Below are 90,208 nucleotides of genomic sequence, written 5' to 3'. Positions count from 1 at the left end.
ACCTTTACGTGCGCGGGCTCGTTTTTCGTGCGAGTTTCATCGGGTTACGTGCGAGGGCTGCCTCTTTACGTGCGACTACTTCACCTTTACGTGCGCGGGCTCGTTTTTCGTGCGAGTTTCATCGGGTTACGTGCGAGGGCTGCCTCTTTACGTGCGACTACTTCACCTTTACGTGCGGGCTTACTTTTCGTGCGACTTTGGTTCTTTTACGTGCGGGGTTCGTCGGGGTTCGTACGGGTTCCACCTCTTTAGATGCGACTTCTCGCCTTTATTTGTGCTCCCTTATTTCGTGCAACTTTCCCCTCAATACTTGCGCACGTTTTCACTTATTCCATAAAACTCCCACGTCTTATACGAGCTAAAATTCTAAACATCAATAAACTCTGGAATTCTATATTTACGATTTCGATAAGTTCCTTCGAACTCCAAATTCAATTCTTTTAGTAGTCTAATAACCGCATAACGAGAATCAATACCTAAGTAATCTCTTATGTCACTATTTGAAATCCACTCACTATGTAATGCCCGATAATCTAACAATGCTTCATAATATGGGACTTTACTTTTATTACCACAAATTGGACATATAAAATTACCATATACAAATTTCATTACATTTTTATATGCACATTTTTCACACAAAACACCTTTTCTTAATTTACTAACATTCACACTAGGGCTCCAACTTTTTCTGTGATACATGTTTAACAAATCATTCTTAATGATTTCTAATTCATTTGATTTGACATTTACTTTCGAGTGTTTTTTATATAGTTGATTGATTTTTGACTGCAAGCCACTTAAATGAAAAATTGGAACATTTGCTGGTATAGTACCGATTATCGTCGAGTCCCTAACGATAACAACTGCATATTCTACTGGGATATTTATTTTCCATTCATGTATTTTTCTCGCTAGGAAATGGACATGTCGTTCTATTTGATCTACTGGGTTCTTAAAACTTTCTATTTTCCCATCTAAACTTGTACGAATTAATTGATTTTTAGTTTGATCAATATCTATTCGACCTGTTATATTTTTTATTTCTAATAGCCATAAAAAATTCGGTGTGAGTAATAATGTATCAATTTGATGTGTGTTCCCTGCTGGGTTGACTGTTTCGAAGTTATGAAATAAATAATATGTATTAGACAATGAAAGTTCTACCCATTCTCTATCGACCTGTAATTCACCCTCATATCCTGTCCTTAATTGAATATATACTTTATTGAAATATTCATACTCTACTTCGCTTTGTGGAAGTCTACGTAACAGCGACTCCAGTCCAATTAGTTTACTGGATTTTTTCCTTTCTAAAACAATCATTAAACCCCCTCCTTGCCCCCCAATCTTAATACCCATTATCATTTTATTGCAAATTCATAAAAATTGGTTTTGCAACCATTTACTACACCAACAATTCTATTTTCATCTTCATTCCAACTATTAAATTCCTAATAAAACTAACAGAGGCACGATCAACTCGTAATCACCCTCGTTTTCAAAATAAAACTTTCACATTTTCTATAGAAAGACTATTAAACCACCCCTTCCAGCTCCTACAGTTTTGTCGTTGCAAAATGTTTTTGTGGGAACGACTTTGTGACCAACTTCGTGTTTGCCGGAGAGGTTATCCTTCTTAATTTAAACTGTCCTATACGCCAAATAAAAAGAGACCACGATTTCAAATGTGGTCTCTAGTCTTGATGTTGTTAGCCTAGCAACGCTCGGTCGGAGTTCATTTTTTCTCCTCGAATGTTTTCGAATTCGGCCATTAGGTCTGGGATGGTTAAGTTTGGTTTCTTCTCTTCATCAATTGATAGAATGATTTGGCCTTTATCCATCATGATGAGGCGATTTCCTAAGTCAATTGCTTGTTGCATATTGTGAGTTACCATTAACGTTGTTAGTTGGTTTTCTTCAACTAGTTGTTTCGTTAAGTTTGTAATTAACTCTGCACGAGATGGGTCTAGCGCTGCCGTATGTTCATCTAGTAATAGAATGGCAGGTCTTGTGAACGTAGCCATTAGTAAAGATAAAGCTTGTCGTTCACCTCCAGATAACATTCCAACTTTTGCGTTTAAGCGATTTTCTAAATTCAAATGCAGTTTTTCTAATGAAGTTCTAAAGAAGTCTTTTCTCGAACGACTTACTCCCCCTCGTAACCCACGCTTTGTATTTCTAGAATAAGCAATCGCTAAATTTTCTTCAATTGTCATGGTAGGTGCTGTACCGGCCATTGGATCTTGGAATACACGTCCGATATATTTTGAACGCTTATACTCTGGTAATCTTGTAACTTCTTGATCGGCAATCGTTACGCTTCCGAAGTCAGGAGTTAATGCACCTGAAATCATATTCATCATAGTTGATTTACCAGCACCATTACTACCAATAATGGTTACGAAGTCACCAGGCGCTAAATGAAGATTAATATTATCTAAAGCGATTTTTTCATCTGGTGTACCTTCGTTAAAAATTTTGTTGATTCCCTCTAACTTAAGCAAGGCGATTCCCCCCTTGCGCTAATTCATGTTGTCGTTCAATTCGTCTTTTTGCTTTACGTTTCTTTTCACGTTGTTTTTCTAAAACTTGAGGTATTACAAGAGCTAAGATTACGATGACCGCCGTAATTAATTTCATATCCCCTGTATCTAACCATTCAATACGTAATGCAACAGCGTAAATAATACGATAAATGATCGCCCCAGCTACAACCGCTAATGTTGTACGGAAAATCGTCTTTGTTCCGAAAATTGCTTCACCGATAATAACGGATGCCAGACCGATTACGATCATCCCAATCCCCATATTAACATCGGCAAATTTTGAATATTGAGCGATTAAAGCTCCAGAAAATGCAACTAAGGCATTTGATAGTCCGAGTCCTAACACAATTAAAGTATCTGTGTTCGCAGAGAAGCTTCGAATCATTCGTTTATTGTCACCAGTTGCACGAATCGCTAACCCAACTTCCGTTTTTAAGAACCAATCTGCAATAAATTTAATTGCTAGCGTTATGATTAACACTATTATAATAGTCCCCCAAGTTGAAGGTGCTGTTTTTAATCCTAACGTATTTTTTAAAAAATCCGTTAATGCTGTATCGATCCCAAGATTGCCCCAAAAACTTTGGAACTGTGTAAAAACTGTATCAGAATTTAAAAGTGGAATGTTTGGGCGTACAATTGCATTTTCTGCAGTTAACCCCATAATTCTTAAATTAATTGAATATAAAGCAATCATCATTAAAATCCCTGAAAGAAGTGGATTTATTTTTCCCTTGGTGTGTAAAAGTCCAGTCATACATCCTGCAATAAATCCAGCAACAATTGCCGTTATAGTAGCTAGTATCGGGTGGTAGCCTAACACAATCATCATTGCTGCTGTAGCTGCACCTGTTACAAAGCTGCCATCAACCGTTAAATCCGGAAAATCTAACACTCGGAATGTTAGGTACACTCCGAGTGCCATAATTGCATAGATGATTCCTTGCTCAACTGAACCGAACAATGCTGTAAACAACATGTTGAATCATCTCCTAATTTATTAATCTAGTTTGCTTACTGAATATGTGTACAATAGCTTTTGTCACATAACCTGTGGATTTGTTTTATTCTGCTACTTCTGCGTTCCAAGAGTCTTTTATTTCAAGACCTAAAGTATCTGCAGTCGCTTTGTTAATTAATAATTTTAAATTCGCTGGATATGCAGCTGGAATTTCAGAAGGTGTAGCTTCCCCTTTTAAAATTTTGACAGCCATTTGACCTGCTTCGTAACCGATATCATAGTACTCAAAACCATAAGCACCTAATCCACCACGTTTAACAGAATCTAATTCTCCTACCATTACTGGAAGTTGATTTGAATTTGCAACATCAATTACAGACTCAAGAGCTGATACAACTGTATTATCTGTAATGATGTAGAATGAATCTACTTGTCCTACTAATGATTCTGTAGCAGTTTTTACTTCAGCTGAAGTTGAAACAGCAGCTTCTACTAGCTCAATGCCAGCTTCTTCTAATAATGCTTTCACTTGTTTAACTTGTGCTACTGAGTTTTGCTCACCAGTGTTATAAACTGTCCCTACTTTTTTAGCGCCTAACTCATCTTTTAAGAACGCTACTGTATTGGCAATTGTATCTGGGTGTAAATCAACTGTACCTGTAACATTTCCACCTGGTGCGTCCATTGATTCAATTAATTCAGCACCAACAGCATCCGTTACAGATGTGAATAGGATTGGAATATCTGCTGTTGCACTTTTAGCAGCTTGTGCAGAAGGAGTTGAGTTGGCAAAAATTAGATCTACTCCTTCACTTACTAAGCCTTGTGCAATTGTTGTATTCATACTTTGATCGTTTTGAGCATTCTTTTCTACAAACTCTACATCTAATCCAGACTCTTCAAGAGCTGCTTTAAAACCATCAGTTGCTGCATCTAAAGATGGGTGTTCAACAATTTGTGTAATCCCAACTTTAAATGATTTAGATTCCTCAGTTGTTGCTTCGCCACCTGTTGAATTTGATTCTGTTTCAGTTGACGTTTCAGAACCGCCGCCACTACATGCAGCTAGTAAAAGTACTAAACCGAATAGTAGAAATGATAATTTTTTCATATTATTCTTCATTCTTTTCCCCCCATATAATCCTATGAATCTACAACTCCGGTCGAATAGTTTTGAATTGTGTAACTATTCTTACAAAAGTGCGAGTTTACCGCTATAATACATGTCTAAAGTCTCGTAGTCAATAACAATAAGAATGTTCTGAATACTAGATTTATGTTTTATTACATTTACAATATTAATTTGTCACTTTAAATCGCTAAACAGCTAGGAACTGTAGTGAACAAAAGTTATTTTAATAAAATGAAAATACTGTGAATTTTTTTGAATTATTTCTTATTCCCAATAATTTCATCATATTATTATTTTTCTCCACCAGTTCAACTAGTCTTTTTGACATACCTATATAGCTATGTTAATATAATCTCTTGTGTGCTTTCACCGTGGTTCGAAACCATCCCACGAAAAAAAACTAAGGAGCATATAATATGAAGGTAAAATTTTTAGCAACAACAGGGATTATTGCAGCCCTTTATATCGCCGTTACAATGCTTGTAGCACCATTTGGTTTTACAGAGATTCAATTCCGTGTATCCGAAATGTTTAACCATTTAGTTGCATTTAACCCACGCTACATGCTAGGCGTTATATTAGGTGTTTTTATTGCGAATCTCTTTTCCCCACTTGGGCTATACGATTTAGTGTTTGGGGTCGGGCATTCCATTATCACTCTTACAATCTTTATTTTGATTTGTAAGTTTGTGAAAAACACAATAATACGCATGATCATCAATTCATTCCTATTTACTTGTACGATGTTTATCATTGCGTTTGAACTAAACCTTGCACTTGAATTACCATTCTTATGGACATGGTTTACATGTGCTGTTGGAGAGTTCGTTGTGTTAGCTGTAGGTGTACCAATTTTCCACCTATTAAACAAACGTTTAAATTTCAAAGATTTAATTTAACGTATAAGCCGAGAACAAATTTTGTTCTCGGTTTTTCATTTAAATGGAACATACATATCTATAACACCAACTTCATAGATTAGTTAGCAAAGGTGAATTATATTCTGAAAACATTGACAATGAAAAAGTTTAAGTTTACAATCATAGTTAATTAATTGTTCGGATACGGTAGCAGGTTACGGTAGCGTAACCACCGTTTGAGCAAGATGAGCCTAGTTTAGATGAGAATAGCTGAGAAAAATTGATGAATAAGAATAGTAGTGAAAAGTGAATGGCAAAGAGAGCTAGTGGATGGTGGAAACTAGTGCATTCATTTTCGTGAATGGGTCTTATGAGAGCAGCTGGCGTTTGTTAGCTGACGTCTTTCCTACGTTATAAGGAAGTGTTTTAACTGATCTCTATTTGGTTAAACACACCAAGTGGAAGTAACTAGTCTTACTTCAATAGAGGTGGCAACGCGGTAGCAAATCGTCCTCTACAAAAGGTAATCCCTTTTGTAGAGGACTTTTTTTATCTAAAAATTGACCACTTCTCCACTTTTCTCACTTGTCTAGTTGCGCACGTTAGCCGCTCGAGGTCGCTTCAACTTCCTCCTACGCATGCAAGCATGATTCTCGGAAGTTTCCAGCGCTTGTCGCGGCTCGGCAAACGCGCTCCACTTTTCTCACTTGTCTAAACCTCTACTAACTTTTAGGAGGATAAAAGAGATGAATATTCAATTCTTTACAAATCAAGTGAAACAAAATGAAAATTTGGCCTTTGAAGAAATGGTTAATGCATGTGAACTAGTATTTAACGAAGAAACGCCAAAAGAAGATATTAAAGATTTTTTACTAGCTTTAAGTTCTAAAGGTGAAACGGCTGATGAAATCGCAGCACTTGCAACTGTTATGAAGTCACATGCCTTAACTGTACCTGTTCCCGAAGGAAAATATATTGATAACTGCGGTACAGGTGGAGATGGATTAAAAACCTTTAACATTAGTACAACATCTGCTATTGTCCTTGCGGCAAATGGTGTATCTGTTACGAAACATGGTAACCGAAAAATTTCAAGTAGTTCAGGTAGTTCAGATGTGTTACAGGCTCTAGGTATTCATACTGAATTTACTACCCAGGATTCAATCAATTTACTTAAGCAAGAAGGAATCACTTTCCTTTATGCGCCGAACGTACATCCTAAACTAAAACGGATAGGTGAGATTCGTAGAGAGATCGGAAAAACAACAATTTTTAATATGGTAGGTCCATTAACAAACCCTGTAAACTTGACGACACAAATTGTCGGCATTAATCGTCCTGAACTTGTTACTGATTACGCAGACGTATTACGTATTTTAGGTCGTGAACGTGCAGTTGTCGTTTCGGGAACACAAGGCATGGATGAAGCTTCTCTTGATAATGGCAATAAAATAGCCCTACTTGAAAATGGCGAAATTACACCTTTCACATTAAATCTTGACGATCTTGGTTTATCCCCTGCCCCTGTGTCTGCACTTCGTGGAGGATCACCAGAGGAAAATGCAGTTATTTTAAGAGAATTATTAAAAGGAAAAGAAAGTGCATACTTTGATGCGGTGTTATTAAATTCAGCGCTAGGTTTCTTCGCATATGGTATTGCCGAAACAATTAAAGACGGTGTTGACATCGCACGAGAAAGTATTCTATCAGGCCGCGCACTAACAAAGCTTGATGCAGTGATTGAATTTAGCCAAGAACTTTTAAAGGAGCGTACAGCACTATGACTATCTTACAAAAAATCTTAGATCACAAAGCAACACTTCTACCTTCAATGAATGAGAATGAGCCTAAATTTAATATTCAGCAAAAAAAACGTGTTTCTTTATATGATGCATTGCGGAAAACAAATACGCTTCAAATTATTTCAGAGATGAAACGCGCTTCACCTTCAAAAGGACTCATCGCTGAAGGTGCAGATCCAATAGAACAAGCAAAAAAATATGAAAATGCAGGTGCCATTTGTATTTCAGTACTGACAGAAGAAAAGTTCTTTAAAGGTTCTTTTGAAGACTTGGCAAACGTTGCAAATACAGTTGACATCCCGGTTCTTTGTAAGGATTTTGTAATGGATCCAGTTCAAATTGATTATGCAAAAGCAGCAGGTGCATCCGTTGTACTTCTCATTGTCGCAGCACTGGATGATAAAAATCTAAAATCGCTATACGACTACGCAACGAATTTAAAGTTAGACGTTCTAGTTGAAGTACATAATGCCGAAGAACTTGAACGCGCTTTAGCCATTCAACCGAAAATTATCGGTGTTAATAACCGTGATTTAAAAACATTTAATGTAGACTTAGCTCAAACGGAACAACTAGCTGAACGCATTAACTCTATTCCAGACATTGCTTTTATTAGTGAAAGTGGTATTTGGAATTCGAAAGATGCAACTCGTGTAGCTAGTGTCGGTGCACGTGGTGTATTAGTAGGAGAATCCCTAATGCGAAGCGGAACAGTTGAAGAAACATTAAGATCCTTCCAAGTTCCTCTTACTGAAAGTGTCGTGAAGTAATTAATGGTAAATGTAAAGATTTGTGGTTTAAAAGAAGAAATACATGTGCAATCGGCCGTAGAATCTGGTGCTACTTGGATTGGTTTTATGTTCGCCCCTAGTAAAAGGAGAATTTCTGTTGAACGTGCTGCAGATTTAGCAATACTAGTTCCCCCTCACGTTAAAAGAGTTGGAGTTTTTGTTAATCCAACAGAACAGGAAGTACGTGAAGCGGTAGAAAAAGTTGGACTTGATTACGTTCAATATCACGGTACAGAAGATGCTGAGTTTATTAAAAAATTGGGCTACCCGTCCATTAAGGCGTTTTCTATTCGTGGCTATGAGGATGTTGAAAAAGCAAGTAAATACGATGTCGATTATTATTTATTTGATGCACCTGGAACTGACTATTCAGGTGGGAGCGGAAACGTCTTTGACTGGTCATTGTTAGAGCAGCTTTCGATTTCAAAAGACCGTATCATCCTTGCAGGTGGGTTAAATAGCGAAAATGTGGGTCGTGCAATCGAGCAAGTCTGCCCCTTTGGTGTTGATGTTTCAAGCGGTGTAGAAAGTAATGGACAGAAAGACAGTAAGTTAATTAAAGAATTTATCTTAGCAGCAAAAAAAGAACATTCTTCATTAAAAGCGTAACAACAATTAAAAAGGAGTGAAAATTACATGACAACAACTGTAAAAGGTCGATTTGGCCGATTTGGTGGTCAATTTGTTCCAGAAACATTAATGACAGCTTTAAAGGAACTAGATGAAGCTTATGATCAATATAAAGACGACGAGGATTTCCAAACCGAACTTCGTTATTATTTAAAAAATTATGTAGGTCGCGAAACACCACTTTACTTTGCGGAACGTTTAACAGAACACTGTGGCGGTGCAAAAGTCTATTTAAAACGAGAAGATTTAAATCATACTGGTGCACATAAAATCAATAACGCTCTTGGTCAGGCATTACTTGCAAAACGTATGGGTAAGAAAAAGATTGTAGCTGAAACCGGTGCAGGACAACATGGTGTGGCTACGGCAACAGCATGTGCATTACTAGACTTAGAATGTATCGTCTATATGGGTGCTGAAGACATCAAACGACAAGCGTTAAACGTTTTCCGCATGGAGTTACTTGGTACTAAAGTAGTTTCAGTTGATTCTGGCTCTTCCACTTTAAAAGATGCTGTTAACGAAGCGCTTCGCCACTGGGTAACAAATATTGAAGACACTCATTACATTTTAGGTTCAGCAATGGGCCCTCACCCATTCCCTACAATCGTTCGTGACTTCCAGCGTGTGATTGGTGATGAAACAAGAGAACAGATTTTAGCATTAGAAAATCGTCTTCCAAATACGGTTGTCGCTTGCGTTGGTGGCGGAAGTAATTCAATTGGAATGTTTTACCCGTTTGTTGAGGATTCAGACGTCAGTTTAATCGGTGTGGAAGCTGCCGGAAAAGGAATCGAAACAGGTAAACACGCTGCGGCAATTCAAGGCGGGCAAACTGGTGTCCTACACGGTGCTTTTATGTATTTATTACAAGATGAAGACGGTTTTGTTCAAGAAGCACATTCTATTTCTGCAGGCCTTGACTACCCTGGTGTTGGACCAGAACACTGCTATCTTCATGAAATCGGCCGCGCAACATACGGTACTGTAACAGATGAAGAAGCATTAGAAGGTGTTAAGTTGCTTTGCCGCACTGAAGGCATTCTCCCTGCGTTAGAAAGTGCACATGCAGTTTATTATGCTTCTAAGCTAGCAGAAACAATGTCAAAAGATGAGATTCTTGTGGTTTGTTTATCAGGTCGTGGAGATAAAGACGTGCATACATTTCACGAGGCATTTGGAGGTGATTTAGGATGAGTCAATTAAAAGAAGCAGTACTTGCTACTACAGCTCAAGGCGATAAAGCATTTGTTCCCTACATTATGGCGGGCGATGGTGGTTTAGAAAACTTACAACCAACGATTCTTAAGTTACAAGAGCTAGGTGTAACTGCAATTGAGGTTGGGATTCCATTTACAGATCCTGTTGCAGATGGTCCTACGATTCAAGCTGCTGGTGAACGCGCATTAGCAGAAGGTACGACTTTACGAAAGGTTATCGAAACACTTTCAAGCTTTGCCGAACAAATTACTGTTCCGCTTGTAGCAATGACTTATCTTAACCCAATTCTTGCATATGGAACTGAAAAATTTGCTATTGATGCTAAAAAAGCTGGAATCCGTGGCGTCATTATTCCAGATATGCCTCTTGAAGAACGTGATATTGTCCATCCTGCCCTAAAAAATGGAGGGATTGACCTTGTCCAACTTGTTTCATTAACAAGTACACCAGAACGTATTGAACGATTAACAAAGGCAAGTGAAGGCTTTATTTATGCAGTAACGGTAAATGGGATTACAGGGGCTCGCTCTTCATTCCAAAAAGATCTTGCCGAACATTTTAAAACGATTCAAACTTATACAGATACCCCTGTCTTAGCTGGCTTTGGTATTTCAACACCTGAACAAGTGAAGAATTTTGGTTCATATTGTAGCGGTGTCATTGTTGGTAGTAAAATCGTAGATAGCTTAGCGAATAACGATTGGGCAACTATTGAAACACTTGTAAAAGCCTCAAAGACAGCACTTGTTAAGTAAATAAAAAAGCGAAAAAAGGCTAGGGGATATTTTTCTATTCCCTTGCCTTTTATTACGGATTGAATCTGTTATCATTCACTGTTAATAATTACATCAATTGTTGATTGAAGTGAAGGCGGCATGTTTAGCAGTCAGCTTTGCCTTTCGCTACAGAGCAAAGCTGACTGCATAAATAGCGAGAAAGTCGAGACCCCACAGGCTTGCCTAAGCAAGCCGAGGAGGCTCAGGCTTAGCCCTCGATAAGCGTCTTGCTGTAACGGAAATCAACAAAGTACTTTAACAGAACGTATTTTATGAAATTGCTCTTTTATTCAATTTTCGTTTTAATTGATCTAACATATCAATCGTCATCTTTTCTAAATCGAACTGAGTCTTAAAGCCCCACTCTTCTACTGCTGCGGATGAATCAATCGCGTTTGGCCAACTATCAGCAATAGTTTGACGTACAGGATCTACATCATAATCCATTTTGAATGATGGAATTTGTTTTTGAATTTCTTTTGCGATTTGAGATGGTTCGAAACTCATTGCCGAAATATTAAATGCATTACGATGTTTCAACTTTGAACCATCTGCTTCCATTAAATCAACGATGGCTTGTAATGCATCAGGCATATACATCATATCCATGTATGTCCCTTCAGCAATATAAGAGGTGTAGCGTCCTTCCTCTATCGCTTTGTAATAGATCTCTACCGCATAATCAGTCGTCCCACCACCGGGAGGCGTTACATATGAAATTAATCCTGGAAACCTAACTCCCCTTGTATCGACTCCAAATCGAGTGAAATAATAATCACAAAGTAGCTCCCCTGCTACTTTATTAACCCCATACATAGTCGTTGGTCTTTGTAACGTATCCTGCGGTGTATTGTCCTTTGGTGTTGTAGGACCAAATGCACCAATTGAACTTGGAGTGAAAAATTGTAAGTCTAACTCACGTGCAACTTCTAACGCGTTCATGAGTCCCCCCATATTTAAATTCCAAGCAAACTGTGGATTTTTTTCTGCTGTTGCAGAAAGTAATGCTGCCATATGAATAATTGTATCTGCACCAAAATTCTTGGCTAATTCATACATTCGTTTACCGTCCATTACATCTAACACTTCAAAAGGTCCCACTGTATTTGGCACTTTTCTTATATCAGTTGCTAATACATTTTCCTGACCATATAACTCACTTAACATCACTGTCAGTTCAGAACCAATCTGACCTAATGCCCCCGTCACGATTATTTTTTTCATTTCTGCACCCTCCTCTGTTGAAAAACAATTGTACTCCTCAAAAATACACAAAAACTGCCACAAACGTTGATATACGGCTGTTAAATTGAAATTAATTATACTGTGTTCATTTATAAAACACAATATTATTTTCAAATTTGTTTAACATCAAAGCTCCTTGAGGTTTCAATCTATCATATGCAACGTATTCTAGACATGTAAAAAAAGTGGATGACTCGACTGAAATGAGCCATCCACTTTCCCTCCTATTTTTGATTAATCCTTAAAACTTCGCAATAATTAAATCTAATATTTAATTATTTAATGTTTTATTATTTTTGTATTAGCTCGACTAAAGAGGATAAAATACCAATTAATATAACAATCTTTTGAGATTATGTTTCTTACTGAACAAGAAAAAATAAGTTTCATTTTATCAATGAAATCCATTTTATTAAATCAAGAATCCGTTCAATACAGCCCTTCTACATTTTATGTATTAGAAAAGCTAGAGCAATCATCACACAATGATATCGCTAACGAAACTGTAAAAACCCTACTCTTTCAATAATCGATATCACCTTTTTAACCTAAGTTCAAATTTTTAATGATGTCATGAGGCTGTCTTATATGTGGAAATCCATCATTTTGTCCATCATTTCAAAATGGTGGATTTTCGCATTTGAAAAATGATTTCCATTCCAGGCGGATGGCCATCTTTTACTATTAGACACTCCCCTATCTTCAATAAAAAAACACAAGGTAGAGGGATTACCTTGTGTTTAAACAATACATGAGTTAAAAGTGTTATTTTACTTTTTGAGCATGTCTTGAAGCTGCTGCCCCAGCTAATTTTCCAAATACTGAACCAGACATTAAACCTGAACCACCAGGGTAATTTTCATAGAAAATACCACCAATCATTTCTCCAGCAGCATATAAACCTTCAATTATTTCGTTTGATTTATTTAATACAGCACCTTCTGGAGTTGTCGCTAAGCCCCAGAATGAGAATGTTATTCCGCATGTAACAGGGTAAGCGTAGAAAGGTCCTTCGCTAATTGTTTGTGCCCAGTTGGATTTTGATGGTGTAATCCCTTTTGTACCTTTTCCATCTTTTTCAGAAGGATTAAACTCACCTTCTTGTACTGCTGCATTGTACTCTGCAATTGTTTGTAAAAATTGTTCTTTATTAATATCTAATTGGTCTGCAAGCGCCTCTAATGTTGTTGCTTCAAATACAGTCGCTTCTTCTAAGTCATACTCCGCACGTAAAATTGGACGAACTTTTGCATCATAAATTTGATACGCAATATTTTTCGGCTGTTTTAATACTTCCTTACCGTATTTTGCATATGTGTAGTTACGGAAATCTGCGCCTTCATCTACGAAACGATTCCCTTCCACATTAACCATCACACTATAAGGGTATGAATGTTTTTTATAGATATCACCAGGTTTTTGGAAATCTCCAACGCGTGGTGCATTTGCATCTGTACCAATCGCATGACATCCATTTACTTGGCCGAATGTTTGAGCTCCAATTGCTACGGCCATTTCGATTCCATCACCTGTGTTAAATTCCGTGCCGCGAACTAATGCTTCATTCCACTCTTCTCCTAAAGCCTCAGCACGTTTCTTTTGGTTAGCTTCAATACTTCCACATGCTAAAACAACGCTTTCACATTTTACCGTTTTCAGTCCATCTTTTGTTTGAACTTCAATTGCCGCAACCGCCTCATTTTCCGTTACAATGTTTGTTGCCGCACTTTCATACCATACATCAATACCTAGTTCTTCACAGCGATTAAATAAACTACGCATTAAGCCAATCCCTTTATCTACTGTTTTAATTGGCAGGCCGCCCCAGAAATGAACTTTCCCTTCTTTTTCGAATGATTGGTTTGCATAATTGAGCTCGAATTCAACACCATGCGATTTCATCCACTCAATAGTTGGGAACGATTGAGTGACTAATTGACGTATTAGTTCTGGTTTACTTTGATTTTTTGAAACGCGCATAATGTCATCATTAAAGTCTTGCGCTGAGTACACTGGCATTTCAATTTTATTAATTGTTTCTTGATCTAAATCTATCACTTTAGTAATAGCATCTAAATCTTGGTATGCTACACGTATTGCACCATCTGTAAAGAATGAATTTCCTCCCCGTTTTTCTACTGGTCCTTTTTCTAATACTAGAACTGAGCTCCCCTGTTCTTTTGCAGAAATAGCTGCACATAACGCTGCATTCCCCGCACCTACAATAACTACATCATATTTTGACATAAATCATTTCCCCTTCCTGTTGTTACGATAACTATAAAAAACTCTGTGGAATAAATAAAATATTCATTTTTTATTTATTGCCATAAAAACTTTTTATACCTTGAGCAATTTCCACTTTAACAATGGTAAAATTACAATATAAATAAACAGCATGCGAAATAACTGAAAAATCGTTACTTGTGTGGCATCGGCTTGTAAGGCTGTGGCGATTAGTCCCATTTGATCCATTCCACCTGGAGCCGTACTCAAATAACTTGTAGCAAAATCCATATCAAAGACTAATACCATTCCTTTAGCAATAAAGAAAGTTAATATTAATAATAAAATGGCGCTACATATACCACCAATTAATACACGAATTGGTAACCGTAAGGACTTTGGATGTAGAAGTAAACCTATATATGCACCAATAAAAAGCTGTGCTATATGCAATAAATTATTACTGATAGGTTCTATGTCTATTTTAATTAGACTCAATAAAAGTCCTAAAATGACAGGCGTTAAAAAATGAGGTACAGGCAATTTAAATTTCTTTCCAACCGGTATAACAATGGCACCAATTAAAATTAAGATGATGTTATGAACTAAATTTGTGGTGCCGGAGTCTATTGCCCCTGGTACTTTATCAGTTAGTGAAACAATAATCGGAATTAAACCGACTACAAAAAGTACACGAATGACGTGAAAAAATGTTACAACTGCAACATCAATTTCTTCCTGCTCTTCCGCAAAAACAACTAGCTGAGATAAACCACCAGGAATGCTAGCTGTTAATGCTGTGGCGAATGGAATCTGTGCCCACTTTTGTAGGCCATATGCTAACGCAAGGCAAAATACACTTAAAATGACGTTAAATAATAACATAAATAACAGTGTATCTTTCATTGCAACTAAAAAATCTAAAGTAAAAAGCTGTCCAATGGCCGTACCGACTATAAGCAATCCAATATTTCGCATAATGACAGGCCATTTCATAGGAACTTTCCATAACAGTTGCGTAATCAGGACACCAAATAATGAACCTAACATCCAAGGCATGGGAAAGGAAAGTAGTTGAAAAATTGCTACACCTACCATTGCAACAATTATTACTGTCGCAATAGGGTAAATTGTGCGCATTGAATCCCCTCCCTATCGTTAAACACTAATTGCTCCTGTAATGACTGCAGCTAGAATTAACACAATCGACGTTAAGAAGCACCCAATAAATGCATATTTTTGATATTCACCTAATTCCTTTGAAATCATCCCGACTAATAAAAAAGTCGAAGCAACTAATGGGCTTAAGAGATGAACGGGTTGACCAAGTACAGACGCCCGCGCTATTTCAATTGGATCTATTCCAAATGATGTGGCTGTTTCTGCCAAAACAGGCAGTACACCAAAATAATAAGCATCATTTGACATGACAAATGTAAAAGGCATACTTGTAATAGCTACAATTAATGGTAATTGGGAACCTAAAGAATCGGGAATTAATGAAATAAGGGCATTTGACATCGCCGTTACCATCCCCGTTCCTGATAAGATTCCTGTGAAAACCCCTGCAGCAAAAACAAGTGCCGTAACGATTAATGCATTCCCAGCATGCTTCATGATAATTTCTTTTTGAACTTTATTTTTTGGGAAGTTAATCATTAACGCAATGGCAAAACCTAGTATAAAAATAACAGAAGGCGGCCAAATTCCTTTTACCAGGACTACCATTACAGCGGCTGTTAATACTAAGTTTGTCCACCAACGAAGTAGAGTTGGTTTAACTACATCTTTCTCACCAGTATGAATTACATGATCTATTGAAATCTTCTGAAGCCCTACTCGATTACGTTCCTTCTTACCTAAAAAGTAAGCTACTAACAGCACCCATATAGCCCCAATAATCATTAGAGGAATTAGTGGTACAAAAAATTTAGATGGATCTACACCAGTTGCTACAATCGCTCTTGTTGCAGGTCCTCCCCAAGGTGTCATGCCACTCATCACGCTTAAAGATAACATTGCTATGGTTGCTAATATTAATGGATTCATACCAATCTTTAAATATAATGGTAGTAATGCAGACACTGTAATCATGTACGTTGTTGTACCATCTCCATCTAATGCAACAGCTAGTGCTAATGCTGCTGTTCCCATTGCAATTTTCACTGGATCTCCATTTACAACCGTTAACAGGCGCCTTATAAATGGATCAAATAGACCCGCATCGATCATTACGCCAAAATACAAAATGGCGAATAATAATAATGCAGCCGTTGATGATACTTGCTTCATTCCATCTAACATCATGTCACCAAGATTCGAAACAAATCCCCCAAACAAAGCAAAAATGATAGGTACTGTTATTAATGCAACAATTGGTGATAGACGATTACTCATGATGAGATAGGTAAATACAATAATCATTGTAAACCCTAAAGTAGCTAACATTGACCTCCTCCTTTTTTTGAACAAGTATTGAAAGCGTTTTATATTGCTCTTTTTTCAGAATATATGATAAATTCTAATAAATAAAATAGATAGTTTTCCTCACTACCTATAAAAATCTTTTATTTCAAATAGAAAGGTTGATTCTATGAACTTAAATGATTGCCAATTGTTAATAGATTTGTATAAGACGAAAAATATTACTCATACAGCGAATAATCTATACATATCACAACCTGCGCTTACCTATCGTATTAAACAGCTAGAAAAAAAATATAAAATAGAATTAATTGTCAGAGGATCAAAAGGGATTGATTTTACGGAGGAAGGCCGAATTTTATATGAACATGCAGTGCAAATATTACATAACGAAAGATTACTAGTGGATCAATTAGCGAACCTAACTGAAGATACACAAGGAACCATTTCAATAGGTGCTTCTGGTTTGTTCTCGTTGTATCACCTTCCAAAAATCTTGAATGATTTTAAAGAACTTTACCCAAAAATTTATATACAACTAAAAACGGGATGGAGTAGTGAAATTAAAGAAGCACTAAACGCGGAGGATATACACTTAGCAATTATTCGTGGAAATTATTCTTTGAATGCAAAAAAATATACACTTTGTAAGGAAGAATTATTTGTCGTATCAAAAACTCCGTTTAAAAAAGAGGATATTCCTAAATTACCCTTTATCACTTATAAAACCGATCTTTCATTAAGTCATATGATTGATAAATGGTGGCGCGCTAATTTCCAACAACCTATTCGTCCAAGCATTGAAACAGATATGGCTGCTACATGTAAAGAGATGGTGAAATATAATCTTGGTATTGCAGTGCTACCCGGTATCAGCATAGAAGGAGAAGACTTATATAAAATTTCCTTGAATGAATTTGGAGAATCTATCTATTATCGTGAGACAAGTTTATACTATAATCCTTATGTTGAAAATTTACGACATGTTAATTTATTTTTAGATTTTTTAAAGAAACATTATAATGTTTAAACATCTTTTTCCATTGCAAAGCCAAGACTTAGGTCATTTCACTTAAGCTTGGCTAGTTTTTATAAATCCATTAATTTAGGTTGTCTTAATCTCCAACATTTAGATTGTAAAAGCCACACCATAAATTGTGTGTAAATTAAACTTTCGTCCATCTTCAAAATAGAGTGTTGAATTGTAACCATTTATCTTCGCAATAACTCCTGTTGCTTTAAAAAGATGTTTTTCTTCCCAAACACTGAGTTCCACTTCTAGTTTATTTTCATAAGCAATTTGTAATTGGTCACTAAGCTCTTGTAATGCCCATTCATCAAGCTCAGGTTTTTGTACATAATTATCCTGTGCGTGCCATTCGCGTAGCATTTTGACATGTTCAGGAAGCATCATGGCATTCCATTTAATATTTCCACGGTCTCGAATCATTTACCATCACCTCTTGTCTTTCAGAACGGTCATTTCCTCGTCTTTTCCCACAAGGTCGTAATCGTTATTTCTTATGACCGCCTACTAATTGAGCCCGCGCAACTGCAGTACCAGCATCTGTATAGGAGACGGCACGCAATATAGCTGTTGACCCATGTTTAGTGCGCAAGGAATCCATTGTGGCACCAAGTTTTCGTCGTCTCCATTTTTTATGATCAAATAAACTTAGCTGCATGGAGCGTTCTGACTCTAAGTTTGAGATACTAAGCGACAATTGTCTAACAGGTCTTTCTGCATAATGCTCATCTAACAATTGCTTACATACTTTATAAATGGTCATCGTATCATTTGTTGGCTCATCGATTGTACGAGAGCGAAGAAAACCTCCGCCAAATGCGTCTCGACTATAGCTCAAACCAAATGAAATCGTTCGACCAACTTGAAAGGCTTCTCTGGCTCTTCTTGCCACATCTTCACACATTTCAAGAAGAACAGCGAGAACTTCACTACGACTTCGATAATCACGCATTAATACTTGCCCTTTTCCAAAGCTAATCTGTCCTTGGGCAAGTGGTGCACCAAGAGGCGATAAATCAATCCCCCATGCATGGTGATATAGCTGATTGCCCATAATACCGAAACGCTCTTCTAATGTTTTTAAGTCGGCATGAGCAAGGTCTCCTACTTTAAAAATCCCCATATTGTTCAATGTACGTTCTGTGCGACGGCCAATTCCCCACATTTCCGATAGTGGTGCAATGGGCCATAATTTTTTGGGGACATCATCATACGTCCATCTAGCAAATCCATCTTTTTTCGCCTCTAAATCAAGAGCCAGCTTTGCCATGAGCATATTCGGTCCCATCCCGACTGCACTTGGAATTTGAAATTGACGATAAATACTTTCTTGAATGAATTTTGCTGTTACTTCAGGTGGTCCCCAAAGTTTTTCGGTGCCTGATAAATCAACAAAGCTTTCATCAATGCTATAGACATGAATCGCTTCTTTTGGGACAAACTGATTAATTAAATTCGTAATCTCCATCGACATTTTAACGAAAAACTCCATTTTCGGTTCAAACAGCCTAATATCGGGGTGTTTTGGAATTTCAAATAGTCGCGAGCCTGTTTTAATACCAAATTGTTTTTTCATCGGCGGCGATGCAGCAAGCACAATACTCCCCTTGTTTTGAAAGTTTCCAACCACTGCGATTGGCACTTGTAGCGGGTCTAGATTTTCAAGCATTGCCATACAGCTTGCATAGAAGCAACGCATATCAATACAAATAATCGGCCGATTCGGTGCATTTTCATAAATCGCAAAATCATTTGCGTTGCCCAAGTTAGATTCAAATTCGTTAAGTGCATTTCCGTACATCACTCACACCTCCAAAATCATAGTATTATTATATTCGAACACACGTTCCTGTATTCATTTTAAAATGAGACAAGTGAGACGGCAATAGAAGTTTTTGGATATTGAAGTGGAAAGATGTTAAAAACTCATGTTAGTTTGTGAAAAGGCAGATAAATAATGGAGTTATTACGGCTCACTCCACAAAAAACATAAACAAAAAGACCTCCCGAAGCTGCCTGACAGCCCCAAGAGGTCGTGTTTAGTGTATGTGAAATGATTCATTTGTTGCATGAGATAGCGTAAATTTTTTGTAAATAGTCTAAAAATTCAATTTACAATTAAATCCCCAATGACGGACACGTTATTCCTTTACAACGCTAGCGTAAAGATTTGGACGACGATCATCATACACAGGAATGCGACCACGCACTTCATCCACTATCGAGAAGTCTACATCAATAATCGCAAGTTCTTCGTCTTCTGCGCCTGTCCAAAGCACTTCGCCCCAAGGTTCAATGATCATTGATTGGCCATTGAAGTTTTCAACTTTGCGTGAAATTCGGTTAACTGCAATAACAAAACATTGATTTTCAATCGCGCGAGCTTGTAATAAAGTTTTCCAATGATCAATCCGTGGTGTTGGCCATTGTGCGGGAACAAATAAAACTTTGGCACCGTCTAAAGCGTGTGCACGAAGCCATTCTGGGAAACGAATGTCGTAGCAAATCACTCCACCTGCTTCAATATCACCTAATGCAAAACGATTCATCCCATCGCCTGCTTCGAGATATTGGTCTTCATTCATTAAACGGAATAAATGCGCTTTACTATATTCTCCGACAAGCTCACCTTCACGATTATATGTGTACATCGTGTTAAAGAATTTATCGCCTTGTTTTGTAGCAACCGATCCACCGACGATATGTATGTTTAATTCACGTGCTAAATTCTTTAGAAATGCTTTCGTACGTTCTCCGTTTTCATCTGCTAATTCACCTAATTTTTCAAGTGCGTAACCCGTATTCCACATTTCCGGAAGTACAATAAGTTCTGCCCCACGACTTGCAGCTTCGCGGATAAAACTCTCAGCACGTTCATAGTTTTCCTCTACTTTTCCGAAACCTACATTTAATTGAATACATCCAATTTTCATTCCGACCACTCCCCTAGACATTTAATCGTAAAAGTAATATTATTTGTTACATATATCTAATTGTAATTATATTCTGAAATCATTGCAAAAGTATAGAATTATAGCTAGGTAAACTAGCTTGATAGAATGAGGAAAAACTTAAATTGGAAAAAGAGGAATCAACATGAACTTTTCAAATAAGCTACAGAAACTCCCTACACAATTTTTTGCAGCACTTGTTAACAAAGTCAATGCTGCCATTGCCGAGGGACGCGATGTTATTAACTTAGGACAAGGAAATCCAGATCGTCCAACCCCAGCCCATATTATTAGAGCACTTCAGCAATCTTCAGAGGATCCACAAACACATAAGTATTCCCCATTCCAGGGCATACAAGAGTTCAAAGAAGCAGCTGCCGACTTTTACAAACGTGAATACAACGTGGATATTGACCCAAATACAGAGGTAGCGATTATCGGTGGTTCGAAAATCGGCTTAGTGGAGCTTCCCATGGCAATTTTAAATCCTGGAGACCATATGCTACTTCCTGACCCAGGCTATCCCGATTATTTGTCCGGTGTTGTTTTAGGCGATGTAAACTTCGATACGATGCCACTTCTTGAGGAAAATAACTTCTTGCCGGTTTACGAGAATTTATCAGATGAAGTGAAAGAACGCATAAAGTTAATGTATTTGAACTATCCGAACAATCCAACTGGCGGTACAGCAAACTTAGAATTTTTCAACGACACAGTACAGTTTGCTAAAGAAAATGAAGTTGCCGTTGTACATGACTTTGCTTATGGTGCCTTTGGATTTGACGGTGACAAGCCAGTGAGCTTCCTGCAAGCTGAAGGAGCGAAGGAAGTCGGGATTGAGCTTTACACATTATCCAAAACATACAATATGGCAGGTTGGCGTGTAGGCTTTGCTGTAGGAAATAAAGACATGATCGCAGCCATTAACTTAATTCAGGATCATCTCTTCTGCAGTATCTTCCCTGCTGTTCAACATGCAGCAATTGAGGCACTGAATGGGGATCAAACATGTGTAGATGAACAAGGTGCTATCTATGAAGGCAGACGAAACGTCCTTGTAGAAGAAGCAAAACGCATTGGTTGGAACATCTTAGCTCCAAAAGGTTCATTCTTTGCATGGCTAAACGTTCCTGAGGGCTACACAAGCCAAGAGTTCGCCGATTTATTATTAGATCAGGCAGATGTAGCTGTAGCTGCTGGTAACGGCTTTGGTGAATACGGTGAAGGCTATATTCGCGTAGGTTTATTAGTAAGTGAAGAGCGACTAAGAGAAGCTGTACAACGCATTGAGAAGCTTGGGATATTTAAATCTGCTTCGACTGTGAATAAATAATAAGGTTTAATATGGGGACCTAGATGTGAAATCTAGTGTCCCCTTTTTTAATTAGAGGTGAATACTTAAATCTGAAAGTGACGACATAGTAGAAACTCAAAAAATGTCTTATAGGAAAATAAATGTCCTATACAATCCAAATTATGACCGGTAACTACTCCACTTCAGCAAATAAAAAAACGAATTCACTAAAACGTAATACGCTCTGAGTGAATTCGTTTTGATTATTCATCCAATGTTAAGTATACCGCTTAACGGTTTACCATCCATTCTGGTTTACCGAAACCTTCGAATTCTGCATCGATTACTTCTTCAAACTTTGCAGATTCAACGATTTCTTTAAGGTCTTTTGCAAGTTGGCTATCTTTATTTTCTGCTTTTACCGCAACAGTATTACGGTATTGATCAGGCATGTTTTCTAAGAACATTGCATCCATTAAATCTAAACCAGCTGCTAAAGCAAAGTTTCCAGGAACTGCTGCGATATCAACACTTTCAATTTGACGTGGTAATGATGCAGCTTCAACAGGTTGGAACACTAAGTTTTTATCATTTTTCACAACATCTTTTTCAGATGCAGTTAATTGATCGATTTCAGGGTCTAATTCAATTAAACCTTGTTCTTGTAAAGATGAAAGTGCACGTGCCGCATTTGATGGGTCATTCGGAAGTGCAACTGTTGCACCGTCAGCAATTTCTTCAACAGAAGTAAACTTCTCAGAGAAGAAGCCCATTGGAGCAGTAGGCACGATAATTAATGGTTCTAAGTCCATGTTATTTTGTTGTTCAAATGTTTCTAAGTAAATTGTATGTTGGAAAAGATTCGCATCAATGTCACCATTGTCTAATGCGATGTTTGGTTGAATGTAGTCACCAAATTCAATTAATTCAACTGTATAACCTTTTTCCTCTAACTGAGGAATGATTGCTTTTGTTAACATATCACTGTAAGGACCAGCTGTAGCCCCTAATTTGATTTCTTTTTTTGCTTCTGGAGCGCTTCCTTCATCATTTGAAGTCGACGTCTCTTTTTCACTACCGCCACATGCAGCTAATACTACAGCTAATGCAAGTGTAAGAAGTGCTAATAAATACTTCTTCATGTTTGTCTCTCCTTTTAACGTTTGTCGATTGATTTTGCGAACTGTTCGCCAGCCAATTGAATTAATTGAACAAGAATTATTAAAATAGCGACAGTTGAAACCATAATTGTATTGTCATAACGGTAATAGCCAAAGCGGATCGCTAAATCCCCAATTCCACCGCCACCTACTACACCTGCCATGGCAGAGTATGCGACTAAACTAATAACCGTTAGTGTGACCCCTCGAATAATACTAGTTCTTGCTTCTGGGATAAGAACATCTTTAATCAGCATCCAAGGTGTAGCACCAACTGCAATCGTTGCTTCTATTACACCTTTATCAATTTCACGTAACGACGACTCAACTAGACGAGCAAAGTACGGAATTGCAGCTACAGATAATGAAACACTCGCTGCAACAGGACCAATTGTTGAACCTACAATTAATTTCGTTAGTGGGAACAACGCAACTAATAAAATAATGAAAGGAATGGAGCGAACTAAATTTACAACAAACCCGAAAATATTTTTAATTAGTCGATTTTCCCAAAATAATCCTTTATCTGTTACGAATAGCAAAATACCTAATGGTAAACCAATAACAAGTGAGATTGACAGTGCAATCCCGATCATCGTTAACGTTTCTTTAAATGCCTTCCAAATATCTGGTAGCATGCTGACGAAATAAGCGAAATCAAACACTTTCTACCACCTCCACGATTGCGCCACGCTGTTCCATGTAGCCGATTGCTTCTTTCACTGCTGCTTGTCCACCTTTTAATTCCATAATGAAAATACCAAGTGGTCGCTCTTGAATATACTCAATCGTACCGTGTAAGAAGTTCCCTTTAACGTCAAAACGTTGCATCGTGTCAGAGATGACGCCTTCTCCTGCCACTTCGCCTTTAAATAGAATTTTGATAATTTGCCCTTTTACATCCTTTAAAATTTCAGAAGGGATGTCAAAAGAAACCACACTATTGATAAATTCTTGTGTTAAAGGTTCTTTCGGTTGTGCGAATATGTCATAAACATGGCCTTCTTCAATGACACGGCCATCTTGCATAATGGCCATTCGATTACAAATTTCTTTCACAACATCCATTTCGTGTGTGATCAAAACAATCGTAATCCCAAGTTGTTTGTTAATCTTTTTCAACAACCGCAAAATAGAAAGTGTCGTTTTGGGGTCAAGTGCGGATGTCGCTTCATCACAAAGTAAGATTGATGGATTGTTTGCGAGTGCTCTTGCAATCCCAACACGTTGTTTTTGACCACCACTAAGTTGCCCAGGATACACGTCTTTTTTATCCGTTAAGCCAACCATTTCAAGCAGTTCATTGACACGTGATTCGATTTTATCTTTTGGCGTCTTTGCAGCGCGCAACGCAAATGCAACATTTTCCCCTACTGTTTTTTGACTAATAAGATAAAAATGTTGGAAGATCATCCCGATTTTTAATCGAGCAGTTCGTAGTCTACTACTAGAAAGTTTAGTTAAGTCAACTCCATCAATGAGTACTTTCCCACTTGTTGGCCTTTCAAGTAAGTTAACGCAACGAAGTAAAGAACTTTTCCCTGCTCCGGAATATCCAACAATTCCAAAAATGTCACCTTTATGTATAGTTAGAGATACGTTATCAACACCGACTACCTGTTTATTTTTAGATTGATAGATTTTTGAAATATTTTGAAACTCAAGCATACATCTTCTCCTTACCGGTCGATATTTTCGACGATAATCCAACTAATATGATATGATTAATCAGAATATATCTAAATTACTAAATTGTCAACCTCATTAGAATATAATGTAGAGTAATTATTCTAAATATATTAAATTATTATTAAACTAATAACAAGGAGAGATTTTAGTAATTAGGACTTAGTACACAAACAATCATAGAATCAGAGTATTTCAATTGGTATATTTTATATTAGTCGATTAATCTAGTCATTTTTATATGAAAGATAGAAGGAGCTGTGGTCATGTTAAATATAGTTGTAATTGGTACAGGTAGTATTGCGCTATCTAGACATATTCCTTGTGTAGTTGAAAGCGAGAATGCTCATCTTTATGGTGTATATAATCGAACAATCGAGAAAGCAAAAACAATAGCCGAACAATATCATTGCAAGCTTTACGAATCCTTACAAGAGATTTACGAGGATGAACATGTCGATGCGGTAATTATCTGTACCCCACCAGATTCACATTGTGAAATTACAGTTGCGGCGCTAGAACATCAGAAGCATGTACTTGTGGAAAAGCCAATGTCAGAAACGGCAGAGGAAGCGGCGCTCATGGTGGAAACAGCGAAAAAAACTGGCTATAAATTAATGATTTCTCATAACCAACGACTATATCGCCCACATCAAAAGGCAAAGGAATTAATTGAACGCGGTGAAATTGGCGATATTTTAACTTATCGAACACTTTTAGGTAACCCAACACGACCAGAGCCAGGAATTGAGGAGGAATGGAAAAATGCGATTGGTGAAGTAGGTTCCCACCGCATTGATTTAATGCGCTATATTCTTGGTGAAGAAATAACAGAGGTGTTCGGTCATTTGTTCAATGTGTTTAATCCTGGTGAAACGATGGACGATAACGGAATCGTGATATTAAAACATACGAACAACATTACTGGAACACTGATTACTAGTAGAACAAGCCTTGGTGAAAGTGATCGCATGACAATTTTCTATGGAACAAAAGGAACGATCACGTTATACGGTGAATCAAGTGCGGTTGCTGTTGAACTTGGCACGAAAGAGAAAACGGTCGTAAACTACCCTGACTTACTTCCACAAAGTGTAGTAGAAGTTACGGATATTGTAGAGCGTTTTATTACTGCTGTGATTAATGATAGCGAGCTTCTTGTTCCAGCTGAAGACGGTTATGAAGTCATGCTTGTCCTCGATGCAGTAAGAGAGTCTAGCCAAACAGGTAGATGGGTAAAAGTTGGAGAAAGATAAGATTTAGTTTGAGGAAGTGGATTTTAAGTTGATAGTTGATGATAAGAGAGCGATAAGTTCACATTTAGGGGTGATATTGTCACAAGTTGGGCCGATTTTGTCACAAAATGAGGCGATATCTTCACAAGTTGGGCCGATATTAACAAAATGAAGTGTCGAGATTCGAACAATCTCATTAATGAAACCAGCTGAAAGGATCTCAATTCCTTTCAGCTGATTTTTTAATATCGTACTAATATAATTTTGCTCATAATAGGCTCTGAGTGCTCATAAGTCCTCTCCACTTGCTATAAAACCACGGTCCATCAAAACCTAGATTTCATTCAATAAAGAGGCAGTGCGGACTTCCCACTCGTTTTCCACAATTGCATCATCCACAAGCTGGCGAAGCTCCTTAATTGCGCTTGCGTAGCGTCCTGCATATTCAATGGCATTGTTCATGGATTTACGATATTGGCTGACGATCTCCATTATGTTTTTCTCTTCCACAGCAGTTAATTTACAATGTTTAGCGATATCAAAGATTTCATCCCCTTTTCGGGATTCATCTGGGAAGTATACGTGGGGCTCAGTACTGTCAAAAATACAGAATTTAATTTCTGGTAAGATGACCATATCGATTGATTTTGAATCAAGTCCACACCATACCATTTGTACGTCGAACCCACGAGCTAACGCATCTTTTGCAATTTTTTTCATCAATGAAGATTTACCTGTACCAGGGTAGCCCTTAATGAAAACCCGACGCTCTAAATTTTTCGTAATATCTTGTAGGGTATCTCGAGCCCCATTTGGTGTTAAAGTACCTAGAAGGCGATGAGTTAGTGTTCCTTCTTTGTTTAATTCCATTGCACCAAACAAGTCATTTAAGAACGTCCCAATTTGTGCATTTAGACCTTTCCAGTCCATATGTCTTTGAGTTTCTACTTCCCAATCATCATGAATTCGTAGCGCAGAAGAAAGGGATCCAAAGCATTGATTATGCCATTTCTCAGATTCTTTCACGAGTTGTGAGATTTTTTCACCATTTGCAGTAATATATTCTTTATTGAAGCATTCATAAAGGGAGATGATTTGGTCTCGTGTGCCGAGTAGAGTGGGCTCAATTGAAGGATTTGTTGCACCTAGATATAAAGTGTTTTTAGACCTAACGAAGATTGCTTCTACTGTGTTTTCAAAAAGAGGATCATAATAAAATTCCACATCAAAACCTTTTTCTAAATGCTTATCACCAATTTCTTGTAATAACGAGGATAGTTTAAACCCTTGTGGACCTTTAAAAAAATACACAGTTGATGATTCATTTAATAAGTCTTGATAAACATTTTTCATTCCTTGACCAGTCATTGCATGCCCAAAGTACTTTGTTATTGTTGCACTCAAGTCGTCATCCTTCCGTATGTTAATAAACAGCAATACGCGAGTAGCATTGTGTGCTTTTCATAATAGTAGAATTACATTAAGGCGGAACCTAAAGCACATTTCGTTTTATCATATGCACATTCGCCTAATTGGTTAAAACAGCATAAAAGCGGAAGAACATCTACTTACCCAGCGTCTGCGATTACTTTACATACAGTGTTACCACTGGCATAACTCACATTTCTAAAACAAAAAAATCCGAACGCATCAATTTCGCGTTCGAATTTTTTAATTTCCTCTACTCTATAACCCCTAATTCACGGCCTACTTTTTCATAAATCGCAAGAGCTTCGTCTAACATTTCTTTTGTATGTGCGGCGATTGGCATATTACGAACACGGCCAGTTCCTTTTGGTACTGTTGGGAAGACGATTGATTTTGCATAAACCCCTTCTTCCACAAGTCGTTTCGAGAAGGTTTGCGTTAATTTTTCATCTCCAATAATACATGGAGTAATCGGTGTTTCTGAATTACCGATATTAAATCCAAGCTTTTTAAGACCAGCTTTTAAATAGTTTCCGTTTTCCCATAATTGATCGTGTAGTTCTGTTGAATCCATAATCATTTGTAATGCTGTGATGATGGCTGCAACATCGGCTGGCGTTTTAGCAGTTGAGAATAAGAAAGGACGAGAACGAACTTTTAACCAGTCGATTAAGTTTTTCTTCCCTGCCACGTATCCACCAACTACCCCAATGGCTTTAGAAAGTGTCCCGATTTGGAAGTCGACCTCTTTTTCAAGTCCAAAATGCTTAACCGTCCCTTTTCCTTTCCCCGTAACACCTGAACCATGAGCATCATCCACATACGTAATCAAGTCAAATTCTTTGGCAATTTGTACGATTTCAGGAAGTTTTGCAATATCCCCATCCATTGAGAATACCCCATCAGTGATGACCATGACTTTATTGTATAAACCGGATTCCTTCGCTTCTTTCGCTTTTGCACGAAGGTCATCCATATCCGAATGATTATACGCAATAATTTTTGCTTTAGATAAACGGCATCCATCAATAATAGAGGCATGATTTAACTGATCAGAAAGGATCGCATCATTTTTATCCATTACTGCTGAAATTGCGGCCATGTTACAGTTGAAGCCAGATTGATACGAAATCGCTGCTTCTGTTCCTTTGAACTCCGCTAGCTTTTCTTCTAATTTTACGTGGAGGTCAAGTGTACCATTAATTGTACGAACTGCCCCGGATCCAACACCATACTTGTCGATTGCTTCTTTTGCTACTCGTTTTAACTCTTCATTTGTAGCGAGTCCTAAATAGTTATTTGAAGATAAGTTAATAAGTTCTTTGCCATTCACTTGGATAATCGGTCCGTTTGCGCCCTCAACAGCATCGATTTCATTGTAAAGTCCTTGATCATGAAGCGCTTGTAAGTTTTCGTTAAGAAATGTATCTAATATTTTAGACATGTCCCCCATCTCCCTTTCACTTAAGTTAGTTAGATTTTAGCATACTCTCCACTTTTTCGATATTTAGGATAAAACAATTTGTGTTGGGAATTTTTTAAATAAAAAAAGCTAAAGAGTGTTATGCCTCTTTAGCTAGTGGTTTTGTATGTTTTGAAGATATTTTATCGTATTCCGGTCCAGCAATTTTCTTTTCCAATAATCTTTGGAAATATGGTAGTGCAGCTTGAATTATATATCCTGAACATAGGGCAATGATAATTGTTCCTATACCTACTGGACCACCTAGCAACCATCCTATTATTGCTGCTACAGACTCCATCGTTAAGCGGGCCATTCGAATCGAACCCCCAAGCTTTTCAACAATGAGGATCATAATAGTGTCACGAGGTCCAGCACCTAAATTAGGTGAAATATATAAAGCACAACCGACACCTAAAATAATTACACCGAATATAAAGTAAGCTATTTCATACATCAGTACATCGGTAGTTGGTAGCAGCCAATTAAATAGGTCAATGAACAAACCACAAAGCAACATATTAATCCATGTTGTAATCTTTGGCCATTCTTTTAAAATTAAAGATGTCGATAGGATAATACACAATCCTAGAATAATTCCCCAAGAACCAACTGATAAACCCAGTCTTTGAAATAATCCAATATGCAGTACATCCCAAGGTGCAGTTCCTACAACCTTCCCTTTAATCGTCATCGCTACCCCAAATGACATGACTGCAATTCCTACGACGAAAAACAGCCAACGCCATTTTAATTCTTTTCTCATTACAAAGCCTTCTTTCAAAATGTTAAAAGGAATGGATCCCCTTACTAATTCATTAATAGACATTTCGTCCGTGATTTGACTAAGTGTTAGTCTTCATCTATGAAACTAAACTGTTAGTTGTGCGAATTTACCGTTCGTTACGCGGTTTAAATCATTCGGATTAAGTTTAATTTGCATACCGATTTTCCCTGCACTTACGACGATGTAATCAAGTGCAGAGGCTGATTCATCAATAAATGTTGGAAATAACTTTTTCATGCCGACTGGCGAACAACCGCCTCGTATATATCCAGTCGTACTTAGTAAATCCTTTACATGGAGCATTTCAATTTTCTTTTCTCCTGCTACTTTCGCACCTGCTTTTAAATTCATCTCTGCTCCAACTGGGATGACAAAAACAAAATACTTACCCGTTCCCGCAGTCGTCACAAGCGTTTTAAAAACATTAGAAGCCGGGAGTCCGACTTTATTCGCAACTGACACTCCATCTATTTGTTGATCAGTTGTATCATATTCCATTAAGCTGTATGCAATTTTTTGTTGATCTAATAAACGAACAGCATTTGTTTTAGGTATTTTATGTTTTGCCACTATCATCACAACCCCAGTAAATTCCATTTCATGTCGATTTCATTTCTTATAATAGCAGATTTTTATCAAATCGCTAGGACTTTTTATAAAAAGAGGATTAATTGTGCCTTAGCATTAGTTGTCATTGTCACCCCGTTAAGTTAAAAACTAAAGTTATATACTATAGTTATATCGTGACCCATTCATTTCGAGCACGTAGTTTGCTAGTTCCATTTGAAAAGAATACTTTGAAATGGCTTCATTATAAATATGAAGATCAGTTTGTGCAAAAATTGAGGAATGGTTAGCTTCTAAATTAAATCGTCTCGATTCTTGTCCATCCATTTCAAACCGATTAAATTCGAATAGACCATCATCACCTAGAAATTCATCACTTGCAGTTTGTAATTTAGTTTCTTGAATTTGGGTGAGGGTAGCCAAAGTTGGGTGATTTAAGTCTTTTTTCGATTCAATTACTTGCTTAATTCCTCCATCTGTTCCTTCAGTAATAAAGGTTAGTAAGGCATTCAAGATTTCGCTTTTATTGGCTAGAGAATACTGCTTTGTTTTGTTGTAAGCCTCTTCTGTTTCTTTACGTATTCGTTTACGCTCACCAAAATCAAGCCGATTCATGGAACGAGTTATTTGCATATGGAACCCCCATTCATTCAACACATTTACAATATATAGTAATTATAATATTGCGATTTTTCAATCTATTAGATTTTTGTACATAAAAAAAGCCATGCAAAGTGATTTTGCATGACTATCTTTTATTGAAATGATTCATTTGAATTTACTTCTAATATACTTTCAGCAATGTTAACCGCATGATCTCCAATACGCTCTAAGTTGGAAATAATATCAACATAAAAAATGCCTGCTGATCCTGAGCATTCGCCGTTATTGACTCGATAAATATGTCGCTTTCTTAGTACACGTTCTAATTCATCGATTCGATATTCGTTATTGATGATTTCTCTCGCGAAGTCTTTACTTTGTCTATCTAATGCAAGAACAGCTAAACTAACCGTATCTAAAACTAACTCATACATTTCGTTTAATTCTTGAGTTGCTACTTCACTAAATTTTACCCTGTTTACTTCTCTTGACTGTATTAGCTCTACTAAATTTTCAAAATGGTCACCAATACGCTCAATATCGCGAATGTTTTGCAAGAGTGAATAATGTACTTTTGAATCTATCTCAGAAAGAGAACCTTGCGATAATTCAACTAAATACTCTGTTATTTCACGATCTAGATTGTTAATTACTTCTTCAAGTTGAATTGTTATGTCAACATGTTTTCTTTCACCTGTTAATAAGAAGTCCAACGATTCTTGAAGACCACTTACTGCAAACTCACCCATACGTACTACCTCTTGTTTTGCTTGTCCAAGAGCAATTGATGCAGATTGATCAATTAATGTTTTATCTAAATGTTTTGAAGCATATCCAATCGTTGCATCTTCTCCAGGCACAATTTTTGTGACTACGTATGCGATTAACCCAATAAACGGCAATTGAATGATAGTATTGATTACGTTAAATGTTCCATGGGCAAAAGCTAGTTGCATTTTTGGTTCAAGATTTAATACACTTGCGATCCATACCACATAATTTGTGAATAGTGGTAGTAAAATCATAAAGATTATTGTTCCGACTACATTAAATAACACGTGTGATGCTGCAGCACGTCGAGCTACCACAGATGCCCCTATACTTGCTAATAAAGCAGTGATTGTTGTACCAATATTTTCTCCAAATAATATAGGTACTGCCCCATGTAATGAAATTAAGCTCTCAGCATATAAGCCCTGTAAGATTCCTACTGTTGCAGAAGATGATTGAACAATTACTGTCATTACGGTTCCTATCATTACACCTAATATAGGGTGTTCACTAAGTCTTACAGTTAAGTCAATAAAGGATTCCGAGTTATGTAAAGGTTTCATGCCATTACCCATCATTTCTAAACCTAAGAACAAACCTGCAAGCCCAAATAAAATTTGTCCAATAGTTTGAATTGAGCTTTTCTTAAAGAAAAATAACAGTACCGCACCTAAAGCCAAAATGGGATAAGAGTAAATACCAACATCAAATCCAATGATAAAGGCTGTAACCGTCGTACCAATATTTGCTCCCATTATGACACCAATTGCCTGACGCAGTGTCATGAAACCTGCACTCACTAACCCGATTGTAATAACAGTTGTCCCAGAACTAGATTGTATTAATACTGTGACAACAATCCCTACTAATACACCCATCAAAGGGTTTGTAGTAAATTTATCAAGAATATCTCGAAGACGATCTCCAGCAGCTTTTTGCAAGCCGTCTCCCATATACTTAATGGCAAATAAAAATAGACCTAATCCCCCTAGAAACTGAAATATCATCGATTGCCAATCCATTTTTACACCTTCACTCTCGCAAGTTGTCGACACTATTATTTATAATTCGCCAAAGAATGTAAATGAAATTTACATAACGGAAATAAAATTTATATTAAATTTACAAAAATTACATTAACTTTACTTTACCACAATATAAAAATCTTATAATAATTTTGTGCCAGAAATCTGACCCTTAATTTTTCCAATTTTCATAAATCGCAGTTAGTATTTGTCATGAACTTTGATTGACTCTTTATGAGTTTTTGAGAAGTATTCGGTTGAATCTATCTTTCTATTACCACGAAAAAAAGGCGCTCATTTAAACCTGAGGCGCCTTTTCATCATTTTCAATTCAATTGCGATTTAAAAGTGCTCACACTCACATTTACGTTCTTTTTATGATTAGGTGACGTACCACCCTGATTAAACTTATTCAGTTACTATTATCCGAATCTACCAGTGATATAATCCTCTGTTCTTTGATCGTTTGGTACTGAAAAGATTTTATCTGTTTCATCATATTCAACAATTTCCCCATTTAAGAAGAAAGCTGTTTTGTCTGAAATACGTGCAGCTTGTTGCATATTATGAGTAACGATAACAATCGTATAATCTTTTTTCATGTCTGAAATTAATTCTTCAACTTTTAAGGTTGATATTGGGTCTAATGCTGAAGTCGGCTCATCCATTAGAATAATTTCAGGCTTCATAGCAATGGCACGTGCGATACAAACACGTTGTTGTTGACCACCAGATAAGCCAAGTGCTGAAGTTTTTAAGCGGTCTTTTACTTCATCCCATATGGCTGCTCCACGCAAACTCTCTTCGACGATTTTATCTAGTTCTTTTTTGTTTTTAATTCCCTGCCCTCGAGGACCATACGCTACATTATCATAAATACTCATTGGGAATAGGTTTGGTTTTTGGAATACCATCCCTACTTTAGTTCTTAATTTAATAACATCATTAGTTTGATAGATATTTTCGTTTTCAATAATAATTTCACCGTTAATATTTACACCATCAATTAAATCATTCATACGGTTTAGTGTTCGTAAAAAGGTAGATTTACCGCAGCCTGATGGACCAATTAAAGCCGTAACCTCTTTTTCTTGGATATCCATTGATACAGAATATAGTGCCTGATTATCACCATAAAACAAGTCTAAATCTTTCACCTTTATTTTTGGTGTTTCTGTTAATTGCTCCATCATCTGTAGTCGCTCCATCTTCATTGTTTTAAGTTGTTCATTCGCTGTATTATTACGTTCCATCATTGTTGTAGTCATAATCATACTCCTCTTCTAGTAGTCTGCTTTATTTAACTTTTTCGAAATATATGTTGCCGTCAAATTCAATATCAGAATGATCACAATTAAGACAATTCCAATTGCAGCAGCAAGTTCAATATCACCAGATTCCTGTGTAACTAAATAAGAATGAACTGTTAATGTTCTTGCAGAAGAGAAAATACTTTCTGGTAACGCCGCTACTGTTCCAGCTGTTAAAAAGATTGCAGCTGATTCTCCTACGATACGTCCAATGGAGAGAATGATACCGGATAAAATACCAGGCATAGCACTTGGTAGAATTACTTTATATAAAGTTTGAAGCTTAGTATTTCCAAGAGCTAAAGAGCCCTCACGATATGAGCGAGGAACTGTTTTTAACGATTCTTCCGTTGTTCGGATAATTACAGGAAGAACGATAATTGTTAATGTCAATGAAGCAGCAATAATAGACATACCTAATTTTAAAGTCGTTACAAAGAATACTGCTCCGAATAAACCATAGATAATCGATGGAATCCCCGTTAAACTTTCTGTCGCAAAACGAATGATTCTAACTAATCGACCTTGTTTCGCATACTCTTGTAAATATACTGCGGCCAAAATACCGATTGGTGTAGCAATGACTAATGAGATGACAATTGTATAGATTGTTGTAACAATCATTGGCCATATCCCACCACCACCTGTTGGAGAATAATCACCAAAGATAAAATCAAAGCTAATTAACCCAATTCCTTTATAGAATATATATCCAACGATCGTAACGAGGACGGCAACTGTTAAGAAAGCCGAAAACCAAAGAAGTCCACGTAACATGTTATCTTTAAACTCTCTCAATTTAGTTACCACCTTTCGAGCTGATCTTTGCTAATACGAAATTTAAGATTAAGATAAACGAGAATAATACAATCCCCGTAGCAAATAACATACCTTGATGTGTTCCTGCAGCATATCCCATTTCTAGTGCAATGTTCGTTGTTAACGGGCGTATACTATCTGTTAAACTCGTTGGAATAATAAGACTGTTTCCTGCTACTAAAATAACAGCCATCGTTTCCCCAATTGCTCTACCCATTCCTAAAACAATTGCAGTCATAATTCCTGATTTAGCTGCCGGTACCACTACTTTAAAGATTGTCCCAATTTGAGAAACACCTAATGCTAACGAGCCTTCACGATAAGTTTTAGGTACTGCTCTAATCGCTGTTTCTGAAACTGTCACAACTGTAGGTAACATCATAATGGCTAGGACAAGAATAACAGCAATTAAACTTTGTCCTTTCGCTAATCCCAAATTATTTTGTAAAAATGGCACGATGACCGCAAGACCGAAAACACCATATAATACTGATGGAATCCCTGCCAGTAACTGTACTGCAGGAGAAATAATTCTCGCTAATTGTTTCGGTGCTATTTCAGCTAAGAAAATAGCTGTAAACAGTCCGATTGGAACCCCAATAATTAAGGCACCTACAGTAGCATATATAGATGCTATAATCATCGGTAAAATGCCGAATTTGTCTTCACTCGGTACCCAATCCACTCCTAAAAGAAAGTCTATAAAGCTGTAACCTTCCGCTACAAATGGATGGAACCCTCTATAAAATACAAAGCCTATAATTAAAACTAAGCTTATTACCGATATAAGCGCACAAAGTAGAAAAACTCTTCCTGATAATTTTTCTAGCATATACTTCTTCTTATTTGCTTTTTCAATAGGTGGGGTGACCATGATTCATTCCTCCTAGAATGCATAAACATATGATGTAAGAATTGAAAATCTGTTTCATAGATTGTTTATCTTAAAGGTATTGCTCCTGCTTCTGATACAATCATTTGTCCTTCTTCGCTTAAAATATAATCAATAAATTGTTGTCCTTGTTCACTAAGGTTCTCTTCTTTATGAACAAATAAGAATGGACGGGATAACTTATAAGTTTTATTTAGAACGTTTTCCGCTGTCGCTTCGACTCCGTTAATTTTCATAGTTGAAATAGAGTCATCAATGTATTCAAAGGAAATAAATCCTACTGCATGCTTATTTGTTGCAACAGTCGTTTTAATATTTCCGTTACCACTTGCAACTATCGCACTTCTAACTAGTTCACCAGAAGAATAGTCTACGATTTCTTGGAAAGCATCACGGGAACCAGAGCCATCCTCGCGGGATACAACGACAATTTCCAAATCATCGCCTCCAAGCTCCTTCCAATTTGTCACTTCACCAGTAAAGATCTGTTTCACTTGTTCCATTGTAAGGTCTTTTACCTTATTGCTAGGATGTGTGACGACGACAATCCCATCATAAGCAATGACACTCTCATCCAAGCCATTTGCTATTTCTTCTTCCTTTAGATCCCGGGAAGACATCCCAATCTCCGATACACCACTTGTTGCATTTGTTATTCCAGCAGAAGAACCAATTTGATTAACTTCTATATTAATCTCAGATTGTTCTTCATATTTTGCTGCTAGTTTTTCAGCTAAGGGACCAACTGATGTGGATCCTGAAATAGCTAATGTATATTTATCACTTTTTGATGAGTCAGTAGTATTTTCATTAGTTTGATTACATGCTGTTAATAAAGATGTTAAAGATAGTACCAATAACGCTTTTTTTATAAGTGTCATATATAAACCTCCAAGATTGTATTGGTGACTTCTATAGAATACAAAGGGCTTGTAAATTTACTTCGGTACTTTTGTAAAGGTTTTGTAAATTTATTAAGAAATAATTGACAGTAAGTAAGAATTGTAAATATATTCCTACACCTAAATTGAAAATCGTTCCAGAATAGTTTTATGTTTTCAGTTAATGTAATTTAATCCATAAAAAAACGACTGAAATTTATTCAGTCGTCTTTGATTTGCTTTATTTAATTAAAAAATTTAGTCAAACTTTAATCCTTTTAGTGCATCTGCTAGTGCTGTGTTAATTGGCTCTTCTACTTTTTCTTGTTGTTTTAAATATTTTTGAACAGAGCGTTTGTCCACTTTACCACCGGACTCTTTTTTACGACGTTCTTGGAAAGTAGATAATTTCTCACGATATCCACAAATACATGTGAATATTTGTCCATCTCCTTCTCCTCGTAACTCTAGTTTTTTATGGCATTGAGGGCATCTCGCATTGGTTGTACGAGAAACATTTTTTCGATGACCACATTCACGGTCTTGGCAAACTAGCATTTTTCCTTTTTTACCATTTACCTCTAACATCGGTTTCCCACAATCAGGGCAGCTTTTTGTTGAAATGTTATCATGTTTATATTTTTTATCGCTTGCTTTTATTTCTTTCACGATTTCTTTCGTGTAGTTTTTCATATCCCCGATAAATACTTCTTTTTTTAACTTTCCTTTAGCAATTTGTTCGAGTTTCATTTCCCACTCTGCAGTCAGTGCAGGAGATTTTAACTCCTCAGGTACTAAATCTAGAAGTTGTTTACCTTTGGATGTAATGTAAATCTCTTTTCCACCACGTTTTTCTATTAAAAATGAATTGAACAATTTCTCAATAATATCTGCACGTGTAGCAACCGTTCCAAGACCACCTGTTGATTTTAAGGTTTCTGCAATCTTTTGATCCTGTGCTTCTAAATATTTTGTAGGATTCTCCATCGCTGATAATAATGTTGCCTCAGTAAATCTTGTTGGTGGTTTTGTTTGACCTGCAGTTAAAGCAATCAAAGAAATATTCAACGTATCACCTTGATTAATCTGTGGTAAAAGTTGTTCTTTTACATCTTCATCTCGATCTTCGTCATCAAAACGATTTTCATATACCTTTTTCCAGCCTGCTGAAAGGATCGTTTTCCCTTTTGCAATAAACGTTTCATCCCCAATTTTAGCTTTTAAAGTTAATTGCTCATATTCAGCTGGTGGGAAAAGAACAGCTAAAAAGCGCTTAACGACTAAATCATAAATTTTACGTTCTTTATCACTAAAAGCAGAGTAATTTACGTAGCCCTCTGTTGGGATAATTGCATGGTGATCGCTTACTTTTTGATCATCTACAAATGCTTTGTTCGCTTTAATTGGCTTTTTTAACACTTCATTTGCAAGTGTTCGATATTCGCCTACACCACACGCTTTTAATCGTTCAGGGATCGTAGCAACAATATCTTGTGAAATAAAGCGTGAGTCTGTTCTTGGATACGTTAATACTTTATGTTGTTCATAAAGTTTTTGCATAATGTTTAATGTTTCTTTTGCAGAATAGCCATACAGTTTATTGGCATCCCGTTGAAGCTCAGTTAAATCGTACAAGCCAGGGGCAAAAGACTTTTTATGCTTTTTATCAATCTCCGTCACAACTGCTTGCTGTTTACCAAGGCGATTTACAATTGATTCTATTTTCTCTTTATTAAAACTGCGCGTGTTGTTCGTTTTCGTATCAATCCACGTTAGTTTTAACTGTTGGTTTGTTTGTGCTTCAATGCCATAGTAATCGCGAGGTTTAAAATTTTTAATTTCATCTTCTCGTGCTGCAATAATCGCCACTGTTGGTGTTTGTACACGTCCGCAATTAAGCTGAGCATTAAATCTCGTTGTGAGAGCACGGGTTGCATTTAATCCAATATACCAATCTGCTTCAGAACGAGCCACAGCTGAATGATAGAGATTTTCATACGCTTTTCCTGGTTTTAAGTTTTTAAAGCCGTCTTTAATTGCTTTATCGGTTACAGATGAAATCCAAAGACGTTTAATTGGCTTCTTCACTTTTGCTTTGTCAATAATCCAGCGTGCCACTAACTCTCCTTCACGTCCGGCATCTGTCGCAATGATGATGTCACTAACATCTCCACGAAGTAATTGGGATTTAACCGCATTGAATTGTTTTCCAGATTGTTTAATAACCGTTAGTTTCAAACGATCTGGTAACATTGGTAAGTCCTCTAAATTCCATGTTTTATATTTTACATCGTAGCTTTCTGGGTCCGCTAATGTTACTAAATGTCCCAGTGCCCATGTGACAATATATTGATTGCCCTCAAGATAACCATTTCCTTTTTTATTACAATTCAGCACCCGCGCAATATCACGCGCTACTGATGGTTTTTCAGCTAATACTAAACTTTTTGCCATACGTAAAACTTCCTTTCATCATTCCCGTAAGCTAAATATAGCATATCAAGGACTGTCTTTCAGTTTTGGGAATAGGAATTAGTACATTGAATCAAAAATTAAAATAAAAATTATGTAATTAAAACTTTTGTCACTTCGAGTATTTCCTTCGTCTATTCCTATAGCTTCTCTTTGAATAAATTATATTAATAAATATTTATTCTTATGGAGGCAATACAATGGAGTTCGATTTATTTACATCCTTTATTGACCCAAAATCATACGTATTAATTCCTGTTTTATATATCATTATATTTCTTCTTCGGCAAACGCCGCATATTCCTACATGGACTCATGCATGGATCGCAATGGGAATTAGTGTTGTGTCGTGTTTGTTCTATTATGGTTTTATGATTCAGTCATTTGTCGAAGGGGTTCTCGTTACAGGGGTTGCTATATTAACGAAGGATTTAATTCATGTAAACGTAAGTACCGGTAGAACAAAAAAAGAAGATAACACGAAATAACTTAGGTGAGACGATGAATTACGGCTCACCTTTTTGTTCCGTAATCACGCCAGTTGTAGATAAAGTCCTATTTCCCCCTATTCTTTGGAAGAAAAATTTATCATTAGAATCATTCGATACAAAGTAAAAAGCACGCAAAGCAATAATTTGCTGGCGTACTTTTCTTTTCATAACTATTCTACCATCAGCATTATACACTGACGTATTATTAGACAAGCTCTTTAGCAGACACTTCGTGAAGAATTTTGCCTAAACGTTTAATGCCCTCTTCAATAACAGCAGGTTCTGAATTGGTAAAGTTTAATCGGAATGTATTGACGTTTGTTTTATCTGTATAGAATGGATCACCTGGTACAAAGGCAACCTTCACTTCCATTGCTTTATCAAATAATTTCAGAGCAGACATGCCCTCCTCTAACGTAACCCAAATGAACATACCGCCATCTGGTTTTGTGTACTTGACTGTAGATGGGAAGTATTTTTCCATGGCATTAAGCATTGCACTTGCTTGCTCGCGATAAAGGCTAATAATTTTATCAACATGTTCTTGATATGCGTTGTTTACTAAGTAGTCATGGATTACGTATTGAGCAAAGATGTTTGTATGTAAATCTACTGCTTCTTTCGCTGTATTAATATGACGAATCAGTTCTTTATTTTTTGATACAATATACCCTAAACGGAAACCAGGTGTTACGGTTTTAGAAAATGATCCAAGTAAAATTGAATTCTCTAGGCGACCTGCACCGATATAAGGCAATTTCTCACCATTCCAACGTAAATCACCGTATGGATCGTCTTCAATTAAAGCAACATCGTATTTCTTTACTACCTCATAAATCGCATCACGTTTTTCTTTTGAATATGTAATACCTGTAGGATTATGGAAGTTTGGAACCGTGTAAATAAATTTTATGTTTGGATTTTGAAGCGCTTTTTCTAGTTCTTCTATATTTAATCCGTCATCTTCTAACGTTGCTGAATAGAATGTGGGTTCAGTTAGATTAAATGCTTGAATAGCCCCTAAATACCCCGGCTCTTCCATTACAATGCCATCACCCTTATTAACTAGTACTTGTGCAATTAACATTAGTGCTTCTTGTGAGCCTGTTGTAATAATGATGTCGTCGGCTTCGATCTCATAACCGAAATCGTTATTATATTTATTTGCTATATATTCACGTAAAGGTAAGTATCCCGCTGTCGTAGAATACTGGAATAATTTTGGACCGTTTTCTTCTATTGAATGTTGAATTGAGTTTTGTAATTTATCAATTGGAAATGAAATTGGATTTGGTAATCCACCTGCAAAGGAAATGACTTCAGGATTCCCCGTAACCTTTAAAATATTTCGTACAAACGATGGTGGTGTGTTTACTATTCTGTCTGAGTACTTCATCATGCAAAACCTTCTTTTCTTTTTTACTCCCTGAAGTGATTTTCCTTTCAATCGATTCAGTATGTTTTATATTATCAAAAAATTTAAACATTTCAAGATATAGTTTTCAATAAAACACTCAATCAGACTGTTAGCGTTTATTTATAGGGGTTCCTTCCAATATTGAATTATATGGAATTAGCTTACATTTAGATTGTATTGGGAGTAATGAATTGTATAGCCATTATTGGATAACCTAATAAAGTTATTAAATATTTTTGCATGATCGGAGGTACAAAATGTCTTCAGAGGAGATTCTTTTATGGATTAAGGAGCAATTCAAGAATACAACTGAATTAACACAAAAGACCTTAGATTATGATAATAAACACGCCTTGCTATTTTATGTAAAATCACTTATAGATCAGGAATCACTTCAAAAGTTGATTATTAAGCCCTTTTTTGAAATGGCTAACGAAAATCAGTTTAAAGCTTATTTAATTGCTTTACCACAGTTTCAAAAGGTTGAGTCAAAGGAACAAGCTGTATCAGAAGTGACAAATGGAAATACACTTATCGTAATTCAACATGACTTGTATTTAATTGACTTGCAATTAGCCACGAACAATCAGGTTTCAACTACTTCAGTAGAAACGACCATTCATGGTTCGAATATAGCACTAAGTGAAAATTTAATGACGAATATAAATTTAATTCGTACCTACTATCATCAGGCTTCTTTATCCATTGAATATTTTACAAAAGGAGAAGTCAATCAACAAAAGATTGCAATTATTTACGATAAAGAGCTCGTGAATACGAAGGCATTAGAAATCATTAAGCAAAAACTTCAACAGCTCGATCAACAAGTAATTTCTGCATCCACTGAATTGAATAATTACTTAAATGATAAGCGTTTTTCCTTGTTCCCTCAAATGCTGATGACAGAACGTCCAGATCGTATTGTCTATAATATTGCTGGCGGAAAAATCGCCCTTATCTTGGACGGTAATGCCCAAGCTTTGATAGCACCTGCTGTATTTTTCGATTTCATGACTACCATGGAGGATAATTATCACACCTTATTCATTTCACTATTTGTAAGGATTCTTCGCTATGCTGGATTATTTGTTAGCCTACTCTTACCAGGATTGTATGTAGGGATTACATCCTTTGCACCGGAAGTGTTTAGAACTGAATTGGCATTAACCGTAGCTGGAAGTCGGATCGGCGTACCGTTTTCTTCCTTTGTAGAAGTGCTTTTTATGTTGTTCTTTATGGAACTTTTATTGGAGGCGAGTATCCGACTACCTAAAGCCGTTAGTGCTACAGCAACTACAGTTGGTGGTCTGATTCTAGGGTCTGCAGTTACTGAGGCGGCACTTGCATCGAATATTATGGTCATTATTGTTTCAGCAGTGGCCATTTCAACATTTGTTATCCCTGTCAATGAATTGGCATTTACTATACGCATTGTACGATTAATCTTATTGCTAATCACAAGTGTATTTGGTTTGGCTGGTCTAACATTAGGATTATATGGGTTAATCATGTATTTAGTGTATTTGGATAGTTTTGGAGAACCTTATCTTAGATTATTCAATTACCAGAAAGCCAAGAAAAGTTCGGAGGGACAGGCTTGAGTAGATATTATTACTACTTAGTTTTAATTAATATGATTGCCAATGTCATTGCTTCAGTCCCTGCAATTCTCTTGCACTTTCATGATGACGGGGCTGTTTCTGCCATGATTGTCTCGGTTGTTGCAGGTAGCACTCTTGTATTTTTCTTTACGCGTTTTTTTACTCATTTTCCTGGAATGACATTACCGGAATTATTGCAAAAAACTACCGCAAAATGGTTCTATAATCCTTTCATATTAGTTTTAGCGATTACGTGGTTTATTGCTGGAATGATTACATTAATTACTTATACATTTCTTCTCATCCGATATTTGACACCAGAAATGCCAATTATTCAAATTAGCTTAACCATCCTCCTTGCGGTAATTTTGGGATGTCTAATGAAAACGGATCGAGTGTTCTATACAATTGAAATTATATTGTTGTTAACTGTTCCATTAATAATATTAATTTTCATAAAAGCCTACACGAATGAAAATTTAAGATGGGAATTTGTAAAAGAAGCAGCGTTATATTTTAATCAATTCCCCAATCTGAATGCTTTCTCCGCTTGCTTCTTCTTATATCTTGGGAGTGCTAATCTCATTATCTTTAACCGTTTTTTTAAAAACAAACAAAATTTTGGAGTTAAGCAGATCACGTTAATTGTTGCGATCTCTATTATGACATTATTCACCACTTATTTTATACCTATTGGTTTTAATGGCGTTGAAGGTATCGAGAAACTTGTTTACCCTTGGATTACGACAAGCGACTCATTAAGAATGAAATTCTCTTTGATTGAACGTGTTCTATTCATTTTTTTACTGTTCTATTTAGGGATTGCATTTTTAAGTATCCTTATTCACTGGCATGTATCAATTGAATTACTGAAATACGTATTCAACTTCGAAAAATTCAAATTTAAGGGATTTAAATTTGGAGTTTTCCTTCCAATTCCATTTTATATTGGAGTCTCTTTATATTTTGTCCGTCAACTCAATGAGTACCAATTGTTTCGACTTTCTGGCATTTTCTACAATATACTAATTATTTTCTTCCCAATGATGCTCATTTTGTTTTTCTTTATTAAAAGGAGGATGAAAAATGTTAAAAAAGCGGAACAAAATTAAGCAGTTTTTTCTGCTAATCATTTTAATCCTTACTGCGCTATCTGGTTGTGGTGAATTTAAAGATATCGATAAAGATGTATTTGTTTCTATGATTGGTATCGACCTCTCGGATGACCCTGAAAAGCCGTATAAAGTAACCTTAAAGCTTTATGTGCCAACTAGTTCTTTTAAACAATCACCTAAGCCTGAATATACTTACCTCACGAAAAATGGGAAAACATTAACTGAAGCGATTCGTATATTGGAAACGCATTCTGACAAAGAAATAGATTTTGGACATTCAAAGCTTATAGTAATTGGTGAAGAACTACTAAATGCCAACAAAAGTAAAGAAATTATGGATTTTTTACTTAGAAGGCCTGATATTCAAATGATTTCTTGGCTTGCAATAGGAAGACCTTCAGCAGAAGAGATTATAAAAATGGTCCCTCAAAGCGAAACAGCTGCTTATCCTGCATTATTCAATTACTTCGATCATAACGGTACAGATAGTCCTTACATTGTAACGACTTACTTATTTGATTTCCGAAGAAAGATGTTAGAAACCGGAATCGACCCAATCCTACCGCTTATTGAAATTAATAAGGAAGAGGAACATTTTGAAGTAAATAAATCCTATGTATTGGCTCATGACAAAAAGCCTCACGAACTTAGTTCACTAGATACGTTGATTTTTAACATGATGACGCGGAATCTGGATGTTGCTGATTTAGTGATTAACGAAGACAATCAACATTTTATTGCAAAAATTGATAATATCAATTCAAAATATAAAGTAAAGGTTGATGCTCAACACCAAGTTAAATTAAATATAGATATTGAATTATTCGGGTATATTTCAGAATCTAAAGATACAATTTCAAATCAGCAATTACCTCAGTATAGCAAAATGGTAGAAGCTGAGACGAGAGAAAAATTTTCTGACTTTTTTATAAAAATGCTGAATGTGGGATATGACCCGATTGGATTTGGTTTAGCCTATAAGTCTAAAACACTCCATAACAAGCGAATGAGCCCTAACGAATGGAATGAAGCATACAAAAATTCGAAAGTTAATATTAAAGTTATGGCCGGGATTAAAAGTACAGGATCAATTCAATAGCCAATTATTAGTACAATGCTAATATCAATGCAGTCGGCAAAATAAAGCCGACTTTTTTATTAATCTTTAAAGAAAAATGCCCATTCAGAATAGATTCATCTAAATGGACATTGATTGTTTATGGAGCTGATAATTCACTTTCTTTTAACCACTGGTAATTCTTTACCTCTTCACCCGTTGTTTCTTTAAAATCAACCATATATACAATCGTATCTTCGGACGTATCGATTTCTCCTTTTGCACCTAGCATTCCTTCTTCACGATCGGAGTTAATAATAACTTCTGCACCCTGATTAAGCGTTGCTACATCTTTATCATCTACTGGATCTATTTCCTCTTTCACGACCCATTTATGGTTTTCTTGAAAGTCATCGCCTGTAGTCGGAGTATAGGATACCGAGTAAACTGTTGATTCATATGCACCAACGATTGTTCCTTCTGCCCCTTCCATTCCATCCATATGTGCAGCATTAATAATGACTTTATCGCCTACAGCAAATTTTGGGTTTTTCGCTTCCTTTAACCCTTCTGGAATGTTACCCGATGTAGTACCAATTGCTTGTCCATCTTCATACTTATTGCCATCCATATTTTCTCCGACTTCTTTATTCATCTCGTCGTTATTATTAGTGACATCCGTACCATTTTCCGTTGTATCACCTTTATTAGTATCGTTAGTCCCACAAGCCGCAAGTGTAAACGTTGCAAAGAGTGACATTGCAATCATAAAAAATTTGTTTGTCATTCGAATCCTCCTAAAGTTACATGTCGAGATTTTTTCTTGAATAATTACTTTGAAAAAATCCATGCTTTAATTTAAAGGATGAGCATAAAAATTCTTTCTATTCATAAAAAGGATTTAAAGACAGCGCCTATTTTTGGGAGAAATATGAATGGCGTATTCTTATGTGAGCTTCTAGTTGGTTGGGAAAAATGCAATGCAATTTCACTTACTCTGCTGCCTCTGATTTGTTTGATGAAGTTCATTTTGAGTGTCTTGGTTGGGTGTTTCGAAATTTATTGAGCGGATGAAGACCAAAAGTCGGCTAGAAGCTAAGGAAAAGTGTCTTCATTAACCTGATGAAGACACAAACTCGCTTAGATACGGAACAATCAGGTCTTCATCAATCAGCCGATGAAGAGGCTTTTCATCCTATCTCACCCGATTTTCCTCTTCATCCCCCCTAAAGAGCGTAAAAAAACGATGAGCATTTTACCGCTCATCGTTTCTCCCTTTTTATTTATCTAATTTCACTTTTTGTAGGCGTAAGGCGTTTAACACAACAGATACTGAACTAAAAGCCATTGCTGCGCCAGCTACCCACGGTGCGAGGAAACCAGCTGCTGCAATTGGTATGCCAAGTACGTTGTAGCCGAATGCCCAAAATAGATTTTGCTTAATGTTTCTCATTGTTTTGTGACTCATAATAATGGCATCTGCAATACTATTTAAATCGCCCCGAATTAATGTAATATCAGCGGCTTCCATAGCAACATCAGTTCCAGTACCAATCGCCATCCCAATATCGGCAACTGCTAGGGCTGGTGCATCATTAATGCCATCTCCAACCATAGCTACCTTTTTACCTGAAGCTTGAAGGTTTTTAATTTCTTCCGCTTTCCCCTCTGGTAAAACTTCCGCAATAACCTTCGAGATCCCAACTTGTTCAGCAATTGCTCGAGCAGTTCTTTCGTTGTCACCTGTCATCATAATAACTTCGATTCCCATATTTTGAAGTCGGTGGATTGCCTTTTTCGAAGTTTCCTTTAACGTATCAGCTACAGCGACCAGGCCAGCGTATTCCCCATCAATGCTTGCAACCATGGCTGTTTTCCCTTCCGCTTCGAATGCTTCCATGACAGGTAAAACTTGTGAAATATCAATTCCATAGATATCCATTAATTTACGTGTTCCTACTAATATTTCCTTTTGGTTTACCTTTGCTTTTACTCCGTAGCCTGGAAGAGCTTCGAACTCTTTTACTTCACGAAGTTTGATGCCCTGTTGCTCTATTCCTTTTACAATTGCTTCTGCTAAGGGGTGTTCAGATTGTTTCTCAGCTGATCCAATAAATGATAGGAAAATACGTTCACTTAAATTTTCAGCAACTAATACGTCTGTTAACTCCGGTTTACCATTTGTCACTGTTCCTGTTTTATCCACTACAACGGTGTTAATGTGGTGAGTTTGTTCTAGATATTCGCCACCTTTAAAGAGAATGCCAAATTCTGCAGCACGACCTGATCCAGCCATAATGGATGTAGGTGTTGCTAAACCAAGGGCACAAGGACACGCAATAACAAGGACCGCAATTAACGCTTCTAAAGCAGAACCAAAATCACCTGGAGTAATAAATAGCAACCAAATCATATACGTAACTAATGCAATTCCAATAACGATTGGAACAAAGATCCCTGAAATGTTATCAGCTAAACGTTGTATTGGAGCTTTAGAGCCTTGTGCATCTTCCACCACTTTAATGATTTGAGATAAAGCTGTGTCACGACCGATTTTTGTTGCTTTCATTTTTATAAAACCATTCCGATTAATAGTTGAACCAAAGGCAATATCACCAATTGATTTATCGACCGGTAAACTTTCACCTGTTAACATTGATTCATCAATCGCTGTGTTTCCTTCAATAACCTCACCATCAACTGGGATTTTTTCACCCGGTTTAACGAGAATGGTATCGCCTACCACTACTTCATCAAGTGGGATTTCCTTCTCCACCCCATTTCGAAGTACAAGTGCGGTTTTTGCTTGTAGGCCCATTAATTTTTTAATGGCTTCTGAAGATCGCCCTTTTGCTCTTGCCTCAAAAAGTTTGCCTAATAAAATTAAGGTAATCAATACCGCACTTGTTTCGAAATAAAGCTGTGGCATATGATGAAGATCACCATTTGCAAGGAACGCCTGGTAAACACTATAAAAGTAAGCTGCAGATGTACCCATCACGACTAGAACATCCATATTTGCACTTTGATTTCGTAAAGCTTTATAGGCACTCACGTAAAAATGCCAGCCAATAATAAATTGAACTGGTGTAGCCAGAATCATTTGAATCCAGGGATTCATTAATAATTCAGGTACGTATATGAACGATGTAAATGAAAAATGCCCAACCATCGTCCATAATAGTGGTAAAGAAAGTATAGCTGATATGATGAATTTACGTGTTTTCTTTTTGATTTCTTGCTCACGATAATCGACTGCATCTTGTTCATGATTCTTAATATGTGCACCATATCCTAACTTTTCTACACGCGCGATAATATCTGATACGGAAACATCTGAAGGATTATATTCTACCGTTGCATTTTCGAGTGCTAAGTTAACTGTAGCAAGGGAAACCCCTTCGATTTTGTTTAAGCCTTTTTCAATTCTTGTCGCACAAGCCGCACAGGTCATCCCTGTAATAGCGAATTCCTTTTTCTCTTTGACGACCCCGTATCCAAGATGATGGATCTTCTCTTCAAACTCTTTTTCCGTTACTTTTTCCGGGTCATATTTAATTGTTGATTTTTCAAGGGCGAGGTTCACCGTTGCTTCTTCCACACCCTCCAATTTGTTGAGGCCTTTTTCAATTCTTGTTGCACAAGCCGCGCAAGTCATTCCGGTAATTTGGAGACTCGCTTCTTTCGTTTGCTTTGCCATATTTGTCATAATAGAATTACACCTCTATTAAAATATACCTCGTAAGGGTATATGAAATTTGTAAAAGAAAGTGTTATTGATAGATGATTACCATCTATTCATAACACTTAAGTTAATAATTTACAATTATGGAGACTTTAAAAATATAGCCTCCTTGTGGGAAGTGAAAGTTCTTCTCAATACATCAAGTTATTCAACGTCATATCCTTGATCGTCGATTGCTTCTTTAATTTGATCAACCGTTACTTGTTGTTGATCGAATTCAACATTTACTTTACCTGCCTGTAAGTCTACAGCAACTTTTTCAATACCCTTTAATGCACCAACGCTACCTTCTACTGCTTTCACACAATGACCACAAGACATACCTTTTACGTTTAATGTTACGTTTTCCATATTCGATTTCTCCTTTTATGTTTTTATACTATATAGGGGTATATTTTGATTAAAAAAAATATTAAACAATCTTTGCCTAATCATGTTCTTGCTCAACTTTTAAATTCCTCTATTTACGCATCAACTTTTGAATGGTTACGAGTAATTCATCAAGTACTTCTTCATCACCTTCAGATAGACGATCCACCACGCATCCTTTTAAGTGTCCTTGTAAAAGAACTTTGGCTACGCTGTTTAATGCGGATTGAGTGGCAGCTAATTGTGTAATAATATCATCACAATATACATCTTTTTCAATCATGCCTTTTATTCCACGAATTTGACCTTCAATTCGATTCAGTCGATTTGTTAAATCTTTTTTTATTGGTTCTGGATGATGACTTTTTCTACAATGCGCTTGAGACTCTGTTGTTTCTTGAATTTCATTCTCCAGTTTCATCAACCTCCACTTCTTACACACAGTATATGGTACCCTCAAGGGGTATGTCAATGCATTTGAAATAATATTTTTTCCTGCTCAAATTAATATATACTTTCTTCATTTTAATTATGTAGTGATTACTATTGTCTTGGTGCTAAAAGCATTACCCCTACTCCAACTAAACAAATCACAGCACCAAGCCAATCATATAAATCAGGTGTTTTTTTATCGATCCCCCAGCCCCATAAAATCGACAAGACAATGAAGACTCCTCCATAGGCAGCGTATACTCGGCCAAAGGATGGGAATGATTGGAATGTTGCGATGATTCCATACAATACTAAAGCAATTCCTCCAATAAGTCCCCAAACTACTGGCCGATCCTCTCTTAGCCACTGCCATATAAGATAACCCCCACCAATTTCAGCTAACCCAGCTAACACAAATAAAATCATTGCTTTTAACAAAAGATCTACCTCATTTCACTTATTAGCTTGGCGCTAATCCTCCACGCTTATAGAGAGAAAGATTACACAAGCTTTACATTAAGTTTAATTGTAACAAGGATTGAGTAGATGAGTAGAATAATCCATTCAATTATATGGTGGAAATACGATGGCTCTTCTTTTGAGACATTGCTTACTCATTTACATCTTCTCTTTTTGCAAAACGTGTTAATAATTTTAATGAAACAATGTACATCATCAATAGAATGATTAAACTAGATGCCCCAGCAATTGCAAAATAAGTATTGACCATTTTCACCATTTGATGAATGGAACTCGTTCCTAGAAACATGGCCACATAGCCCGATATTGATTCATCAACTTCATAAGGGTGCACACTCACTATATACGGAGAGGTTTTCCAATCAGTAATCAGCATTTGATCTTTTTCTTCTTTTATATCTTTAACTAATGGAAGGTTGTTTTCGAGTAATTTTATATTTTCTGAACTACGAATGATTTCTCCTGTCTGATCCGTAATGATGATATCCCGGTCCTTTTCCTCTTCCATCAAAACAATATGCCGGATTGTTTGAGGGGAATAATTTTCAACAAGCACATCTCGATGATTTGCACCATATTCTAATAAACGTGAATACTCTTCTTCTATCACGAGGTTTATGGTTATCTTGTATAAATAGAAAATTAAAAATAACTCTGAAATGAAAACAACAACAAAAAAGCTTGTCGCTACTTTTGTTGGATATCTGCTCACTAAAACTCACTCCTATCTTTTCTAGTAATAACCAATCTCTAGAAAAAATATGGAGATAAAAAATTTTGCCTCCTCTTTTTTTTCTTGTTAAACAAGAAAGCTAATTATCATTTGTAAAAAATATGTAAAAGCATAACTAATCCTGATATAAAAAACATATTTTGACTATTACAAAGTATGGAGTTATATTTTTACCTAAGGAAACTTTTTGTCAAAACAGAAAATTGCGTAGTAAAAATGGGGTGTTTATATGATTGATTTTATTTTAGGACTTGATCCAATTTTCCAAGTAATCATTGCAACGTTATTTACATGGGGTATGACGGCACTCGGAGCAGCCTTAGTATTCACAACAAAAACGTTTAATCAAAAGTTTTTAGATGGCATGCTAGGGTTTGCAGGAGGTGTTATGATTGCTGCTAGTTTCTGGTCTCTACTTTCTCCTGCCCTAGAAATGGCTGAAACCCGAAGTCTTCCGGCTTGGCTTCCAGTTTCAATTGGATTCCTTCTTGGAGGAGCATTTATAGCGTCAATCGATAAATTGTTGCCCCATCTACATCCAAATGCACCAATGTCACAGGCAGAAGGAATTCGTCCAAAGCAAAGAAAAAGAAGCACACTCTTAGTTCTTGCTATTACACTACACAATATTCCCGAAGGCTTAGCAATAGGTGTTTCATTTGGAGCGGTTGCGATGGGTTCCCCTTCCGCATCATTAGCCGGCGCACTGGCATTGGCAATCGGAATTGGAATACAAAATATCCCGGAAGGTGCAGCTGTTTCTATGCCTCTTCTTCGAGATGGGTATACCCGTAGAAAGAGCTTTATGTTTGGCCAATTCTCCGGTATGGTCGAACCAATTTCAGCAGTCATTGGATTTCTTGCCGTTTCCTTTATTGAACCAATTTTACCTTTGGCACTAGCGTTCGCAGCCGGTGCAATGATTTTTGTAGTAACTGAAGAGGTTATTCCAAGTTCTCAAGAGGAAGGAAATAAAGATCTTGCCGTCATGAGCTTAATGCTTGGTTTTACGATTATGATGATTTTAGACGTAGCTTTAGGATAATTAAAAAAGAACTTCGGGTGCGAAGTTCTTTTTCATGTTTAAAGAGTCATTTATCGATTTGCTGATTTTTAATGAAAAATGGCACATACATAAGAAACCAGACAAAGGCAATCAACCCAGCAAAGCCAAGTAAATACCCCGGATTCCCTAGCCACTTTTCAAAATATACAAGCGGTGAACCTGGAGATGGAGCGTTAAGAAACATAAAATTCACAGAAAATAGCTTATTGAAAATATAAATAGGAGTCGCGAGCGCTATTAAAAATATTGAGACTTTCGGCAACTGACGATAATTCGGTTTTATACGCCCGCAGAAGAGTAAGCAAAAAGGATATAGGATTAACATCGCATGGTAAATAAAGCTGTGATTATGAAGGTAAGAAAATGTAGGTATTGTCGTCCAGTTTGGAAACAACAATGCTGCAAGTGCACCAGGAAGAACGAGTGCATATAACAATTCTGAATTGAGTGTGGAAGGTTTAAAAGCATTCAAGAGAATTATTAACATGGAGAAACTACATAAATGCAAGGGCAAATCTTTTATGCTAAACGTATCCAGTACAATTAGAAGATAAATATTTTTTGTCATTTCTAAACCAATTAGTGTAATAGCAAATACTTTATTCATTCCTATTAACCTTTCATTCGTTGTCCGGAGATAACATAAGGCCGTTATGAACGTAAAAATCCCAATACCGACAATCCATACAAGATGAACCGTATCGTACAAATGAAATCCGATTTTCCCCACCCCCTCATCCATATTATACAAACACCTATACGAATTAGTTCCCTGCCAAGAAAAATACATGCTGATGTCTGGAATAATGGATATAAGAGATTTTAAATTGGAAATAATTTATTATCTTTGTTAAAAGTAAAAAAAATCTCCTTTTCCCGCTACTCTTGTGATAATATAGTTTTTATTTTCAAATCCTTAATTGTTCTGTTTTTGACTATATGGATCATATGTAAAATCAAACAGAGCATTTAAAACTACCGAGTTTGTGTACTCGGATTTTTTTGTGTTTAATATTGGAGCTTATCCTATTGTTGAAAGCTTAGTATAGAAGAGTTGGAGAAATTTATTATAGTAGAAAGCGGGAGTAACATGAGCGGAGCAATTCAAAATCCTAAAGATCGTTTAAGTTTGTTTCATTTAACTTGGCCAATCTTTTTAGAGATTTTCTTATTTATGTTGATGGGTCTTGCCGATACATTCATGTTAAGTGCTGTATCGGATGATGCTGTGTCAGGTGTTGGGACTGCCAACCAATACATTCATATCGCCATCTTAATTTTAGAGGTTGTCGGGAATGGTGCTGCAATTGTGGTATCTCAATATCTCGGGTCTAGACGATACTTGGAGGCAACTAAAATTTCAGCATTAGCCGTGTCGTTAAACTTATGTGTCGGCTTAATAATGTCTGTTGTGTTTCTTGTCTTTTCAAATCATCTAATGGTAATGATGAATTTACAAGGTGACGTACTTACATATGCGCAAGGCTACTTAATTATTGTTGGTGGCGGGATCTTCCTTCAAGCAGTGATTAATTCTTTAGCTGCCGTAATCCGTGTACATGGACTTACAAAGCAAACGATGTATGTTTCCCTTGGGATGAACATTATTCACGTTGTTGGAAACTATGTATTAATCTTTGGTCACTTCGGTGCACCTGAGTTAGGTGTCCAAGGTGCCGCGATTTCATCAGTTGTCAGCCGACTAATTGCGGTATTTGTGTTCTTCTGGCTCTATTATCAAGCGCTAGAGATTAAAGTAAAAATGAACGATTTCTTAACTTTATCAAAAGAGTATGTTCAAAAGATTTTATATATCGGTCTACCAAGTGCCCTTGAACAAATTCTATATCAAGTTTGTCAGATCGTGTTCTTATATTACGTAACATATCTTGGTTCAGAAGCACTTGCTGCTAGACAGTATGCAAATAATATTTCAATGTTTACGTACCTTTTTGCATTGGCAATAGGGATGGGAACCTCCATTATTGTTGGTCGTTATGTTGGTGCAGGTGAAAAAGATGCGGCATATAAACAACTATGGCTTAGTGTAAAAATAGCGATTATTGCAACACTTGTGATGGTAGCGATTGTCATGGTGTTCCGTGTACCTTTAGTGGACCTGTTTACTAATAATCCAGAAGTAATTAAAATCGGTGCTTCTGTCCTTTTACTAAGTATTTTTCTTGAGACAGGACGTACCATTAACATTACAATTATCAATACATTGCGTGCCGCTGGGGATGCTCGATTCCCTGTAAAAATAGGATTTTTATCGATGGTATGTATGAGCTTACCACTTGGTTATTTATTAGTGTTTGTCTTTGATTTAGGATTAGTCGGGGTTTGGCTAGCGATTTCTGCAGATGAGTGGACACGTGCAATTATTGTATTGTTTAGATGGAAAAGTCGTAAATGGGAACGATTTGCCCTTGTGACACCTGAAAAGGAAAAAGAGTCAACTGAGGCTACAATATAAAAATTTAGAGCGCTAATTGGGCGCTCTTTTTATAGTAAGAGGCTGGGACAAATCCAAAAAACATCAGTTTCTCAAAATGAGAAACTGATGTTTTTTTGCTGTTAATTCTAATAATGAATCCTATTAAGTATCCGATGAGAGCGGACTAAGCACACAAGCCGGAAAGCCACGTGGTACGTGTCTTTACGACTTGTCTTTGTGCTTTGTGTAAGGTCCGCTCACATAAAATTTGTCCTTCTAAACTTTCCGGAAACTGGCGCGGCTTACAGTGGTAGGCCGCGTTTTTTCGGAGAATGGCTAACACTTATTGCTGTTAAACTATAAACAATATCTTACTAAAAATAATAGTGGCTTTCCTTAAAAATTCTACTTATGTCCCGGCCTCTATTCTAATTGACACCTACTAGTGGTTTGAACATTTCCTTAAAATAATTAATAAATGTTTGAAGCATAGGATTCATGTGTTGTTCATTACGATAAATTAGATAAATATGTTTTTCATTTTCGTAATTAGGTAAAGGCCTTATCTTTAATCGTCCCTCATTTTGTTCTTTCTCAACTGTAATCTTTGGCAAGATTGCTAGTCCACTATCAATCTCTACGGCTGCCTTGATTGTTTCAATCGATCCGATTTCCATCTTTACGTTTAATTCAATTTTATTGGCATACATCCATTTATCAGCTAGAAGATGACTAACAGATTTCCTTTCTAAGAGCATAAAAGGATAGTTCGTTAAATCTTCAGGTGCAATTATTTCCTGATTTCCTAATGGATGCTCTGGATGCATAACAAGAACGAGTTCATCCTCAATTAACCGTTCAACGCTTAAATCCCGGTCATATAAGTCACCAAATGCAATAATTCCTAAATCTAGTTCATAACTTTTCACTTTATCAATAATTAACGGAGTTTTGTTTACATCTAATGAAATATAAACTTCCTCGTTTTCTTTTTGAAACTGTGCAAGTACAGGCGGTAATAAATAAGAAGCCGTAATTTGGCTAGCTCCAAGTTGAAGCTTCCCTTTTTTATTATTCCGATATTGGTCAATTACCTGCTCTGACTCTTCTAGAAGGTGCACAATTTTCAATGCATAATAATAGAAGTCTTTTCCCGCATCTGTTAACAGCCAAGGTTTACTTTGTGTATCGTCAAATAGCGGAACCCCAATCTTTTCCTGTAAAGATTTTAGATGAAATGTCACAGTAGGCTGTTTTATATTAAGTTGTTCGGCTACTACACTCAGTTTTCCTAGTTGTACTGTTTGAACAAATACTTTTAATTGCTGCAAATTCACTTTTACTACACCGCCTCAACAATAGTTAAAAGACTCCATTAATAATTTTTAATTTTTAAATGGCCAGACATAATGTATATACAGGTTAATATAGACAATATCTATCATCTATTCAATAAGATTCAAGATTACTTAACCTAATTTTTACACTGGCTTTACATTTAAGTAGAATTAACAGTTTCTTTAATAAAAAAGGACTACCCTTCGTCACTGGAAGAGTAGTCCCTTTTTCATCATATTAATGATTATCGATTGGTGTTTTTGGTAAGGATTCACTTAATTTGCAGTATTGTACGAATACGCGAGCTAATTCACGTAAACGTTCGTGAATATCTTGATCGATAATGTGATTATTTTCATCATAGTGAGAGTTTTGTGTATATACATAGTTTGGAGTGACTAAACAACGGAAGTAATCAAGAATAGGTTTTAATTGATTCTCAACCACTAAATGATGTTGAGAAGTGCCACCGTTTGCTACAATTGAAACTGGCTTATATCGCATAGCTTTTGGCGAAATCATATCAAATGCATTTTTTAGCACCCCTGGTATAGATGCTTGGAAAATTGGCGTTGAAATGATGTAACCATCTGCTTCTTCAAATTTTTGAATCATCATTTTCATATCTTCATTTAACGGACTACCGTCCAAAATTTGATGTTTTAAATCCGAGAAATATAGTATTTCAAGCTCTAAGTCACTGTTAAATTCCTTAATATATTGTTCAACTTGTCGCAAAACTGCGCCAGTTTTTGCGCCAAACATCGTCCCATCAACGAGTAGAATTTTCATGCTGATTCCTCCATCTATTTCTAATTCCATCCGTAATTGTAACAGATGCAACTTTTGTGTAGTAGCCAACTAGGATTAAAAAGAGTAAATTTCATACTTTTGTCGGAATTTAGACATTTTCGTCGGTTGATGGTGAAACTTCACTGTTCCCAGCCTTTTCAATCGCTTTTATGATTTTTCTTATTGGCGATGTTAAACTCACAATCGTTACCCCATCTAGGGATCGCTTCTTATTGTCTTCTAAGAAGAAAAGGTTGTTGTCTTGATCCACAGCAAACAAAGGAATAGTTGTTTGAGACTTCTGATCTTCTTCATAATCAGAATAGGTGTATTGCTCCGTTAATGTCGTTTTCCGAATCGTATATCCTTCATCTACTAAATGGTTTAACGTATGAATATCGTATCCCTGGTCCAAGAATGTCTTTCCACCAAGTGTTTTACTGTAATCACTTGGGTCACCAGTATGCATTGGCGTTTGGTAAATATGCTCACGTCCATATTCAGGTAGGAAACGGTGGCAAATTAGTGCATTATATGCATCCTCACCTGACGCAGCAATTAAAGTTTCGTAAGGGGTTAAATCAACTGAGAATTCGGTATGCTCACTTAAAATATCTCCAACTGCGGTTTTTATATTTAGTTGCCTTGCTTTATATAACCTTCCCCACTCACGATCCATGATGAGTGCAGGTTTATCGAATGATTGAATTGCTTCAGCAAGTACAGCAGTGAATGAACCTCCTCCAACGATAATCACTCCCGACTCTTCGGTAGCCTGTAAACCTAATTTTTTTGCTAACCATCCAATTGAAAATCCATGCGCGAGGACGGTAGAAAATACTAAGCCTAACGTTAACGCTGTAATAATTTCTGCACCTTCAAATCCGGATTTAACTAACACATCGGCAAAGAAACCTGAAACGGTTAGAGCTACAATCCCTCTTGGAGCAATCCACCCAATTAATGTACGCTCTTTATTCGTTAACCCTACTCCAATAGTGGATAACCAAATAGATAATGGACGCACAACAAACATCATTGCTAATACGAAGGCAAGCATATGCCAATTTAAGATTTCAAGTAGCGTATCGATGGATAATGAGGCGGTAAGCATAATAAATACACTAGAGATTAGGAGGACGGAGATGTTTTCTTTAAAGTGTAATAAGTCTCGTAATGAAGAAAGATGCATATTGGCCATTACGATCCCCATTGCAGTTACAGCCAAGAGTCCTGTCTCATGCATAATTGCATCTGATAGTACAAATACCAACAGAACACTGCCAAGAACAATTGGCGATTTTAAATATTCTGGAATGTACCCACGTTCGAGTAACCATCCAATTGAAAAGCCGACGCCAGCTCCAATTACTGCAGCAAGAACAGATGCACCAAAAAACAGTAGAAGTGACGTTCCAGATATCATCTGATTTCTAAAAAAAACTACTTCCATTGCAAAGAGCGCAACTAAGGCTCCAAATGGGTCAACTACGATTCCTTCCCATTTCAAGATCGTTGCGGGTCGTTCTTTTAATTTTGCCTGGCGCAACAATGGGATAATGACGGTTGGTCCTGTTACGATAAATAGACCACCAATAACAAAGGCAACATCTAGTGATAACCCAGCCAAATAATGGGCTGCTAAGGAACCTAAAAGCCAAGCGATTAAGGCTCCTACTGTTGATATACGAACGATAGAATGCCGAAACCCTCGTATTTCACGGAAGTCAAGACTTAAACTACCTTCAAATAAAATGATGGCAACTGCTAATGAAATAATAGGACTAAAAATTTCTCCGAATGTTTCCTGAGGGCTAAATAATCCAAAGAAAGGTCCAATGATTAATCCGGCCAAGGACATGATCACAATCGCTGGAAGACGAAAACGCCATGCAATCCATTGGGATAAAACCCCAATCGTTATAATCATAGCTATTTGAAATAATACGGAGTCAAGCATAATCCATCTCCTTCTTACAAGACTAACGTCAATATCACTAAGTATTGAAGCTAGTATTTGCGTTTGTCATGCTTTCATTCCAAAAACGAGATGAAACTCCTATTCTTCTTTTCTATCCTGGAGCCTTTTAATATTTTGTAATTTAGATTGGTCAAACACTATCTCTTCATCAATTGGTGGTATATCCTCTTCTTTGAATTTATCCCAATTAAAGAGTTGTTCTCTGGTAACGGGTTGTTCTTCTTGTGGTTCTGGCATATGTATTCTAGCTAATTCATGTGATGCGTAAATGGTTACCGGTGATTTTTTGCCATATAGCGCAATTGCTAACATAGCAAGAGCAACTTGGTTTGATTGGATGGAACGATATTTTTTTAAGGGTCCAATTAAAAGTGGATTCAAGACACTTAATAGCGCTTCCCCCATTTTTTCACCAAAGCGAAATTCACTTCGTTCTCCTACTAATAAGGATGGTCTAACAATCGAAAGTTTAGGTAACTGCAATTCTATTAACTCTTTTTCGAGTTTTCCTTTTACCCGATTGTAGTAAAATAATGAGGTTTCATTGGCACTCATCGCAGAGATCACGATAGCATGTGCAATCCCTCTTTTTTTAGCAAGTGAAGCAATTCTTAGTGGATACTCAACATCAACCTTCTCAAACTCCTCGCGTGTACCTGCTTTTTTTATAGTTGTCCCTAAACAGCAAAATAGTTCATCGGCAAATTCAATATGTGCCTCTTCTAATTGATCAAAAGAGCAAATTTTCACTATTAGCTTAGGATGTTCATAGTCTAGTTTTCTACGAGTAATAGCTGTCACAGCTATGTATTCTTCACTTTCGCATAGCAATTTTACTAACGCTGAACCGACTAACCCTGTTGCTCCTACCACAATTGCTGAACGCATTTCCACTAATTTCGCACAACCTTTCATTTTTTCCCAACTGACTGCATACAATTCAAAAACTAAGTCTATCTCATAGACGTAATAATGTTTATTTTTACACATACTTTCTAATTTTTCACCATATTTTAGTATTGGACCTGGGAAAGGATGGGATTATATGCAGAATGAATTAAAAACACCAACTACGAAGAAGAAAATCGCTTTTATTGTGGAACATGATTCTGTAAGAGGATTTTATCCACTCGAACGTGTCGCAACACTCGCTAAACTACTACTTGGCGAAGAAAACGTATATATCTTTTTAAAGACAACTTCTGATGAGGCCATTCAAATCTTTACTGATGCGCAATTATCGCCAATTCTTTACGATCACCTTGGGGAGTTAGCAAAACAGATTCGTTCACTTCAACCCGATTTGATTGTTCAGGATGGTAAAGATACATTGGTTGAACAAGTAGAACAGTTACGTCCACATTGTAAAATGCTTGTTCATTTTGATGATTTTGGTGAAGGTGGACTACTAGCAGATTGTAATGTGATCTCATTATTTGAAGAAGTCCGTGAAACAACAGCGGAGAATATTTTATCTGGCAGTTATGCCTTTGCTGTTACGGACAAGCTTAAAGCGATTGCGGAGGCTCGCGTTTCAAACGAATTATCTTCCCCACCACATATTGTTGTGGCTTATGAAGATGGCGATGAAAACAACTTAACATATCGTACTTTACGTCATCTAACACAGTTGCAAATACCTTTAAAGGTATCTGTTGCAATTGATCGCGAATATCGTCATTCTGTTGAGGACCTACAAATGATGGTATTAAGTAGACGTAATACGAAAATTGTTAAAGATGACCAAGCCCTTGAAAAATTGTTAAGTGAAGCGGATATTGTCATCTGTAACGCAAACTACACGCCATACAAAGTGGCGGCTGTTGGTATCCCATGTATTACAGCTGCTCAAAATGAACGTGAGTTAAACAATGCCTTTGCAAGGGAACACAATGGTTTCATTAATTTAGGCTTGGGCCGTAAAATGAAACAATCCAATATCCAAAATGCGGTTATGGAATTATTACTACACGAGGCAAGGCGTGAACGTTCGGTACGTAAGCAAATTGAACTTGAAATTACAGAAAACAATGATGTGCTAAAATCTTTAATATTAGACTTTGCCTATGAGCGTCACAACATAGTGTCATTCTAAATTAAATAGAAAATTCAGGTTCTTCGATTGGACAGGATCTCGATGAATTAAGTGGTTATTGCTGGTTTATATTAGGCTTTTTTGGACTTTATATTTAATAGATTTATAGAATAGATGAAGAGGTTAGGACAAAACCCAAAACACCATTTCTCAAGAGGAAAATGGTGTTTTTTTACGTTTCATTTTAATAAATTCTAATAGAAATTCTAATAAAGTTTTTGCTAAAGAGCGGTCTAAGCACACAAGCCGCAAAGCCATGTTAAAACATGTCTTTTCGACTTGTCTTTGAGGCCGCGCGCGTGCTTGGTCATGGGGGCAATGCCACAGGACGTGGCGTTTTTGCCCCCGGCTTTGTGTAAGGACCGCTCACATAGAATGTGTCCTTCTAAACGTTCCGGAGACTTTGCGCGGCTTACAGTGGTAGGCCGCGGTTTCTGGAGTGTGGCTAACACTTACTTACAGGGTCGGAATGGAAACTCATTTTTCAAACTATAAATTATTATCAAAATCTTGATATTAGTGACTTTTCTTTAAAAATTTCACATCTGCTCAAGCTCCTTTTATTTTTAAAGCAAAGGTCACATTAATGCGAATAATATCAGGCTACATTGAAGTTTAGTTAATAGAAAGCTATCTCGAAGTTTCTAGCCATTTTTTCATTTCTGAAATATTCAACTTCATCAAATTAATGTATAACCTCCTTTCGTATGATACAATATTCGTAGCAAAATAAGAATTTAACGTTTAAAGGAGCGTCTTTTGATGACTAGTAAATCCGAGATTCAGCAAAAAATTGCAGAACTAAAAATGGATTACATAAATTTACAAGGTGATATGGAAAAACTTGAACAAACAGGTCATGCTGGTTCTGTAGCACAAGCAGTTGAACGCCTTGAAAAAATGGAAAAACAACTAGCAGAACTGAATAAACAGCTCGCGGCGTTGTAAGCCCGCGAGTTTTTTTATGGATATTATTACGAGTGATCTTAGTTCATGACGCTTGCATGTTACTAGATTTTACCCCATTTTAATTTAAATTATTGGAGGATCATATATAAATGGCAATTTTAACAGTCGACAATTTAGGTCATTCTTTTGGTGACCGTACCCTTTTTAAAGACGTGTCATTCCGTCTTGTTGAGGGAGATCATATCGGACTCGTCGGTGCAAACGGTGTTGGGAAATCTACATTAATGGGGATTATTACAGGTCAAATTATTCACGATACTGGCCGTGTTGAGTGGCTTCCAGGAACACATTACGGTTATCTAGATCAACATACTGTGTTAACTGCAGGTCGTACAATGCGTGACGCATTACGTGACGCCTTCCTCCCTCTTTACAAAAAAGAAGAAGAGTTAAATGAAATTACTGGAAAAATGGCAGAAGCAACTCCTGAAGAATTAGAGGATTTGCTTGAGCAAATGGCAGAAGTACAAGATGCATTAGATGCAGGTGATTTCTATTCTTTAGATATGAAAATTGAAGAGGTTGCACGCGGACTTGGTTTAGATGCTATTGGACTTGAACGAGATGTAGCTGCCCTTTCTGGTGGACAACGTACGAAAGTATTGCTTGCAAAACTATTACTTGAAAAACCAAAAGTATTGTTACTAGATGAGCCGACAAACTACTTAGATGAAGAGCATATTACGTGGTTGAAAAATTATTTAAAGAACTACCCACATGCCTTCTTATTGATTTCACATGATACAGAATTTATGAATGAAGTTGTAGATGTCATTTTCCAATTAGAATTCTCAAAATTAACTCGATATACTGCGACTTACGAGAAATTCTTAGAGCTTGCGGAAATTAATAAACGTCAACATATTGATGCTTATGAAAAGCAACAAGAGTTTATTAAGAAACAAGAAGATTTCATTGCGAAAAATAAAGCGCGATACTCTACAACTGGTCGTGCAAAATCCCGTGCAAAACAGTTAGATCGTTTAGAGCGTATTGATCGCCCTGAAACTGCTGTTAAACCAGAATTTGGATTTAAAGAAGCACGTACACCAAGTCGTTTCATTGTTGAAGCAGATAACTTAGTCATTGGATACGATAAAGAAAAGCCATTATTACCGCCACTTACGTTTACAATTGAACGTGGGGAAAAAATTGCCCTAGTCGGCATGAATGGTGTAGGGAAATCTACATTACTGAAAACAATGCTAGGTAAGGTACAACCTTTAGGTGGAAAAGTAATTTTAGGCGATTATTTAGCTCCTTCTTACTTCGAACAAGAAGTAAAGGCAGACAAAATTACACCTATCGATGACGTATGGAATGCATTTCCAAGTATGGAGCAAGCTCAAGTTCGAGCAGCTTTAGCAAAAGCAGGTCTTAAAACGGATCATATTACACGTCCATTAAACTCCCTATCCGGGGGCGAGCAAGCAAAAGTGCGTCTATGTAAATTAATGATGGATCCAGCAAACTGGTTAATCTTTGACGAACCGACAAACCACTTAGACGTTGACGCTAAAAATGAGCTGAAACGTGCGATGCAAGAGTTTAAAGGAACAATCGTATTAGTATCCCACGAACCTGAGTTTTATGAAGGCTTAGTAACAAAGGTTTGGAACGTTCAGGATTGGTTTACTACTGGAAAGACGGATTTATAAGAGAAGTTTGGTGACTCGAGCCCCTTGTTTAGGGGCTCGATTTTTTTGTGCGATATGATTCCTACCTGGAGTAGAGCAACTTTTTTCAGTCTCCTCTCATCAATTAAAGTAAGATTTCCCCCACCTTTCATTAAGATGAAAATAATCAGGCTCTATCATTCATCCTTCATCCTGACACCCTTGTCACAAATCCTTCAAAAAAAATGATCATTAGTAGGATTAATTTGTATCAAATTTAGAAATTCTAGTTTTGTGCCAATTCAATGATTTAAAATCCAGATTTTTCTTCGTATAATTGAAACTTTTTCTTGGGCAAAACGTATATATTGTTAGAGAAAAGGTTACAAATATTAATAAGGTTCCACAAAAAAAGGATTTACCCAATAACTATTGACTTATCATTATCTTACAAGTAAGATATTAATATAAAGTTAATAATTTATTGATAAGCTAATTATCAAACAAACGAAAGCGAGGAGTTTATATGACAGTTACAATTTATACACAATCTAGCTGTTCCTCTTCACGAAAAGCTATCAAATGGTTAAAAGAAAATGAAATTCAATATAATGAAAAACGCATTACATCTCAGCCTTTATCGTTAGCTGAGTTTAAAAATATTTTACGTATGACAGAAGATGGGACAGATGAAATCATCGCTACAAACTCAAATGATTTCAAAAATCTTGATATTGATATTGATCAATTATCCATTCAAGATTTATTCAACTTGATCCAACAACATCCACGTATGTTGAGAAGCCCTATCTTACTAGACGAGAAACGTATTCAAGTTGGTTATAACGAAATGGATATTCGCCGCTTCATTCCACGTAAAGTACGTGCATATGAATTGAGCGCAATGCAAAAGCTTGCTAGCCAAGTTTAGTCATTGTAAATAAGAGTGGCCTACCCCCTTTCTGTGATTTCACATCGCCGCAAAGACAGCCATTGATGTTACAATACAAAGCAAGTAAGTGGAGCTGACCTTAATGGATAACCAAAAACTTGAAAACCTTAATTCTCTCTTTGAAGTAGTCGCTTCATTAGAACGTAAATGGGCGAATGAATGGAATCAACACAATATACTAGGCTTTTCAAAATCACATATTTTATTACTAGATCTTTTGGCGAAGGAGGGTCCAAAACGTCCCTCTACCATCGCTGAACGTTTAAAGGTGACAACTGGTGGAGTTACTGTTTTGACCACCAAGTTATTAAAATGTGGTTTCATTGAAAAGACACAAAATAATGCCGATCGACGCGCCTCACAAATTGCCATAACCACTGAAGGTAAAAAGATTCTTGAAGAATCTCGGGCACAAGTGACAGCAATGGCGCAATCAATGTTCGGTATGCTATCAAATGAAGAAATCCAAACTTTACATAACATCTTTGACAAATTAAATGGATCGACAAAATGAGGGAGCACTTTTGTTCCCTCTTTTTTATGGGATAAAATGCTTCCCTTACAAATTAAATGCTTCCTGTAGCTGTTTGATTGGTGTAAGCAGTCCTTTTGTCCTTCCGGGCATCTTTTTCATCCGTTTAGCTGTGAATTTCATCCGTTCGAAATCCCATTTGTCAGCTTTGCCCTCTCCCATACACTTTAGATGAACTTTTTAGCGATAAGTATCCACAGTTTATTAACATAAAAAAACACATGATGCACCTCTCCTGCACCATGTGTTTTCTTTCTATTCAATTACGCTAATACAACTTCTGATAATGAGGAGTCAGCTAGTAAAATTTCCTTTAAGCGTGCTTTAGCGCGGAATAAGCGTGATTTTACTGTACCAATTGAGACTTTCATTAAGTTTGAGATTTCTGCTAATGAGTATTGATCGACATAGAAATACCATAGAGTTCTTTGGTAAATGCCATCTAACTGCTGCATTTTCTCCTGTACGATTTTTGTAACAGCCACTTTTTCTACTTGTTCTTCTGTAGAAATTTCATTATTGGGAACCAAATCTAAAATCGGTACGTCTAATGTTTCAGGTTGACTCAACATGTACTTGCTTCGACGAACTTTTTTACGATAGCGGTCCCGGAATGTATTCATTGTAATTGTTGTTAACCATGCTTTGACATGTTCCACTTGAGTTACTTGCTTTTCATTGCGCACAACCTTTACCCAAACTTCTTGCATTAAGTCTTCTGCTTCAGTTGTGTTACGTGTAAGCTTTAAACATAAATGATATATATATCGATGAAATTCCTCATAAACGTCTGTTAATTTTTTATTCATAATTAAATCCTCCGTCTGACTAACTTATGTTTCCATTTTCACAAAAAAAAAGATTACACTCTATCGCTTTTGCTTTCAATTTCATTACATTCATGTAAGATTTGGATTTTTTCTTTGTAATATCAGGGAACGAGTGCTTAAAAACATCAAAATCCTCGTTGCCCCTCCCAACTGTTCCTCAATTGACTGACTTTTGCCAAATTGTGCTATACTGATTCTGCTAATGAAATTATGAAATGAGGGATCCGTATGAGTCATTTACAAGCACTCGATCAATACTTCTCAAATAACCGTGAAAAACACTTAAATGAACTTTTTGAGTTTTTACGCATTCCAAGTATTAGCTCACTTTCAGAGCATAAAGAAGACATCCAAAAGGGCGCTAATTGGTTAGCAGATGCGCTAACAAAATTAAAGATTGAAAATGTAACAGTAGACCAAACTTCCGGACATCCAGTTGTGTATGGAGAATGGCTTCATGCTGAAGGTAAACCAACTATTCTTTTCTATGGGCATTACGATGTACAACCTGTTGATCCATTAAATCTTTGGGAGAGCGAACCTTTCAATCCTGAAATCCGCGACAACAAATTATTTGCTCGTGGGGCTTCAGATGATAAGGGTCAAGTTTTCATGCACTTAAAAATGATTGAAGCTTTATTTGCAACAGAAGGTACCCTTCCTGTTAACGTGAAATTTATTTATGAAGGTGAAGAAGAAATCGGAAGTCCGAACCTTCCAGCTTACGTTGAAGCAAATAAAGAAAAACTTAAAGCAGATTTAATTGTCATTTCGGATACAGGCCTGTATGCACCAGGAAAGCCCGCAGTATGTTATGGACTACGAGGTTTGACTGGGGTTCAGATTGATGTACGCGGAGCAAAAGGCGATCTTCACTCAGGTCTTTACGGTGGTGGGGTTCAAAATGCAATCCATGCCCTAGCAGACATTGTTACCTCCTTCCATGATGAACACGGCACAATCCAAGTGGAAGGCTTCTATGATCAAGTTCGTCCATTATCAGATGAAGAAAGAAAAGCATATCGTGATTTGAATTTCGATGAAGAAGCATTAAAAGAAGAAGTTGGGGTCAAAGAATTGTTTGGTGAGAAAGGCTATTCTTATTTAGAACAAACATGGGCTCGCCCTACTCTAGAAGTAAATGGAATCTTCGGAGGCTTTTCAGGTGAAGGGATTAAAACAGTGCTTCCAGCTGAGGCCGGCGCAAAAATTACTTGCCGATTAGTTCCAGACCAGGAACCAAATGAAATTGTGGCTCTTCTTCGTAAACACATTGAGAAACATAAGCCAGCTGGAGTTGAAGTGAAGGTATCAGAATTCGATAAAGGGGCACCATGGATTACACCATTTGACCATCCTTTAATTCAAGCGGCAGGCAAATCATATGAACGTGTTTACAACGTCCCTACTGCTTTCACACGCGGTGGCGGTTCAATTCCAATTGTCGCTGCATTCGATGAAATATTGCAGTTGCCTGTTGTATTAATGGGATTCGGCTTAAATAGTGAAAACTTCCACGCACCAAACGAACACTTCCATTTAGAAAACTTCGATAAAGGGTTACGCGTTCTTGGAGATTACTTACATGAAGTGGCGACCTTGAATTTCAAATAGTAATTTAGTGAAACTGTGACAGTATACCATGTCACAGTTTTTCTTTTCCAGATAAGAAAACGGTATAAAATTTTTGCAATTTTGCGACATTAAAATAATATAAAATTAACAAAATAAATATTGTAGTTAAACTGTATCAATACAAACACCATATCCAAATATTTAGAAAAAAACATTGTTAAACAAGTGTTTTTTGTGATAATTCATTTGTTATACTAAGGATAACTCGATTGTAATATAACAATTATTGCGAAAATGTGAACGGAAATGTGATAAAAATGTGACATATGTATACAATTCGTCCATATTCTTAAAAAGGATGATAAACTAAAAAAGTCATGAGGTTGCTCTTCATGATAATCGCTCTTTAGTAATAGTGTTAGTTAAGCTCATATCAAACCCTCATAAAAGCTGTTCGACAAGATATATAACCTCCCCTAGTTTATATATAAAAAATGCTTTTAAAAGGTCAATCCGAAAAAAGCCGTCTCCCGAGAGACGGCTTTTTTCCTGTTTCAAAACGAAAATTTTATTTTGGAGAGAGTGTATAATTAATAGCTAACAATTAAACCAAATTATTGGTCATATTCAGGGACTTTCGCTAAATGTTTAGCTGAATATTTGTATAAAAGTCTTTCAGTTATTTATCCATCCAATCACCTTAGATAATGAATGCAAAAAAGTCCGCCTCACTTTCGAGACGAACTTTTTCATTATTGAACAATCATACCGACTACCGCATAGATAATAACCGTTGCAAATAATACTGTCATATAAATCAATGAGTATCCAAACATTTTATTAGCCCATTTCTTCCCGTCCATTTGACGGTACCCTACGAAACTAATCCATAGCCAAATTCCCCCAAGAACTATTGAGGCGAGCGTTAATCCGATACTTAAGGGAAGAAATAGAAAACTAGTTAGCATTAGAAGGACTAAATAAACATTTGATTGGATATAGGTTCTTCTTTGCCCTTTTACAACAGGTAACATTGGAATGTTAGCTATAGCATAATCATCCTGTTTACGAATAGCAATTGCGTAAAAGTGAGGCATTTGCCAAATTACCATGATGATAAATAATGCCCAAACTGCTGGATACCAAAGATCTGGCGCCACACTTGCCCACCCAATTAGTGGAGGGACAGCACCTGAAATGCTTCCTACTTCCGTATTCCAAATGGTACGCCTTTTTGTCCACATTGTATAGGGCACGACATAGAAAAAGACACCTAGAAACCCTAAAAAAGCAGCAAGTGGTGTTGTTAATGCTAATATGGCAATTCCCACTACTAATAAAATAATAGCGACAATCAAAATTAATTTCGTGTTCAGTTCACCTGTAACAGTAGGTCTTTCTTTTGTTCTTTGCATAATCGCATCAATGTCGCGATCATATAGGTTATTAAATGTACCAGCTGCTCCTATGATAAAAGCAGAACCGATAATTGCGTAGATGAGATTCGGTATATTTTCAACAAAATCTAACTCGTAGGTATATAAGGCAAGCATTAAAGCGGCAATCATCGGAATCAAGTTCGATTTGATGATTCCAGTCTTTACAGTTTTTGCCCATAAATCAATATAATTTTGCATTATTTCATATTCCTCTCATCAATAGGCAAACCACGAATTATTGTGGTTGCTCTACTATAGTATCATACCACTGACAAGGAATAATTAACAGTAGCATTATTCTTAACTAATTATGACTTTTTAATGTCGAAAAAAATTTCTAACATTGCTTTATTTTTCTGCATAGTTTAATATAATACAAAACATATAGAATAAGTTGGTATTTAGTGATATTGAGGGGTGAAATATGAATATCGAACATATCGAGTCGTTTCTTTACGTTGTGAAATATAAGAGTATTCATAAAGCTGCTAGTGCCCTCTATTTAACACAACCCACTGTATCTGCTCGTATTAAGGCGCTAGAAGAATCTCTAGAAACTCAGCTATTCATACGCCAAGGCCGCAGTTTATCACTAACAGAGCGTGGTAAAGAGTTTATTCCTTTTGCAACCACAATTGTCGAATCATTTTACGAAAGTAAAAAGTTTCTCAATCGTGATTTACTGCTTGGAGACGAACATGTTTAAGACATGTTCGTTTTTTTTTGATTCATTTATCGGATCCAAATTAGTTGGTCTGCCGGAATTTATGTGCGACTTCCCCCTCTTTACATGCACTTCCGAGAGTTCGGTTCGTACCACTTGCTCCTGTTTGCGTACGCTTTCGATTTCGTTACGTATGTATGACTTCTCCTTCTTTAATTTCTCCTTTATCAGCTACGTTCGTTTCCACTATATAAAATGTGACTTTTCCCGTATTAATTGCTTCTGAGTCCCCTTCTATGCCACGCTCCCTATAATTCCCTTCCACTGATAAATTTTTTCTATCAGTCTTCACCCTATGCAGCAGTTGGATATTTTTTACTGATAGATTTTTTCTATCAGTAACAGTATTGCTCTTATTATCAGAAAAGTGTTACACTTCAAATCAATTCATACAATTCATAGTGAGTTACTTGTATTTAGTTCACATTACCTAAAAAATTAGTATTCTTTCAAATAAAAAGGAGGATGTTCTATATGACAAATAAAAAACAAGTTCATTTCGGTGCCATCATTCATGGTGTAGGTGGAAACATTTCAGGTTGGCGTCATCCAGAAGTGAAGAAAAATCAAAGTGTAAGCCTTGATTTCTATACACAACAAGCACAAAAAGCTGAAGAAGGTAAATTTGATGTAGTGTTTATCGCTGACGGATTGTACATTAACGAAAAATCAATTCCTCACTTTTTAAATCGATTTGAGCCTGTAACGATTTTATCTGCGTTAGCAGCTCAGACTAAACATATCGGTCTAGTAGGTACAATCTCAACTTCCTATAGCGAACCTTTTACAGTTGCTCGTCAACTTGGCTCTCTTGATTTAATCAGTAATGGCCGCGCAGGATGGAACGTTGTTACAACTCCTTTAGAAAGTACTGCACTTAACTACAACAAAACGATTGAGGAGCATCCGAGTCATCCAGTTCGCTACGAAATTGCGGAGGAATACTTGGAAGTTGTAAAAGGCTTATGGGATTCATGGGAAGATGACGCGTTTATTGCAGACGTTGAAAATGACCAATTCTTTGATCCATCAAAACTACATGTTCTGGATCACAAAGGGAAATATTTCTCTGTTCGCGGACCATTAAATGTTGCACGCTCAAAACAAGGTCAACCAGTTGTGTTCCAAGCAGGTTCTTCTGAAGCAGGTATTCGTCTAGCAGCGAAAACTGCAGATTCAGTATTTGCTCACGGTGCATCTCTTGAATCATCTCAAGCGTATTATAAAAAATTAAAAACTGCTGTTCGTGAAGAAGGTCGTAATCCTGATGAGGTTCTTGTCTTCCCTGCCCTTTCTCCAATTATCGGAGACACAGAAGAAGATGCAGAACGTAAATATTGGGAAATTGCAAATCTAGTATCAATTGATAAAGCACTAGCTTATCTAGGGCGTTACTTCGATCACCACGATTTCTCACAATATGACGTTGATGCACCATTCCCTGAACTAGGCGATATTGGCGCAAACAGCTTTAGAAGCACAACAGACCATATTAAGAAATATGCTAAAGAACAAAACTTAACATTGCGTGAAGTTGCATTACGTGAAGCAACACCACGTTCACCTTTCACTGGTACACCAGAAAAAATTGCAAATGAAATTATTCGTTGGGTTGATGAAGAAGGTGCAGATGGATTCATAATTGCTACAACTGCTCCACATACACTTGATGATTTTGTGGATAAAGTAATTCCACTTCTTCAAAAAGAGGGTCGCTATCGTACGGAATACCCTGCTGATACATTACGTGGAAACTTAGGAATTCCATTTGTGGAAAATCGTTATACAAAAGCTAAATCTACTCAAACAGTTTAATTTTTGGCTATAAATCTTAGTATTTTTGTAAAGATACTATGAAAGGAGACCCTTCAATGATTCAGCTTTCAAATATTCATAAGAGCTTCGGTAAAACTGAAGTATTAAAAGGCATTAATATGCAGGTGAATAAAGGAGATATCATTTCCATTCTCGGCCCTAGTGGTTCTGGAAAAACAACGTTATTACGCTGTATCAACTTTTTGGAAAAGGCCAATGAGGGTTCAATTGCAATTGATGATATTGCCTTAGACGTAAAGCATGCAACCAAAAAAGACATCGTAGCGCTTCGCAAAAAAACAGCGATGGTCTTCCAAAGCTACAATCTGTTCCAACATAAAACAGTGTTGCAAAACATCACTGAGGGGTTAGTCGTAGTTCAAAAGAAAAGTGAAAAGGAAGCAATTGAAATTGCCAAAACAATGCTTGCTAAAATCGGACTTGAACATAAAGCTGATGCTTACCCTAGCGCCCTCTCTGGTGGACAACAGCAACGAGTTGGGATCGCACGAGCACTTGCATTAAATCCGGAAGTCATTTTATTCGATGAACCTACCTCCGCACTTGACCCTGAGCTTGTCGGTGAGGTACTGGATGTTATTCGTAAAATTGCTAAAGAAGGCATTACGATGATTATCGTGACACATGAAATGAATTTTGCCCGTGACATCTCGAATCGTATTGTATTTATGGATGGTGGCGTTGTTGTGGAAGAAGGCTCACCACGGGACGTGTTTAATAATCCAAAACACGATCGTACGAAACAATTTTTACGCCGATTAACTCCTGAGTACACTTACGAAATCTAAAGTGAAAGGAATACCTACAATGACCTATCAAATTTCTATATTAGATCAAAGCCCTTTGTTCAACGTGGAATCGAACGAATCGGCATTAAATCGCACAGTTGAACTTGCTCAAAAAGCAGATAAATTAGGTTACCATCGATTTTTAGTATCTGAACACCATAACTCTCAAGATGTGGCGGGATCATCACCTGAAGTACTTGTTTCTTATTTACTAGCAAAAACGAAAAAGATCCGTGTTGGTTCTGGTGGTGTTATGCTTCAACACTACAGTCCTTACAAAGTTGCAGAAAACTTTCATGTTCTAGCTAGTTTAGCAGGAGATCGGGTTGACTTAGGCATCGGAAAAGCTCCAGGTGGTCTTCCCCTTTCAACAAAAGCATTACAGTACAAAAAAGTACCAGCGAGTGATGACTTTTACGAAAGCTTAAACCTGTTAAATCAATTCATTAACAACAATTTACCAGAGGATCATGAATTAGCTGGGTTAAAAGCTTCTCCACTTCCGAAAGTAAAACCTGAAGTGATTTTACTTGGAGCAAGTCGTGGTAGTGCCATTGAAGCAGCAAAACGTAGCATTTCATTTTCTTATGCACAGTTTTTCAACAGTGCAGACTCGGATTTAGAAGAAGCTGTGAATGCATATCGTGAACACTACCCTACTGGGAAATTTATTCTTGGCTTAAATGTCATTGCTTCACTAGATGAACAAAAAGCGAAAGAATTAGCTGCAGGTCAAACACTTTACAAAGTACACCTCGCAAGTGGTAAGCGATTAACACTCGTAACAGAGCAACAAGCCGATAAATTCGGAAAAGAATCTGGCGAGTCTTACACAATTGAAAAAGTTGTGCCAAATGTGATTAGTGGTACCCCTGTTCAAATTAAAGAAAAGCTAGAAGAACTACATGCAAAATACGGGATTGATGAATTTATTTATCATACACCTGTGAAAGATATTGAAGCTCGTCTTGAGTCATTTGAACTACTAAGTCCATTAAATTTTCAAAGATTAGAAGCATCATTAAACGTATAGGAGGAAATTAACATGTCAGCAAATTTAGATATTATCGTTTGGTCAAAACAAGGTTGCTCATATTGTGCAGAGGTAAAAGGTTATTTAGAACAAGAAGGAATTCCATATAAAACAGTCGATGTAACAGAACACGATGAATTCCGTGATATTTTAGAAGTAAAATATGGTGTTCGTTATGTACCAGTAGTGGAAATCGGTCGTAACAATACGTATCAAGGCGTAACAGAATTAGGTATTGAACATTTACAAAAAGCAATTGCAGAATTTACTCAAAAGGAAGGTTTAACATCATGAAAAAAGCAGGCATCGCACTAACACTCGCAGCTTCCCTACTTCTTACAGCATGCGGAAGTACAAAGGAATCAGCAACATCAGAAACAGCAGGATCATCTTCTTCATCAGCTGAAGCGGAAAAAGTAATCATCGGTACTGGTTCTGACTTTATCAATATTTGTTTCTACGATGAAGATGGTAACTTAACAGGTTACGATATTGAATTACTAAAAGAGATCGATAATCGTTTAGAAGAATATGAATTCGATTTCCAAACAATGGATTTCTCTAACCTACTGTTAAGCTTAGAATCAAAGAAAATCGATATCATTGCCCATAACATGGCGAAAAACCCTGAGCGTGAAGAAAAGTTCTTATTCAATAAACAACCTTACAATGCGATGCCTACTCACGTAGTTGTGCACGAGGGTAATACAGAAGTTCAGTCTATTGATGACCTTGAAGGTAAAAAGGTAGGATTACAGCCTACTAGTAACGCTTCATTATTCGTAGAAAAATATTTTAAAGAACACAATATGAATACAGAATCTGTGTATGTTTCATCAACACAAGATTATCTAAATCAATTAAAAACTGGACGTATTGATGCAATCTTCTTATTCCCATTCGCTGTAGATATCTTCAATAGAGAATCGGATGCTGAGCTTAAAGTTGTTGGCGAGCCATTAATGTTTACTGATATTCACTTTATGTTCAATAAAGAAGATCAAAAGTTATCTGATGCAGTAGATGGAGCATTAGAAGAGTTAATTGAAGACGGCACAGTGAAAGAATTAAGCACAAAATGGTTAGGTGCAGACTATTCTGTTGAGTTAAACAAATAATAGTGATTTTTCAATTTCAGTCAACCATCAGTAGAAAGGAGGCATCGTAATGGGGACTTTTTTTGAACCATCACTGATTTTTACATCAATTCCAAAGCTTTTATCCTATTTGCATATAACCATTGAGATTTTAGTGTTATCTGTTGCGTTAGGTCTATTGCTAGGCATCCTAATTGCGGTGCCAAAGCTTTACAACGTCCCTATTTTAAAGGAAATAATGACTGTTTACATTTCCTTTATCCGCGGGACACCGATTTTAATTCAGTTATTTTTAGTATTTTATGGTCTCCCAGTTGTTGTTGGGTTGTTCGGCGTTGATATAACACGGATGGATCCGTTTTATTTTGTCATTATCACTTACACGCTTAGTAATGCCGCTGCTTTTGCAGAAATTTTCCGTGCCGCGATTAAGTCGGTAGATTATGGGCAAACAGAAGCTGCTTACTCAGTTGGGTTTACTGCTTGGCAAAATTTTTACCGAATAGTGTTTCCACAAGCCATTCGTGTTGCCTTCCCGAATATCGCAAATACATCCATTAGTTCGTTAAAAGATACTTCCCTCGCCTTTTCCATTGGCGTTATGGATATGATGGGTCGCGGTGACACATTGATTTCGGCAACTGCCCATGCATTAGAAATTTATCTCGCCCTTTCTGTCATCTATTATGTCATCGTTCTTATTTTTGAACGTTGCTTTAAATGGATTGAACGTTATTTAAATCGCTATATCTTAAAAGAGGAATCATCGTTGTAAAGGAGGAACAATCATGCAACTGGATATACCATTCATTTGGACGGCGTTTACCGAAATCATTAAAGCATTGCCACTCACATTGTTGATTGCCTTTACACCGATCTTACTCGGTTTAATCATTGGAATAGCGGTGGCATTTATTCGTATTAACAATTACAAGGTGATCGCCCCTCTAGCAAACTTTTACGTTTCGTTTTATCGAGGAACCCCGGTCATCATGCACATCTTTATCATTTATTTTGGTGTACCCATCATCTTTGAATCGTTATTTGGGATATCGCTAAACTTCTTGCCAATCGCCATTTTCGTCATTATCGCGTTGACATTAAATGCTGGTGCCTACTTATCTGAGATTATTCGTTCAGGGATTTTAAGTGTACCAAAAGGGCAAATTGATGCGGCATTTTCGATCGGCATGACAAATTTTGAAATGCTAAAGCGAATTGTATTACCACAAGCTTTTGCCTCAGCCATCCCGAATTTAACGAATATTTTAATTGGATTTTTACACGCAACATCCATCGCCTTCCTTGTATCGGTTAAGGAATTAACAGGTGTTGCAAACATTGTTGCTTCTAGTAACTTAAAGTTCTTAGAGGCATTTATCGCTGCCGGTATTATTTATTGGGGTGTCACCGTGTTAATAGAATTAATTGCTCACTTTGTTGAGAAAAAAGTGACAGCTTATAGTAATACAGGTGTAGCGAGAAATTAATTAGAAAAGCGGAGGCGGCTCGTTCACACCCGACAAGCGCTGGAGACAATACAAGTGAAGGCGCTTTTTGCCTTCGCTGGTATTGTCGAAGCGACCTCGAGGGTGTAGCCGCCGCAGCTAGACAATAAGAATAAACGTCCATTCATGAGCCCCCTCTCATTCGGACGAAGTTAAGGAGCAGATGATAAAATGAAAGCAGTTATTATAAATGGTGGATACAGTGTGAATTCAAGACTTACTGGAATTGAGGTAGAGGTTGAAAAGCTTTTATCGAAAACTAATACAACTTATGATAAAATCCTTGTTCACAAGTTACCAGCTGAAGCATTGATCACAGCAAACTATGCGAATCCAGTAATTGTGGAAAATGTGAAGAAAGTTGAAGATGCGGATGTAGTCATTTTATTAACTCCTGTATTTAAAGGCGCATACTCAGGCATTCTAAAAACATTTTTAGACTTACTTCCTCAAAAAGGATTTGAAAACAAATCGGTGATTCCAATTGCAATCGGTGGATCAATTGCTCATTTATTATCTGTGGATTATGCGTTGAAACCAGTGGTATCTATTTTAGGAGCTACACACGTAACAAATCCTGTTTATGTAGTCGATAAACTCGTAACACGTGTGGATGATGTATACGTGATTGATGGCGAAATTACTGAACGCCTAGAAAGCACATGGAAGCAAGTGAGTCGTTTTGCTTCTGCAAGAGTATAATTTAACTAATAAACGTCCCCTACCTTTAACGGAGGGGACGTTTTTATGTGCACCAAGCAGGAATAAAGGTAGAGCTCTGGCATAAGTAAATTTTTAATAAAAACGTTTAATATCTATAATACATTCTGTCACTTTATGATTTGGACCCAACAGATTAATAAGTGTTAGCCATTCTCCAGAAACCGCGGCCTACCACTGTAAGCCGCGAAAAGTTTCCGGAACGTTTAGAAGGTCAACATTCTATGTGAGCGGGCCTTACACAAAGTACTAAGACAAGTCGAAAAGACATGTTTCAACATGGCTTTGCGGCTTGTGTGCTCAGCCCGCTCTCAGCATATTCTTTAATAGAATTTTAATTAGAATGTCATCTGTATTAGAAATGGAGCTTTTTATTTTTGCCCCAGCCTCATATCACACTTAGACTTGTAGGTTACATTATTTCTATGGCAATCTCTTACTTATTTTTTCATTCACCATCACATCTTTGACCAACTTCAAATCTTTTGTTTCCGATTGGCTTCATTTCATTCTTTCGATCAATAAGCACACAGACATATTTCAAAAGTGGAAGTATGAATAAAAACACAAACAGCATTCGGAAAATCTGAAATACGGTAACAACGGAAACGTCTGCTCCGATAGCAGTGGCGATTAAGCTCATTTGGTCTAATCCCCCTGCTGCTGAACTTAAGAATCCTGTAGATAATGAATAGTCGAGTAAGTGTGACATAATTAAACCTTGTCCAAAAGTAATGGCCAGTAATAATAACGCACTCCCAATACCCAAAAATAAAACCCTAGTCCCTAGTTTAAGCATTTTGGGTTTTAATAATAGACCGATATATGCACCCATTAATATTTGGGCAATGTGCAATAACAAGCCTGGTATTTCAGGTGTGTCGATGGAGAACATTTCTAATATGATGACCAATAATACAGGTGATAAAAAATAGGCAACCGGCAACTTGATTTTTTTCCCAAACCAAACTGATCCCCATGCAGCAAGGAGCAACAATGCAAGTGGACCTATTGATTCAACAGCGAAAAAACTTCTTTCCCCTTGTACAACATGACCTGAAAGAATAAACGGAATGAGTAAGACGATACTGATTACACGGATTACATGAAAATATGTGACAACCGCAATATCAATATCTTTTTCTTCCTCTGCAAAAATAACAATTTGACTTAATCCCCCAGGAACCGTACAAGTTAACGCAGTTTTCAATGATATATTTCCTATTTTTTGAACACCTATTGCCATAATAACTGAAGCAATTGTTAATGCAACATTGATGACGACCATAAATAATATTAGCCACCCTGATTTAACAAAAATTTCAAAGAGAAACATTTGACCAATCGAGGTACCGACTACAACTAACCCAACATTTCGCAATTGTACTGGCCAATACATTTCAAACTTTATAAAGAATTGGCTAATTAAGACAGTAAAAAGTGGACCAAGCATCCATGGAACAGGTAAATGTAATAGAACAAATAACCATGCACCACATACACTTAAGAGAGCTACTAAACTAATTGATTTTATATGCACAGTTCAAACCCCGTTTCTATCACTTTGTTTTTATAGACTACCATATTATGTATAATACTTTAAATGTTATATTTCTTGAGCTAAAAATATAGACTATTTCTATATGAAAAGAACCTGTAATCATGAGGCATGTAATGATTACAGGTTTAATTCGTCCTCTTTAATAATTAATCCCATTAAAGAGGCAAATGTAATGGCTTGCTGAGCTGAGACTTCACAACCTCTTAGACTTTCCATTGTGACTGTTAATTCTTGAAACTCTGAAGTACTAAGATCTACTCCTTTTAATGAAGTTTCCTCAAAATTCACACCATCAATGTTGGAAGTCTGATATTTAGTTTTCACAAACTGACAATTATAAAAATCCGCATTTTTTAATAGGCTTGATTTAAATAACACTTTATTTAAATTAGAATCAGCAAACGTACTGAAGCTTAAAATGGAATTTTCAAATAAAACATTTCCAAAGCGACTATCTGCAAAATTTACGCCTAGTAATTTACATTCTTTAAATTGCACACGATGAATACTCGCTTTACTCAAATCTGCATTTGAAAAATCGCATTTCTCAAATACCACATCTGTAAGTTGAATATTTGGAAATGACGTGTTTTGAAAGCTTGAATTCGTCACAACCATACTAGATAAGCTCACTCTATCCAGATGCTCCCCATCAAAAGCTGAATTAATGATCTGACAATTCGAAAGCTCTGGATCTTCCTCGCGATCAATGTCTTCAAAACTTCTTTCGGTTAATTGTTTTGGTAGTTTAGGTTGATCTAATTTCATACGCACTTCACCTTCTATTTCCTTACATTTTCCTTAAGTATAAAGCTTCGATCTAATTCGGTCGAGATTGATGTACTTTCTTATATAAATAGACAAGTCGAAAAGACATGTTTCTTCATGGCTTTGCGGCTTGTGTGCTTAGACCGCTCTCACTAGACACTAATTAGAATCTTCATTAGAATGTAACTTTAACAAAAAAAACCATGCACAGGGGCACGGTTTCCTATTCAATCAGTTATTCTTCATCATCTTCCATGATTTCGTCAAATGCAGCTGAAACTTTGTCAAACTCTTCATCAGATTCAATTGCAGTAAAGTCACCATCTTCATCTAATCTTAAAAAGAAAATATCAATGTCTTCTTCTGTTTCTTCTTGAAGGTCCTCTACAAAAGCGACGGCTGCGTATTCAGTTCCTTCAATATTAATTGCTGCTAATACTTCGACTTCTTGTTCAATATCGTCGTCATCCGTAATTGTAAAGATCTCGCCTACTTCAATTTTCTCCATAATTCAAATTCCCCTCTCTTTTATAAAGACCATTATTTATGTTCCACAGAAAGTTCTATATGGGCGGTTAGATGGCTCGGGTAGTGAGCAATATTCTGCATGATCTTTTGTATAATCAAACGGTTTTGATAACACGTCTAATAATCGATGCATTACATTGTAATCTCCTTCTACCGCAGCATCCAAAGCTTCTTCCACTCGATGATTTCGTGGAATAACAGCAGGATTATTGGCACGCATTAACTCAGCCACATCTTCCTTTGACTGTGGTTGCTGATTCAGTCTATCCTGCCACTCGTTCATCCATTCATCGAATTCTGGCTTTCCAAATAATGGCGAATCTTTAAGCTGTCCTTGCGTTAATGCGCGGAATGTATTCGTATAGTCCGCTTGATTTTCTTCCATTAGTTGAAGGAGCTTATAAATGAGTGCTTCATCTTGCTGTTCTTTTGTGAATAAACCAAGTTTTGCTCTCATGCCTTGGATCCAGTTTGCATTATAATAATCGTTAAATTTTGATATTGAGTCCTGTGCAATTTGAACAGCTTGATCGTCATCTTCATGTAATAATGGAAGTAAGCTTTCCGCAAAGCGTGCAAGGTTCCATACCGCAATTCTTGGCTGATTTTTATAAGCATAACGACCTTGTGTATCGATTGAACTAAATACCGTTTCTGGATTAAACGTATCCATAAATGCACATGGACCGTAATCAATGGTTTCTCCACTAATTGTCATATTATCGGTATTCATTACTCCATGGATAAAGCCGACTAACTGCCATTTTGCGATTAAATCAGCTTGACGCTTTACGACTTCCTGTAAAAACTGTTGATAACGATTTTGTGTTTGATCATCAATTGCTGGGTAATGTCTTTTGATTGTATAATCTGCTAGTTCTTTTAATTCTTGGACTGGTCGAGCCGCTGATGCATACTGGAATGTACCAACACGAATGTGACTTGCAGCTACTCGCGTAAGAATGGCACCAGGTAAAATCGTTTCACGGATCGTTCCTTCCCCTGTTGTCACTACCGCTAGACTTCTTGTCGTTGGAATATTTAACGCATGCATAGCTTCACTAATAATATATTCGCGAAGCATTGGCCCAAGTGCTGCGCGTCCATCGCCACCCCGAGAGAATGGTGTGCGGCCTGATCCTTTCAACTGAATATCTACACGGTTTCCTGCCGGTGTTATATGTTCACCGAGTAGAATCGCTCGACCATCTCCTAACATTGTAAAATTACCGAATTGATGGCCTGCGTAAGCTTGTGCTAATGGTGATGCTCCTTCAGGAATTTCATTTCCACCAAAAACAGGGGCTTGTGATTGAAGTGCTTCCACATTTAATCCAAGCGATTTAGCTAGAGGTTCATTTAATATCACGATGTTTGGATCTTTAACAGGTGTTGGATTGGTGCTTGTAAAAAAGGCATCCGGTAAGCGTGAATAACTGTTATCGAAATTCCAACCTGACTTCATTTTGTTCCTCTTCTCTATTTTTTCTTCAACGTTAGTGTTTTCGTCTGCCCTATGATTATACCTTATTGTAACAGTGAACTACGCACGATTTGCATCTTCAATGATCCAGTCGACTGCGGAAATTAAATCGGGAAATACAGCATCTGCTAGTTTATCATGCTCTCCAAGGAAGACCCCTTTTGTTCCTGCTTTCTTCCCTGCCATAATATCTGTGTCCGTATCTCCCACCATATATGATTTTGTTACATCTACATTATATTTTCCCGCAAGGTCTTCAATTAATTTAGCATTTGGTTTTCTGCATTCGCACCCAGATTTCGGCTTATGAGGACAATAAACCGCTTCATCCACGATGGCACCATGTTTTTTTAATTCTGCAATCATGTAATCATGAATTTTTTGAAGCTGTGTTTCCTTCATATATCCTAAACCGACGCCACCTTGATTGGTAACGACAAATATGTAATCAAAGTGTTCATTTAATTTTTTTATTGCTTCAGGAACACCCGGTAAGAAATATAAATCCTTTGGTTTGTTCACAAATTTCACGCGATTCGTTAATACTTCATTAATAACTCCATCACGGTCTAAAAACACTGCTTTTTTCAAATTGGCACACCTCTAATTTATTTGTTTCAGTGTGTTTATGATGTCCGTATTTGGTTTTTCTTATTTATTTTTCATTCGAATAGCTTTAGTGGATAATAATCTTGATTGTTGAGATGACGTTTTGTTGTGTGCTGTTGCTTGATTTTCCATGAATTTTTGAAGATCAATGAAGTTCATGTCAAGGTAGTCGGATTGCGTGTTGAACTTCATTGGCCTTATGAAGTTCATTTTGGAGGTAATCCGATCTCGTTTTGAACTTCATTGGCCTTATGAAGTTCATTTTGGAGGTAGCGGTATCACTTTTTGAACTTCATCCGCCTCATGAAGTTTATTCCAAAAGTAGTCGGATCGCGTTTTGAACTTCAGCACTTTGATGGGTTCATTTTGGGTACTCTACTCCATAAAAAAAGACTGCCAACAAGACAGTCTTTTCTTAGGCTAACCTTTTAATGTATGCATATTCGTTACATATTCTTCAAAAGCCGTTGTACTTAACGGTTTGCTGTAGTAATAGCCTTGTCCAAATTGACATCCATCTTTACTTAACTCTTCTACATGTTCTGCCAATTCGATTCCTTCAGCAATGACATTGATTCCGATTGTTTTTGCAAGGTTCAGCACTGCTTTGACAATTGCTTTACTCTCTTCATTTGTATGGATATCTTTTACAAATGATTGGTCAACCTTTAGGGTATCGATTGGAAATTCCTTTATATAACTTAGCGAACTATATCCGGTACCAAAATCATCGACAGAAATTTGAATGCCCATTCGTCTGATTTCATTCAAAACAGTTACTGTATTTTTTACATCAGCAAATATACTCTCTGTCACTTCAAGCTCTAAGAATTTGGGATGAAGATTCGTTTCTTTAAGAATTTCTTCAACTTTCTGTACGAAATATGGATCTTCAAGCTGACGAACTGAAACATTTACTGCCATGGTTAAATTCGTCAAGCCTTGAATTTGCCAAATGCCTAACTGCTTACAACTCTCCCTTAATATCCACTCGCCTAAAGGAACAATTAACCCAGTTTCTTCTGCTAATGATATAAACTTTAGTGGGGGAATTCTTCCTAGATCAGGGTGATTCCATCTCACTAAGGCCTCCACCCCAATAAGCTCATTTTTAGTAATATTTAATTTCGGTTGATATTCCAAATAAAATTGTTGTTCTTTAATGGCTGTTCTTAAGGCAGTTTCAAGTAATCGTCGCTCTAAAGTTTTATTTTCGATGGATTGATTGAAAACCATAAATGCATTTCTTCCCCGTTGCTTTACATGGTACAGTGCATCATCTGCATTTTTAAGAAGTTCCTCTGATGACTTTCCATGTTCCGGGTAATTTGCTACGCCTATACTGCATGTCACTAAATATTCTTGACCAGCAAGCATAATGGGCGATTGAAGTTTCTCTAAAATTCGTTGTGTGATGGTAATAGCTTCTTGCTCATTTTTGACATCCCTTAGCATTACCGTAAATTCGTCGCCGCCTAATCGAGCTGGGAAATCGGAAGGTCGAATCTCTGAACGAATGATTTTTGCAACTTCTTTTAAAACTAAATCTCCTACATCATGGCCCCATTGATCATTGATTGATTTAAAATTATCCAAATCAATAAACAAGATGGAAAGCCTTTTGTTAGATTTACTCTTACTCATTATTTCACTGCGAAGTTCATTCATAAATGAGCGGCGATTAGGGAAATTCGTCAAAGAGTCATGATAGGCTAAATGATAAATTTTTTGCTCGATCACTTTTCGGTTTCGAATATCTCTCATGTCCACCATAATTAATTCACTGCCCATCGAACAAGTAGGATTATTGGTTACGCCAAAATTTGCCTCTACGTCAATATAATCTCCATTTGCATGTCGAACTTGCATTTCAATTTGTAAAGGATCTTTTTTCTTCCTACAATAGGTATGAATACTTTGCTTCACCATCTCCACATCATCTGGGTGAATAAGGTCAAAAAAGTCACCCTTTTCTAATGTTGGAAGTTCATACCCTAAAATTTTGTGAAATGTTGGAGAGACATATTGAAACGCCCCATTTATTTCTACTAATGAGATTAAATTAACTGAGTTATTTGCGATTAATTGATACTTTTCATTACTTTTAATGATTGCTTCTTCTAACTCTTTTTGTTTTGTGATTTCAGAATGGATGGCTATATATTGATAGGGGTTATTGTTTTCATTTAAAATCGGAACAATCACTGCATGAACCCAGAAACTTGATCCATCTTTCTTACGATTTTTAATTTCACCCTTCCATATCTGACCGCATTCAATTTGTTTCCACGCATTATTAAAAAATGATTCTGGGTACTCATCAGAGTTTATGATGCGATAATTTTGTCCCAGCAATTCATTTCTATGATATTGACTAACTTCGCAAAATAAATCATTTACATATGTAATAATCCCTTGATCATTAAAAATTGCTACAATGGCTGTTAAATTTAAAGCATGCTCAATTGAACGAAAATTCTTTAATTGTTGTGTACTATTGCAGTGAGAGGATTGATCATCTGCTGTTTTTTCAAGGATTCGGTTCATTATTATGGCTCCTTCATTTAATCGAAAAGCACTAAAAAAATTATGAATTAACTAAGTCTTTTTTATCAGTTCAATATTTTTATTTTATAGGAAAGTAGGCCAATTTAAAATATGTAATCGAATAGTATTTTTTGGTTCTGTTCCAATAGAAAAAAGCCGATTTCCCAGCTGGTTAGGAAATCGACTTTTTCTTTGAAAGAGGATTGTGAGTCTTGAGTCTCGTAATGAGTATATGAAATATCGTTTCGATTATTCCTTTTCGGATAATAACTTTTGTAGTTTTTTCTGGCCTTCTTGTAACATTTTGACTTCTTGTTCTAATGAGTCAATTTTATCAATCATCGGTTGTAAGGCTTCTTGTAGCATCACTTGTAATCGAGCAGCTTTTTCATTTGTTTCCATCATATTGATCGCCTCCAAATCGTAATAATGAAGCTCTTAAAATTAGCGAAAAACTGTGTTGAGTATTTTCCGTCGATCTTTAAAGAAGTATTTTTCTTACATGTTTATAATACTCCATCTAAAAGAAAAAAACTGTATGATGAGCGAACCGTTGAAAATTTGTCACGGTTTGTTTAAATCGATTGAGTGGATGTATTTAACAGAATTTGATTTCATCTTAGAGGGCAAAATAAAATGACTTAATAGATTGGAGGAAACTTGATATGCATAAGGATGAGAGACTGAACGAGGAAGCGGCTCTAAATAATAACTTGGATGCTGCAACGTTACAAATGAATAACGATATTGCAAAACAACATAAACAGCCAAAGACAGATGGCAAACCGAATACACATAAAAAGACAAATACTCGCTCGCATTAAAACAATAAAGGCAACTCCCCTCCTCGGTGTTGCCTCCTTTTTTGCTGGTTACTCTTCTTGAATCATTTTAACTTCATCATATCCACAGTCACTGCAAACCATTAAATGGGGACAAATTTGATCCTTTGCTGTGTTTGGATATCCATCCCCCATTTTTACGGTTTCTTCATCGTTATAGTGACCATAAGGATCTAAAAAGTCGGATACCTTCCCTGAGTCGTCCAATTTCTTATGACAATTTGGGCAATGAACTTCTAATTCTTTTAATGAATTACATAAAGGGCATACAGCCATCAGTATCACTCCTTATCTCTCACACGTAGTATCTGTTTTTTTACTAGCTACCATACAATGACAATGGGATGAAGGGCTATACCCGTTACACACATAGAAGATAGTAGTTGAGGGTAGTTTAATTATGATAAGGCACAATTTCGGAGGACACACCATGAATGATAAAACGTTTTTGCTTAATATGTATGCCATGCTGAACCAGATGCAGTCCCAATTAAACCAATGCAAATCATATTTAGAAAACGAGTTAGATGAAAAAGGCTATGATTACAGTACAATGCTTGAAGATTATGATGTTGCAGGTTTTGATCAAGATGAAGTTTTTAATGAAAGGCCTTCCTAAGGTTATTTTTGCTTCACGAAAAAGACCGGGACAAAGTAGAATTTTCAAGATAAGCTACTACTACCAATAGTAAAATTCTAAGAGCAATTAGTGTTAGCCACTCTCCAGATACCGCGGCCTACCACTGTAAGCCGCGCAAAGTTTCCAGAAAGTTTAGAAGGACACATTATATGTGAGCGGACCTTTCACAAAGCACATAGACAAGTCGAAAAGACACGTTTCAACGTGGCTTTGCGGCTTGTGTGCCAGTCCGCTCTCACCACACACTTCATTAGATTCGCTATTAGTATAACCTTTAATAAGTTATCAAAAGGTAAGCATAAACCAGTAAGCAAAACACCATTCCTCTATTTGAGAAAAATGATGTTATTGGCACTTCCTAACCTCTTTACTTTCCTTAACCAAAGAATAAATCAAGAATATTTGACCCTGTAGACGACTGTTTATTGTAAAACTCTGAGTATCCACAGTTTTTGCAATAAATGACAATAAACTGATTGTGCTGAAGATCAAATATTTTGGAAAGACCAGTTCCAGTCATAGCAACTTCTTTTTGAGCTGCATCTTTACTTCCACATTTAATACACCCTTTATCCAATTCCTATTCCCCTCACTTTTGTATGATTTGTTATCTCTTCTACGATTAAAGGGGGGATCTAGTTTCAATTGTTCTAATTAATTATTTAATTGGGATAGTGAAATTCGATACAACTTGTCGTCATTTTGCTGTTGTTCGCCGCGCCCATCTGTATTATTGCTAATGAAATAAAGCGAGTCATCCTCAATGTAAATATCCCGAATTCTGCCAAGGCCCGTTATGATTTCACGGTATTGCATCGTTTCCAGGTTAAATTCCAAAACTGCATTTCCTCTTAATGCTGCAACGTATAACTTCCCCTCATGTTCATCCATTCCAGAAGGTGCCCATGTAACATTAATACCTGACGTAAATATAGGTGTAACCATGCCTTCACGCTGTTGGAATCCCTCTATCATCGGCCAACCAAAATTTTGTCCTGCTACAATTTCATTAATTTCATCATTCGCTTGGTTTCCATGTTCACTTTCATACAACTTTCCATCTGGCGCCCACGTGATTCCTTGAGGATTCCGATGACCATAGCTATACACGTAGGAGTTGGGAAACGGGTTATCATTCGGTACCGTTCCGTCTAAATTTAACCTCAAAATTTTCCCAGCTAATGAATTACGATCTTGTGCTAATGCTGAATTTGCAGCATCACCGACTGTTGCATAAAGTTTATGGTCCGGACCAATTTTAAGTCTTCCACCATGATGGACACGACCACTCGGGATTCCGTCAAGTAGTACTTGTTGTTCCCTCCAAACGTTATTTTCTAATTTCAGTGTAACAATCCGATTAAATTGTTCAGCATCATTTTGGTATGTGTAATAGGCATAGGCTTGGTTGGACTGTGGAAAATCAGGGGCAAGGACAAAACCAAGTAAACCCGCTTCTGCAACTGTCGCTAAAGGTTTTGTTAGTTCTACACGTTGCCGCTCCACTTGCCCCTTTTCTATTTTTGCTATGCTTCCCGTTCTTTCAGATATATAAAAAGTATCTCCTTGTTTTTCGATGGACCATGGAATGCTTAATTGTGTTGCGACGATCTCAATCTCTTCTGTAGGAACGACAGATACCTCTAATAATTGGTTTTGGTCTACATTCTTTGGGATTGGTTTTTGCTCTGTACAACCTGCTATGAATATTATTGTGAACATAGCTCCTAGAAACAGTTTTTTCATTATCTCACCTCTCCAATTAGCTTAACTATTACCATTGTTACCTATTGAAAGAAGATTTCATTCAATTAAAGTGCGTTCTATAGAAGCTCATTTTTATCGTTTTCTGATTAGGATGGATTTGTGTTTTTATTAGTTTTGGAGTGGTGGAGAATGAATTAGCGAATTGTTACTTGATGAAAGGAATTTCGAGAGTGAAATTGGTCGTAAATCCTCATCATAGCTTTAATGAAGGGAATTTTGTATGTGGGGATGGGGCGAAACCCTTCATCCCCTTGAATTCTTAACCGGAACAATTGGCCAGATGCTGACTACTCTCTCCTTTGCATAGTGCAGGATGGGTTCCTTATTTTCCGGTGTAATTTCGTATTTCGATAGTGATGTGTTTTTATGAAAAACTGCCTCTGCTTTTTGTAATTCCCATGGTTGGTGTAATATATCACAACGAATTGGGATGCCAATTTTACTTATATTATAAAAACAATATCGTTCAACTAACCAAGCATCTAAAGATCCTTCCTTCGGGTAATAGGGTTCAGAGATTGGCTTATAATCACAGACCAACTGTAAGCCCTCTCTCTTTCTGCTTTCAAAAGTTACGTATTCATCTCCCTCTTTTAATTTCATCTCCATATGATGATAGGGTAATTGGAAGAAGGCTTTTGCTGAGTTTGCGGCAAGCCAATTTGCGGCTGTCAAACTAAAAAAATACACGCCTGGCTTTCCATTTAATGTGACATATGTACGAACATTAAACCCGGCAAATGTGCTTGTTCCAGGGATTGGCGGTAAAAGTCGTAAATGCATCGAAGTTGTAATATAAGGAACGACGCTAACCCAGCACGTATCCTGATACGAATCTAAAGGCAAACTTGCTGGCACTAATTTCCGGAGAATTTCACGTTTCACAGGATAATGAGCAAACAACGTATGACGCCACGTCTGCTTCATGATCCAGGGTAGTTTTGGCAATGGACCTCGATGATCGTGGTGGTTCGCCAAACTTGTGTTCATTTCTTCTTCCATGACAGCCCTTACTCCCCTCTTGCATTCAATATGTAGTATAAGGTTAGTCTATAACTTATCTTCTTAGACACTTGAAATCCTCTTCTTTTACATAGTGGAAGATGACCAAGTAGTCGGGCTAATTAACGGACCGATTGTGAATGTTCGTTATATTTCGGATGATTTATTTGATACGGTACTCCCTAATCCCCCATTCGGCGGCCATCAAACAGTTCTAGGTGTAGCTGTGGCACCAGAACAACAAGGTAAAGGTATTGCGAGCAAGTTATTGAAGCATTTAGAGGATGAAGCACGCAAAGCTAAACGCGAAACTGTTACCTTAACATGCCGCGCAGAACTTATTTCATTTTACGAAAAATTAGGCTATATAAATGAAGGAAAATCTAAATCAGAACACGGTGGCATTGAATGGTATAACTTAGTAAAGGAGCTATAAAAAAGACATGAAAAACCTGTGCTACTTATGATAAGGTATAGACTCTACAACTTTGATGAGAAGGTGAGATTTTGCTAGATGTTAGTGAAAGTAAATTAGCACAGTATGTTTTTCATTATGTAAGTGATTCGCTAGTTTTTGGTGAAGAGGCTTTCTCTCAGCCAGAGGTTATGCTTGAAGCAGCCTTTACCCAATTAGCGTTCCATAAGATTGATTTAGAGCAGCAATATGAATTCTTCCACGAAACAGATATCGGCTTAAATGAAGTCTATACATATGCGAAGTCTATTTTTGATCAGGAAAGTAGTTTTCTTGAACAGTCAAAAAATATAGCCAAGCACCTACAAAGTTCTTCCCAACACCCAAATATTAAAAGTGGTGAATTGTTTATTGGTTTATTCGATCAATGTGTCATGTCTACAGAAGTGAAAAAGGTTTTAGCCATCGTTAAAATTGATGAAAAGGAAATGTTCCTTGATGTGAAAAACGACCAAAATCATCTGACGGTAAGTGGGATCGATGGCATTAATGTAAAGAAACTTAATAATATGGCTGTAATCGTAGACATGGGCAGAGACGAGCCCCCTGCTGTTTTTATTAAAACGAAAAAGAAGGAAGATGTCGTTTATTGGCAGGAGCGATTCTTAAAAATTAAAGTGGCAGATGAACATTATCATAAAACGAATTTAGCGTTAACAGAAGTAAAAAAATATATTTTAAAAGAAGAGAATTTTAGTAATACGGAGAAATTAGGATTACTCAATAAAACCCTCGATTATTTCCGTAATGAAGAAGAATTCCAGGTCAATGATTATATCGACTCGGTCTTTCAAAAAGTGGAGGCCGTTCAGAAAGATGTAATCGTTAATACGGTAAAGCCTTACGAAACGGTTATTTCTGAGAGCGCGATTGAAAAAGCAGAAAAAACATATAAACGAAAAATAAAACTCGATTCTAATATTGAAATTCAAGTGAACGTGCGTGATATTGAACAAGTTGATGAACTGATTGAAGTGGGCTTCGATGAAACAACCAATCGAAAGTTCTATAAAATCTACTTCCATGAAGAAGAATAATAAGAAAAGTGGAGGCGACTCGTTCACACCCGACAAGCACTGGCCGACAAAAACGCGACGTCCTGTCGCATTGTCGGCACTTGTACATCCATGTACTTCGGAGACAATTCCGGTGAAGGCGCTTTTTGCCCTCGCCAGTTGTAGTGAAGCCACCTCGAGCGGCTAACGCGCGAGGCTAGACAATAAGCAATGCGAAAAGAACGCCCGGTTAGTCCTGGTTCTGCTTAAACGTCATATCCTATTGTCAAAGAAAATCATAAACATATTTAAGCACCTACTTAGTTTATAGGCTAGTGTCCTTATTTGCCCACCTTACATATAGTATGAAAAAGGCAAAAGGAGTCTTACAATTGGAAATACCTGTTTCCGGATTTATGTATCATTCAGACGATTCAGATCCTATGCATTCCCATCAACTGTTCCTTACATCATGGGATGGTAGACCCATCCCTGCCCATATCCATGAATTTAAAGGCGTTACTTCTTTTGATGTAGGACATAATCACAGATATGCTGGATCGACTGAACCCGCTCCAAGTGGAGTTCCCCACACCCATAGATACTTTACTTTCACTTCAGTAGATGATCAGCATAGACACCAAATTCGTGGCATTACTGGTCCAGCAATTCCCCTTCCAACCGGAGGACATTACCATGAATTTAACGGCTTTACAACTGTTGACGGATCCACCCCACACCAACACAGCTATGGCGGAACTACAAGTTTGTAATAAGAAATTCTACTATATTATCTAGAAAAGGTTAAAATGAACGCGTATAGATACTTTGAAAATTTTATATCTAATACTGAAATTTCATTTTAAAATACTGTAAGCCGCGCAAAGTTACCGGAACGTTTAGAAGGACACTTTATATGTGAGCAGTCCTTACACAAAGCCGGTGGCAAAAACGCTACGTCCTGTAGCATTGCCACCATGACCAACATCGTGTTGGCCTCTTAGACCGCTCTCTCGCAAACTCTTTATTAGAACCTACACCTTAAAAGAGTCCACAGAAAATAATTAAAAACTTTAATAGTATATAAACAAAAGCTCCCTCGGATGATCTGACCCAAAAAAGTTAGACATAAAGTTAGGCGGCTTCCAAGACCTGAGTTCGGTATTCTACTGGACTTAGGTCTTTTAATTTTGCCTTCATTCGTTTGTGATTATAATAGTAAATGTATTCTTGTAA

At 36.8% G+C, this 90,208-nt stretch carries 88 protein-coding genes, 1 riboswitch and 1 other annotated feature; of the genes, 36 read left to right on the top strand and 52 right to left on the bottom strand.

What is annotated here, in order from left to right; all coding sequences use genetic code 11:
- Positions 1–366: 366 nt before the first annotated feature.
- The 4 genes from JOD29_RS14680 to JOD29_RS14665 form a co-directional block, all read right to left on the bottom strand.
- Entirely contained in the window at positions 367–1,326 is a 960-nt protein-coding gene (locus tag JOD29_RS14680) for an NERD domain-containing protein (protein ID WP_158610520.1), read from the bottom strand.
- A gap of 386 nt (positions 1,327–1,712) precedes the next feature.
- Positions 1,713–2,507, bottom strand: a complete 795-nt coding sequence (locus JOD29_RS14675; protein WP_124763498.1) for an ABC transporter ATP-binding protein — start codon at positions 2,505–2,507, stop codon at positions 1,713–1,715.
- A complete protein-coding gene (locus JOD29_RS14670; protein ID WP_124763588.1) occupies positions 2,500–3,525 on the bottom strand; it encodes an ABC transporter permease in 1,026 nt (341 codons plus the stop codon). Before JOD29_RS14670 ends, JOD29_RS14675 begins: the two co-directional genes overlap by 8 nt.
- Before the next feature lie 88 nt (positions 3,526–3,613).
- Complete coding sequence (locus JOD29_RS14665) at positions 3,614–4,633, bottom strand: ABC transporter substrate-binding protein (RefSeq protein WP_124763500.1); 1,020 nt, start codon at positions 4,631–4,633, stop codon at positions 3,614–3,616.
- A 374-nt stretch (positions 4,634–5,007) separates the two neighbouring features.
- A riboswitch (PreQ1 riboswitch) is annotated at positions 5,008–5,052 on the top strand.
- 6 nt (positions 5,053–5,058) lie between these two features.
- On the opposite strand from JOD29_RS14665, the gene JOD29_RS14660 reads away from it, so the two are divergent.
- The 6 genes from JOD29_RS14660 (at position 5,059) to trpA (ending at position 10,701) form a co-directional block, all read left to right on the top strand.
- The gene (locus JOD29_RS14660) at positions 5,059–5,541 is read left to right on the top strand and encodes a QueT transporter family protein (protein WP_124763502.1); all 483 of its coding nucleotides are present in this window, start codon (positions 5,059–5,061) and stop codon (positions 5,539–5,541) included.
- Between the two features lie 235 nt (positions 5,542–5,776).
- Positions 5,777–6,020 (top strand) — a binding site (T-box leader).
- A 228-nt stretch (positions 6,021–6,248) separates the two neighbouring features.
- Positions 6,249–7,286 carry an anthranilate phosphoribosyltransferase gene (gene trpD / locus JOD29_RS14655; protein WP_124763504.1) on the top strand — a complete coding sequence of 346 codons (1,038 nt, stop codon included), beginning with the start codon at positions 6,249–6,251 and terminating at the stop codon, positions 7,284–7,286.
- A complete protein-coding gene (gene trpC / locus JOD29_RS14650; protein ID WP_124763506.1) occupies positions 7,283–8,074 on the top strand; it encodes an indole-3-glycerol phosphate synthase TrpC in 792 nt (263 codons plus the stop codon). The genes trpD and trpC overlap by 4 nt, the downstream gene beginning before the upstream one ends.
- Positions 8,075–8,077: 3 nt before the next feature.
- Positions 8,078–8,704 carry a phosphoribosylanthranilate isomerase gene (locus JOD29_RS14645; protein WP_124763508.1) on the top strand — a complete coding sequence of 209 codons (627 nt, stop codon included), beginning with the start codon at positions 8,078–8,080 and terminating at the stop codon, positions 8,702–8,704.
- 27 nt (positions 8,705–8,731) lie between these two features.
- A complete protein-coding gene (gene trpB, locus JOD29_RS14640; RefSeq protein ID WP_124763510.1) occupies positions 8,732–9,922 on the top strand; it encodes a tryptophan synthase subunit beta in 1,191 nt (396 codons plus the stop codon).
- Positions 9,919–10,701, top strand: a complete 783-nt coding sequence (gene trpA, locus JOD29_RS14635; protein ID WP_124763512.1) for a tryptophan synthase subunit alpha — start codon at positions 9,919–9,921, stop codon at positions 10,699–10,701. Before trpB ends, trpA begins: the two co-directional genes overlap by 4 nt.
- A gap of 291 nt (positions 10,702–10,992) precedes the next feature.
- On the opposite strand, the gene JOD29_RS14630 is transcribed toward trpA, so the two are convergent.
- On the bottom strand, positions 10,993–11,946 hold the full coding sequence (locus tag JOD29_RS14630; protein WP_124763514.1) for an L-threonine 3-dehydrogenase: 954 nt from the start codon (positions 11,944–11,946) through the stop codon (positions 10,993–10,995).
- A 376-nt stretch (positions 11,947–12,322) separates the two neighbouring features.
- Between JOD29_RS14630 and JOD29_RS14625 the strand changes: the two genes are divergently transcribed.
- A complete protein-coding gene (locus JOD29_RS14625; RefSeq protein ID WP_239585737.1) occupies positions 12,323–12,496 on the top strand; it encodes a hypothetical protein in 174 nt (57 codons plus the stop codon).
- Positions 12,497–12,732: 236 nt separating this feature from the next.
- On the opposite strand, the gene tcuA is transcribed toward JOD29_RS14625, so the two are convergent.
- The 3 genes from tcuA to JOD29_RS14610 all read right to left on the bottom strand — a co-directional run bounded on the left by tcuA (position 12,733) and on the right by JOD29_RS14610 (position 16,641).
- Positions 12,733–14,214: an FAD-dependent tricarballylate dehydrogenase TcuA gene (tcuA, locus tag JOD29_RS14620; RefSeq protein WP_124763516.1), complete on the bottom strand. Its 1,482-nt coding sequence runs from the start codon at positions 14,212–14,214 to the stop codon at positions 12,733–12,735.
- A gap of 93 nt (positions 14,215–14,307) precedes the next feature.
- The gene (locus tag JOD29_RS14615) at positions 14,308–15,333 is read right to left on the bottom strand and encodes an AbrB family transcriptional regulator (protein WP_124763518.1); all 1,026 of its coding nucleotides are present in this window, start codon (positions 15,331–15,333) and stop codon (positions 14,308–14,310) included.
- Positions 15,334–15,351: 18 nt separating this feature from the next.
- Complete coding sequence (locus JOD29_RS14610; RefSeq protein ID WP_124763520.1) at positions 15,352–16,641, bottom strand: CitMHS family transporter; 1,290 nt, start codon at positions 16,639–16,641, stop codon at positions 15,352–15,354.
- A 145-nt stretch (positions 16,642–16,786) separates the two neighbouring features.
- On the opposite strand from JOD29_RS14610, the gene JOD29_RS14605 reads away from it, so the two are divergent.
- On the top strand, positions 16,787–17,647 hold the full coding sequence (locus JOD29_RS14605) for a LysR family transcriptional regulator (RefSeq protein ID WP_124763522.1): 861 nt from the start codon (positions 16,787–16,789) through the stop codon (positions 17,645–17,647).
- A 99-nt stretch (positions 17,648–17,746) separates the two neighbouring features.
- Here the strand turns inward: JOD29_RS14605 and JOD29_RS14600 are convergent, their stop codons facing one another.
- From JOD29_RS14600 to JOD29_RS14590, 3 genes are all read right to left on the bottom strand, one after another.
- Positions 17,747–18,067: a YolD-like family protein gene (locus JOD29_RS14600; protein WP_124763524.1), complete on the bottom strand. Its 321-nt coding sequence runs from the start codon at positions 18,065–18,067 to the stop codon at positions 17,747–17,749.
- 64 nt (positions 18,068–18,131) lie between these two features.
- Positions 18,132–19,385, bottom strand: a complete 1,254-nt coding sequence (locus tag JOD29_RS14595) for a Y-family DNA polymerase (RefSeq protein WP_124763589.1) — start codon at positions 19,383–19,385, stop codon at positions 18,132–18,134.
- Between the two features lie 400 nt (positions 19,386–19,785).
- The gene (locus tag JOD29_RS14590; RefSeq protein WP_124763526.1) at positions 19,786–20,577 is read right to left on the bottom strand and encodes a carbon-nitrogen family hydrolase; all 792 of its coding nucleotides are present in this window, start codon (positions 20,575–20,577) and stop codon (positions 19,786–19,788) included.
- 163 nt (positions 20,578–20,740) lie between these two features.
- Here JOD29_RS14590 and JOD29_RS14585 point away from each other — a divergent pair, with 163 nt between their 5' ends.
- Positions 20,741–21,928 (top strand): pyridoxal phosphate-dependent aminotransferase, encoded by a 1,188-nt coding sequence (locus JOD29_RS14585; protein ID WP_124763528.1) that lies wholly within the window; start codon positions 20,741–20,743, stop codon positions 21,926–21,928.
- Positions 21,929–22,179: 251 nt separating this feature from the next.
- Here JOD29_RS14585 and JOD29_RS14580 read toward each other — a convergent pair whose 3' ends face one another.
- Genes JOD29_RS14580 through JOD29_RS14570 form a run of 3 tightly spaced genes read right to left on the bottom strand, consistent with a single transcriptional unit; the run spans position 22,180 to position 24,717 of the window.
- Complete coding sequence (locus JOD29_RS14580; RefSeq protein WP_124763529.1) at positions 22,180–23,031, bottom strand: MetQ/NlpA family ABC transporter substrate-binding protein; 852 nt, start codon at positions 23,029–23,031, stop codon at positions 22,180–22,182.
- A 14-nt stretch (positions 23,032–23,045) separates the two neighbouring features.
- Positions 23,046–23,687, bottom strand: a complete 642-nt coding sequence (locus JOD29_RS14575) for a methionine ABC transporter permease (RefSeq protein ID WP_124763590.1) — start codon at positions 23,685–23,687, stop codon at positions 23,046–23,048.
- A gap of 19 nt (positions 23,688–23,706) precedes the next feature.
- Positions 23,707–24,717 (bottom strand): methionine ABC transporter ATP-binding protein, encoded by a 1,011-nt coding sequence (locus tag JOD29_RS14570; protein ID WP_124763530.1) that lies wholly within the window; start codon positions 24,715–24,717, stop codon positions 23,707–23,709.
- A gap of 284 nt (positions 24,718–25,001) precedes the next feature.
- Between JOD29_RS14570 and JOD29_RS14565 the strand changes: the two genes are divergently transcribed.
- Positions 25,002–25,991, top strand: a complete 990-nt coding sequence (locus JOD29_RS14565; RefSeq protein WP_124763531.1) for a Gfo/Idh/MocA family protein — start codon at positions 25,002–25,004, stop codon at positions 25,989–25,991.
- 312 nt (positions 25,992–26,303) lie between these two features.
- Here the strand turns inward: JOD29_RS14565 and JOD29_RS14560 are convergent, their stop codons facing one another.
- The 11 genes from JOD29_RS14560 to JOD29_RS14510 all read right to left on the bottom strand — a co-directional run bounded on the left by JOD29_RS14560 (position 26,304) and on the right by JOD29_RS14510 (position 38,969).
- On the bottom strand, positions 26,304–27,374 hold the full coding sequence (locus tag JOD29_RS14560) for a nucleotide kinase (protein ID WP_239585736.1): 1,071 nt from the start codon (positions 27,372–27,374) through the stop codon (positions 26,304–26,306).
- A 277-nt stretch (positions 27,375–27,651) separates the two neighbouring features.
- Positions 27,652–28,842 (bottom strand): glycine C-acetyltransferase, encoded by a 1,191-nt coding sequence (locus JOD29_RS14555; RefSeq protein WP_124763532.1) that lies wholly within the window; start codon positions 28,840–28,842, stop codon positions 27,652–27,654.
- A gap of 118 nt (positions 28,843–28,960) precedes the next feature.
- Entirely contained in the window at positions 28,961–29,626 is a 666-nt protein-coding gene (locus JOD29_RS14550) for a YczE/YyaS/YitT family protein (protein WP_124763533.1), read from the bottom strand.
- Positions 29,627–29,731: 105 nt separating this feature from the next.
- Positions 29,732–30,223, bottom strand: coding sequence for a Cys-tRNA(Pro) deacylase (ybaK, locus tag JOD29_RS14545; protein WP_239585739.1), 492 nt, complete (start codon positions 30,221–30,223; stop codon positions 29,732–29,734).
- Between the two features lie 147 nt (positions 30,224–30,370).
- Complete coding sequence (locus JOD29_RS14540) at positions 30,371–30,847, bottom strand: hypothetical protein (protein ID WP_124763535.1); 477 nt, start codon at positions 30,845–30,847, stop codon at positions 30,371–30,373.
- A 122-nt stretch (positions 30,848–30,969) separates the two neighbouring features.
- Positions 30,970–32,610 (bottom strand): Na/Pi cotransporter family protein, encoded by a 1,641-nt coding sequence (locus JOD29_RS14535; RefSeq protein WP_239585735.1) that lies wholly within the window; start codon positions 32,608–32,610, stop codon positions 30,970–30,972.
- 425 nt (positions 32,611–33,035) lie between these two features.
- Complete coding sequence (gene pstB / locus JOD29_RS14530; protein ID WP_124763593.1) at positions 33,036–33,821, bottom strand: phosphate ABC transporter ATP-binding protein PstB; 786 nt, start codon at positions 33,819–33,821, stop codon at positions 33,036–33,038.
- A 75-nt stretch (positions 33,822–33,896) separates the two neighbouring features.
- Positions 33,897–34,721: a phosphate ABC transporter permease PstA gene (pstA, locus tag JOD29_RS14525; protein ID WP_124763536.1), complete on the bottom strand. Its 825-nt coding sequence runs from the start codon at positions 34,719–34,721 to the stop codon at positions 33,897–33,899.
- 1 nt (position 34,722) lies between these two features.
- Positions 34,723–35,616: a phosphate ABC transporter permease subunit PstC gene (pstC, locus tag JOD29_RS14520; protein WP_124763537.1), complete on the bottom strand. Its 894-nt coding sequence runs from the start codon at positions 35,614–35,616 to the stop codon at positions 34,723–34,725.
- 65 nt (positions 35,617–35,681) lie between these two features.
- A complete protein-coding gene (locus tag JOD29_RS14515; protein WP_124763538.1) occupies positions 35,682–36,515 on the bottom strand; it encodes a phosphate ABC transporter substrate-binding protein in 834 nt (277 codons plus the stop codon).
- A gap of 258 nt (positions 36,516–36,773) precedes the next feature.
- Complete coding sequence (locus JOD29_RS14510; protein ID WP_124763539.1) at positions 36,774–38,969, bottom strand: DNA topoisomerase III; 2,196 nt, start codon at positions 38,967–38,969, stop codon at positions 36,774–36,776.
- A 218-nt stretch (positions 38,970–39,187) separates the two neighbouring features.
- Here JOD29_RS14510 and JOD29_RS14505 point away from each other — a divergent pair, with 218 nt between their 5' ends.
- Positions 39,188–39,475 carry a phage holin family protein gene (locus JOD29_RS14505; protein ID WP_124763540.1) on the top strand — a complete coding sequence of 96 codons (288 nt, stop codon included), beginning with the start codon at positions 39,188–39,190 and terminating at the stop codon, positions 39,473–39,475.
- 18 nt (positions 39,476–39,493) lie between these two features.
- On the opposite strand, the gene JOD29_RS14500 is transcribed toward JOD29_RS14505, so the two are convergent.
- Both JOD29_RS14500 and JOD29_RS14495 read right to left on the bottom strand, forming a co-directional pair.
- Positions 39,494–39,646, bottom strand: coding sequence for a hypothetical protein (locus tag JOD29_RS14500; RefSeq protein ID WP_158610521.1), 153 nt, complete (start codon positions 39,644–39,646; stop codon positions 39,494–39,496).
- A 37-nt stretch (positions 39,647–39,683) separates the two neighbouring features.
- A complete protein-coding gene (locus JOD29_RS14495) occupies positions 39,684–40,877 on the bottom strand; it encodes an aminotransferase-like domain-containing protein (RefSeq protein WP_239585734.1) in 1,194 nt (397 codons plus the stop codon).
- A gap of 275 nt (positions 40,878–41,152) precedes the next feature.
- Between JOD29_RS14495 and JOD29_RS14490 the strand changes: the two genes are divergently transcribed.
- Genes JOD29_RS14490 through JOD29_RS14480 form a run of 3 tightly spaced genes read left to right on the top strand, consistent with a single transcriptional unit; the run spans position 41,153 to position 44,710 of the window.
- Positions 41,153–42,496 (top strand): spore germination protein, encoded by a 1,344-nt coding sequence (locus JOD29_RS14490; RefSeq protein WP_124763541.1) that lies wholly within the window; start codon positions 41,153–41,155, stop codon positions 42,494–42,496.
- Positions 42,493–43,608 carry a GerAB/ArcD/ProY family transporter gene (locus JOD29_RS14485; RefSeq protein ID WP_124763542.1) on the top strand — a complete coding sequence of 372 codons (1,116 nt, stop codon included), beginning with the start codon at positions 42,493–42,495 and terminating at the stop codon, positions 43,606–43,608. The genes JOD29_RS14490 and JOD29_RS14485 overlap by 4 nt, the downstream gene beginning before the upstream one ends.
- Positions 43,583–44,710 carry a Ger(x)C family spore germination protein gene (locus JOD29_RS14480; protein ID WP_124763543.1) on the top strand — a complete coding sequence of 376 codons (1,128 nt, stop codon included), beginning with the start codon at positions 43,583–43,585 and terminating at the stop codon, positions 44,708–44,710. The genes JOD29_RS14485 and JOD29_RS14480 overlap by 26 nt, the downstream gene beginning before the upstream one ends.
- 118 nt (positions 44,711–44,828) lie before the next feature.
- On the opposite strand, the gene JOD29_RS14475 is transcribed toward JOD29_RS14480, so the two are convergent.
- From JOD29_RS14475 to JOD29_RS14450, 6 genes are all read right to left on the bottom strand, one after another.
- Complete coding sequence (locus JOD29_RS14475; RefSeq protein WP_124763544.1) at positions 44,829–45,455, bottom strand: YdhK family protein; 627 nt, start codon at positions 45,453–45,455, stop codon at positions 44,829–44,831.
- 492 nt (positions 45,456–45,947) lie between these two features.
- Positions 45,948–48,368, bottom strand: a complete 2,421-nt coding sequence (locus JOD29_RS14470) for a heavy metal translocating P-type ATPase (RefSeq protein ID WP_124763595.1) — start codon at positions 48,366–48,368, stop codon at positions 45,948–45,950.
- Between the two features lie 189 nt (positions 48,369–48,557).
- A complete protein-coding gene (gene copZ / locus JOD29_RS14465) occupies positions 48,558–48,764 on the bottom strand; it encodes a copper chaperone CopZ (protein ID WP_124763545.1) in 207 nt (68 codons plus the stop codon).
- Between the two features lie 109 nt (positions 48,765–48,873).
- Positions 48,874–49,203 (bottom strand): metal-sensing transcriptional repressor, encoded by a 330-nt coding sequence (locus JOD29_RS14460; RefSeq protein ID WP_124763546.1) that lies wholly within the window; start codon positions 49,201–49,203, stop codon positions 48,874–48,876.
- Between the two features lie 122 nt (positions 49,204–49,325).
- A complete protein-coding gene (locus JOD29_RS14455) occupies positions 49,326–49,640 on the bottom strand; it encodes a YnfA family protein (RefSeq protein ID WP_192894196.1) in 315 nt (104 codons plus the stop codon).
- 184 nt (positions 49,641–49,824) lie between these two features.
- Positions 49,825–50,406: a hypothetical protein gene (locus JOD29_RS14450; protein WP_124763548.1), complete on the bottom strand. Its 582-nt coding sequence runs from the start codon at positions 50,404–50,406 to the stop codon at positions 49,825–49,827.
- A gap of 250 nt (positions 50,407–50,656) precedes the next feature.
- On the opposite strand from JOD29_RS14450, the gene JOD29_RS14445 reads away from it, so the two are divergent.
- Positions 50,657–51,472, top strand: coding sequence for a ZIP family metal transporter (locus JOD29_RS14445; protein ID WP_124763549.1), 816 nt, complete (start codon positions 50,657–50,659; stop codon positions 51,470–51,472).
- A gap of 46 nt (positions 51,473–51,518) precedes the next feature.
- Here the strand turns inward: JOD29_RS14445 and JOD29_RS14440 are convergent, their stop codons facing one another.
- On the bottom strand, positions 51,519–52,235 hold the full coding sequence (locus tag JOD29_RS14440; RefSeq protein ID WP_158610522.1) for a YwaF family protein: 717 nt from the start codon (positions 52,233–52,235) through the stop codon (positions 51,519–51,521).
- A gap of 348 nt (positions 52,236–52,583) precedes the next feature.
- On the opposite strand from JOD29_RS14440, the gene JOD29_RS14435 reads away from it, so the two are divergent.
- Positions 52,584–53,969: an MATE family efflux transporter gene (locus tag JOD29_RS14435; protein ID WP_124763551.1), complete on the top strand. Its 1,386-nt coding sequence runs from the start codon at positions 52,584–52,586 to the stop codon at positions 53,967–53,969.
- A gap of 389 nt (positions 53,970–54,358) precedes the next feature.
- Here JOD29_RS14435 and JOD29_RS14430 read toward each other — a convergent pair whose 3' ends face one another.
- From JOD29_RS14430 to JOD29_RS14415, 4 genes are all read right to left on the bottom strand, one after another.
- Positions 54,359–55,267, bottom strand: coding sequence for a LysR family transcriptional regulator (locus JOD29_RS14430; protein ID WP_124763552.1), 909 nt, complete (start codon positions 55,265–55,267; stop codon positions 54,359–54,361).
- Between the two features lie 238 nt (positions 55,268–55,505).
- Positions 55,506–56,060: an NADPH-dependent FMN reductase gene (locus JOD29_RS14425; RefSeq protein WP_124763553.1), complete on the bottom strand. Its 555-nt coding sequence runs from the start codon at positions 56,058–56,060 to the stop codon at positions 55,506–55,508.
- Positions 56,061–56,169: 109 nt separating this feature from the next.
- Entirely contained in the window at positions 56,170–58,020 is a 1,851-nt protein-coding gene (locus JOD29_RS14420; protein WP_124763554.1) for a cation:proton antiporter, read from the bottom strand.
- A 99-nt stretch (positions 58,021–58,119) separates the two neighbouring features.
- Entirely contained in the window at positions 58,120–59,031 is a 912-nt protein-coding gene (locus tag JOD29_RS14415) for an NAD-dependent epimerase/dehydratase family protein (protein ID WP_239585733.1), read from the bottom strand.
- 55 nt (positions 59,032–59,086) lie between these two features.
- On the opposite strand from JOD29_RS14415, the gene JOD29_RS14410 reads away from it, so the two are divergent.
- The 5 genes from JOD29_RS14410 (at position 59,087) to JOD29_RS14390 (ending at position 64,187) form a co-directional block, all read left to right on the top strand.
- Entirely contained in the window at positions 59,087–60,136 is a 1,050-nt protein-coding gene (locus JOD29_RS14410) for a PseG/SpsG family protein (RefSeq protein ID WP_124763555.1), read from the top strand.
- A gap of 762 nt (positions 60,137–60,898) precedes the next feature.
- Positions 60,899–61,084, top strand: a complete 186-nt coding sequence (locus tag JOD29_RS14405) for an SE1832 family protein (protein ID WP_124763556.1) — start codon at positions 60,899–60,901, stop codon at positions 61,082–61,084.
- 110 nt (positions 61,085–61,194) lie between these two features.
- A complete protein-coding gene (locus JOD29_RS14400; protein WP_124763557.1) occupies positions 61,195–62,763 on the top strand; it encodes an ABC-F family ATP-binding cassette domain-containing protein in 1,569 nt (522 codons plus the stop codon).
- A gap of 484 nt (positions 62,764–63,247) precedes the next feature.
- Positions 63,248–63,652 (top strand): transcriptional regulator Spx, encoded by a 405-nt coding sequence (gene spx, locus JOD29_RS14395; protein WP_124763558.1) that lies wholly within the window; start codon positions 63,248–63,250, stop codon positions 63,650–63,652.
- A 103-nt stretch (positions 63,653–63,755) separates the two neighbouring features.
- Positions 63,756–64,187: a MarR family winged helix-turn-helix transcriptional regulator gene (locus JOD29_RS14390; protein ID WP_124763559.1), complete on the top strand. Its 432-nt coding sequence runs from the start codon at positions 63,756–63,758 to the stop codon at positions 64,185–64,187.
- A 281-nt stretch (positions 64,188–64,468) separates the two neighbouring features.
- Here JOD29_RS14390 and JOD29_RS14385 read toward each other — a convergent pair whose 3' ends face one another.
- Positions 64,469–65,014 carry an RNA polymerase sigma factor gene (locus tag JOD29_RS14385; protein ID WP_124763560.1) on the bottom strand — a complete coding sequence of 182 codons (546 nt, stop codon included), beginning with the start codon at positions 65,012–65,014 and terminating at the stop codon, positions 64,469–64,471.
- A gap of 249 nt (positions 65,015–65,263) precedes the next feature.
- On the opposite strand from JOD29_RS14385, the gene JOD29_RS14380 reads away from it, so the two are divergent.
- On the top strand, positions 65,264–66,649 hold the full coding sequence (locus tag JOD29_RS14380; protein WP_124763561.1) for a dipeptidase: 1,386 nt from the start codon (positions 65,264–65,266) through the stop codon (positions 66,647–66,649).
- A 713-nt stretch (positions 66,650–67,362) separates the two neighbouring features.
- Here JOD29_RS14380 and cyoE read toward each other — a convergent pair.
- Positions 67,363–68,247, bottom strand: a complete 885-nt coding sequence (cyoE, locus tag JOD29_RS14375; RefSeq protein WP_124763562.1) for a heme o synthase — start codon at positions 68,245–68,247, stop codon at positions 67,363–67,365.
- A 226-nt stretch (positions 68,248–68,473) separates the two neighbouring features.
- Here cyoE and JOD29_RS14370 point away from each other — a divergent pair, with 226 nt between their 5' ends.
- From JOD29_RS14370 to ssuE, 9 genes are all read left to right on the top strand, one after another.
- A complete protein-coding gene (locus tag JOD29_RS14370) occupies positions 68,474–68,755 on the top strand; it encodes a LysR family transcriptional regulator (RefSeq protein WP_124763563.1) in 282 nt (93 codons plus the stop codon).
- Between the two features lie 492 nt (positions 68,756–69,247).
- Positions 69,248–70,588 (top strand): LLM class flavin-dependent oxidoreductase, encoded by a 1,341-nt coding sequence (locus JOD29_RS14365; protein WP_124763564.1) that lies wholly within the window; start codon positions 69,248–69,250, stop codon positions 70,586–70,588.
- 56 nt (positions 70,589–70,644) lie between these two features.
- Positions 70,645–71,397, top strand: coding sequence for an amino acid ABC transporter ATP-binding protein (locus JOD29_RS14360; protein ID WP_124763565.1), 753 nt, complete (start codon positions 70,645–70,647; stop codon positions 71,395–71,397).
- A gap of 19 nt (positions 71,398–71,416) precedes the next feature.
- The gene (locus tag JOD29_RS14355; protein WP_124763566.1) at positions 71,417–72,430 is read left to right on the top strand and encodes an LLM class flavin-dependent oxidoreductase; all 1,014 of its coding nucleotides are present in this window, start codon (positions 71,417–71,419) and stop codon (positions 72,428–72,430) included.
- A 12-nt stretch (positions 72,431–72,442) separates the two neighbouring features.
- Positions 72,443–72,724: a glutaredoxin family protein gene (locus JOD29_RS14350; protein ID WP_124763567.1), complete on the top strand. Its 282-nt coding sequence runs from the start codon at positions 72,443–72,445 to the stop codon at positions 72,722–72,724.
- Positions 72,721–73,548, top strand: a complete 828-nt coding sequence (locus JOD29_RS14345; RefSeq protein ID WP_124763568.1) for a transporter substrate-binding domain-containing protein — start codon at positions 72,721–72,723, stop codon at positions 73,546–73,548. The genes JOD29_RS14350 and JOD29_RS14345 overlap by 4 nt, the downstream gene beginning before the upstream one ends.
- 49 nt (positions 73,549–73,597) lie before the next feature.
- The gene (locus tag JOD29_RS14340; protein WP_124763569.1) at positions 73,598–74,302 is read left to right on the top strand and encodes an amino acid ABC transporter permease; all 705 of its coding nucleotides are present in this window, start codon (positions 73,598–73,600) and stop codon (positions 74,300–74,302) included.
- Positions 74,303–74,315: 13 nt separating this feature from the next.
- Positions 74,316–75,017 (top strand): amino acid ABC transporter permease, encoded by a 702-nt coding sequence (locus tag JOD29_RS14335; protein WP_124763570.1) that lies wholly within the window; start codon positions 74,316–74,318, stop codon positions 75,015–75,017.
- 189 nt (positions 75,018–75,206) lie between these two features.
- Positions 75,207–75,737 (top strand): NADPH-dependent FMN reductase, encoded by a 531-nt coding sequence (gene ssuE / locus JOD29_RS14330; protein ID WP_124763571.1) that lies wholly within the window; start codon positions 75,207–75,209, stop codon positions 75,735–75,737.
- Positions 75,738–76,203: 466 nt separating this feature from the next.
- On the opposite strand, the gene JOD29_RS14325 is transcribed toward ssuE, so the two are convergent.
- The 7 genes from JOD29_RS14325 to JOD29_RS14295 form a co-directional block, all read right to left on the bottom strand.
- Positions 76,204–77,295: an AbrB family transcriptional regulator gene (locus tag JOD29_RS14325; protein WP_124763572.1), complete on the bottom strand. Its 1,092-nt coding sequence runs from the start codon at positions 77,293–77,295 to the stop codon at positions 76,204–76,206.
- Between the two features lie 138 nt (positions 77,296–77,433).
- Positions 77,434–78,084 (bottom strand): pentapeptide repeat-containing protein, encoded by a 651-nt coding sequence (locus JOD29_RS14320; protein ID WP_124763573.1) that lies wholly within the window; start codon positions 78,082–78,084, stop codon positions 77,434–77,436.
- Positions 78,085–78,319: 235 nt separating this feature from the next.
- Positions 78,320–78,592: a DUF1292 domain-containing protein gene (locus JOD29_RS14315; RefSeq protein WP_124763574.1), complete on the bottom strand. Its 273-nt coding sequence runs from the start codon at positions 78,590–78,592 to the stop codon at positions 78,320–78,322.
- Between the two features lie 36 nt (positions 78,593–78,628).
- A complete protein-coding gene (locus JOD29_RS14310; protein ID WP_124763575.1) occupies positions 78,629–80,077 on the bottom strand; it encodes a protein adenylyltransferase SelO in 1,449 nt (482 codons plus the stop codon).
- Between the two features lie 78 nt (positions 80,078–80,155).
- The gene (locus tag JOD29_RS14305; protein WP_124763576.1) at positions 80,156–80,686 is read right to left on the bottom strand and encodes a D-glycero-alpha-D-manno-heptose-1,7-bisphosphate 7-phosphatase; all 531 of its coding nucleotides are present in this window, start codon (positions 80,684–80,686) and stop codon (positions 80,156–80,158) included.
- 438 nt (positions 80,687–81,124) lie between these two features.
- Positions 81,125–83,251, bottom strand: coding sequence for a sensor domain-containing protein (locus JOD29_RS14300; RefSeq protein ID WP_124763577.1), 2,127 nt, complete (start codon positions 83,249–83,251; stop codon positions 81,125–81,127).
- Positions 83,252–83,500: 249 nt separating this feature from the next.
- Positions 83,501–83,656 (bottom strand): hypothetical protein, encoded by a 156-nt coding sequence (locus tag JOD29_RS14295; RefSeq protein WP_158610523.1) that lies wholly within the window; start codon positions 83,654–83,656, stop codon positions 83,501–83,503.
- 260 nt (positions 83,657–83,916) lie between these two features.
- Between JOD29_RS14295 and JOD29_RS14290 the strand changes: the two genes are divergently transcribed.
- The gene (locus JOD29_RS14290) at positions 83,917–84,075 is read left to right on the top strand and encodes a hypothetical protein (protein WP_158610524.1); all 159 of its coding nucleotides are present in this window, start codon (positions 83,917–83,919) and stop codon (positions 84,073–84,075) included.
- A gap of 48 nt (positions 84,076–84,123) precedes the next feature.
- Here the strand turns inward: JOD29_RS14290 and JOD29_RS14285 are convergent, their stop codons facing one another.
- Complete coding sequence (locus tag JOD29_RS14285; RefSeq protein WP_124763578.1) at positions 84,124–84,369, bottom strand: hypothetical protein; 246 nt, start codon at positions 84,367–84,369, stop codon at positions 84,124–84,126.
- A gap of 154 nt (positions 84,370–84,523) precedes the next feature.
- On the opposite strand from JOD29_RS14285, the gene JOD29_RS14280 reads away from it, so the two are divergent.
- Complete coding sequence (locus JOD29_RS14280) at positions 84,524–84,712, top strand: hypothetical protein (RefSeq protein WP_124763579.1); 189 nt, start codon at positions 84,524–84,526, stop codon at positions 84,710–84,712.
- Positions 84,713–85,109: 397 nt separating this feature from the next.
- On the opposite strand, the gene JOD29_RS14275 is transcribed toward JOD29_RS14280, so the two are convergent.
- From JOD29_RS14275 to JOD29_RS14265, 3 genes are all read right to left on the bottom strand, one after another.
- On the bottom strand, positions 85,110–85,310 hold the full coding sequence (locus JOD29_RS14275) for a zinc ribbon domain-containing protein (protein ID WP_124763580.1): 201 nt from the start codon (positions 85,308–85,310) through the stop codon (positions 85,110–85,112).
- Between the two features lie 77 nt (positions 85,311–85,387).
- The gene (locus tag JOD29_RS14270; RefSeq protein ID WP_124763581.1) at positions 85,388–86,479 is read right to left on the bottom strand and encodes a PQQ-dependent sugar dehydrogenase; all 1,092 of its coding nucleotides are present in this window, start codon (positions 86,477–86,479) and stop codon (positions 85,388–85,390) included.
- A gap of 264 nt (positions 86,480–86,743) precedes the next feature.
- The gene (locus tag JOD29_RS14265; RefSeq protein WP_124763582.1) at positions 86,744–87,502 is read right to left on the bottom strand and encodes a YqjF family protein; all 759 of its coding nucleotides are present in this window, start codon (positions 87,500–87,502) and stop codon (positions 86,744–86,746) included.
- Positions 87,503–87,596: 94 nt separating this feature from the next.
- Here JOD29_RS14265 and JOD29_RS14260 point away from each other — a divergent pair, with 94 nt between their 5' ends.
- The 3 genes from JOD29_RS14260 to JOD29_RS14250 all read left to right on the top strand — a co-directional run bounded on the left by JOD29_RS14260 (position 87,597) and on the right by JOD29_RS14250 (position 89,745).
- A complete protein-coding gene (locus JOD29_RS14260) occupies positions 87,597–87,938 on the top strand; it encodes a GNAT family N-acetyltransferase (RefSeq protein ID WP_302849675.1) in 342 nt (113 codons plus the stop codon).
- Positions 87,939–88,009: 71 nt separating this feature from the next.
- Complete coding sequence (locus JOD29_RS14255) at positions 88,010–89,014, top strand: nucleoid-associated protein (protein WP_124763584.1); 1,005 nt, start codon at positions 88,010–88,012, stop codon at positions 89,012–89,014.
- Between the two features lie 350 nt (positions 89,015–89,364).
- On the top strand, positions 89,365–89,745 hold the full coding sequence (locus JOD29_RS14250) for a YmaF family protein (RefSeq protein WP_124763597.1): 381 nt from the start codon (positions 89,365–89,367) through the stop codon (positions 89,743–89,745).
- 361 nt (positions 89,746–90,106) lie between these two features.
- Here the strand turns inward: JOD29_RS14250 and JOD29_RS14245 are convergent.
- Positions 90,107–90,208: IS3 family transposase (locus JOD29_RS14245; protein WP_205101700.1), on the bottom strand; the 102-nt coding region annotated here is incomplete at its 5' end.

Source organism: Lysinibacillus composti (assembly GCF_016908465.1).
GTDB lineage: Bacteria > Bacillota > Bacilli > Bacillales_A > Planococcaceae > Ureibacillus > Ureibacillus composti_A.
Note: the sequence above shows the minus strand (reverse complement) of the source record. Positions and strands in the feature narration are given on the sequence as shown.

Excerpts from the sequence above, each read along its gene's own strand:
- JOD29_RS14680 (WP_158610520.1), bottom strand. The coding sequence starts at position 1,326 with ATGATTGTTTTAGAAAGGAAAAAATCCAGTAAACTAATTGGACTGGAG.
- JOD29_RS14665 (WP_124763500.1), bottom strand. The coding sequence starts at position 4,633 with ATGAAGAATAATATGAAAAAATTATCATTTCTACTATTCGGTTTAGTA.
- JOD29_RS14660 (WP_124763502.1), top strand. The coding sequence starts at position 5,059 with ATGAAGGTAAAATTTTTAGCAACAACAGGGATTATTGCAGCCCTTTAT.
- trpD (WP_124763504.1), top strand. The coding sequence starts at position 6,249 with ATGAATATTCAATTCTTTACAAATCAAGTGAAACAAAATGAAAATTTG.
- trpC (WP_124763506.1), top strand. The coding sequence starts at position 7,283 with ATGACTATCTTACAAAAAATCTTAGATCACAAAGCAACACTTCTACCT.
- JOD29_RS14645 (WP_124763508.1), top strand. The coding sequence starts at position 8,078 with ATGGTAAATGTAAAGATTTGTGGTTTAAAAGAAGAAATACATGTGCAA.
- trpB (WP_124763510.1), top strand. The coding sequence starts at position 8,732 with ATGACAACAACTGTAAAAGGTCGATTTGGCCGATTTGGTGGTCAATTT.
- trpA (WP_124763512.1), top strand. The coding sequence starts at position 9,919 with ATGAGTCAATTAAAAGAAGCAGTACTTGCTACTACAGCTCAAGGCGAT.
- JOD29_RS14630 (WP_124763514.1), bottom strand. The coding sequence starts at position 11,946 with ATGAAAAAAATAATCGTGACGGGGGCATTAGGTCAGATTGGTTCTGAA.
- JOD29_RS14625 (WP_239585737.1), top strand. The coding sequence starts at position 12,323 with ATGTTTCTTACTGAACAAGAAAAAATAAGTTTCATTTTATCAATGAAA.
- tcuA (WP_124763516.1), bottom strand. The coding sequence starts at position 14,214 with ATGTCAAAATATGATGTAGTTATTGTAGGTGCGGGGAATGCAGCGTTA.
- JOD29_RS14615 (WP_124763518.1), bottom strand. The coding sequence starts at position 15,333 with ATGCGCACAATTTACCCTATTGCGACAGTAATAATTGTTGCAATGGTA.
- JOD29_RS14610 (WP_124763520.1), bottom strand. The coding sequence starts at position 16,641 with ATGTTAGCTACTTTAGGGTTTACAATGATTATTGTATTTACCTATCTC.
- JOD29_RS14605 (WP_124763522.1), top strand. The coding sequence starts at position 16,787 with ATGAACTTAAATGATTGCCAATTGTTAATAGATTTGTATAAGACGAAA.
- JOD29_RS14600 (WP_124763524.1), bottom strand. The coding sequence starts at position 18,067 with ATGATTCGAGACCGTGGAAATATTAAATGGAATGCCATGATGCTTCCT.
- JOD29_RS14590 (WP_124763526.1), bottom strand. The coding sequence starts at position 20,577 with ATGAAAATTGGATGTATTCAATTAAATGTAGGTTTCGGAAAAGTAGAG.
- JOD29_RS14585 (WP_124763528.1), top strand. The coding sequence starts at position 20,741 with ATGAACTTTTCAAATAAGCTACAGAAACTCCCTACACAATTTTTTGCA.
- JOD29_RS14580 (WP_124763529.1), bottom strand. The coding sequence starts at position 23,031 with ATGAAGAAGTATTTATTAGCACTTCTTACACTTGCATTAGCTGTAGTA.
- JOD29_RS14575 (WP_124763590.1), bottom strand. The coding sequence starts at position 23,687 with ATGCTACCAGATATTTGGAAGGCATTTAAAGAAACGTTAACGATGATC.
- JOD29_RS14570 (WP_124763530.1), bottom strand. The coding sequence starts at position 24,717 with ATGCTTGAGTTTCAAAATATTTCAAAAATCTATCAATCTAAAAATAAA.
- JOD29_RS14565 (WP_124763531.1), top strand. The coding sequence starts at position 25,002 with ATGTTAAATATAGTTGTAATTGGTACAGGTAGTATTGCGCTATCTAGA.
- JOD29_RS14555 (WP_124763532.1), bottom strand. The coding sequence starts at position 28,842 with ATGTCTAAAATATTAGATACATTTCTTAACGAAAACTTACAAGCGCTT.
- JOD29_RS14550 (WP_124763533.1), bottom strand. The coding sequence starts at position 29,626 with ATGAGAAAAGAATTAAAATGGCGTTGGCTGTTTTTCGTCGTAGGAATT.
- ybaK (WP_239585739.1), bottom strand. The coding sequence starts at position 30,223 with ATGATAGTGGCAAAACATAAAATACCTAAAACAAATGCTGTTCGTTTA.
- JOD29_RS14540 (WP_124763535.1), bottom strand. The coding sequence starts at position 30,847 with ATGCAAATAACTCGTTCCATGAATCGGCTTGATTTTGGTGAGCGTAAA.
- JOD29_RS14535 (WP_239585735.1), bottom strand. The coding sequence starts at position 32,610 with ATGGATTGGCAATCGATGATATTTCAGTTTCTAGGGGGATTAGGTCTA.
- pstB (WP_124763593.1), bottom strand. The coding sequence starts at position 33,821 with ATGGAGCGACTACAGATGATGGAGCAATTAACAGAAACACCAAAAATA.
- pstC (WP_124763537.1), bottom strand. The coding sequence starts at position 35,616 with ATGGTCACCCCACCTATTGAAAAAGCAAATAAGAAGAAGTATATGCTA.
- JOD29_RS14515 (WP_124763538.1), bottom strand. The coding sequence starts at position 36,515 with ATGACACTTATAAAAAAAGCGTTATTGGTACTATCTTTAACATCTTTA.
- JOD29_RS14510 (WP_124763539.1), bottom strand. The coding sequence starts at position 38,969 with ATGGCAAAAAGTTTAGTATTAGCTGAAAAACCATCAGTAGCGCGTGAT.
- JOD29_RS14505 (WP_124763540.1), top strand. The coding sequence starts at position 39,188 with ATGGAGTTCGATTTATTTACATCCTTTATTGACCCAAAATCATACGTA.
- JOD29_RS14500 (WP_158610521.1), bottom strand. The coding sequence starts at position 39,646 with ATGAAAAGAAAAGTACGCCAGCAAATTATTGCTTTGCGTGCTTTTTAC.
- JOD29_RS14495 (WP_239585734.1), bottom strand. The coding sequence starts at position 40,877 with ATGATGAAGTACTCAGACAGAATAGTAAACACACCACCATCGTTTGTA.
- JOD29_RS14490 (WP_124763541.1), top strand. The coding sequence starts at position 41,153 with ATGTCTTCAGAGGAGATTCTTTTATGGATTAAGGAGCAATTCAAGAAT.
- JOD29_RS14480 (WP_124763543.1), top strand. The coding sequence starts at position 43,583 with ATGTTAAAAAAGCGGAACAAAATTAAGCAGTTTTTTCTGCTAATCATT.
- JOD29_RS14475 (WP_124763544.1), bottom strand. The coding sequence starts at position 45,455 with ATGACAAACAAATTTTTTATGATTGCAATGTCACTCTTTGCAACGTTT.
- JOD29_RS14470 (WP_124763595.1), bottom strand. The coding sequence starts at position 48,368 with ATGGCAAAGCAAACGAAAGAAGCGAGTCTCCAAATTACCGGAATGACT.
- copZ (WP_124763545.1), bottom strand. The coding sequence starts at position 48,764 with ATGGAAAACGTAACATTAAACGTAAAAGGTATGTCTTGTGGTCATTGT.
- JOD29_RS14460 (WP_124763546.1), bottom strand. The coding sequence starts at position 49,203 with ATGAAACTGGAGAATGAAATTCAAGAAACAACAGAGTCTCAAGCGCAT.
- JOD29_RS14455 (WP_192894196.1), bottom strand. The coding sequence starts at position 49,640 with ATGATTTTATTTGTGTTAGCTGGGTTAGCTGAAATTGGTGGGGGTTAT.
- JOD29_RS14445 (WP_124763549.1), top strand. The coding sequence starts at position 50,657 with ATGATTGATTTTATTTTAGGACTTGATCCAATTTTCCAAGTAATCATT.
- JOD29_RS14440 (WP_158610522.1), bottom strand. The coding sequence starts at position 52,235 with ATGGATGAGGGGGTGGGGAAAATCGGATTTCATTTGTACGATACGGTT.
- JOD29_RS14435 (WP_124763551.1), top strand. The coding sequence starts at position 52,584 with ATGAGCGGAGCAATTCAAAATCCTAAAGATCGTTTAAGTTTGTTTCAT.
- JOD29_RS14425 (WP_124763553.1), bottom strand. The coding sequence starts at position 56,060 with ATGAAAATTCTACTCGTTGATGGGACGATGTTTGGCGCAAAAACTGGC.
- JOD29_RS14420 (WP_124763554.1), bottom strand. The coding sequence starts at position 58,020 with ATGCTTGACTCCGTATTATTTCAAATAGCTATGATTATAACGATTGGG.
- JOD29_RS14415 (WP_239585733.1), bottom strand. The coding sequence starts at position 59,031 with ATGTGTAAAAATAAACATTATTACGTCTATGAGATAGACTTAGTTTTT.
- JOD29_RS14410 (WP_124763555.1), top strand. The coding sequence starts at position 59,087 with ATGCAGAATGAATTAAAAACACCAACTACGAAGAAGAAAATCGCTTTT.
- JOD29_RS14405 (WP_124763556.1), top strand. The coding sequence starts at position 60,899 with ATGACTAGTAAATCCGAGATTCAGCAAAAAATTGCAGAACTAAAAATG.
- JOD29_RS14400 (WP_124763557.1), top strand. The coding sequence starts at position 61,195 with ATGGCAATTTTAACAGTCGACAATTTAGGTCATTCTTTTGGTGACCGT.
- spx (WP_124763558.1), top strand. The coding sequence starts at position 63,248 with ATGACAGTTACAATTTATACACAATCTAGCTGTTCCTCTTCACGAAAA.
- JOD29_RS14390 (WP_124763559.1), top strand. The coding sequence starts at position 63,756 with ATGGATAACCAAAAACTTGAAAACCTTAATTCTCTCTTTGAAGTAGTC.
- JOD29_RS14385 (WP_124763560.1), bottom strand. The coding sequence starts at position 65,014 with ATGAATAAAAAATTAACAGACGTTTATGAGGAATTTCATCGATATATA.
- JOD29_RS14380 (WP_124763561.1), top strand. The coding sequence starts at position 65,264 with ATGAGTCATTTACAAGCACTCGATCAATACTTCTCAAATAACCGTGAA.
- cyoE (WP_124763562.1), bottom strand. The coding sequence starts at position 68,247 with ATGCAAAATTATATTGATTTATGGGCAAAAACTGTAAAGACTGGAATC.
- JOD29_RS14370 (WP_124763563.1), top strand. The coding sequence starts at position 68,474 with ATGAATATCGAACATATCGAGTCGTTTCTTTACGTTGTGAAATATAAG.
- JOD29_RS14365 (WP_124763564.1), top strand. The coding sequence starts at position 69,248 with ATGACAAATAAAAAACAAGTTCATTTCGGTGCCATCATTCATGGTGTA.
- JOD29_RS14360 (WP_124763565.1), top strand. The coding sequence starts at position 70,645 with ATGATTCAGCTTTCAAATATTCATAAGAGCTTCGGTAAAACTGAAGTA.
- JOD29_RS14355 (WP_124763566.1), top strand. The coding sequence starts at position 71,417 with ATGACCTATCAAATTTCTATATTAGATCAAAGCCCTTTGTTCAACGTG.
- JOD29_RS14350 (WP_124763567.1), top strand. The coding sequence starts at position 72,443 with ATGTCAGCAAATTTAGATATTATCGTTTGGTCAAAACAAGGTTGCTCA.
- JOD29_RS14345 (WP_124763568.1), top strand. The coding sequence starts at position 72,721 with ATGAAAAAAGCAGGCATCGCACTAACACTCGCAGCTTCCCTACTTCTT.
- JOD29_RS14340 (WP_124763569.1), top strand. The coding sequence starts at position 73,598 with ATGGGGACTTTTTTTGAACCATCACTGATTTTTACATCAATTCCAAAG.
- JOD29_RS14335 (WP_124763570.1), top strand. The coding sequence starts at position 74,316 with ATGCAACTGGATATACCATTCATTTGGACGGCGTTTACCGAAATCATT.
- ssuE (WP_124763571.1), top strand. The coding sequence starts at position 75,207 with ATGAAAGCAGTTATTATAAATGGTGGATACAGTGTGAATTCAAGACTT.
- JOD29_RS14320 (WP_124763573.1), bottom strand. The coding sequence starts at position 78,084 with ATGAAATTAGATCAACCTAAACTACCAAAACAATTAACCGAAAGAAGT.
- JOD29_RS14315 (WP_124763574.1), bottom strand. The coding sequence starts at position 78,592 with ATGGAGAAAATTGAAGTAGGCGAGATCTTTACAATTACGGATGACGAC.
- JOD29_RS14310 (WP_124763575.1), bottom strand. The coding sequence starts at position 80,077 with ATGAAGTCAGGTTGGAATTTCGATAACAGTTATTCACGCTTACCGGAT.
- JOD29_RS14300 (WP_124763577.1), bottom strand. The coding sequence starts at position 83,251 with ATGAACCGAATCCTTGAAAAAACAGCAGATGATCAATCCTCTCACTGC.
- JOD29_RS14295 (WP_158610523.1), bottom strand. The coding sequence starts at position 83,656 with ATGATGGAAACAAATGAAAAAGCTGCTCGATTACAAGTGATGCTACAA.
- JOD29_RS14290 (WP_158610524.1), top strand. The coding sequence starts at position 83,917 with ATGCATAAGGATGAGAGACTGAACGAGGAAGCGGCTCTAAATAATAAC.
- JOD29_RS14285 (WP_124763578.1), bottom strand. The coding sequence starts at position 84,369 with ATGGCTGTATGCCCTTTATGTAATTCATTAAAAGAATTAGAAGTTCAT.
- JOD29_RS14280 (WP_124763579.1), top strand. The coding sequence starts at position 84,524 with ATGAATGATAAAACGTTTTTGCTTAATATGTATGCCATGCTGAACCAG.
- JOD29_RS14270 (WP_124763581.1), bottom strand. The coding sequence starts at position 86,479 with ATGAAAAAACTGTTTCTAGGAGCTATGTTCACAATAATATTCATAGCA.
- JOD29_RS14265 (WP_124763582.1), bottom strand. The coding sequence starts at position 87,502 with ATGGAAGAAGAAATGAACACAAGTTTGGCGAACCACCACGATCATCGA.